The sequence below is a fragment of the Shewanella sp. Iso12 genome, assembly GCF_012030025.1.
GTDB lineage: Bacteria > Pseudomonadota > Gammaproteobacteria > Enterobacterales > Shewanellaceae > Shewanella > Shewanella algae.
This window is the reverse complement of sequence record NZ_JAAUHW010000005.1, coordinates 1-115,343: the sequence shown is the minus strand read 5'-3', so window position 1 is coordinate 115,343 and position 115,343 is coordinate 1. Positions and strand designations below refer to the sequence as shown.

The following is a 115,343-nucleotide window of genomic DNA, read 5'->3' as shown; positions in this document are numbered from 1 at the left end:
ACATGCGTACCCTGGCGGCCTATGATGACTCCAAGGTCGGCTCCATTATGACCTCTGACTATGCCCTGCTGCGGGTCAATCAAACCGCAGAAGAGGCCATAGACAGCCTGAGGAAAGTGGCAGCGGATCTGGAAACCATTTACCAGACCTATGTGGTGGATGAGCGCGGACGCCTGATAGGCAATGTGTCGCTGCGTCAGCTCATCATCGCGCCGCCCAAGGCGTTGGTGAAAGACTTTATGAAAGAGCAGACCATTGCCATAGAAGCGGAAGCCTTCAAAGAAGAAGCGGCGCAGATGATAGCCCACTATGATCTGCTGGCGCTGCCCGTGGTCAACGGCAACGACCAACTGGTTGGCATAGTCACTTATGATGATGCCATGGATGTGGCCAGTGCCCAGGCCGATGCCGAATTCAGCAAACACGGCGCAGTGGGGCAGTTGGCCTGCTCTTTCAAGGAAGCCAGCATTGGCATGCTCTATCGTAAGCGAGTCTTTTGGCTGGTGTTGCTGGTGTTCGGCAATGTGTTTTCCGGCACAGGGATCGCCTACTTTGAAGATACCATCACAGCCTATGTTGCCCTGGTGTTCTTCTTGCCACTGCTCATCGGCAGCAGTGGCAACGCCGGTTCGCAGTCTGCCACCTTGATGGTCAGGGCGCTGGCCACCGGGGAGGTCGTTCTCAAAGACTGGCTGTCGCTACTGGCCAAAGAGCTGTTTGTAGCCGGCTTGCTGGGTGCCACCATGGCCATTGCGGTATTTACCCTGGGTTATTGGCGCGGCGGTGATATCGCCCTGGTGGTCGCCCTGACCATGCAGCTTGTGGTGATTATCGGCAGCCTGATAGGCATGTCCCTGCCCTTCTTGCTGAGCAAGTTCAAGTTGGATCCGGCCTCGGCCAGCGCGCCGCTGGTGACTTCGATAGCCGATATCATAGGTGTCATCGTCTACTTCAATGTCGCCACCGCTATTTTGGATTTTCCGCCTGTCAGTAGTTAATTGGCCTTGGCACAACCTATGCTGAAACCAAGCCAGGTTGTGCCATCCCAAAACGGCTTAACTTCACTCTTCGATAACCTTAACGCCGCGTTTTTCGGCTGCCGCAATAAAACCTGCGCTCAGGTTGTTAAGGTCAGTGGTGGTGATCAATTTAAGATTGGGAAGCAGGCTTAAGTCTTCAGCCGCGATATCCTTCACCGCCAATATGCTGTCGCCGCATCCGGGATCCCAATAAGGATTGATATTGTAATAGACCTCAGCCCCACCGGATAAACCATCGTCCTGATAGAGCTCGGTTACCTTTGCCAGTTCCGTATCGGCAATATCCAGCGCCTGATAAAAATCTATCACCTGTGGTATCTCCCCGGCATCATTGCGCTCAATTTCGCCACCACAATACTCTGCGGCAAACTCCGCCAATGAAAACTTGGGCGAAAGCGAGTCTTGTCTATACATAAGTTCTTCAATAACCAGCAACTTCAACCCGAAATCTTTAAAACTATTCACCGCAGTTGACGCGGGGGCAAACTTTTTCGGGCCTTTGGCAAAGCGATTGGCCTCGAGCAGCAGCTCAGACAGCTGTCTGGCCTTGTCATTGATGGCAGCATATTGCCCGGCAACGCGGCAAGCAAAATCATAAAACTTCCGGGACACAGCCAACTTGCGAGCTGCCTCCTGGCGATTGAGGCTAATAAACTCCGGATAATGATGCTCAATATACTCGGCCTGTTGCTTATAATATTTTTTATCCGACTTGTTCTTTAACACCTTGGCAAGCCTATGATTCGATTCGATTAACTCTGCCTGGCTGCGCATTTCCAAATCAAGAGGCTCAAGGAGCAAACTTTCAATAAGGTAGCCGAGTTCAGATGCATCCCAGCTCTCTTTGAAGGAGATAACTTTCTCAAAGACTTTCAAAGAGTGCTTATACAAAAAGCCTTTGTATTCACCGGCCGCCAGCATATCTCTGGCAATATCGGCTATTGCAGGACAATGCTGATAGATGTCACGATTGAGCATACAGGCATATATCACCCTCGCATAAAGGCTCTCGGCTTGCGGATGACAGGAGATACACCCCAGCGCCAGGGAACAATCAAGGTTAGGGTACAACTCCAGCATTTTTACTACAGTCGGAGCTATCGAGGCGCGGGTCTGTGGGTCAGCGTAGCCATGATAGAAATAAAGCTGGCACAGGGTTAGGGCCAGCTCTACCGAGCTGAAGTTAGATTTGGGATCAGCGATAAGCTCACACTCCCCTCGGTCCAGGAGAGTATTGGTAACGGCGATAATCTCAGGGGATTTGGCAGAGATGATGCTTGAAGCAATGGATATTTTTGATGAGCACAGGGCAACGGCAACCTTGGCACACAATTCGGCTTCAGCTTGATTGCTCCAATCAGTCGTTTTCAAGAGAAAAACAAACTTATCCAGGCAAGGCTTCACATTGTTCCCCGACCAGATTTTTCTGGCTCTATCCAGAGCAGACTTGTTACGGAACTTGGCCTCGGCCACTAACTTGAAACCTTCCTCTATTGCTTCCATGCGCACCACACTACCTCCCATACTCGTGTGAAAAAGACGAAATAACGGCACAGATGCCTGCATCGGCAGGCTCTGTCACTGCGAGATGTTACCGGAAAACTCTGCTTCAGAGGAAATCGAGTAAACAATGGGCAACCTCAAAGATTTACCTTTGCAAACTTTGCAGTAAAGCAAGAGAGTGGGATAATCCCCGTCGGCCATTTCGCTGACAAGCCCAACCTAGGCAGGCTCAGCGGGATAAATCACTGGACAGGCCTCTAGGCCGCCATGACAGGGAAACATATGCAAGGTATTGCACAGTGGCAAAGCGCCCAACCCACCGACAAAGTACAACGCTATCTCAATCGACTCGACGACTATGACGCTCCTTATATGCTGATTATCCAGCTGAATACTGAGGTGGCCGCGTCAATCGAGATACTCAATACACTCATTACTGAATTTGAGCTCGACGCCGAATGTGTCGAAAAGCTCAGCGATTCAGTGCTTTTCTTAGCGCTTGAGTATTTATCCGGCGACGATGAAGCCGGGCAGATACAGGCATTTGCCCGGGAGTTTCAGACCCGGCTCACAGCCCTTGGCATACTCAGCCACGGCGCCATAGTGCACCATAACTGTCTGGGCCAAGCAGAGCAGAGCTTTCGCGACTGTTTGTCACTGGTCAAACGAATCATTGACGGCGCGGCAAACCAAAGCGAGCTGGCCATCATGGATTTCGGTGATAACAGCCCCAGGTATATAAAATAAAGATGACTCCAAATGGCGCTAATGCTAGGGGCAATCTCTCACACTTGTTGTCCCTTTTGTCCGGTTTATCAATGGACTTAGACCCTTTAGTGTAATCACGCCCGCAAGGCGGTGATGCAGTTACAACATCAAGAGACTAATCAATGGAACATTTCACGGAAGACAGCCGCAGCTTAGGCGGTGCGCTCAAGGATCACATTCTCAACCAGGATCTGGTGGCTATCAGCCAAATTGTCAGCACAGACAATGTCGATCACAGCCTGGTTCAGGACGGACTTCGCCAATGCAGGCCACTGGACTTTGTGCTGGAACAGGCCGATCCCAAGTTTGACAGAGTCGTCCAGCACCTATTAAAACTGGGCGCCGGTATTCGTCACTTGTTGGATAAAGAGCGTAAACCCAATCATCTGCTGCAACGAGCGCTGCGCTCGGCAGAGATGGTGCAGATGCTCAGCGAGCAAGAGGTTAATCTCAATATACTGTGGCAGGGTGAATTTAACCTCTTGTCATTGGCCACCTGCCGCGGTGACTATCGTATGGTCAAGGCGGTGTTGGAACAGCAACTGCCGCTTTTGGATGATGAATGTTTCTTCTGGCACTGCTTCAGTCGTAACCCGGCGCTGGAGCAACAAACTGTGCAGTTACTGCTGTCTCACGGCATTGAATATCAAGGCAGTGAAGAGCGCGAATATTGTGATTCACTGCTGTTTCAGCTGTTCAACTCTCCCATGCCAGAACTGAAAATACTCTCCATTTTCAATATGTTAACTGAACAGCAATACGACTGTGACTTAGAGCGACGTTACTCTGGTAACACCTTGCTGGCGATGACGATAAAGAATGGTCAACGCCTATTGTTGACTCGCCTGGTAGAACTGGGAGCGGATATCAGCCACCATCAGCCGGAAGTGGCGCGCATGCTGCTGAACAAGGAGAAGCTGCAGTCCCGTCTGGTACTGGATGACAGCCTGGATCTGTTTTCTGCCGATGCCGCCGAGGTTGAGCGTTATCTGACAACCCAAGCAGATTTCACTGGCAAGTCGGTTATCGGCCCTATCCTGTGTCACACCAACCTGTCATCCAGCCAACGCTGCCGATTTGCCGAGTTGGCCATTGCCAAGGGCGCCGATGTCAACCAGGCATTCGCTTTCACCACGGCCGGTGGCACCGAACTCTTCTGCACGCCTCTTTATGCCTTGTGTTCCATGGAGCAGGACAGACTGGATGAAGTCGCCCTGTTGCTGCGCCACGGCGCCGTGGATCCCGTTGAGAATCGCAGTGCCCTGTTTCTGACTATCAGCCAGGCCAGGCTCGAACTGCTCAAGGTATTGTTGCAAGGTGGCATCAACCCCAACTTTGCTCTGCGCGGCGAGCCGGTGAATGAAAACTGCCGTATGGATGATGAAATGTGGGTAAGCCATTTCTATCCAAGCCATCTCAGGGTTAAGCCCAACCCGGCGCAAAAGCGTGCCATGTTCAGCATGCTGCAGGAGGCAGGGCTCAGCAGCCTGCTACAGACAGATTCCGCATGGACCGCTCTGGATATCGCCTTGCTTCGCAGAGATCATGAGTTTGTGCAGCAGATGCTGGGCGAAGGTTTCCAGCCGCCCTTGAGCCCAAATACCCTTAACTGGGCGTTCGAATACTGCAGTGACCTGGCCACGCTGGAAACCTTAATTGCCTTGAGTGATACCCAGGTTGAAGTCACAGAGGAGATGGTCTCAGGTTATTTCCACTGTTTCGCCAACAAACCCGAGGAAACCTCTCAGGATCGCGAAGCCATTTTTGAACTCTTGCTGCGTCTGGGATTGGATCTGCAACGGCAATATGACGGAGGTTCACTGCTGGAGCTGGCGATACGCACCCGCAACGAGCCTGTAATACGGCGCCTGTTGCAGCTGAGACAGCAATTCCAGATCCCGGCCGATGCGGTCGCCTGGGCGATACACTCACTGCAAAGTCCACAACTTGTGGGCGATATCGTTGCCCTGTTCCCGGATTTTGAACTGGCCGATGTGCATCAGAGCTTCTCCGGCAACCACAAAGCCCCGGCAACGGCAATTACCCTGGCACTGCATAAGAAACGCTGGTCTTTGGCGCAATATCTGTTGCAACGTTTCCCGACTATGCGCGCCTGGACCGAGGTACGTTGGCTGACCGAAGATGTACTGTGGGAGCTTGAAGAGGACGGCCTGGAACTATTCCGGCTTCTGATAGAGCGCGAACAGGATCTGGATCGCCTCTGTTTGGATGGCAATGATGCCTGTCGTTGGAGCCTGTTGTATTTCCTCTGTTTTCGCTACGCCAAGCTCAAACAACACAAACAACTCTATCTCAGTGCGGTGGAAATTCTGCTGGAGGCGGGAGCCGCTGTGGATCAGCCCTACTCCCTGGATGTGGAGCGCACGCCAACCAAACCGGATATCACCCATATTTTCTCCTGCATTCTCTACGATGCGGAAAACGACTTTGAATACTGCCGCCCGATGTTTGATCTGCTGATCGACTATGGTGTCGACCCGACAGTGCCCGTGGGACAGTTCCACGAATCCGGGGTGATGAGCACGGTTCAGAGATATCATTCTATTATCAACGAAGAAACCAGTCTCAAGTTTGTCCGCTATCTGTGGCAAAGAACCGGATTCAACATCCATGAAGTCAACAATCTGGGCAATAACCTGATCTTTGCCGCCGCCATGCCGGGACGCCCGGAACTGCTGCGCTGGTTTGCCGAGCACGGTGCTGACATTCATCATGTCGGCGGCTTCGATCATTCCAATGCCATGCACAAATGTTTGTCCAACTATTCGGACATCAATCCAATCGATCGCGCCAAGACTGTGGCTGCCCTGTTGGATCTCGGAATGGACATAGAGGTACTGGATCCGGATCCCGACTCCAGGGCAACGCCGCTGATGACGGCCTGCACCTTTGGTATTCAATCCTGTATCGACCTTTTGTTGAGCCGCGGGGCCAATATCAATGCTGTCTCGCCTTTGGGCGACACCCCACTGCTGGCGGCCATCACCAGCCAGTACTGTTACGATGCCCACTCTTCTGTCGAAGCCAGCAAGAAGGGGCTGGTCACTCAACTGGTGCAACAGGGAGCCAAGATCAATCAACTGACGCCCGGGCGTAGCCATCCCTTGCTCGAGGCCGCCTTCGCCGATCGCCCCGGGATCTTCGAGTGTTTGCTGGAACTGGGGGCCGATCCCTGGATGCTGGATCCGAATCTCAAGTCTGAATCCTCGGGCAGCATAGGCTTTGTCAAACCGCAAACCCCGGATGCCGATGGCATGAATCCATTGGGCTTTCTGTTGATGCATGGTGAAAAGGCCAGACAATATCTGCAAATAATTGCCCGTTACTATGGTGATGACGTCATAGTCTCGGCGATTGCAGACCTTGAAGCCATGCGGCCACCGGTTTGCCCGGCGCAGGCAGCGGCCAAACTGGCGGAGCTTCAGCAGCCAAAACCACAGCCATCTCAAACACCTCAGGCGCCGGGCGCCGAAATTGAGCCAAGTGTTACCTTTAAAGATAACGAAACCCGGCTCAAATTCCGTCGCATCATCCGCCAATCGGTTACCTTGCAGGGTATCAGCTTTAGTCTGGATCTGGCATTTGAGGAAACCCGCGCCCTGGGCGCGGCCATAGAGGCCCAGTGCCCTGGTGCCAATATGAATAACCCCGTCAACTGGCAACGCTTTATCTGTGCCGTGTTCAATCAAAGAGCACCTGAGCTGGCGCAAGCGCTGCAGGCCAAGGATGATGAAGGTCTATGTGTCTTCGAGGTAGAGCCCGCCAAGGTATCAAGCCTGACTCAGATGCAGGCCTTGGGGCAGTTGTTCCGTGAACTGTTTGCCACCCCGAGAGCTGTGCTGGGCGCCCTCGAGGAAGTACAGCATGAGATTGAATGGCAAGCCGCCAGCGCCGCAACTTCAGCCGAGGACAAGACCACAGAAGATTCTGCACAAGCCCCTGATGAGGCCGTACCATTGGATCTTCGCGATCTGTACCAGATCATGGCCAACTTCGGTTTTGTCAACGTGATCTTCAAGCTGGACTCGACCACTATGAAACAGCTGGCCGCCAGCGTGCAAAGCCTGCTGCCACTGGAGATGAACGCCGAAGACTGGAGCAGGATCATCCAGGCCATCTGCCAAAGCCAATTTGGCGAACAGACAGATCTCATCTCCTTTGAGGCCATAGGCAACTACTTCCGGGTGGTGCTTGAGGATGAACCCGGGGTCAAACATGAGCTGGTGAAAAACTTCCGTCAACTGCTGCGGCAACTGTTCCACACAGAGCAGAGCTTCATGCAACAGGTAATGGCCGTACGCCAGCATCTACCGACCGAGGCCTGACTTGAAGGCCATCAACTGGCTACTGTATGCCCTGCTGATGTTGCTTAGCCTACCGGTAGTTGCACGCTACTACTTGCCGGCCAAACTGGCAGGGCTCAAAGCCACCTGGATTTGTCGGCGCCATTTCGGCGCCGACCTCAGAGTGAGTGACTGCCGCCCCTTTTCTGTCGGCGGCGAGTTGGTGCCCCGTAAGGGGCGCTACAATCTGGAGCTCTACAGCCAAACTCTGGGTGAATACCTGAATCTGTACCAGCTTAAACGCGAAGAGATATCGGTTGAGCGCTTGTCGCAGGCGCGGGCAAAACAGCGGCAGCAGGCCCAAGCCGAGCGGGCGAGGCTCAAAGAGCTGTCCGATCTGCTCGGCGGCCCACTGTGGCTGTTTCGTCATCTTCGCGCCAACGAGCTCCACCAGCAGCAACTCTTGCTGGTGATGCCACCGGAAGGGAGCGAGACCCTGACACCTTGGCTGCAACGCTTGACCCGTCTACTGCTGGATAACCCAGATTGCTGTGCTTATTTGATACCCAAGGAGCGGCAAGCCAACTTGGCAAGCGAGTTGGCGCCGACCTTGCTGCCTGAGCGGCTCGGGGACAATGTCCGCCTCAAATTGGGCCTCAAGGAGCGCAAATTAAATTCGGCTCTGGCGCCATATCAACTGTTTGAGGCGCGGGCTTGCCTCAAAATTTATCGACCAAGGAAGTTTGGCAAGCTGCAGCCGGAAACACAGGGAATAGTGCCCCAAACGCTGTCTTTGGACAGCGAGCTTCTGAGCCGGGCCTTTCCCTCTCTGGTCTTCAGGCCACTGCCGCAAAACCGCCAAGAAAATTGAATTTGACCATCAATAACTTACACCAACCAAGAGGGACCTATGCCTACAACCTTTATATCCAGTCACAGACTGGGCAATGAAGCTTGCCCCGAAGATTTGGCCTTCCTGCTTAAACATTGCCGAGACTGGCTTGAAAGCGAGCTGTTCGTCCGCTTTCCTGAAGATGAAGATTGGGCGCCGTGGGAGGATACCAGTTACCTGAATGAAGATGACTGGGCCGACCCCGAAATAGCCGCCAACGTTAAAGCCATAAGTGATACCTGCAAGCACATCGCCTTTGTGGCCGAACTGCCCGATGGTGAGTACCTGGGTTACTGGCGCGGTGAAGCCAAGCGCCCGATAGCCGAGAGCCCGCTGGTCAAATACAGCAATGACGGCTGCTTCAGCCTCTGGGGCACGAGTATGCTGCAGGCATTGCATTTCGACATGGAAGAAGCACTCTTGGATGAACTGCGGGAAATCGCCGAGCGGGCAGGATGGCAACTGAGCCAAGCCCACTTGAGCGACTACTGCGAGAGCGAAGCGCCGGACAGCCCGGATGAGTTCCATCAGGCCAGATATCAATTCCATCGGCAGCATCCCTGAGCAGGAAAACAACCTTCTGAGCCGGCAGGCGTCAAAGAGCAAGAACTAAAAAAACAAGGACAGCCCTGAGCTGTTGTGTCTCAGCCCTGAGCTGTCCTTGTTGCTATGAGCTTAGTTCGCGTTTTTAGCCATTCACACCAATAACCAAACTAATCAGAGAGCTCATCTGCCAGCAAAAACGGATTTACCGTAGTAGCATGAAAGCCTTTTGCGTTTAACTTGGCATCCAAAGCCATAGAGGCAATATCGTCCGCAACCGCATCCATCCAGGGATCTAGGTTCATAAACAGCATCTTGCTGTAGCCGTGGCAATCATCGCAGCTTTCAATGCGAACCGGCGTCTGATATTTGTCAAACGACCACAAACTCATCTCTTTTGCTTGATTGCAACTGCTGCAATGCGCCCGAATAAAATGCCATTGTGTTTCACACAAACTGCAGTGCAAATAACGCAGGCCTTCACGGGGTTTATCAACCACCACACTGGCTACCGGATGACTGCCACACACAGGACACATGGATTGCTGTTTAATCTCAGTGGTATCCATACGGCTGGCTACGGCCGCTGCCCAATGACTCCAATAAACAGATAACGCAGCCCACAAAAACAAGCGGTATTCTGCCGGTACCTGGCTGAATCGGCCATCCAACAGGCTGCCCGCCCACTGTTGCAGTTGCTCGGGTGTTTGACGCATCAACTGCCGTATCACTTGCACCACATTGGCAGGCACAGTATCCAGCAATTCACTGAGCAGTTGTTGCAACAGTGCTATCCAGTAACCATTTTTCTGGATCCCGCGCAGTGGCATAGTGGCGCCGGTGTCGATATCCGGTGCCGGCCCCATTAGGGTGTCGCATAGCTTATGCTGCACCAACACCATGGAGCGACACAGCGCCAAATAATCTTCCAGCGAAGAATCCTTGGCAAGCTCGGCCAAGCGCTCCGCGCGGCGTAGGTAAACCTCTTTGGGATCGGCCGTGATCAGCACTTTCAAAGCCAAAGGGGAGCTGTCGGTAAAACTTGATGGGATTTCGCCGGCAAGACTCATGGTCAGTTATCCTCGTGTTCGTTCAACATGGCCGGATGGTGTTTGCGGGCCCAGGCCTTCGACACTTTGCCGTACAACATGCCAGTGATAGAACCTTCAATCCAACAAGCCATCCATACATGCACCACCAAGGCTATAAGCATCAGGATGCCGCAGGCCGAGTGGATCAAGGTGGCCCAGTTCACCGCTTCGGCAGAGAACATAGGAGCAAAGTAGGGCTGCCACATCATGAAGCCGGTGACGATAAACGCCAACACGAAAACCACAAACGAGCGGAACAACATCTTTTGGCCAGGGTTGTAATGACCAACTGGAGGAATGTTTTCCTCTTTCTGAAGCAAAACCCACACAATGGCCTTCATCCACGGCAGATCATACCGGTTCCATTTGTTGTGGTTGTAGTAGCGCAGCAGCATCACTGCCAGCAGCACACACATAGCTATGCCAAAGAAGGGATGCATCACTTTCGCCAGTTGTGGCGTACCCACTATGCCACTCAGCCACTGAAACGATGGAAAGAAGAAGGCAAACCCGGTCAGGAAGGTGACCAGGCCCACAAAGACAATGACCCAATGGCAGATCCGGTCAATGAGCTTATGACGAACAATCATCGGCTGGTTACTCATTGTTTTTCCTCCTCTGCTTCGGTGACAGGCTCTGCATATCCGGGCTGATCTTCCTCAACGATATTGCGACCCACGGTAATCCTGTGCAGCAAGGCAATACCCGCTGTGGCCAACAGGCCGGCAGCGCCCAAAGGCTTCAACCAGTCCTGGCGGATTTCGGTTGCAATCGGTACCCGGGGTTCTATCGGCATGCCATAGGTTTCCGGCTTATTGATATTGTGCAGAATCATCATGTAGTGACTGCCGCCAACCCCTTCAGGGTTGTACAGGCCGGCGTTGGCATAACCCCGCTCTTTCAACTGTGCGACCCGCTTTTCTGCGTAGAACAACATGTCTTCGCGGGTTCCAAATCGCAGAGCCCCTGTGGTACAGGTCTTCACGCATGACGGCTCCAAACCCACGGCGAGCCGGTCTGAACACAGAGTACACTTATAGGCCTTGTTATCCTTTGCGCTCACTTTGGGCACATTGAATGGACAAGCGCTGGCACAATAACCACAGCCGATACACTTGTCAGAATCAAAGTCCACAGTGCCGTTGGCGTGCTGCACTATGGCCCCGGCGGTTGAGCAAGCTTTCAAACAAGCCGGGTCGGCACAATGCATACAGGCGGTATGGGTAAACTGCCAACGCAGTTGGTTGTCATCCACAACTTCGTGATATTGCATTATGTTCCAGCTGTCCGGAGACAGGGTCATAGGATTCTGATAACTGCCCTGGAAAGTACCAACGTCTTCACGCAGGTCGTTCCACTCTGAACAGGCAACCTGACAAGCCTTACAGCCGGTACATTTGGTCGCGTCAAATAGCTTGGTCACTTGTTGTACCGCGCCGATGCGGGCATGAGCGGCCGGAGTGATATCTGCGGTACCCGAGCGGCGAATAATATCCTGAGAAGCCATAATCAAAAGCCCTCCGCTTTAGAAATATTCACAAGGAATGCTTTATATTCAGGAGTTTGCGTATTGGCATCCCCCACTGCAGAAGTCAGCTCATTGACGATATAGCTCTTTTGCGTCAGTGCTTCATAACTGCCATGGCGTGGAATACCTATGGTGTGCACAGCTTTACCTTGTACCATCATGGGTTGCAGACGCTTGGTCACATAAGCCTTGGTGATGATATGGGATCGTTTGGAGGTCACTTTCACCCAATCCCCATTGGCAATACCCTTCTGAGCCGCCAGGGTTTCATCGATTTCGATAAAGTGTTGTGGCTGGGTAATGGCCGCCAAACGGCAGTGAGTCGTCCAGTTGTTGAAGTGCTCTGTCATTGAGTAGGTTGTGCCTACATATGGGAACTCTTCATTGGTCCCGAAGGTTTCACGCATTCCCTGGAACATACGGGCCACTGGGTTATTGGTGACTTTGGGATGCAAGGGGTTGCTCGCCAGCGGTGATTCAAAGGGTTCGTAGTGTTCAGGGAAAGGACCATCTTTCAAATCGCGCAGTGCAAACAAGTGCCCCACCCCATCGGCCTGCATGATGAATGGGTGTGCCGAATCCTGAGCATTCAACTTGGCATTGAAGTCAGGCACATCTATGCCTTGCCACTTACCGTCTTTGTACTCGAGCAATACGCGGCTGGGATCCCTTGGCTTTCCTTGCACATCGCATGAAGCACGGTTGTACAGAATGCGGCGGTTGGCAGGCCATGCAAATGACCAGTTGGGCGTTATCCCCTTACCCGATGGGTCACTGTTGTCGCGGCGGGCCATCATGTTGCCCCGCTCTGTCCACTGACCTGAGTAGATCCAGATACCGCAGGACGTTGAGCCGTCGGCTTTCAATTCAGTGAAACTGTTCAGCAGCTTGCCGGTTTTAAGATCGTAGCCGTTCATCTCTTTCGCCAGCTCTTCCGAACTTGGCTCATGTTCGATGGCATAATCCCATTTGATTGCTGCTATAGGCTCTGGCAAACGGCCGCCTTCTTCACGATACAAGCGTTTCAGTTCCAGCATGATGCCGGAGAGAATGGCAGGATCCGACAGGGCTTCTCCCGGTGGATTGGCACCTTTAAAGTGCCATTGCAGCCAACGGCTGGAATTGGCAATAGAGCCGCTTTCTTCGGCAAAACAGGTGGTTGGCAGACGGAATACTTCGGTTTGAATATTGGCGGTATCAACATCGTTGAACTGCCCAGCATTACGCCAGAAACTTGAAGTTTCATTCGCCAAGGCATCCAGAATGACCAGAAACTTCAGGTTTGATAAACCTTTGGATACTTTCTGTTTATCTGGTTGAGAGTTCAGGGTATTGATACCTTGAATAAAGTATCCATTCACTTCACCGTGAACCATCATGTCTATCTGTTTGTTGATATCGTACTGTTGATCCCATTTGGGCAACCAGTCATAGCCGTAATCGTTTTCAGCCGTGGCGTAATCGCCGTAGAAAGATTTCAGCAGCGACACAGTAAAGGCCGGGTAGTTATGCCAGTAATTGGTTGAATTGGGACGCAGCGGTTTGGGCGTGTAATGGTTCAAGTAGGCTTCAAGATTAATATCCTGATCCTGTGGCAGTTTCAGATAACCAGGCAGACCTTGGCACAACAACGCCAAGTCAGTAGCCCCCTGCACGTTTGAGTGACCACGCAGCGCGTTGACCCCACCGCCCATGATCCCCATGTTACCCAGCAGCAACTGGATCATCGCCATGGTACGAATGTTCTGCGCGCCGACACTGTGTTGCGTCCAGCCAAGCGCATACAGGAAGGTGGCCGCTTTGTTGTCGACATGGGTAGCCCCAAGCTGTTTGCATACATCCAAATAGGCTTCTTTGGGGGTACCTGTGATACTCGAAACCGTATCCGGGTCGTAGCGTTCAACGTGCTTTTTCAACAGGTTCAATACACAGCGGGGATGCTGCATATTTGGATCGACTTTAGCGTAACCTTCATCATCCAATTCATAGAACCAGGAAGACTTGTCATAGGTGTTGGCCGTTTCATCAAAACCACTGAATAGCCCCTCGTTGAAGTCAAAGTCTTCACGCACGATAAACGGGGCATTGGTATAGGCTTTAACATACTCAAGGTTGATTTGATTGGTGCTGAGCAGATAACGGATGACCCCAAGCAAGAAGGTAATGTCTGTACCTGATCGCAATGGAGCATAGGTATCGGCCACAGCAGCGCTGCGGTTAAAGCGAGGGTCTACCACAATCAAGCGCGCATTATTGTGCTCCATCGCCTCGGTTACCCAACCAAAGCCAACCGGGTGTGCTTCAGCCGCATTTCCCCCCATGACAATCGCCAGATCGGTATTTTTCATATCGGCCCAGTGGTTGGTCATGGCTCCGCGGCCAAAGGTCGGTGCCATGGCGGCCGGTGTCGGCGCATGGCATACCCTGGCAATGTTATCCAGGCCCAGCATGCCTATGGCACGACCAAATTTATGGGTCATGAAGCAACCTTCGTTGGCCTGTGCCGATGAGGTCATCATCCCCAGACTGGTCAAACGGTTTACAGTTTGGCCCTTGGCGTTTTTCTCAACCAGGTTCGCGTCACGCTCATCCTTGACCAAGCGAGCGATGCGTTTAAACGCTTCCTCCCAACTGATACGTTGCCATTTATCACTGCCGGGAACCCTGACTTCAGGGTATTTCAGTCGATGAGGACTGTTCACGTAATCCACCAACCCGGCCCCCTTGGGACACAAGGCACCGCGATTGATTGGGTTATCGGCATCACCTTCGATGTGGAAGATGTGCTGCTCGGCATTCTTGCCATTACTGCTTTGGCTGTACATCAACAAGCCACAACCTACTGAACAATAGCAGCAGTTATTGCGCGTCTCTTTCGCCCTGAGCAGTTTGAATTGTCTGACCGCAGCAAATGCCTTTTCAGACATCAATCCCAGTGCAGAGATTGCAGATGTTGCAGCTCCGGCAGCACAGAGTTTGAAAAACTGTCGTCTGTTCATTGTCATTTCACACACTCTCTTGTTATGTGCAATTTCCAACTGCGGCATGGGTGCCACAGACTCGAGTCAGGTAAAGTCCTTACTCACAGCAGGAGTATCCTAAGAAATGACAATAAATAACAAATAAAGACATGTGATCAGCAACACACTATCGCAGCAACAGAAATTAAAACCAAAATTAATTTATGAAAAAGAATTAAAAACTAAAAGTACATTTAAAGACACAAATAAACAGAATTTAACCCCAAATAACCATTGGTCAAATTGTCTGGTCAAAATGACCATAATGTATAACTTTGATAGTGAAGCAATTAATTAGCGTGACATACATCACCAATTAATCAATATAGAGTCTGTTAATAGAGCTAAATCAGCAAAAGCTTATTTGTGACCTATTTCTCACTTCAAGGATCTTTAATTTCATTAGAGAGGGGAAATTCGCATCAAACAGCAGAGAACTGCTAATTAAGCACATGGTGATACTTGGTAAATTGGCTGGCAAGAAAGCACTGATAAATGAACCTGGCAGACTGAAATGATTTAAAGATTCTGGCCATATTTTGAATCGAAAAAGGACAGTTCTTGGACTGTCCTTTTTTCAGGTATGACTTTAAGTTTTCGTTTGGCACCTATTTCAAACCCAACTCATCCAAAAAGGTGCAAACGCCTCAGGCATGTCTGAAACTATCTATGCCTGAAGCACTTGTCAGCCAAGCAAGATCCCCGGCTTTCCATCCAAAGAACGGGCAATGGCACGCCGCCCCTCTGCTTCAGTGAAATCTTTGCTCAGAATGCTATCCACATAGAACCACTCGCTGACCACCTCTTCGCTGCTGAAGGTCAGCGTCATATAACCCCGGTTCAACAGGTTGGCGTATTTAAGGTCATCCACCAGCCCTACAACGGCCGCCTCTGTCGCCGGGATCTGCTCTGAAGGCAGGTTGAGGTAATACTCAAGCCCAGGGGAGGAAACCGAACTGGTGGCAAACTCAACCCCAACCATGTTGCCATCTTTGTCCTTGAGATCATTGGCCCAGGCATTGTGGGTATCACCGGCAATCACCACCAGGTTTTTACCCGAGGCCCGGGCAGTGGCCAGCACGACTTCACGCTCATAGGCATAGCCATCCCAGGCATCCAGGTTGTAGGGGATCGATGGCAGTTGCAAAAGTGCCAGCACTTCCGGCGTCAGTTTGGCCTGGTTGGCCGCCAGATAGGTCAGTTCCGCTTGGGTCAGTGTCGGATCGCCGGCCTGAGCGCGAGCCGCCAGCTGCGCCAATGCCGCCAACTCGGCAAACTGCGGAATAGACAGCTGCTGAGTGGCTATCGCCGCCGGCAACATCATCCGCCCCATCAGTATCTGCTGCCCCAAAAGCTGCCACTTGGCGCTGGATTGCAACAGTTTTCCCTGCAACCACAGCAGTTGGGTCTGGCCCAGAAGCGTACGCTGAGTGTCGGTCACGTCGGCGAGAAACTGCTGATCGTTGAAAGCGCCGGTAGCCGGATCCAGATAGTTGCCATAGTCCAACTGTTTGTCACGGGCCAACACCCGGGTATCCAGCATATGCAGATCCAGCAGATCGCCGAAGCTGAAACTGCGGTAGATCTCTTCATGATTGCCCTCGCGCCATGGGCGGATAGGCAGCCATTCGAAGTAAGCCTGCAATGCCGCCTGTTTCCGGGCGTCGAAGTCCCCTTCCCCTTGGTTATGGTTTTCGGCACCATCCTTCCAGGTGTCGTTGGCCACTTCGTGATCGTCCCAGACGGTAATAAACGGCAGCTTGGCGTGCAGCTTCTGCAAACTGGCATCGCCGCGATACTGGCCATAGCGGGTACGGTAATCGCTCAAGGACAGCAACTCTCCCGCGGGTAGTACCTCACGGCCCAGCTCGGCGGCATGTTCACTGGCATAACCACCACGGCCATATTCATAGATATAGTCGCCCAAGTGCAGCATGGCGTCGAGATCGTCCCGCTGCGCCGCCAATTCATAGACATTGAAGTAACCGGCCGGGAAATTGGCGCAGGACATAACCGCCAGTTTGACCGAATCGACCGCGCCCTCGGGCAGGGTCTTGGTCATACCGACTGTGGATGTCTTGTCACCCGTCATAAAACGATAGAAGTAGCGGCTGCCGCTCTCCAGCCCTATGGCATCGACTTTAACCGTGTAGTCACGCTCGGCATTGGTCACCATTTCACCTGTGGTCACCAAGTCGCTGAAGGCACCATCACGGGACACCTGCCAGGATACTCTGACATCCCCCGCCGTTTGCGGTGTTACCCGGGTCCAGATAATCACGGCATCCTGAGTGGGATCACCACTGGCGACACCATGAAGAAAATCGGCGGCGACAGTATTGTCATCATTGTCACTGGAGCAGCCCATCAGGCCATATGAAAGTACGGCAGCGCCAACACCTTTGGCTGAGAGGGCAAGAAAGTCACGACGGGAGAAGTTGCGGGTCATTGTTATTATTCCTTTAAAAACGCTTCATAATGCTGGTATGAGGTCGGATGTCCAGATTGTGAAGTCAAACTATTACACAATTGTGACAACCAGGTAAACATCTGTTGATATTCAAACGAATTCAGTCGGTTAAACAAAATGACGTCCGCTTTAGGCCAAGGCACTTGCAGCCCGCGGTAACAGGGGGCAAAATGCCTTACAGGACAGAGAATTAGCCCTCTCAGGGCTCAGGTGAAGGAACAAGACAATGAAAGTCAAAGACATCATGAGTACCCAGGTGGTGTGTATCAGTGACGGCGCCAGCGTCAAGGACGCCCACCAACTGATGCATTCCCGGGGCGTGCGCCATCTGCCGGTGATATCAGAAGCCAGCGGCACTCTGGTAGGGATACTCACTCATAAAAAGATGATTGCCACTGTAGTCAATCTGCTGACCCGCTACGGTCAGGGGGCGCTGGAACGAAAAGAACGCGGTACCCTGATAGCCGATCTGATTGAAACCGACTTTGAACCACTCAAGGCCGATGCACCTCTGACCCAAGTGGTGGATTATTTTATCGCCAACAAGCATGGCTGCCTGCCTGTGGTGGACGAGCACAACAAGGTGCAGGGCATAGTCACCTCTTCTGACTTTGTCAAACTGTGTCGGGAATTGCTCAAGGCTTGAACCCATCAAAAAAGCGTGCTTAGAGCACGCTTTTTTGGACAGAGCTTTTGCTTTTGGCGCAAGCTGAACCTATTGAATGAACCGGGTCTTAGGTCTTAATTCTTAGTCCTTAGGCCTCTGGCTCTATCTTATTGATACTGCCCTTATAGCCGGTTTCATCCACCGCCTTTATCAGCGCATCCATATCAAAACCTTCAGGCACTATCACTCTGGCCTGCTGGGTCTTGAGCGAGGACTTGGCCTTAATCACGCCCTCTGTCTTGCGCAGCGCCTTGTTGATTACCGTGACACACAAAGGGCAGGTCATGCCTTTAACATCCAGGGTGACCACCAGATTCCCCGCCCAGGCAAACGGCGTGCACAGCAGCAGTAAAACCAGTAACAAGCTTCTCATTCAAACACCTCTAACAGCCAAGGTAATACAAAAGGGTAAAGCTGAAACGCCAATACCACAGGCACTGCCAGCCAGTAGAGCAGCAACATTCTGGTGCGGCTCATGGTCGCGGTGCACAGAGGCCTTTTGGAAAAATACAAACGCCAAAAGCCCAGCAGGATCAACAGAGTCGACAGCGCCAGCATGGGCACTTGCAGCCAGCCCAGCTGTTCAATGCCCGACAGCGAGGCCGCCGATACCCCAAAAACCAGATAGATCAGCGGCCCAATACAGCACAGACTGGAGGCGACAGCGGCAACAACTGCAGCCGCCAGTGTCGCCAAAAACCCCTTAGAGCTGTTCTGTTGACTGGAAATCATAGGCGAAAACTTTAGGGTCATAGTAGTTCACAGGGTCGCCATCCACTTCGGCATAAGGATAGCCAAAGTTGTTCAGCGGCGTCTGCTCGGCCATGGGCGCCAGATCAAAGTCACGACCGAAGTTGAAACCAACCCAGTTCATTTCCCAGTTACCGAACAGATAGTCGTTGACCGCCTGCACATCGGGATCCTGGTGTTGCTTGTTCTCGGTCAAACGCATCTTGGTCACATCCGCAGGGTCGGCCGGCAACCAGCCGTAACCCGCCAGATAGAACATGGCACGGCAGTGCTGACCACCACTGACCTTGGCCAGGCCGTTGGCATCACTGCTGCCGAAGGCTTTCTTGGAGTATTTGCCCATCTTAATAGCCTGTCCAACACGGATCCCGAACATCTCCCGGGCAGGTATGCCGGCGGCGCGAGCCAAGGCCACAAATACCGAGTTGATATCAGTACACTTGCCACCCAGTTTGCCGCTCTCGAGAATAGTGGCCACATCACCCGTACCGCAACCGATAATATCGTTGTCGCGGAACATATTGGCGCTGACCCAGTTGTAGATGAGGCGGGCCTTTTTCAGCGGGTCGGTTTCCTTGCCAACAATCTTGTCTGAAGTCTGCTTCACTATGCCATCAATGGGCATATGTTTGGTGGGCAGCAGATAGCGCTCCACATCTACCGGGTACTGGATAGTTTTTGGGGCGCGATAATGCTCTAACTCGCCGTTTTTCAGCGGTTCCCAGTCGAGGGTTTCCAGCTCCATCACCAACTGCAGCTCCATCTTGCCTTTGGCATCAGGCCAGGTGGCAAACAGAGTCTTGGCGCCATAGCTGTTATCGGCAGTGATATAGGCGTCCTGGAAATTGCCTTTGAAGTTCAGCTTGCGTAGCTGCTGAAACTGGGTGTCTTCCACCAGCGGGATCCACAACTTGACCACGCCCTCTGAGCCCTCGGGTGCGATCAGTTGGTAATCTTGAGTCAGAGTGAAATGTCTGCGGCCGTCGGCGGAATAATGCTCGACGGCCTTGGTCTTCGATGTGGCCGCCATCACAGGGCTGATGATACCGGCCGTCGACAAAATAGCCGCAGTTTTTAAAAAATTGCGTCTTTGCATTATTCGATTCCTTACGTTTGATTAACAGACGAGTCAATGAGGTGCCCGCTGGCGGGCCGAAGCATTATAAGTGGCGACCCCTGGCACCGCAACAAAGCCGCAGACACAGGGTCAGTGCAGCCAGAGTCACCAGCGAGGTGGAATAGTAAGAAAAATTAACAAGTTTGCGAGACAAAACAACCATATTGGTCATCTTGTCTCGCCTTACGTTTACCAATGTAAAGCTGGTATGGCAGACGGAAAAACCGGCGCCGGATCACATTCTTACCTGGGCTTATCTCAGCCCCACTTCCACGTCGCGGATAATGAAGTTACCCGAATAAAGCGGATGGGGTTCACCCAAAGGCTCCAGGGCAAAGAAGCGTTTGTGCTCTTCACTGAGCCCCTCGAAGCCACCTATCACCTGATAGAGCCAGCTTTCCGGATCCCAGGACAGCTGTTGCTGCTGCAGATATTCCAGCGCCGAAGTGTTGCGGCCCGAGTCAATGACGGCGCAGAAGTACTCATCTACCGCCTCTTTGAGCGGGTTATCAGGAATATCAAAGTCTTCCTGAGGATTAACCGCAACCGGCACATCGTGCTCCTGCAACCTCTTTGGCAGATGGTCACGACTGATAGCCTTGATACGGGCCACCATCTCCATCAGTTGCAGTTCCTGACCGCTGTTGTTCACATCCACAGATGCCGGTGCCAGCAAGGCCTCAGCATGATTGAACAGCACAGGCACCTGCTTGTGCGCCACATGGTCGGCCACCTGGTAGTCTGGGTGCAAATCTGTATACAGCAACCAGCCTTTGAGCAAACGGGTACGACCGCGGATCTGCCTGAATCGTCCCAGCAATTCCAGTAGACGCCCCTGCACCACGCTCAGCTCCTGGGTGCAATCACTGAGAGTGTCCTGCAACATGGTCACCAGCAGGCGGCGCAGCTCACGGATATCACCGGCAATTTCGCCAAGCTCGGTAAACTCAAACAGCTCCAGGCCGTTAAGCAGTTCTGATACCTGGCTCTGGGCCAGCTCGTTTTCACGGATCTTGGCGTTAATTGAACCCACATAACCGAACTCGTTATTGATCCGGCCCCAGAGCACACGAATGGAGTAACGCAGGCTCTCGGTGAAGCTGAATACGTGTTCGGTCAAGTCCGCCAGATAGGCTTCGGCGGCGCTGTAATCCACACTGGCGCGCGCCTCACGGTAGTGATTGGCCAAGGTCTTGATGGTGGCCAGGGCCGAACCGACGTTGGCGTTGATCTGGCGGTTACGCTCATCCTTGAGGCCCTCTTCCAGCAGGGCCCTGACATTACGCGACAATCTGAGCGGTTCGTCCGGCTCGGGACGCCAAAGAATACCGTTGTCGGTAAGCTTCTTCAGCAGCGCAGGTTCCTGCCGGGTCTCGTCCAAGCTACCGGAGAGATAGGCGTCCATCACCAGTTCGGCGTTACGCCCAAGCAGCCTCAGCAGCTTGACCCCGGCCTGATGCAGGTTGCTGCTCATATCAGCTCCCTCTGGGTGGCGGTTTCAGCCTGAGCCTCCAGACTGAGGCCCTCGGTTTCATCGATAAAGCGGATCACTTCGTAGAGGTAATCCAGCTTGCCGGTGGCGATATAGATCTGTTTTTCCGGATTCGGCCGCACCAGATAGCCCAGCTCCTGCAAACGCTTGAAAACCAGTTTGATCTGACCATCGACACTGCTTGAGCTGGAGCCGAACAAGCGATACTGGCTCAGCTTGGCCAGTTGCTCGCGAAACGCCGGCGTATCCTCAATGCGGCTCTGCAATTCGGTGAGCCGCACCGCCGCGCCTTCGGTCAGGGGCGCGTCCTGGCCGCTGGCTTCCTGCACCAACACCAGCCATTCCACCATGGGGATCAACGCCTGGCAGATATCGCGAAACTGCGCCGAAATCACTTTGCGCTCGTCCTCTCCCAACTGCAGATAACCGCAGAAGAAGACTTCGCCCTCGGCGGCCTGGGCCACAGTGCGGTTGATTTGGTTGAGATAGGCCTCGACTCTGTCACGGGTGGCCGGACTCTTGAGTGAACGCCAACCTTCCTCATCCGTGGTGCGGCAGATAAATTCACCCTTGAGCAGACGTTCAATCAGGGCACCTGAGCCGACGATAGTGCTTTGCAGTTCGCTCATTACACCGCCTCCTTGGCCAAGCGCTCAGAGAGCTTTTGCGCTATGGGATCGACCTTGGGTTTAACCACCTGCAGTCGCTTGGTCTGCTTGTTGATGATGTAGCGGTTGGCAAACAAATTCAGTACCTCGGACTCAGGGTTGGGGAAAGCACCCAACACGCTGATATTGTTGTTTTCACAGGCATCGAAGATCTTCTTCACGTTAGCGTGGTGCAAGGTGCCCAGCTCATCAATCGGCCAGTGCACAGTGACATCCGCCTTGCCCCGCAGCAATCGGGTAAAGGCCAGCAGGAACTTACAGAGGATCAGATAAGCCATACCATGACTGGATGACTCGTTGAGCTGACGGTCGGTGCGGATCACCAGATCCGAGTTGCCCTCCTTGAGGCGCAGCTCAATCTCCAGCAGCTTGGCGATGCCGCCGGTCAGGGCCGAGCGGCCTATGATATCCAGTGCCCGGCGCATGCTGTTGGTATAGTGCTCATCCGGCAGGCCGGTGAAGCCTTCGGCCTTCCAGGCACGGAACGCCTTGACGAACAGCTCTAGCTCAGGCCAGAACTCCAGTTCGCTGATCCGCGAGCGGATCCTGACCGCAGATTCAGAGACGCCATCGAGGAACAGCTCCTCCCCGACTTCGCGGGTAATACGGGCACTTTGGGAGGCAATACGGCGGTCGATATCGGCCAAGACATCGTAGAAGGCGGTCAGGTCGACACCGAAGATTCGGCCCTGTTCACGCAATGCGGTAATCGACTGCGGCACCATCACATTGAGCAGTTGGGCCAGATGCGGCACCAACTTGCGGTAATCCAGCAGGCGTATGCCCTTGTCATTGACTGAGCTGGACTCTTCACGGGCCTTTTCCCAGAACTCGGATAGGCTGGAGCCTGACTTGCTGGCAATCACCTGATCGAAATGATCCACATACTGCCTGACCGAACCCAGCAGATGCTCGCGCTTGAGCAACAGCTCCTCGCCCTGACGCAGACGTTCACCCAAGCTGCCCTGGGGCTCTTCATCGTTGCGCGGCAATTTCAGCTCGGCCAGCTTACGCAGCAAGGCGCGCAACTTGGTGAGGTTTTCCGAGGCCTCTACCTGAGCGGCATCGGACTGGCGCCTTTGTAGCTCCAGTTGCTGGCGGGCATGTTTGACTTCGTTGGCCTTGCTCTTCAGCTGCTGATCCAACTCGGAGGCGGCGCGCTTGACTTCGCCCAAGTCGGTCACCAACTTGGGTTTACGCACCAGCCAGGTATGCTGATACCAGTCGTCATAGCGCAGCACTTCACTGCGGCGCTGCTCGGCAGCGGCAATGGCACCTTCCAGCTCACGGATCTCCCGCTTGAGGGCGAGAATTTTGTCTTCATCCACCCCACGGGACTTAAGCTCGTTCTTGTACCACTGCTCGCAGGCTTTTTGTTCCTCTTTGGCACGACTGCGGCGCTGATTGATGCTCTCCTTGAGCTGCTCCAGGTGCTGTTCCAGCGCGCCGACCACTTCCTGCCAGTAGGCATTCTTTTCCATTCTGGCATCCAGTGCCTGCTCTTTGAGTTCCTCCAGCCATTCCAGGTGCTGGTTGCGCAGCTGTTTCATCTCCTGATCCAGCAGCGTCAGGCGTTTACCGGCCTGCGCCTTACGCTCAGCCAACGCCTTGTTGATCTGCTCCTGCACAGTGCGGCGCTCCTCGAACAGACGCCGCAAATCGTCACGCAAATTCTTGTATGCCGTGCGGGCAAAGGTCAGCTCGCGGTTCAGTTTATCCAGTGCTTCGTTGGCCTGCACCAGTCGCTCTTCCGCTTCTTCCTGCAGCCCATAGGCGTTTTGCAGCGCATCTTCGGCCTTGGCCAGCTTGGCCCTCAGCTCAGGCTCTGAACTGGCGTATTCGGGGATCTCCAGCGCCTTGAGGTCCAATGAGATCCCAAAAAGGCTGTCGCTTTCGGCGCCGACATTGGGGTGCAAGTCAGTGCGGTGCAGCAAGTCGGGATGTACCACCTTACCCAGGTGCTGCTCCCAACCCGGCACTTCTTTTCGCAGAAACTCCAGCAAGGTGTGGGACTGGGGGAACAGCATGTGTTTGAGATCGTCCAGATCGCCCTGGCGCTCCGTGACTCTGAGCGCGGCAATTCTGAGAGATTCGCTGGCCTGATCTCTGAGTGAGCGCTGCTTACGCTCTTCGCTCATCAGCCGCTCCACCTTGGCGTTGGCGGCCTCCTGCTCGGCATCGGCACGGTCGATACGCTCGTCGAACACCGCCAGGCTGAGCTTCTCCTCCTCGGTATAAGTCACACTGTCGACCTGCAGCTTGAGCTCGGCCGCATTGAGCTTGAGCTGGTACTCCTGCTCCTGGAATTTGGCCTTGCCGTTTTCCTGCTGCTCACGGAATTCGGCATCGAGGCGCGCCAAGTCTTCCCGGGCCACTTCACGCTGCTTGTCGCGGGCCTCGCGTTGCTTATCCAGCTCCTGCTGCAGCTTTTCCAGCTCCTTGTTGAGCTGTTCACCAATCTTGCTGCGGCGGGCGTTATAGGCGGCTTCTATGTCCTGGTGCTTCTCTGTCTGCAGCTTGTGTCTTTCGCTGAGGTTCTCAAGATCGCTGCGCCACAGCGGCAGCTGTTCCAGATTGGCCTTGGCCTGTTCGATATCGGCATCGAGAAACGCCGCATGCTGGTTTTCGATGGCGTCGAGTTCATACTCCAGCTTGGCGACATCGCCCTTGGCGGCAGACAGCTCCTGATTAAGCTCATCGCGCTGCTCTTTCCACTCATCGTCCAATGCCTTGAGACGGAAGTTCAGCTCCCGCGACAGGGTCTGATTTTGCTCCTGACGCTGGGCCTCCAGCACTTCGTCATTGCGATAACCCTTGGCCAGGCTGCCAAGACGCAGTTCGGCCGACAGCAGCTCGTTGAACTCCTGCTCCAACTTGTCAAATTCGGGACGGATCTGCTCAAATCCGGCGATCAGCTGGCTCTCGCGGATCCAGGCCTCGACTCGTTGTGGATTGAGCCTTGATGCCGGCGGGTTAACGCCATCCTCTTCCAAAATGGCGGCGATCATCGACTTGACCGTTTCCATTTTGCCTTCTTTGGAATGCACCGCCTTGGCCAGTTTTTCAATATGGCGCAGTGAATGGTCGGCCTCGCACAGAGAGAACAAACGGGCATAGCTGCGCAGCTCAGTGCGGCTGGTGCCTGTGTTGAGCAAGGTGCGATCATTCTGGATGATGGCGCGAAACTCTCGGGTATTCAAAAGCTTGGTATGGTTCACTCCGGCGCGTTTCATCTCGCGGCCCAGTTCGGCCATGGTATGGCACAAAATAGTGTCGCCGTTTTGGGACTTGATATAGTCTTCCAGTTCAAATCCCTTGGCGATAAAGCGGTAGTTGACCCCTTTGCCGTCGCCGGCCGAGGCCAGCACCGCCTGATACAGCAAGCCATCACTCTTTTGGTATTCGTAAATGATATAGCTGGATTCTCTGGGCAGATACCAGCGCTCGAAGCTGTCACGGGTCGAAGGCACGACCCGGCTGGGGTATTCACCATAAAACACAGGCACCAGACGCTGCAGCGTGGTCTTACCCGAGGCGTTGGTACCACAGATATTGGTATGGCCATCGAGCTTCAGTTCCACCACGCCCGGCAGATGGGTGTCGATCAGCACTATTCGAATCAAGCTTGGCATATAAATCCTTATGCAGACAGCAAGCACCAAACGGCCAGAGGCCCCGGCACTCGCGGCAACAGGCGGGCAAACCGCCTCAATACAGCAAAACCCTTAAATTAATGGAAAGACCCACCCTTGGCAATTGAAGGGCCGGTAAAGAAAGCGGGATCCGCTGCGGGTTTCAAAGAATATTATTCAGGTTTGAACAGGCCTATCACTTCACCTGTCGCCTTATGGCTGACCTTGTCATCGGTCTGCTGCTCGCGGTAATCACACTCGACACACTCGACCGTTTCTATGCCGTTCTCCTTGAACAGCACTATGCTGTCCTGAGCCTGACATTTGGGGCATTTGGCACCGGCCACAAAGCGTTTCTTGATCCTGTTCATCTTCTGAGTCTAGTTGATAAGCAATGGCGCTATTTTGCCATATCTGTGGCCGCTGTGGCGCATTTTAAACAGCATTACGGCAATGTTTGCGCCAAGGCGCTGGAAAAGCGGGGGATCCCTGTGCCGGATGATGACGTTAGCAAAACGGGCTTACTGGCTTTGTCTTAGCCATGCGCAGTTACTGTTCAAGGGTGAAACTCGGTACAGTTTCGTTTCCTGCCAATAGAACCACACATTCTTCTGAGCCTATCTATTAGGGATGAAGTGGGATTAACTGTTAATGATATAGAATCGTGACCGCCCCATGGACACATTACTTGATGGGAAATCAATTCTTGTAGATGAACGGTTAGCTCAAATTTAATCTGACAGGCCTCGATGAAAAGGAGTAGCTGTCAGATAAGGTCTGAAGCACTACAATTTAGGAACTAATGAAATGGACACCTCCCCACAAAGACTTCAGTGAGCCATGCTGTAAGTGCAAACCAACAGCAATATGAAGAGGTGTCCCATGGAACAAATTATCGGAATTGATCTGGCAAAGCGAGTTTTTCAGGTGAATATCGTATCTGCGCAGGGTGAGAAGAAAGCGAATAAAATGATCACCCGTGAAAAATTGACGGCGTTTATTGTTCAGCAGCCTCCGTCCCGTATTGTGATGGAAGCGTGCGGCAGTGCAAATTACTGGTCACGCCAGTTCAGACAATACGGACATGAAGTTAAACAAATCAGTCCACAGTATGTTGCCCCCTTCAGAATGGGCAGTAAAAATGACAAAAATGATGCAGCTGCAATTGTCGAAGCTGACAGTCGCCCGGGTATGCGCTATGTGCCGGAGAAGTCTATTGAACAGCAGGATATTCAGTGTCTGCACCGAGATATATAGGACATCCTAAACACTTTCTAGATATATAGGACATCCTAAACACTTTCTGAGCTATAAGGAAAAGGAAAAGCTCACTGCAGGGTGTCAGTCTCTGATAAATAACGACGGATTTTTGGAAATGAGACTCTCTGAGATGAGTAATCTGCGTGCTTCATACAAAAACTGCGATTGCCAGGCAGGCCAACGGCAGGCTTAAGCCTGTTTTTGCAAAATCACCAACGGTTTAAGGTTAATGGGGATGTATTGCTTGGCTTTGTTGCTTACCCCGGCACCACTTACCGCCATATTTGGCCTTCATGGCACACATTGCATCCCATCGGCCACTCATGCCACTGTACTGACGGCGAAACTCCTTGGCGGAAGTTATCCAGGCATCGTCACTGATACCAAGCTCAAGCAGCAGTTTGGGCCTGAAACAGGCAATAAAGCCACGCTTGTCTTCCCGCACCGCCCGGCCTGTCCAATCAATCAGCTCCAGATAGTCGGCAAAGTGAAATGGAATGCCGCTTTGTTCGGCAGCAGTGGCTGCACCATCAAATTGCAGCAGCGGCTTAAGTGAAGCGTTGGCAGTTGTAGGCTCGGCAACTTCTTCTATGCGCTCCTGAATGGATGTGTAATCAGAAGTTTGCAGCGAATCTGCAATACCTGCGCGAATGGGATTTAAATCCACGTACATCATGCAGGCCAGCAGCGCCTGTTCATCGAGCAGCGCCTGCGACTTAAAGCGTCCTTCCCAGAATACGCCCTTGCAGCCATCTTCTCGATTGGCCTTGCGGGCGATATCTTCGTTTAAACAACGCATAAACCAACTGATACTGCCAAGGCGTTCCTGCCAATCACCAATCAGCGTATCCAACAGTATTCGCTCGCCTTCTGAGAGACTATCGCCCTTGAGGAACTTTGCCGCCACAGGATTGCCACTAAAGAGCCCGGTCCAACGCTCAATGACTTCAAATGGCGACAACGCTTGTTGTGCAGCAAGGTCGATGTTGAGCACCAAATGGTAGTGATTACTCATAACCGCATAAGCGCAAACGTCGATGCAGAATATTGACGACAACTGCCTGATTTTATCCACTATCCAGCCACGTCTATGCTCGTAACTGCGCCCCGACAGTGCATCTTCACCACACAAAAATGCCCTTCTGACGCAACGGTTAATCACGTGGTAAAAGGGCGTACTTTCAGCATCTATCAACTGGCGACGGGCAGTGGTCATAACCAACCTCGACTGAGCTTTGATGGGTATTTCAAAGCCTAGTCAAGGCTGTGCGAAACATCAAAAAGATATGGCTGTCCTGTTTTTGCTGTTTTTTGCTTTATGCAAGAAGAGAAGATATTCGATTCATATCATCTCTTAACCTACACTGTTCATCATCACTAAGTTGTTGATCACACCGTTCAAGATTAATCCGCTCTAACAATTCTAGAGTTTGCTCCTTGATATCATCCCTGAGAAATCCATGCTTTAGGCCTTCTTCACACAAAACCATATAAATAATTAGCTTTTCTAGCTCACCACTCTCAATTGACTTCGCATACTCAACCTGTACACGTGAAGAAGCTTGTCGAATATCGAGCCCATCGCGCATAAACTCTTCAATATCCTCATGGATAAATTCTTGAAGTTCTTCGTATGACCATTTTTCCATAATTATTCCCCCGCAAACACGTTTAGCTGAATATTAGGATAACGATCTTTAAAATCGAAAATAACATCAGTGCAACTGGTACAAGTTAACCTTTCTGTAAACAGGTTTATTGAGCCTGTTGCATTTCGATTATTTACAAGCCTTAAAGCCACATCGTTCAAGATCTTAAACTCCGTATCCCATTGTCTTGTATACGCGTCTGGCGTACCCACTCTAACATTGTCGGGATCGACTGACTTCGGTTTAAAAATCCAATCAGATTCATCAGCTAAATGCACAAACCCATCAGCGCCCTTATCGGTTGGATAGTTAATACGACTATGAGCCTTCAACTCTATTGGCAATCCTGGAATATCAAGCTGAGCGACTCCAACATTGCCGCTACCTTGAAGCTTTTTAAGTAGCTCAGCACGAAGAAACATCAAAAAGATCTGGCTGTCCTGTTTTTTGTCTTATCAAGAAACATCAAAAAGATCTGGCTGTCCTGTTTTTTGTCGTTCCTAGATGTAGATCACTGAGTTTCGAAAATAAAAGGAACTCGGCTCGATTCAAGTGATTTGATCAATCGCCAAACCAACCAACTCACACAAACCGAGCCGAGATCATGATTCTAACATTACCAACCCGCTCTGAGAGACGTTGAATACAAAAAAAGATGCATAAAACCAGAGATAAAAACGAGTGCCGTCGTCTGAATGCCATTCTCTTGTTGGTATCTGGACATACCGTTACTGAAGTATCAGGCTTGATAGCGGCGGCGCGTACTTCAATTAACAGATGGGTCAGTTGGTACACTGAATGTGGCATTGAGGGTCTGGAATCTTCAACCAAAGGCCGTTCCTGTATGCTGCCAAACTAAAGCAGGCCGGTTGGTTTGATGATTACCGGGAAAGAGTGTTCTTTGGTTAGATAATGTTCAAAGTATGCTCTGGCCCTGCCCTTTGACGTAGGGCTTTACACCTCATTTAAAAATCTTTACTCAATTCTAGACCATTAGAGTCTTTCTGAGCATAAAGAGACTCGTATTGAAATGACAAAGCAAACTCAAATGAAGTTTGCTTTGATAGATTCAACACAATTCTCTTCACATCATCAAATGGGTTAGGCAACGTAGCATCAACATCAAAATATGCTCGTAATCCAACAGACCAGTCTGCATCTTCCAAGTCTTCAGTTAATACTGTCGAATTTTCAAGATTCGTCTTAACCGACATGGACGCATTTGTATTAGGTAATATTATAGACAGCTCGGACTCCGTCTCAAACAATTCAGAATACTCAACCCCCATTAAAGCGTCTTTTATATCCTGAAGCCTAACACCCTTCGCAACTTCCAAATTGAGAGTCATAGTCATCTTAGAACTTCCTCAATAAAACATTTTCACCGTCAATCAAATACAGGTTCTGTAAACCATTCACCGGCTTTTCATCCAAAAACTTCAACATATCAGCTGAACTCAATGGGGAATCGGTAATGTTCAAAACTATATCCGGTGCCTGGTGCTCAACCTTATGAATCATATTATCTCTAATGGTGTGCGGGTTTTTAGACTTTGGAGAATACACATCTGCTGCTCTTCCATTGATTTCTAAATCTGGGTTGCCGCCTTTCCGTCCCGTATTAGGTAAATGCATCACATCCAAGCCTCGTTTCGACAAAATTTCTGCTGATTCATTTTGCCTATTGAGAGAGCGAACCATGTCAGCATTCGCGTTTGGATGAGGCAACTCAGGCTCTCCTCTTAAAGTGCCTAGTTTTACCTTCAACAATTCAGTGCTTGGAACACCTTTCGAATTCTCCCGACTTTTCAAAGGAGTGTCAACATCACCCTTTGGCGTCTTGCTATTCAGTGGAGTCTGGTGTTTCCCGATATAAGTTTGAACTGCATGGTCGTTCCGAATCGCCTTTTGGGCCTTGGCGATATCTTCCAATATGCTGCTGGCCGGGCTGATAATCCTGCTGGCCCGTTTCTTGGTCACAACAAGAAACATCAGGATCACCCCAAAGACGCTGCCAACCAGCGCCGCAAGCAGGACAAGAGACATCTCCAACATGCCATCCAAACTGACCCGGCTATGCATATAACCGGCTATTTCGGCCAGCTTATCTTTGGGAAGGGCGTCGAGATAACGCAGTGGCAGTGATTGCAATAAGGCGCGGACATACTCGTCTTTTAACAGCAAGATCAGCATTTCCATCGCCTCACCTGTGGCCTTCAAGCCATTTTCACCACGGGCACGCCATTGAGCCAGTTTGGCCTCCAGAACATCGACATCGCCTGTCATTATCGCCTCGAGCAACAAAGAAAGAATTATCTCTGCTTCCTCGAGGAATGCCATCAAGCCACTGAAATCCAGCAAATCGTCCATGAAGCTGGCTGTTCCCTGACTCAGCCCCTGTGTATAAGCCTGGCCAGTCTGCAAGGCTTGTTGCCAGATTTGCTGTTGGTTGAACTGCTCTCGCTGAGCCGTCAGCTCCGCCAGCTGTGCATCCACTTTTTGCCTGAAGCTGTCACTGATTTGCTGAACATCCGCCTGAGCGGCCAACTGTTCGCTTTTCTTGGCCATTTCCGCTGCCGCGGTGTCCAGCGACGCCGCCAACTGACGGTAGAGGTCGGGTAACCTTTGCTCTGCACTTTGGCGCTCAGCCTCATCGCCGAAGATCACTGTGGCTTCCCCGTTGGGGCAGTCTTCCAGGCAGGCCCAGCCCTTGGCATTCAATGCCCCGGTCTTTTGCGAACCATCACTGAATTCAACTCTATAGGACACCTTACCGGCCGCCGTCTCCTCTTTGTCATCGTAAACCAGTTCCAACTCCAACCTGCGTCTGGCTTGAGCGAACTTGGGGCTGATTTTGGCCGTTGGCGCCGTGGTGGGCGCAATCTGAGTAAGGCTGGGATCCGGGCTGTAAACAGGTTCGATGGCCGGGGCCAGGCTGCCGGTGGATGTCTGAAAGTGAGCACTGCTGCCTGCAGAGGCAAAACGCTTTTGGATCTGATTAACGGCGTGAGGGGAAATACCTTCTTGAATGTTGGCAACCCACTCGCCTGATTGATAACGAAATAGTGGCAAGATTGGAGTATCACTGAGGATCACTCTGCTGCCATCGGCCAGTTCCCGCTTGAGCTGCTCGAGCGAGCACCCGGACGGCGCCAAAGATACCAACTGTTCATTGTTCAAGCTTTGCCAGTTGGCCTCAATCTGCCCGGCATCGCTGAGAAGCAACTCAGCCATGCTGACTACGCGGATTACGCCCATCTACGACTCTCCCTGTCTGCCCCAAGGTAATTAGGTTACCCCTTGGTAAAACTCCTTGTTTCCTGTGGCGCTTTTTTGAGCGCGCCTGGATGGTACTGCAAGTTTTTACAAAAAGCAGCTCAGAAATATCTGAAACTTTGGCTTTTTCCGATATTTTTCGCGTCGTTAGCCGTAAAACTATACTTTTGAGGGGAGTCTTTCATTCGAAATGATGAACTACTTTTACCCCCAGGTGCCAGCTCACAGCAAAGTGTTGCTGCTATAGCCTGAGGCCGGGGTTCTGGGCTATCATCTGGCCCCATAAATTCAGCGTATTCCAAAGCAGTATTCATGATCACCATTTCCGATGCCCAGTTGATCCGTGGCACCAAGACCTTGCTTGACGAGGCCTCATTGACTATTTATCCCGGCCACAAGGTGGGATTAGTCGGCGCCAACGGTACGGGCAAGTCCTCATTGCTGGCCCTGATTTTAGGGCAACTACACCTGGACAAAGGCGAGATCAGCGTGCCATCCCAGTGGCGCATTGCAACTGTCGCCCAGGAAACCCCGGCGCTGGAGGTATCGGCACTGGAATATGTGCTCGATGGCGATCGTGAGTTTCGCGAGCTCGAAACCCAGCTGGCGAAAGCTGAAGCAGAGGATAATGGCCACAGGATAGCCGAACTGCACGGCAAGCTTGATGCCGTAGGCGGCTACAGCATACGCGCCCGTGCCGGTACCCTACTGGCAGGTCTTGGCTTTACCGAGGCCCAGCAGAGCCATCCGGTGAAGAGTTTCTCCGGCGGCTGGCGGATGCGTCTCAATCTGGCGCAGGCACTGCTGTGTCGCTCGGAATTATTGCTGCTCGATGAACCCACCAACCACCTGGATCTGGATACTATGTACTGGCTGGAGGGTTGGATTAAATCCTATCAGGGTACGCTGGTGCTGATCAGCCACGACCGTGACTTTATCGATGCCATAGTGGACGAAATCGTCCATGTGGAACACCAGAAACTCAACTTCTACAAGGGTAACTACAGCGCCTTTGAACACACTCGCGCCGAGCGTATGGCCCAGCAACAGGTGGCCTATGAGCGCCAGCAGCGAGAGCGTGCGCACATGCAGTCTTTTGTGGACCGCTTCCGTTACAAGGCCAGTAAGGCCAAACAGGCCCAAAGCCGCCTGAAAGCACTGGAAAGGATGACTGAGTTGATGCCTTCCAAGGCCGACAGCCCTTTCTATATGGAGTTTCGCGAGCCGGATGCGCTGCCCAACCCCTTGGTGAAGATGGAAGATGTGTCGGTCGGCTACGGCGACAAGGCTATTCTCAACAAGGTGCATCTCAATCTGGTACCCGGCGCCCACATCGGTTTGCTGGGGCGCAACGGTGCCGGTAAGTCCACCCTGATTAAGTTGCTGTCTGAGCAACTCTCGCCCATACGCGGCCTGTACGAGCCCAATCCCGGGCTCAATATCGGCTACTTTGCCCAGCATCAGATAGAGTTTCTACAGCTGGATGATACCCCGCTGCAGCATCTGCAGCGCCTGGCCCCCAATGCCCGCGAACAGGAGTTGAGAGACTTCCTCGGTGGTTTTGGGTTCCAGGGCGATATGGCACTTGCCCAAGTGCGTCCCTTCTCCGGTGGTGAAAAGGCCCGTCTGGTGCTGGCGCTGCTGGTTTGGCAACGCCCCAATCTATTGCTGCTCGATGAGCCCACCAACCACCTGGATCTGGAGATGCGCCACGCCCTGACCGTAGCGCTGCAGGGCTTTGAAGGCGCCATGGTGATAGTGTCCCACGACCGTCACCTGCTGAGACTCACCTGCAACGACTATTACCTGGTCGATGGCGGCGAAGTGCGGATGTTCGATGGCGATCTGGATGACTATCACCAGTGGTTGCTGGATGCCGCCAAAGCCGCAACGGCATGTATGTCTCAGGTTGACGAAGCCTCACCGGCCCAGGACAAGAAGCTGCAAAAGCGTCTGGAAGCTGAATTGAGGCAAAAACTATCGCCGCTGAAGAAACGTCAGGCCAAACTGGAAGCCGAGCAAAGCCAGGCTACCGACAGATTGGCGGAGCTGGAAAATCTGCTGGCGGATACTTCTCTCTACGAGGCCGAGCAAAAGCCCAAACTGACGGAGATCCTCGCCGAGCGCACCCAACTTTCGCAGGCGCTGGAAGAGAGTGAAATGAACTGGTTGGAACTTCAGGAAGAGATAGACACCATCGAAGCCGAGTCAGGCCTTTGAGCCGGGGAAACCCGGGTGTTGAGATTGCAAGCAAGGAGAAAAGCGTGCCACATACGAGTCTGTTTACCTCTAGTCTTTGGCAGGAATGTGAAACACTTTACCCGGCGCTGGAAAGCCTGCTGATAAAGCTGCAGGATGAACACGGCCTGATAGTCAACCTCTTGCTGCTGGCGCTGACCCTGGACAACAAAGGCGTTAGTCTCAACCAGGGCTCATGGGCCCAGCTCCACAGCGAAGTTGAGCAGTGGGAAAGCGGCATTCTGCGTCCCTATCGGCGGCTGAGACGCCTGGCCAAACCCAACCTGGGACAAGCCGAGTACCAACAGATGTTGGATGTCGAGCTGATGATGGAACGCAGAGGGCAGCAGTTGATATTGCACAAACTCAATGGCCTGCCTCGCAGCGTCACTGAAGACAAGCAACACAATCTCAGTACCTATCTGGCACAGTTCAACCTCAGCCCTCAGCAACATCCTGCTCTGCTGGCTCAGGCTTGAGCCTCCGGGCCAGCAAGCTGGCGTTGCGTGCAGTCAAACCATAAATACTCAGCTGTGGATTGGCTCCCAAACTGCTGGGGAATACAGAGCCATCCATCACCGACAGATTGCTGTAGTAATGCGCCTGGCCTTCGCTGTTCACCCAGGATAACTGCCTGTCTTCCCCCATGGCGCAGCCGCCCATCACATGCGCCGAAGCCACTATGGTCTTCAGTGGCGCCAGCGGCATCTCGGCAATAACCTGTTTGGCCTCTTGCCAGGAGGACAAAATTCCGGCGCCCTCATTGATGGGCATAACCTGCTCGGCGCCTGCGGCAAACTGCAGCTCGGCCATGCTGGCAAAGGCCCTTCTGGCGGCGGCAAACAAGGCCGGCGTCAGAGGGTAATCCAGGGCAGTGCCTTTATCTGTCAGCAATACCTGCCCACCGGGCAATTCCGGCGAAAAGCCATCCCGGATCAGGGCTATGGTGACCTGCAGATGATTGAACCAGGACATCAGCTCGGCATGCTGTGGCCCATAGCCCAGAGTTTTGGAGGCGATAAGCACAGGATGTACCGGCGGTACCTCCAGCTTATATCCTGGTTGACCAGTGGCCCCATCTTGCCAAACAAACTGATCCGAATATATCGACTGCGGTGCCCCGGAGTGGGCATTGATTGCCTCCCGAAAGCGGGCGCCACTGAGCACGGTTGGGTGTAAACAGGTCTGCTTGCCGAGGCGCTGATAGGGATCTGTCATTTGTGAGCGCAGCAGCAATGCCGGAGTGTGGATTGCTCCGGCCGCCACCACATAATGACGGGCGCGGATCATCAATTTGACACCTGTAGGCTTGTTATAGCCATCGAGCGCCTCGGCTCTAAGGGCAAAAACCCGCTCACCATGATGCTCGAAGCGTTCGGCGCGAACATGGCTGTATAGCTCTGCCCCGGCATTCAGGGCAGCCGGTATTGTGGTGACCAGCATGGATTGCTTGGCATTCACCGGGCAGCCCATGCCGCAGTACCCCGTGTTCCAGCAGCCCAGCACATTGCGTTTGATAACTGTGTAGTCCCAGCCAAGCGCGACACAGCCATCCCTGAGGGCCTGGTTGTTGCGGTTGGGATCTATCGGCCAGCGACTGATATTGAGCCTTTGCTCCATCTTGTCGAACCAGGGATCCAGCTCGCTGCGGGACAAACCTTTAACCCCAAGGCTTTGCCAATAATCCAAGGTGGCTTTGGGGGTGCGAATCGAAGTAGTCCAGTTGACTGTGGTGGAGCCGCCGACCGACTTACCCTGGAAAATACTGATCCCCTTATCCTGGGTCTTCATGGCCGCCGCTTGCTGGTAGAGTTCTGGATAGGCGCGGCGCTCCTCCATGACAAAGTCAAAGGATGACTTGAGCGGCCCGGCCTCCAACAGCAAGACTCTGAGCCCCGCCTGAGTCAATACTTCAGCCGCCGTGCCACCGCCGGCACCTGTGCCTATAATGACAACATCCGTCTCCAGTTCAAGATCCTCGGTCAAAGAGGCTCCATCTGTATGTTTCCAACCTGCGGCCAGCCCGGCCAAAATGGGATCAGCTATAGGCAAATGTGTCTCCAGTCGGGTATCAGAGTGCCAGTTTTGGCTTGTTATAGTTGAGTCTGTCCCAATGCTCAGGGCAGGCATAATAGCTTGCCATCAACAACTCTCTGAGACCGAGATAAGCTTGTTGCAGCAGCTCCATCCAAGAGCTGCGCCAGGATTCCAGCATCTCGACCAATTCATTGGGGCTGCGCAGCATCAGAGGCGTCATGCTGCCACTCAGCAAGAGTAAACCAAAGCGGTTCTCCAGGATGTCGAGCAGCTGTTCCAACTCCTGACGCTGGGCCTTAGGTAGCCATTTCAGGGTTTGATTGACCGCATCCAGAGTGCGATTGATGGCACTGCTTCTATGTTTGTTAATCTCCGGCAATGCCCCTTCCAGCAACACGGGGATCAAGGCACCAAGCAGAAGGTCATGAGGCTTTTCGTGCTCACTCAGGTTGGCGATTTCCTCCTCCTCATAGAGGCTGACACCCAATGCCAATGCACTGGTTCCCCCCAAAGCCCAAAGCAGAAACTGCCGTCTTTGCATGCCTGTCCTCCTGTCATTCCCCTGCACTCAGCTGTGCTGACATCTGTGTTACAATCCTGCCAATAACCAATTAACCACAGCAAAGTGCCCACGGCAATAGGCCATTTCGCAAGCGAGATCCCATGAGCAGTAGTTTTCGTCCGCCCTGGTGGGCCAGGAGCCCCCATTTTCAAACGATCATACCTGTTTTGACCAAGGTGGCAGGGCTACCACTGCGGCGTGAACGGCTGGAGCTGGAGGATGGCGACTTTATCGACCTCGACTGGCTCAAGACGCCAATCCCGGGTAAGCCCTTGTTGGTAATACTGCACGGGCTGGAAGGCAGCGCCGACTCCCACTATATCCGCCGCCTGCTTCGCGAGTGTCAGAAGCAGGAGCTAGCAGCCGTAGTGCACCATCACAGAGGCTGCTCGGGTGAAGACAATCGCCTGGCGCGCAGTTACCACAGTGGTGATACGGCCGATATCAGCCATAGCCTGCAAACCCTGAAGCAGCGCTATCCCCATTCGCCTCTGCTGGCGGTAGGTTACAGTCTCGGCGGCAATGTACTGGCCAAGTACCAGGGAGAATTTGCAGATAAAAGCCTGCTCAGCCGCGCCGCCGTGGTATCGGCACCGCTGGCGCTGGCATCCTGTGCCAAGCGGTTGGAGAAAGGCTTCTCCAAAGTTTATCAAAGTTATCTTATCCGCCAATTGCAGCAAAAAATGCTGCTGAAACTCGAGCGGGGCAACAGCCAGTTGCCGCTGAATGGTGAAGCCATCAAACGGCTGAACACCTTTTATGATTTTGACCATCAGGTGACTGCACCGCTGCACGGTTTCAACGGTGTCGATGACTATTATCAAAGGGCCAGCGCCTTGCCTTTATTGGGTAAGATAGCCAAACCGACCCTGATACTGCATGCAGCAGACGACCCTTTTATGACTGACGCCGTAATCCCTTTATTGGAGCATCTGCCCGCCTGCGTCGAATATGAGCTGCATGCCAATGGCGGCCATGTGGGCTTTATCGAGGGCGGCACACCGTGGCAGCCACGCTATTATCTGGAGCAGCGATTGCTGCGTTATCTGACGGAGTCAACCCATGCTGATACCCTATGAATCCCTGCTGCAACTGCCCAAGGAAACCCTGGATAATCTGATTAAGGAATACCTGCTTTCCCAGGTGGAAGACGGCAGTTTCGATGCGCTGGGTGACAAGGCGTTGGAGCAGGCCATCGGCAAGTGCCGCCTGGCGCTCAAGAGCGGCCATTTACTGGTAGAATTCAGCGAAGATGACGAGTCTGTTGCCATCCGCTCCCGCGAGGAGATCATGCGGCGTACCCCACTTGTCGACGATTGACCCGTCCCCCTGCATTCCTTTATAAGTAGTTAACTAAAGGTTAACGGGTCAGATAACCACAGCGTCGGCCTGCAGCCCAAGTTCTTTGAAACAGGTAGGAAAAATGTCTGCAAAACATCCAATTATCGCAGTGACAGGTTCATCGGGTGCCGGAACCACGACTACCACAACCGCCTTCAGTCACATCTTCAGACAACTGGGGATCAACGCGGCCATGGTGGAAGGGGACAGCTTTCACCACTATACCCGCGCCGAAATGGAAGTGATGATCCGCAAGGCCAAGGCCGAAAACCGCAACATCAGCTATTTTGGCCCGGAAGCCAATGACTTTGCCCGTCTGGAGAAGTGTTTTTCCGACTATGCCGGCACGGGGCAAGGGGAAACCCGCTCCTACCTGCATACCTTCGATGAAGCCGTGCCTTACAACCAGATGCCGGGTACCTTTACTCAGTGGCGACCGCTGCCGGAAGACACGGATATGCTCTACTACGAGGGGCTGCACGGCGGTGTAGTGACCGGCGAAAGCAATGTTGCCCAGCACGTGGATCTCTTGATTGGCATGGTACCCATAGTCAACCTGGAGTGGATCCAGAAGATCATTCGCGATACCTCTGAGCGCGGCCATACCCGTGAAAAAGTGATGGGCTCAATCGTGCGTTCGATGGACGACTATATCAATCATATGACGCCACAATTCTCCCGCACTCATATCAATTTTCAGCGGGTCCCTACGGTAGATACCTCCAACCCCTTCAGCGCCAAGGATATTCCCAGCTTGGACGAGAGCTTTGTGGTGATCCGCTTTCGCGGCATCAACAATGTCGACTTCCCCTATTATTTGAAGATGATCCAGGGAGCTTTTATGTCCAGGGTTAACACCCTGGTCGTGCCGGGAGGCAAGATGTCACTGGCGATGGAGCTTATTCTGACACCGCTGATCAAAGACCTGATGGATAAGCGCCAAGCCCTGCTGGAGCAGGATATTGAATAGGCTGGATGCAGATAAATTTTGGCTTCAGACTCGATTAAGTTTGATTTAAGTCTAAAGGGGTAAATTACAGTCATCGGGATTTCAGGCGAAATACTGATGGTTGACATACTCTTGGGGATAGATTCCCCCATCTTGATCTGTTTGTTCCCTCGAGTATGTCAACAACCCACCCTATTTTAGATGCCCATGATGGGCATTTTTTATTGCCCGAATTCGTGCTCCCCATGCAAGCGTCAGTTTCTTCCTCTGACATAAACACAATCAACCACAGCGAAAACCCCTGCGTTCAGCAAAGGGATTATCCGTATCGGCTTGAAGCATTCACAATGGACGTTATTCCATCAAGGGCACCACTTCACGGTAAGGCTTGTGACTGCGATAACTCTCCAGACGCTGCCGGAATTCAAGCGCCTTACTGAGATCCTGCGACTGCTCCAGCGCTGCAATGGCCTGCTGCTGAGTCGCTACTGCGGCGGTAAAATCCCCTAATTCGGCGTAAGCTGCCGCCAAGTTATCGAGATTGGTGGGGTCCTGATTGTTGTCTTCCAGTAGTTGCTTGGCAAGCGCCAACGCCCGACCACCATCGCGGTACTTGGCTTCGGGGCAAGTGGCCAGGATCCAGGCAGCATTACCAAGAGAGATGTCATCACCGGCCGAGCTGAAAAACGCCACAGCCTTGCCGCAATGGCGGTTAACCCCTTCACCACCTGAAGCATAGAGGAAACCCAGTCTGAACCTGGCCCAATGGTTGCCCTGCTCCGCCAACGGCAGATACCAACGCTCGGCCAGCGCCAGATCCCGCTGCATCAACTTGCCTTCAAATGCCAGATCTGCCAGGGTTTGCTGCGCCTTGGTTTCGCCCCCTTCGGCAGCCTTGGTCAACCAGGCGAGGCCGGCAATTTTGTCCTCGGCAACGAAGCGGCCGGAGAGATACATCAAACCTAGCAGGTACTGAGCTTCCACTTCACCATTGGCGGCATTGAGCTGAATATAGGCCAGTTTGCTGGCGGCAATTTCCTTGCTTGGCTGGGGAATGGCAAAGGCCTGTAACTGTCCGCTGAACAGACTCAAGGCCAACATGGCAGCCGCTGCAATTAAGGGAGACTTCACTCTGATACCCTTTGATAATCTATGCATACAGACTCATAAATTAGCCCGAACCCGGCGTGAAAGTCGAGGTCAATCCACCAATAAAACGCTAATAGTAGCTCTCAATGGGCTTGGCGAATTGTGAGCAAGGTGAAGAAGATGTGATTTAACCTACAGACTGGAGCGATTCCAGGGGCTTTTAATCTGTATTGGTTGACATGTATCACTAAAGTATCAGAATGATAACCAAGATTAGCGATTTAATTGCGTTGATTCACTCAGTCTAAACTAAGACCTGGTTCAAAGTTTACTCTTTGATATTGACGTAAAATCCTTATTTAGAATATCCTTACTTTCGTTTTAATCAATCGAGGAACATAGGCATGGCTCTGATTGGTAAGCCAAAACCAGATCCGACTTTGGAGTGGTTTTTATCACACTGTCACATTCATAAGTATCCAGCCAAAAGCACTCTGATCCATGCTGGTGAAGATTCAGACACTCTGTATTACATAGTAAAAGGGTCTGTTGCCGTATTGATTAAAGATGAAGAAGGTAAGGAAATGATCCTCTCTTACCTGAATCAGGGCGACTTTATCGGTGAACTGGGTCTGTTTGAAGAGCAAGCCGAGCGTACCGCTTGGGTTCGCGCCAAGCAAGCCTGTGAAATTGCTGAGATCTCTTACAAGAAGTTCAAGCAGCTGATCCAGGTTAACCCTGAGATCCTGATGAAGCTGGCCGCTCAAATGGCACACCGTCTGCAAAGCACCAGCCAGAAAGTGGGCAACCTGGCCTTCCTCGACGTGGCCGGTCGCATCGCTCAGACCCTGTTGCATCTGGCTAAACAGCCTGATGCCATGACACATCCAGACGGCATGCAGATCAAGATCACCCGTCAGGAAATCGGTCAGATTGTTGGCTGCTCCCGCGAAACCGTGGGCCGCATCCTCAAGATGCTGGAAGAGCAGAACCTGATCCAGGCGCACGGTAAAACCATAGTAGTTTACGGTACCCGCTAAGCCAGCTTCAGCTTGATTTAAGCCTGATTCTATAGAGTGGCCAAGGTAATAACCTTGGCCACTTTTGTTTTTCAGGAGCATCAATTGAGAGGGCTATTTTTCATTTGCTTTATTAGCCTGACTTTGAGCACTGCAAAGGCTGAAGTGGCCAGTCCCCACCTGGAACCCGATCACGATATCGCCAAGGAATTAGTGAAATCCGGGACGATCCTCTCCCTGGATGCCACTCTCTCTCAGCTACAATGGGTGTGCCATGGCAAATTGATTGACGCTCATCTCTATCAGAAAGAGGGTGAATGGCGTTATGATTTGCAGATAAAAGTCGAACATGGCCATATCGTCAGTCTGAGTCTGAATGCAGGCACAGGTTTACACGATGATCTAATCCCATTACCGAGCGAATGTCGTCCCAATGAAACTTCTACTCGTTGAAGATAATGCCCTGCTGGTTGAAGAACTGGCAAAACAACTAAAGCAAGCAGGCTATGTCACGGATGTGACCGACAAAGCCATAGAAGCCGACTATCTGGTCAAAGAAACCCAGTATGACTGCATCATTCTCGATATCGGCCTGCCCGATGGCAACGGCTTGCAGTTGCTGGAAAAATGGCGTCAGCAGGGGCTGACCACTCCTGTGATTATGCTGACCGCCCGCAGCCAGTGGCATGAAAAGGTTGAAGGCTTCAATGCCGGTGCCGACGACTATCTGGGCAAACCCTTTCACACCCAGGAACTGCTGGCCAGACTGCAGGCGATAATCCACCGCACCCATGGCCGTGCCACTGTGCCCGGCAAGCAATTGAACTTCGGTGGCGTCAGTCTGGATGAAGCCGAGCAGACTGTGACTGTCAATGGTCAACGTTTCGACCTGACCGCCATGGAGTTTCGCTTGCTGAGGATCTTCTTGATGTCACCCAAGAAGCTGCTTTCCAAGGCGCAGATCACCGACAAGCTGTACCAGTTTGATGATGAGAAAGAGAGCAATGTGGTCGAGGTCTATGTCACCCATCTGCGCAAGAAACTGGGTAAGACAGCGATAGAAACCCGTCGCGGCCAAGGTTATATCTTTCACGGCAGCCAATCCTGATGATGTCCATCCGCACCAAGCTGAGCCTGTGGCTGACAGCACTGGTGTTACTGAGTACCCTGATAGGCCTGGCGTTTATGGAATCCATGCTGCGCCAGGCATTTCACGACTCTATTATCAACCGCTTGCAGGAAGATCTGGAGCAAGTGGCGCTGGCCACTCACCTCAATGACGGTGAAATCCTGATAGATCAGAGCCTGCTTTCCGGCTTCTACAAACCCGCCTATTCCGGGCGCTACTACCAGCTCAATCTGCCGGATCGGGAGATCCGCTCCCGCTCCTTGTGGGATCAACGCCTGGAAATAGTGCAATTGGAGCCAGGGCAAACCCGCGCTTGGCAAACCAAAGGGCCACAGAATCACGACATTCAACTGTTGTCTTTGGGGCTGACCTCAAGTAGCAAGAAGATCAATGCCACCCTGACGGTTGCACAGGATCTCAGCATAGGCCGCAAGGTATTTACCGAGGTTTATGGCACCAAACTGAGTGTCAACCTGGCCATGTTGCTGGCGATGATCCTGGGGATATTTCTGGTATTGCGGCAATCCTTCAAGCCGGTTAAGCAGATAAAACAGGCGCTGGCCAAACTCAGGGAGGGGGAGATCAACTCGCTGTCGCTGGAGACCATTCCTCCCGAAGTCAAACCTCTGGCCGAAACCTACAACGAGCTGCTCGAATACACGAGTAACCAAATTCAGCGCAGCCGCAACAATCTGGGCAATCTCAGCCATGGCCTGAAGACGCCACTGGCAGTGATGCGCCAGCAGGTAGAAGCGCTGGGGCTGAAAGATCCCGATACCGCCAGGGCACTGGAGCAACAACTGGATCAGATCCACAAGATGATAGAGCGTAAACTGGCGGCGGCGCGGATCACAGGCGATATGCTGCCGGCGGCACAGTTGGTGCTGCCAAGGGATTTGGAGAGCCTGTGCCAGACCCTGGACAAGGTGCATAGACACAAGCAGATTAGCTGGCGCTTCGATATCAGTGATGGTATTCCCAGGCTACCAATCCACAGAGAAGACGGCATGGAACTGCTCGGTAACCTGTTGGACAACGCCTATAAGTGGGCCTCAAGCCAGGTGTTGGTGAGGGTGTGGCAACATCAGGGACTGGTGTATGTCAGCGTCGAAGATGACGGCCCTGGGGTGGCAGAGGAAAACATGCAAACCCTCACCCGCCGCGGCAATCGCCTGGATGAAGAGATCAATGGTCATGGGCTGGGGTTGTCGATAGTCAAGGATATTGCCGAGCAGTATCAGTTGGATATCGACTTCTGCAAGAGCCCGGCACTGGGCGGACTCAAGGTTTCACTGACCTTCAAGGCCTGAAGGTTAGCCTGGCTCCTCAAGGAGTCACTCAGACAAAAATAAAGAACCCAGCCTAGGCTGGGTTCTTTGTTATCAAGCTGTCAGGCCTTGGCTCAATCAAGCACAGGCAGGTAGCTCAGAGCCAGGCGGTCACGGCTCAGTTGACCATTGAGTATCTCACCCACAGTGCCGCCCTTGAGCTGCTGCGCCAGCAGTTCAGGAGAGGCCGAGGCGATAAACTGCTCCACTTCCTTAATGCGGGCAATCAGCGCCAGCGCCAACTTATTCTCGGCTGTCGCGGCGTAGATTTTACCGTTCAGGGACACTTGGGCCTGCATATCCAGCCCAGGGGCAGCCTGATGAATACCGACATATTCACGCCATACCCTGGCCTTCTGCTCACCCTGATAGTCGCTGTCGACCGATGCCAACACCACTTGTCTCAGCATCATCTGCAGCAGGTTGCTCTTGCCTTTGGGTTGACCATTGACGGTATCAAAGCCGAAGAAGCGTGATACTGTGCGGTCATAATTGGGCAGAGGCTCTATGCTCTGGCTGGCAAAATCGCTGTAGTAAGGCAGATACGTTTCCAGCTCAGGGCTACTGTTGCAGGCATCGGCAAACAAAGGCTTGCCATTGCTGACCAGATCCGGGCCATTACCCAGCGCCATGCGGCAAAGCATATCTTCGAACAGCTTGCCGGTTTGTGGCAGATCCACCAGCGCCTTGTGACCACGGCTGGAAGTCGATCTCGGAGTCGTGCGACTTACCAAGGCACGCACTGCCAGCAGTTTGTCCGGCCATACCCCAAGCACATCACGCTCGTTGACATAAGGATGGTTGGGCGAGCCTTCAGGCGCCTTGATCCCGTTCAGCAAACGACCGGCGAAGGTCACATCGGCGCTCAACATATCCCGGAACTCTTCCTTGATACCATAGTTGATGATCAGTTCCTTCAATGCCTCTGGAGAGTCGGCAAACCTGCTGATCACTTCACCCGGAGCAAACTTCATGGTCATGTCGGCGCTCTTGAAGCGATACTGTTCCAGCAACTTGGCAAAGTTGTACTGCTGTCTCAGGGCTGCCTGGCCATCTGCAGTACGGAAGGTGACATCTACCACAGCATCGTTCTCACCGGCAAGGCGCAGGAACAGGTCGGCCGCCTTGTTCATCGCCCTTTGGTTGGCACAATACCAGGCATCCTGGCCGGCTGCGGCTTTCAGCTGACAGTCGTTGGCGAAGAAGTTTTCCGGCAAGTCGAACAGCCCCTCGAGGAAGCTGACATCTTCAATAAACTGGCGGATCTCATCAAACTGACGTTTGCGGGCAATGGTGTAACCCAGGCTGTGGTCTTCATAAAGCGACTGACGGTTATGTCTCAGGTTACTGGTTTCATAGCTGTCCTGATATCTGTCGATATAGAACTGGGCGATGTCATCCAGGTTCTGACCGGCATCACTGCGGTTACAGTTGCTGTTGAGCGACACATGCTCGTCGGTACAGAAGGCATAGCTGCGCAGCTTGTGGTCGCGGGCAATGTTGTAGAGCGCACCGAAACGTGTCTCGCCCTGGATCACTCCTTTTTGCAGCTCATCACGACGCTTGGCATCTTCGTCTTTAAGGGAGACAAAGTCGCCGTTGTCGGCCTCAACTTCACGGGCATAACCGAAACGCAGCGCCGCCAGGTCATAGGGCTCAAAAGTGGTCGCAAAACGGTTGACGTTGTAGTCCATCTGGCTGGAGAACTCGGCGTTCACTTTCAGATCAGGATAACCGGCACCGGCAAAGGCCTGGTTCAGTGTTTCCATTTCCTGTTGGTTGAAGGTGTTGTCACCATCGCGGCTACCGGCGAAGTTGTGTCTCAGGCCGAAGTTGTGGCCCAGTTCATGGGTCAGGGTACCGGCAAAGGCCTGGGCGGCCAGCGCAGTGCTCAGGCTATCCTGCAGATCCAGGCTCAGCTTCTCGAATGCCTGCAGCTTACCGCCAACATCACCATTGACCCACAACTCGGCATTCTGCCAATCAATCTTGTGGTCCTTGACACCGGCCGGCAGCATTCTTTGCTGACCACCTGCGGCAAACACAGTGTCGACATGCATCAAAGTATGCTCGGACCAATAGTCACGGCTGGCTTCATCGAAGTCGGCCAAGGCGTTGAACTGCTGCTCAGCGGGCTTGAGTGGCAGAGCTGCCGGAGTGGCGGCGACCATCACATCGGCGGGCTTGTCCAGCGCCGCAGGCACAGCTTGCAATGTGGTGGAAGCCGCTGGCTTAACCACGGCTTGCTGATAAGGCACGCCGGTGAGCGCTTCGACCGAAGCCGCATCCAACTTGCCGCGGTTATAATCCAGCATCAGTTGCCGATAGTAACGCACCGCGCCTTGCTTGAGGTTGGAGCTGTATTGGTTAACCCTGGCGCTGACAATCTCCCCTGTCAGTGGGTTGGCTGCTGATGGACCGTAACCGGCCAGACCGTTATCCAGAGGCTCATCAAACAGAGTGATATGGTTATAACGCAGATCGCCATGGCGTTTATCGCCCGCCTGCTCCAGCTTAATCTGTGGCAAGCCGGTATGATAACGACTGTTGGCGATATTCATCGCGGTCACAGATTCGATAGCCGCATCCAGGAAAGGCTTGTTCTTGGCTTCATAGAAGTTGTTGGACAAGTAGTACACCAACTCACTCTTAGCCGGGTTGAAGCGGTTCAGGTAGGTACGAACATAGCCATCCACCCCTTCTGAGTCGGTTCTGTCCCGATAGCTGTGACTGGAGTTGAAGAAACCAAAGGTGCCCTTCTCATGCTCGCTGTAAGGAATGGGTTGATAATCTTCACTGGCCAGCTGATCCAGCGCCACTATGGAGATAAATTCCGTGGTGGTGAACGACAGATTATCCAGATTGCCACCGTAAAACTGATTGAAACACTGGCCCGATGCCTGATAGGTGTGTTCAATCTCGAAGTTGATCACGCCCTTGTCCAGGTCCATTTCATAGCCTTTGTAGGCTCCGGCATTGACCAGTTTTGGGGATTCAGTTTCGGTGACACACTCACCAAACATAAAGATATCGTTGATCCCCAGCTCGGCAATTTTGGTGTCGGCAAAGTCAGGCACAAAGAAGCGCTTGTCCTGCCAGGTCAGGTTGGCATCTGTATTGACCTGCTCGACGTTGATGCATTCACGCCACTTGTCTTCGGTACATCTGAAGTCTATGTACTCACCGGGGATGGTCAGTACCGGGGCCTGGTTGATGCCCTCCTGGTAGCGGCTGTCATGACCAAGACCTATGGCGTCCCGGTCCAACTGGCGAACCTGAATACCATTCTCTGTCTTGTGCAGGGTCACCAACTTGGGATCCCCCTGGCTGAAGCCGCGGATAGCGGCGGCATAACGCGGCGCCTTGCCGACACTGCGGATATAGAGGTATTGGCGCTCACCGGCCTTCTCTATCGAGTCGCTGCTAATCTGTTTCTCATCTTTGGGCAACTCCTTGTATGGTTCTTCTCCTGCCCCACATCCTGCGAGTGCCAGGCTGGCTGCTATCGCCAGGCTCAGACTTGACTTCTTCATTTAATCCTCTGAATAGATTGAGTTTATAGGTATTTTGTTACTGAGAAATAGAAGGTGGAGCTGCGCTTGTCATACAGCTCAAAGCCTTCGGAAGGCCCCAGTTCCGGGTGGTAGAAACGGCCGCTGTTGTTATGGCCAATGGCCAGTGTCCAACTCTCGGCAGGCATCCATCCCAGTTCCTGGGCAAAGGTGAATTGGTCATCCATACGACGACCACGGTAATTCTTCGACATCCGATAGCGGCCGCTGATATCCAGGTACCAATTACTGGCAAACTGCCAATAGGCATCGGCCACCAGATCGACCTGATGTTCAATCAGCACCCGCTCACCGGCAGTTTTGTACTTGTAGGCGTTGTACCTATATCTGGGAGACAGGTAGAAGCTGAAGTTGCCCTCAGGGCGATAGAAGAGATAAGCCGCCACTCTGGGGGCATACTCCAGCCTATCCAGCTTGGTGTAATGCGCCGCCGGCAGATAGACACCGACACTGCCCTTGAGCGACAGGGTATCGGTCAGGGAATAGAGTGGCGTTCGATACTCGAGCAAGGGGTCAAAAAAGCTCGACTCCTTACCGTGCAGCGTCTCTTTTTCACCGCCAAAGGTCAGCAGCACACTGCCCCAATCACTGTTGTAATCGACCCTGGCATCCAGACTATAAGCCCGATACGCATCGAAGGCCGACTCACTGTAGACATTGCGGGTATAAGATGCATTGAAATAGGCAGTCCATTCGCCGAATTCTTCCTGTTTGAGTTCAAACTCATTAACCGCCTGAGCTTGTCCCGCAAGCAATAGTAAGCCCAGCAAAGGGAAGCTCGTCTTTGCTTTTTTACTTTTTATTATGCGTGACAAGGCCAGATCGCGGTGATATTTACCGGATCTCATATTTAAAAGCCTTAATTTATTTAAAACGAATTAATCTGGAGATAATTCCAGTCTAAGAGGTACTGCCACGAATAGGTTTTACCCATTCAAGGAGTAATTGCGCCCAATAGGGCATCCAACCAAAGGAAAGTTGCGGGACACCCAGGTTGGGAATACGGGGCCCGCATAAGAACAAAATAAACCAACTGACTGTAATGGCTTTAAACACTTCGGCCAAGACGGCGTTATCCGCCAGTTTAACGGCCATAATACAAGGCAAGGAGAGTGAATAGATTGCCAACTGATTTACCGGTGACGCGTTCTGTTTGGCAATAGATATCAGCGTATTAACTTCTTCAAACTCATTAGATATCGCTGCATTAGAAAAAGACAAAAACAATAGCAAAGGCATGGCCAACTTGACCAAGCTCTGCAATTTACTATTCGACTTATTTCTCTTATTCATGTGATTTTCCGCCGCCCCAAACGGAATAGCGCCTCGATATTAGCTCGAATGCATTCAATACATATTGTTACTTATGTAAACAGCATAATCATGAAAAACACAGTGATCAACACCAACACTTAATGACTAGTCTAAATAGATTAAAAACTGGGTATATATCATAAAAAACATCATAAAAATAAATTAACCTTGGCAAATCAACACCAACATAAAACATAATTAAAACATTACAAAAACATTAATGCTTCACTATATTAAGCATGATGTTTTGTTTATTTACAAAAAAGCCTCCTTAATTAAGGAGGCCATTCTGTAACTAATTAAGCACTGTTACGACTTGACGTTGGTACTCTCAAAAATCTTATCTGCCGAGGCCGCAACAAAGCCGGTATAGAGTTCACCATCGGCTTTGGGATAACGCAGGGCAAATTCATAGAAACAACTGGGGATCTCTACCGTCTTGTCATCGAAGGCGACAGGGATTCTGTCGGCCATGGTGGAAGACTGTTCCAGCAAGACTTCAGCTGAACCTTTGATCTCACCGCCAACACTGTTGAGGGTAAACCCAGCCTCCTTGAGCGCAGTATTGACGGCGGCCAGGGTGCTGAATTCGGCCTGATGGTTCACAGACACGGTAAAGTGGTTGGCACGATAACCAAAGGCGGCAACCCAGGCAGCATACTCACTCTCGGCGAGCAGGGCTTGGTAGGTGTCATAGTCAAGCTGCCAGTGTCTGCCTGAATAAGTAAAGTTATCTGCGGTCAAGGCCTGGGTTGGGATCTGCTCAACCAAGTCGGCAACCCGCTGTTGCAACTCTGGGCTGAACTCTTCCACCAGCAGCTCAGAAATAAAGACCTTGGGCTGAGTCGGGTCCGGATGCTCAAAGTGCTTTGCCACCAGCTTTTTCTGCTCAAAACGATAATCGCTGCAAGCCACATAGCCCAGTGCTTCGAAATGGGCTGCCAGCACATCCAAGCCCACTTTGGGCAGATTGAATGTACGCAAGGCGATATGGTCGTTAATAATCGCCTTGCCTTGTCCCAACAGCTGGTGCACTTTGGCCGCCGATGGCGTCATCTTGATATAGTCCTGCCACATGGCATTGAACAGCGCATTGATATCTGTATGCATGGTTATTCCCTGTGTAATGCAGTTTGCCCAAAGGCAAATGGTATGTTCAAAAAAGGGAAGCGCCACTGCGCTTCCCTTCACTGTCAGAGGCTAAGTCCCGGACTCAATGCCTGTGGCAAACTCAGACCATCGGCCTCCATGGAAGCCACGGGATAAGCACAATAGTCGGCCGCATAGAAGGCGCTGGCTCTGTGGTTACCCGATGCCCCGACACCGCCGAATGGCGCCGCACCTGAGGCTCCGGTGATCTGCTTGTTCCAGTTCACTATGCCGGCACGAATCCGTGCCAGAAAATAGTCATAGTCTTCACGGCTATCGGCCAGCAACCCGGCAGAAAGGCCATAGCGGGTATCATTGGCCAGCGAAATCGCCTGGTCAAAGCTGCTGTAACGCACCAGTTGCAGCAAGGGTCCGAAATACTCTTCATCAGGTAGTTCAATCACCTCGGTAACATCAATCAACCCTGGAGACACCAGGCCGGTACCGCTCTCAATATGGGTTAGTTCCACCAGCGAAACCCCGCCGAGATTCTGCAGATTACGCTGCGCCGCGACCATTCCCTTGGCTGCTGCTTCAGAGATCATCGAGCCCATAAATGGCTGAGGTTCGGCATTCCAGGGGCCGACAGCTATCGCTTTGATTGCCGCAACCAGTGCGGCAATCAAAGCATCGCCCTGCTCACCTTTCTCTATGTAGAGACGGCGGGCACAGGTACAACGCTGGCCACTGGAGATATAAGCAGATTGAATAATTTCGTGCACAGCCGCCTTGATATCACTGATCCCTTTGACGATGAGCGGATTGTTACCGCCCATTTCCAGGGCAAGGATCTTGCCCGGATGACCGGCATACTGCTGATGCAGCAAGTGGCCGGTGCGGGAGCTACCGGTAAAGAACAGACCATCGAGCTGAGGATGTGAAGCCAGCGCTTTGCCGGTTTCCACTTCGCCCTGCACCAGATTGATGACCCCGGCGGGCAGACCGGCTTTCTCCCACAGCTTGAGCATCAGCTCAGCCACTTTTGGCGTCAGTTCCGATGGCTTGAATACCACGGTATTGCCCGCCAGCAAAGCCGGTACTATATGACCATTGGGCAGATGCCCAGGGAAATTATAAGGCCCAAAGACCGCCACCACGCCGTGGGGCTTGTGTCTCAGCACGGCCCGCCCGGCAGGCAGTTCATTTTCAGTTTCACCGGTACGCTTGTGATAAGCCGCGACCGACAGACCAATTTTGCCTATCATGGCACCCGCCTCGGTGGCCGTTTCCCACAATGGCTTACCGGTTTCCTGCGCTATGGTGTCGGCGATTTCCGCCTTATGGGCTTCCAGCTGATCGCGATAGGCCTCTATCACCTGCAGGCGGCCGTCAAAGCCGAGCATAAACCAGTCAAACTGTGCCTCTCTGGCGGCTGCAACGGCAGCTTCTACTTGAGCCGGGGTAGCGGCATTACCCTGCCACAGGGTTTCGCCGTTGGCCGGGTTGCTTGAACTCATTGCCTGGCCTTCGCCAGCGAGCCATTGGCCCTTGATAAATTGTGTCATTATGCTGTTCCTATATTGCCAATACCCTGACCGATTGCCCGTCTGCCACCAAGAGTGCGGCGGCCAACTCGCTCGACAGGATCACTTCTTCACTGTCGTCTGTCAGCGCCAGCTTGGCCGAACCGGCACGGTAGTCTGCCAAATGGGTGTTGGAGAGAATAAAGCTGTCCTTTGATTGAGGCATATCGCCGATACGCACCGTCAGCAGGCGACTCTCGCGCACGGAGCGAATGTCCGCCAGGTTGCATTCAACCGTGGGGCCACCATCAAAAATATCCACATAATTGCGCCAGCGGAAACCTTCCGCCTGTAACAGGCTCAGGGCCGGGCGTGTATTGGTGTGCACTTCACCGATAACCTTCTGCGCCGCTTCGGGCAACAGGCAGACATAGACAGGGCTGCGAGGCATCATCTCGGCCATAAAGGCCTTCTGCCCCAGACCTGAGAGGTAATCGGCTTGAATAAAGTCTATGCCGAGGAAGTTTTGCTGCAGCCAGCCGTAGAAAGGGGAATTACCGTTTTCATCACTGACCCCGCGCATCTCGGCGATAACAGTTTCACCGAACCGATTGGCATGTTGGGCCAAAAACAGAAAGCGGCTGCGTGACAGCATGCGGCCATTGTTGCCCTTGCGGTAGGAGTCTCTCAGAAACAGGGTGCAGAGCTCGGCGGCACCTGTGTAGTCATGACACAGGCTGAGGGTTTCAACCTCGTTACGCACTTCTATCTGCGACGAATGATAAACCTCTGTGCCCAAACGGTAATGGTAGAAGGCATCTTCCATTCCCACCGCGGCTTCCAGACCACAGGTGCCCACGACCTCCTGGGTCTCTATGTCTTCCAACACCATGAGGTAGCCTTCATCAAAAGGCGTTTCCACCGCCTTGGCGAAAGAAGCTTCCGAACGGGCAATCTTGCGGGTCAGCAGCTCATCATTGACCGGCAGCGAGGTGAATCCATGGCCCGATTCTTCGGCGATACAGCGCAGCGCCGGGAAATCTGAGGCTCGGATAGGCCGTATGATTAACATGGTTAAATCTCCACTCATCCACAGTTGCTGCTCCGTCGGGCCGGCCCGTCAGAACAGCAGCTGTGAGTCTATTGCGCTAAGAGGGCCTGGGCCCACGGGGATCAGGCGGCAACCACCTTGGCGACCGCTTTTTCAAAGCGTGCCAGACCCTCGGCAATATCACTTTCAGGGATGATCAAAGAAGGAGTAAAACGAACCACATTGGCACCGGCCATCAGTGTCATCAGGCCATTGTCGACCGAGGCCAACAGAAACTCACGGCTGCGTCCCTGATACTGTTCATTCAACACGGCGCCGAGCAACAGTCCCTTGCCGCGCACCTCGGAAAACACCTGGTACTTGGCATTGATTTTTTCCAGGCCATCACGCAGCAGTTGCTCACGACGCTTAACGCCCTGCAGCACTTCGGGGGTATTGACTACATCAAATACCGCGTTGCTGACGGCGCAGGCCAGAGGGTTACCACCATAGGTGGAACCATGAGTGCCCACTTTAAGATGAGCGGCAATCTTGTCAGTGGTCAGCATGGCCGCGATGGGGAAACCGCCGCCCAGAGCCTTGGCAGTGGTGAGAATGTCCGGCACTATATCTGTACCCATGTAGGCATACAGCTCGCCGGTACGGCCAACGCCGGTTTGCACTTCATCGAACACCACCAATGCATTGTGCTTGTCGGCCAGTTCACGCACCTTGGCCAGAAACTCTGGAGTGGCGTTTATGATACCGCCCTCACCCTGCAGCGGCTCCAGCATGATGGCGCAGGTCTTGTCCGACACCGCGGCTTCCAATGCGGCAACATCGTTGAATGGCAGGTGTGTGATCCCCTGCGGCTTGGGGCCAAAACCATCTGAGTAGGCGGCCTGGCCACCTACGCTGACGGTAAAGAAGGTTCTGCCGTGGAAGGCCTTGTCGAAGGCGATAATCTGATCTTTTTCGGCGCCGAAATTATCCAGAGCATAGCGGCGGGCCAGTTTCAGGGCCGCTTCATTGGCTTCGGCACCTGAGTTGGCGAAATAGACCTTGTCGGCAAAAGTGGCGTTAACCAGTTTGGTCGCCAATGCCAGTGCCGGTTCATTGGTCATCACATTGGACAAGTGCCAGAGTTTTTCGCCCTGCGCCTTAAGCGCCTCAACGGCGGCTGGATGACAGTGGCCCAAACAGTTAACTGCAATACCACCGGCAAAGTCGACATACTCTTTGCCTTCCTGATCCCAAACACGACTGCCATCGCCACGAACCGGGATAACGGGTGACGGTGCATAATTAGGCACCATGACTTCATCAAACTGGGCACGTGTCAAATTCATGTTTACACTCATTCCTTCTCATCCTTTGTGTTGTCGGCGGCTCTGTCGGCCACCGTTTTAAGCAGTTAATCTTTATTTTTTGTGAGTAAAACTGCACTTACTTGTGTTGCTTAGGTGTCATTATTAGCGAAATTGTGATCAAAATACCAGTTTGATCAATATGCAGGAGCAATGCCTTGGCCTATAAGTGCATAAAGATCTGAGTTTGAGAATTAAGCAGGCAAATATCTGCCGTTTAACGGCATAAATAGTCACAAAAAATCTCAACTGACACCGAATTCGTTAACTATTCACCTATTTTGAATAGTTAACAACAATCATAACAGTAGATTATTGCGTATAAAAGCAGCGATTTGGCCCCTGGCTTCCATGGCCTCGGGCAAGAGTTCAAATAGTGGAAAGACATGGGGCATATTGAGGTAGAAACCGGCTTCTATCCGGCCTCCGTCGCGCAATACCGCCTGTTGCAGGCGCTCGGCATCCTGTAGCAGCAGCTCACGGGTACCGGCCAGCAGCAAGATGGGCGGCAAGTCCTTAAAGCAACCATAAAGCGGCGAAACCCGCTCAGACATGGGGTTACTACCGGCGAGATACGCCCCTCTGAGTCTGAGCAGTGATTCAATGGTGAACAAGGGATCGTCGGCCGCCAGAATACGCTCGGTATCACCTGTGATGCCGAGATCCAGCGCAGGAGAGAGCAACACGCAGGCTCTCGGCAACGGCAACTCGAGCTGTTTCAGCTGCAACAACAGGCTCAAGGCCAAATTGCCTCCGGCAGAGTCGCCCATCAGCACCAGTTTGCCCGGGTCACAATGCTCAAGTGTCATCCGATAAGCTTCCAGCACATCATCACAGGCTGCCGGAAACGGGTGCTCCGGCGCCAGACGATAATCGGGCACATAGCAGTCCGCCAGACTGCGCCGCATAATATCGGCCAGGAAACGGGCATGGGCATGGGGAGTCTTGAAACAGAAGCCGCCGCCGCGAATATAGAAGAGGCTGACTTCTCTTGGCTGCGGCAGCTGGTAATGGATGAGTGGCGAGTGGCTCAGCGGCCAGTGCTCGACCTTGAGTTCCTGCGGCCAGCCCAACCAGCGGCGATCCATCTCCAGTAAGCGCCGGCGAATGCCGCACAGAGGCACTTTGGCACTGCCGCGACTGACCGATGGCCGCGCCACGTAAGTTAACAACCGGTTCAATACCGAGGCTTGCCAACTGGGCATAGCTCCTCCATGGAAGGCCTACAGGCTCCGCAACGGCTTAAAGCAGCTCGGGTTTGCGGTAATTCTGGCCTTTGAGACGAATGAGTTCCTGTTCCGTGAGCTCATGATACGCCATCATGATCCGCCTGTCCCTGAATTCCAGTTGCCGCATCTCTTCCAGTAAAAAACACTTGGCAAAACAATCTGCTTTGGCCAGCACTGCCGCATTGGGTGACAATTGGCTGAACCCCAGGGCCGTGTCCCGCTCCTTGAGCAGAGTCACCATGGCCGCATCTGCAAACCCAAGCTGGGCCGGCAGTTGCCAATTGAGTGACAACGCATGCTGCTTGACCAGGGAATAGACCAAGGCGGCGGGGAAATCACACAGGGCGATGGCATCATAGAGCGCCTTATCCCTGTCGCTGCTCGCCTCCCTGAGCCATGAGCCGCGCAACTGCTCAAACAGCTTGGCGCTCATGGAGAGCAGCACTGAGATCCCCAGTTGCTGCATCAAGGAAACCGCGTACAGCATTGGGGCATCCAAGTCATGCAACTTGGCCAGGGTTCTGGCGGCAATGCCCTGCACCTGAGAGAAACGCCATAGCTTGCGCACAGTCCAAAGCAAACTGGCGTGGCCTGTAGGCAGCCAATGACGACAGGTGTAGTAAGGGATCAATACCCGCAAGTGCTCAACACCTATATAGCTGAGCACCAGCTTGAGATCTGTCAGTTGCACATCCAGATTCTGCGGCCTGCGGGCCCTGAAGGAGGGGCTGTTCACCAGAGAGCTCAAGTCTCTCACCAGCCAACTCTGCTCGGCAACGACCGGACGAAGGCGTGCCAGATCAAGCCTTGGGTGCTGCAATAATTCCAGCAGCAAGATCTGTTTATCTGTGATGCCTGATAAGCGTGTCACATCTTCGATGGAAGCCAGACGGTTGCCAAGCTCAGCCGCCAGGGTATCGGTCAATTGAGCCGATACTCTTTGATAAAGCGCCTTGGCCTGTTGCTGCCTGGCGAGCCGCTCCAGAGTCGCCTCGCGCTCAACCTCAAGCTTGAAGGCCACCGCCTCCAGCTCAGGTTCAAGCTCATCGTCACCACTGTCAATGCGTTGCTTGCCCAGTATCAACTGCTGATACAGACGCTGCTCTATCTCTATTACACTGCCGGGTTTGACCCCACCCGCTACCGACAAGCCCAAAATGTTGCCTTCCTGCCACGCCCGCACCCGGGCCCTGTGTTTTTATGTTAGTCCCTTTAGGGTTATATATATAGCGGTCACACCGGCAAAATCTTGATACCAAAAAGAAACAGGCCTCGAATGAGGCCTGCAAAGTGACTATTTCAGCTCTTGTTCAAACAACTTATAGATGCGGCGATACTCGTCCAGCCAGCTCGATGGCTGTCTGAAGCCATGGGGTTCAACCGGGTAGATAGCCGTCTCAAACATCGGCTTTTCCAGCTCTATCAGTCGCTGCACCAGGCGGACACTGTCCTGGAAGAACACGTTGTCGTCCATTACCCCGCTCATGATAAGCAGCGGCTTTTGCAAGCCCTCGGCATGATAGATGGGCGAGCTGCGTTCATAGGCGATGTGGTCAACGTCCGGGGTGTTGAGTATGTTCGAGGTATAAGGCGCATTATAGTGAGCCCAGTCGGTCACAGGCCGCAGCGCGGCACCGGCCTGGAACAACTCGGGTTGGGTAAACAGTGCCATAAAGGTCAAAAAGCCACCGTAAGAACCACCATAGGTGCCTACCCGCTTGGCATCAACATTGGCATGCTGACTCATCCACTTGACGCCATCGGCCAAGTCTTCCACTTCCGGATGCCCCATATTACGGTAGATTGCGGTGCGCCAGTCGCGGCCATAGCCTTTGGAGCCGCGATAATCCATGTCCATCACCACATATCCCTGCTGTGCCAGCAGGTTATGGAACATGAACTCACGGAAATAACCGGAAAAACCATAATGGGCATTCTGCAGATAACCGGCACCATGATTGAAGATCACCGCCGGATATGATTCGGCGCGATCTTTGTCGAAACCTGCCGGCAGATACACCCTGGCATAGACTTCACCTGCGCCATGGCTGGAAGGCACGGCAACCACCTCAGGCGCCTGCCAAGGATAGCTCTTGAAGCTGTCGCTGGTGTAATGGGTCAGTTGGGTCAGCTCACCGCCTATGGCTTGAATATAGAGCTCATCCGGCTGGGTCAGGCTGGAGGCGGTCAACAGCAGCGAACGGCCATCCGGGCTCAGGCTGTAGTCGAGCACTCCATTCCACTGGGTCAGTTGTTCATCCTTGCCGCTACTTATCTCAACCCGATAAACATTGTACTTGCCGGGGTGTTCTTTGTTGGCCTTGTAGTAGATATAACGATTATCCGGGCTCAGAGTGATGTCACTGACCACGAACTTGCCCGAGGTCAAAGCCCGCGCCTTGCCACCGAGCGGCTTAAGATACAACTGCGAATAACCACTCTCTTCCGACAGGTAGTAAAGGGTGTCGCTGCCGGGTAACCAACCATACTGATTGTAGTCATAGTTGACCCAAGCATCGTCATGCAGCCTGTGCTCAGTAACCAGCTTGCCCTTGGCCAGATCGACACTGGCCAGCCACCGGTCTTTGTTGTCCACAGCTTCCAGCATTACGGCCAAGCGCTTGCCTGAGTCTTGCCATTGAATGGCGCTCTGACTCCAGCCCCAATCCTGCATCAGTTGGATCTTGCGCGGGGCTTTTTCACTTTCGTAGCGTTCCCCCTTCGCCTTGGCGTTTTCTGCCTTGACGCCGGCCAACACATCCTGGTTGTAGCCGAGCAAACCTTCGATGGTTATCTCTTTCTTACTCTGCTGCTGCAAGTCCAGCAGTACCAAGCGCTGCCCTGGCGCCTTGTCTTCAGCCACTCTGGCTCGCACGGGCACAGGATCGACATAGCCATCTTTACCAAGATAGTTGGGCATGATGTCATGCTCGCCACGCCAGTTGTAACTCTTGTCCTGCAACGCCAGCAGCACATAGCGGCCATCCGGCGACAGGCTCAGTTCCACCAGCAGCTCACTCTCACCCAGATACCAAGGCTTGGCCGACAGGGTCGGGTCTTCATTCTGTAACTGCTGCTGATATGTCTCCCGAGCCTTGGCGTTTTCCTGCTGTTTGGCCACATAGCGGATCAGCTTGTGTTGCTCCTTGGCGAGATAAGTTTCCGGCTCTTTGGTCTGTGCCGGCTCTTTGGTCATCTTGATATCCGCGAGCTGCTCCACAAGGCCTGAGTCTGCATGCAATCTGAATATCTGCCCCGCCTGCCAATAGGCAAGATCGCCATTCGCTAAAAAACGCAGCCCTTCAACCTTGGTATTTTGCCGGGTCAACTGAGTGATCTCACCGCTATCGAGCGCCTTCACAAACAGGTTGCCTTGATAGATATAAGCCTTGCGGCGCTTATCCGGGCTCAGAACACCGTCTCGTTGCGAAACTGTATGCAGTTCAGACAACGCCAGCTCCTGCGCCTGTTTGTCTGTCACTCCCTGACGATAGTAACTGCGCAGCACAGATGCACTCTGCTGGCGGGCGAACAGCACAGCGTGGCTGTCATCGCTCCAGTAGGCACCTTTGGGGGCGAGTCCCATCCAATCGGGATCCGCCATAATTTGATTCAGAGTTAACGGCTTGTCGGCCACAGGAGGCGCTGCCAAGGGTACTGTTTGGCTGGGGTTGGTGATCTCTTGGGGGGTGAGTTGCGGCTCGGTGGCGGCACAGCCGCTGAGAACGGCCAGAGTCAAAACACTCAGACCGGCATGACGCATCAGGCTTTTCATCATCCTTCCTTTTTTATAGTTATCTTGGCCGCCGGGAAGCGACATATGACAGAAAACAAGCGATTGCGGCCTGTTATACCATATTTGCCAGAGGATGTTGTTCTGCAAAAGCTGAAAACTTGTAAAGGCTTGTTAAGGATGGAGCCTTGGTACGAATCCGGGACTGACTCACTGCTCCTTAAGCCAGACGCAGGAAATTATTGAGCAGTTCAAGCCCCTGTTGGGTCAGAATGGATTCAGGATGAAACTGCACGCCGTAGAGGCGTTTTTGTGCATGGCTGATGGCCATGATTTCCCGCCCGTGTACCGGGTCGTCATACCAGGCATCCAGACTGAAGCCTTCGGGCACGCTGTCAATCAGCAGCGAGTGATAGCGGGTCACGGTCAAGGGGTTGGCCAGACCTTGAAACAGCCCGCGACCATTGTGACTGATTGCCGATGTCTTGCCATGCATCACCCGCTTGGCCCGAACCACCTTGGCACCGAATACCTGAGCCAGCGACTGGTGTCCAAGACAGACACCCAAGATAGGCAACTTACCGGCAAAATATTCGATGGCGGCCAGCGAGATCCCCGCCTGATCCGGGCTACAGGGCCCGGGAGAGATCACCAGATAATCCGGCGCCAGCTCGCGGATCTCATCGAGCCCAATCTCATCGTTGCGCTTGATAACAGGCTGCTGCCCCAACTGCTGAAAATACTGCACCAGATTGAAGGTAAAGGAATCATAGTTGTCGATCATCAGCAGCATATAACGGGAACCGATTGATTTAAGAGATAGGGCTTACAGTGCCGCAAACAAGATACCGCTGGAGATGTTCCATCTTTTTTCAGGCGCCATCTTTTTGCGCACGCTATGTTACGTTTAACGCTGAGCTGGTTCAACCTGGGGATGAACAAGGATAGCTTTATTCGGTCAGCTATTGGCTCATTCAAACGACAAACTTATTGTATCCTGAATAATAGATGCCTTGGGCCGGTTCTCCTTGATGCCAGTTCAATCCTTACCCTCATACCTGAGTCTGTCAATAACCAACCTGAATGCCGAACTGATATTACGCCGCCCGGAATAACACAGGCAGTATCCTTCAAACGGCGGACACCAATCGGCCAACACCCGCCGAAGGGATCCATTCTCTATCTCTTCCGTCACTTCGGCTTCGGTAACAAAGGCAATGCCGTGCCCGGCCTTGGCCGCTTCAATACACACATCACTCTCACTGAAAATAAAGGGGCCGGATACATGTTTGACTATCTCTTCGCCCTCTTTTTCAAACTCCCAGTCATAGACGGGTGCATGAGCATGAAACCTCAATACTAGGCAAGCATGCTCGTCCAAGTCATGGGGGTGCTTTGGCACGCCATGGCGTTTGAAGTATTCAGGGGTGGCCACGGCTGCCAATCGCACAGCGGGGCCAATTTTCACGGCAATCATGTCCGGGCCGACAAACTCCCGCAGCCTTACCCCGGCATCGAAACGTTCTTCGGTCAAATCCGTGAGGCGACTTTCCAGATTCAGCTCAATCTGCACTTCCGGGTAGTCACGCACTATCTGTGACAACTTGGGCCACAGCAGGGTTCGCAGCGCAGGTTTACTGGTAGCCAGTCTCACCAGCCCTCTAGGGGCATCACCCAATAGTCGCAACTCTTCAATTCTCGCATTGATCATCCCCAGCCCGGGCTTGAGGGCCGCCAACAATTTTTCACCTGCATCTGTGGTGGACACTTTACGGGAAGTACGATTGAGTAATTTGATACCAACCCCCTCTTCCAGGCGCCTTATTGCATGGCTGACCGCGGATTGAGACAGCTCGAGTCGGGTCGCCGCGCGAGTAAAACTGCGCTCTTCAGCGACCGCCATAAATAGAGTTAAATCACTCAATTCTTCCCGCTTCATATTATTCCCCGGCTTGACCTTCAGCTCATCCAATCAATCAAATATTCACAAGAATACTTCGAAAACCCGGCCAATATAACCGAAAAATATCCATTATCAATGAATTGAATTCATAGTTTCAATGAATCTAGAGCGCTTGTTACCACAGGCGTCCAGACCTATTCTGCTGGTCATAAATTCATCCAACAGCGGCTACCAGTGCCAGCTACTCCAGAGGGGAAATCCTCAATCTATGAGCCATTCAGTTACAGATCCGCTTCCAACCACTGAAGATACCGCCTGCTGGAGTGGTGTCTTTGCCATGTCGTTATGTGTCTTCGTCCTAATTGCGTCTGAATTTATGCCGGTCAGCCTGTTGACTCCTATAGCCTCATCCCTGCAGATAACCGAAGGTATGGCCGGCCAAGGGATAGCCATTTCCGGCATATTGGCCGTGGTGACCAGCTTACTTATCCCGGTACAGGCCGGTAAGATAAACCGTAAAACACTGCTTCTGGGACTGACTGGGCTGATGGGGATTTCCGGCCTCATCATAGGTCTGTCCGATAGCTATGCCAGTTACTTGCTGGGCCGGGCACTGATCGGTGTCGTCATAGGTGGATTCTGGTCCATGTCGGCGGCTATTGCCATGCGCTTGGTACCGAGTGAACAAGTCCCCAAGGCGCTGGCCATCTTCAATGGTGGGAACGCCTTGGCGATGATTTTGGCAGCCCCTCTCGGCGCTTATCTGGGCTCACTGCTTGGTTGGCGAGGCGCCTTTCTCTGTTTATTGCCAATAGCTGTCATCACCCTGATTTGGCAATGGCTTAGCCTGCCGTCCATGCCGGTTAGAGAGCGTTCAGCGAGGATCCGCGGCACTTTTGCGGTACTGGGCTTGTTACGCACTCCAGTAGTGCTGGCCGGTATGCTGGCGATTGCCAGTTTGTTTATGGGGCAGTTTACCCTATTCACTTATGTTCGCCCCTTTCTGGAAAGCGTCACACAAGTGGCTGTAAAGCCATTATCACTGATCCTGTTGCTCATAGGCCTGGCCGGGCTCATAGGCACCAGCCTTATCAATGGGGCTCTGAAACGACAATTTTATCTGACGCTGAAAATCATGCCCTTGTTGATGGCCGTCAGCGCAATCGGTTTGGCGTTCTTTGGCACTCAATTGATCTTGGTGATTGTGTTGTTACTCCTCTGGGGACTTATCGCCACAGCCGCCCCTGTGGGTTGGTGGGCCTGGGTGCCACGGACTATTCCGCAATCGGCCGAAACAGCCGGTGGGCTGATGGTCGCAGTCATTCAGCTCTCTATCGCCTTGGGTTCTACCTTGGGAGGTGTGTTATTCGACATTGGTGGCCACCAACTCTGTTTTGGTATCAGCGCCCTGCTGCTGTTGCTATCCACAGCTTTGGTCGGGGTAACACAAGGCTACGAAACCCCGAAAAGCCAAAAGGATAGGGTCTGACGATGACATGGACAAAGCCTTTGACCAATACAGCCTGTTTAAAGAAAACCAAGGCATTTATGTTTGTCCTGCCTTTCCTTGGAGGACAAATGTCTCAGGCTCAAGACCGGTTATCCACTCAGATTGAGGAGACAAAAATCATGCACAGCATAACTCTGTTACTGGACGGCAAAACCCTGGTCGCGAGCCTGGAAGACAACTCTGCCAGCCGGGATTTTCTTGCCTTGTTACCCCTTGAACTTGAACTGAGCGACTATGGCGCCAGTGAGAAAATCGCGGACTTACCCAAAAAGCTCTCCACCTTGGATGTCCCCAGCGGACATTCGGCCAAGGTTGGCGACCTCACCTATTACGCCCCTTGGGGGAATCTGGCCATTTTCTATCGTGATCACGGCTACGCCCAAGGCTTGATCCCGCTAGGGCGGATAGACACTGGCAAAGAGCTGATGAAATTTTCAGGCAGGCAGAAAATCCGCATAGAAAAAGCGGGGCTTATCGAAAGTAAACAGCTCAAGTCTCACTCTAACAAGGAGTAAAGCAATGAAACTCAACTTCATATTCACTTGCACATTATTGCTCATTTCGCTGCCAAATGTGGCTGCTCAGCCAAAGCAAAGTATCTCAGAATCAGGTTCCCGGCCTTCAATTGCCGGGCCAGAGCAATTTTTCACTGGTGCAGCACGTATCGACCCACTGTTTCCTGCGACCGATGAAATCAATGCATCTGCAGCCTATGTCACCTTTGAGCCTGGTACCCGCACAGCCTGGCATATCCATCCCAAAGGCCAACAAATTATTGTGACTCAGGGCGTAGGCTACACACAGGAATGGGGCAAACCTCGACAACAGATAAAGCCAGGCGATGTGATCTGGTGCCCTGCAGGCATAAAGCACTGGCATGGCGCAGCTCCCAAGACTGCGATGACACATCTTGTGGTCACGGGTCAAGACAATGAAGGCCGTAATGTCAGTTGGCTGGAAAAGGTCAGCGATGAACAGTATCTGGGACAGGATCAAGCAGACAAGACAGGGAAGCACCCATGAAACCCGGGATTAGTTATTGGCCGCTGATACTGTGTCTTTGCATCCCAATATTTCAGACTGCCGGACAAACACCCCATACGCTCCAATCGAGGACACCCACTATGACAGAACCAGAGCCTTTAACCTCAAGACAGCAAGCGATAGTACCTATTGCGGCTTTTGCCGCCGAAGGTAACTTGGCCAAGCTGGATACCGCCCTGGAACAGGGACTGGATGCCGGACTCACCATCAACGATACCAAGGAAATACTGGTACAGGTTTATGCCTACGCCGGCTTTCCCCGCAGCCTCAATGCGCTGGGAACTCTTATGTCAGTAGTTGAGACACGCAAGGCTCGCGGCGTGACAGATGAAATTGGCAAGTTGCCCAGTCATCCGCTCCCCAAAGGTGATGCGTTACTCTCAACGGGTACAGCCAACCAGACACAACTGGCTGGAGGCGTTGTCCAAGGCCCTCTGTTTGACTTTGCACCGGCCATTGATGAGTTTCTCAAGACCCATTTATTCGGTGATATTTTCAGCCGCGATAACCTGAGCTGGCATGACAGGGAAATCGCAACGCTGGCCATGTTGGCGGTTTTGCCTGGCGCTGAACCCCAACTTCAGGCCCACATAGCCATTGCCATGAATCTGAGACTAACACCTGAGCAACTCACATCTGTGATCACCGGCTTGAAGCAACTGGTGAATCAAGCCAGCGCCGAGCGCGCTCAAACCGCGCTGAACCAGCACCTGGAGCACCAGTCCTACAACCAAGAGTAACACCAGCATGAACAACCTAGACACAGCAAAATCCCCCTCTGAGACGCTCGATAATGGGCGTCGTGAACTATTGAAAATGACAGGAACCGGTATCGCCATGACCATTGCAACCACCATCCCCACTCCGGCATTGGCCGAGTCTGAATTGAAGCTCAGTGACAGTTGGGACAAGACCTTCAGCAAGAGTGACAAGGTCGAACATCAAAAAGTCACCTTTAAAAATCGCTACGGCATCACCCTGGCCGCCGACTTCTACCTGCCAAAAGCAAGGCAGGGCAAGCTGGCCGCAATCGCAATAAGTGGCCCCTTCGGCGCGGTGAAAGAACAATCATCAGGCCTATACGCCCAAAAGATGGCCGAATACGGCTTTGCCACATTGGCGTTTGACCCCTCCTATACAGGTGAAAGTGGTGGAGAACCCAGGAACGTCGCATCCCCGGATATCAATACCGAAGATTTCAGTGCTGCCGTGGATTTTCTCGGCTTGCAAAGCCAGGTGGATCGCCAACGAATTGGCATTATCGGCATATGTGGCTGAGGTGGCATGGCACTGAACGCTGCCGCAGTGGATCAACGCATCAAGGCCGTGGTAACCAGCACCATGTATGACATGTCCCGGGTCATGTCCAAGGGCTACAACGACAGCATGACTCATGAGCAGCGCAAAGAAATTCTGGGCCAGTTGAGCCAACAGCGCTGGTTGGATGCCGAAAATGGCAAACCCGGCTATGGCCCTATCTCTCTGGAACTTAAGGGAGGTGAACCCCGGTTTGTGCAGGAATACGCCGATTACTACAAGACCTCGCGTGGTTTTCACCCAAGGGCCATCAACTCCAATGCTTCCTGGACCATCACCAACCCTATGTCATTTATGAATCAACCTCTGCTGACTCATATCGCCGAAATCTCTCCCAGGCCCATTTTGTTGCTCCACGGTGAGAAGGCACATTCCCGCTATTTCAGTGAAACCGCTTTCGCTGAAGCCGCCTCTCCCAAGGAACTGCTGATTATCGAAGACGCCAACCATGTTGACCTCTATGACCAATTGGAGCGGATCCCCTTCGATAAGTTGAACGCATTCTTCGGTGAGTATTTATAACTTTCAAGCGGACAGAGGCTCTCCTCTGTCCAGCCTTCATCTTTAATGGAGTTTGTTGATGCACATTTTGTTAATCGGTGCCAATGGCCGTTCGGCGCAAGCCATCTTGCCGTGTTTGTTGGAGATAAAGGAAGTGCAACTGACGCTTTTTCTTCGAAGATCTGAACGACTGCAACACCTCTACAATGACAGAGTTCGGCTGGTTGAGGGGGATGCCAACAAAGTCGATGACCTGGTCTCGGCATTGCCCGGAATCGATCTGGTGATAAACACCATGGGTGGAATGGATTTGGACCGCAAGACCCGAAATCTGGTGCACGCTATGGAAAATGCTCAGGTGCAGCGCCTCGTTGCACTCAATGCCGGCGGTATCTATGAAGAACTTCCTGAACCCTTCAATAGCTGGGACAAGAGTATGGTGGGTTTCACCCGGCCTGTTAACCTCAGAAGTGCCAATGTTATCGAAGCTTCATCACTCGACTACACCATACTGCGCCCCGTCTGGTTAACCGATAAACCGATAGAAGAGTTTCAACTTACTCAAAAAGGCGAGTGCTTTCTGGGGACCGAAACTTCCCGCGCCAGCTTGGGTAGATTTATTGCCATTTTGGCCAAGAATCCTAGCCTCTATAGCCGCTGTAATCTGGGAATAAGTCAAAGTGGCACAGAGGGCGAGATGCCTGCCGCTTACCGCTGAAAGAGATTGGTCTTTCCGCCAAACTTCACCGGCAATCCGCTGCTATCTGTCGCCAAGACTGGTTCAACAACTGGGTTTGAATTAAGCTGATATTTCGAGTGGCTTATAAAAGTGCTTTGCCTATGCCCAATATGACCAGGTTGCTGAATTTTTTGCTGATGCTGGGGTGTGATAGATGCGCTATCAAGACCCGGGAGCGCAAAGTCATTCAGGTCAACTTGGGCGTACTGGTTTCCGTAACAACTATATTGCTGTTTATTTTGGGTTTTTATATCAGCGGTAACCAAGGCTTTATTCTTTCCGGCTTGAATCAGCTGCCCTTTGTTGCCCTGCTTCCTCTGGTGTTACTGCTCAACTACAAGGGAAAGTTCTTTGCCGCCAGGTGGTGTTTAATGTTGCTGTTGATGGCCGATGCCGCCACAGCTTTAATGACGGCCCAAGGTACCAGTATCAAAATCCACAGCTATTACCTGCTGTTTGCCATCATGTTGGTTGTACTGTTTGAGATCCGTGAATGGCGTTCCATCCTGATCCTGATGTTAGCCAATCTGGGGTTGTTCAGCTTCTTTGAGCTGCACGGCTGGCCATCCCACCCTGATATCGCCCTGCTTTCTACACACACTCTGGCCATTTTAAAGGCCTTGGTGATCTGCTCTTGTATTATCAGCTCCTGCGCCATACTGCTGATCAGCGAAATGTATGCCGAGCGCGCCGAGTTGGTACTGCAACATCAGGCCGACACAGACACCTTGACCGGATTGCTCAACCGCCGCGCATTCATGCGCCAAGTCGCGCTGCAAAGAGAGCAGCCGGGCTGCTGGGTACTTGCCCTGTTGGATCTGGATTTCTTCAAGAAGATAAACGATAACTTTGGCCATGATGCCGGCGATGTCGCCCTTATTCATGTCAGTAAGCTGCTCAAAAAAGCGCTCAAGCCTCAGGAGCGACTGGCCAGAATAGGCGGGGAAGAGTTTGCCTTGCTGCTGAGGCTGGATAAACCCGGGACTCAGGCCCTGCAGCAAAGAGGCGAGCAACTCCTTGAGTCCCTCAGACAACAAGGCCTGGAATATCAAAGTCATTACCTACAACTGACAGCTTCTGTTGGCCTGGCAACTCTCGATCCTGGAGATAGTGCAAGCGAGGCACTCAAACAGGCTGACAAGGCTCTGTATCAGGCCAAGATAAATGGTCGAAACCGAGTGGAGCTGGCCGGCACGGTATTGCAGCCGCTGAAAAGAAAAAGCCAGTCATAGTGACTGGCTTTTTGCAATGCTGTAGCTGAAGCGTCAACCCGGCTTTATTTAACCAAAGTCAGGTGGCCACGCCGTTTGGGCTTGTCTGCTGTAGGTTCAGTTTCGGCTTCAGTCCGTGGCTGTTCAACCTCTTCAACCACATTCAGCAGTGATTCTTCACCCTCTTCAAGCAGATAGGCGTCTTCCATATCGAATACTGTGCCGGCACCATTTTCACGGGCATAGATGGCAACAATAGAAGCCATAGGCAGCAGCACTTGCTGTGGCACACCACCGAAACGAGCATTGAACTCGACAAACTCGTTGCCGAGCTTCAGGCCACCGACAGCACTGCCGGCGACATTCAGTACGATTTGACCATCCTTAACATACTGCAGCGGTACCTGAATATCTGGCACAGTGGCATCCACTACCAGATGTGGAGTCAGCTGATTATCCATCAGCCATTCATAGTAAGCTCTAAGCAGATATGGACGACTTGGGGTCAAATCTTTCATCAGATACCCATGCGCATTTCGCGCTCGGCTTCGGTCAGAGAGGCCTTAAAGGACTCACGCTCGAAAATACGGTTCATATAGGCTTTGATGTCTTTACCCGCGCGGTTATCCAGTTCGATACCCAGCACTGGCAGACGCCACAACAAGGGGCCAAGATAACAGTCAGCCAAACCGAACTCTTCACTCATGAAGTAAGGCATTTCGGCAAACACAGGCGCGATAGACAGCAGGCTTTCCTGCAACTCTTTACGGGCCGCATCGGCGCGGTCACCCTTACGGATACGGTCGACCAAGCAATACCAGTCCGTATCGATGCGATGCATCATCAGACGGCTTTGACCACGGGAAACTGGGTAAACGGGCATCAGCGGCGGGTGCGGGAAGCGCTCGTCCAGATACTCCATGATAATACGGCTTTCGTACAACACCAGTTCACGGTCTACCAGTGTAGGCACTGAGTTGTAAGGGTTGAGTTCCAGCAGATCCTCTGGCATATCATTGGGATCCACCTGCAACACATCAACAGTTACCCCTTTTTCAGCCAATACGATGCGAACCTGATGGCTATAGAGATCATCGGCACCTGAGAACAGGGTCATGATAGAGCGTTTATTGGCAGCAACAGCCATTGATACCCTCCGGAATTGAAAAAAACAAATGTAAACGAGGGGCAATGCCCCCCGTTTACATTATGCGGATAATATATTCTACCCCTTTCTAAGGGTTAGTGTACATCCTTCCAATATTCTTTCTTGAGCAGGTATGCAATCACGAAGAATATAAACAGGAAGCCGAGTACCCATTTACCCAGGTTTTCGCGCTCCAGTTTAACCGGCTCAGCCGAGTAAACCAGAAAACCGGTAAGGTCGCGAACAACCTGATCGTACTCTTCCGCTGACAGACTGCCACCGCTGACGGTGATGCTGCCATCTTCCTGCTTAACCGGCATACCTTGCAGGCCTTCCAGCACATGCGGCATACCGACTGACGGGAACACAGTGTTGTTCACGCCGAAAGGACGACTTGGGTCTTTGTAGAACCCTTTGAGGTAGGAATATACCCAATCTTCACCACGGACACGGGCTACCAGAGTCAGGTCCGGTGGCGCGGCACCGAACCACTTGGCCGCATCTTTGGTTTCAATCGAGTTTTCCATCAGCTCGCCGATCTTGGCATCTGTGTGGATCAGCTTGCGCATCTCATCAACAGGGATATCCAGATCTTCGGCGACACGTTGGTAACGTTGATATTGAGTGCTGTGACAACCGGCGCAGTTGTTTTGAAACAGCTCCACACCACGACGCAGCGACTCTTTATCGGTTAGATCAATATTGGCATCTTCCAGGTGCACATTGTGACCACTGGCGGCAGACACCATACCAGGCACAAAGGCAACCAAAGCAATCAATAACTTTTTCATTTGAATGTCACCCTTTCTGGTACTGGCTTGGTCTTTTCACTCTTGCTGTAGATGAACAACAGCAGGAAGAAACCGAAGTAAGTGAAAGTAAAGATTCGGGCAACAATGGTCAGCGTTGGTGTCGCAGGCACCGCACCCAGGTAACCCAGGACGATAAAGGACACAGCAAACTGAGCAATGTTCAGCTTGTGAATCATGCTGCGGTAGCGAACCGACTTGACCTTACAGCGATCCAGCCATGGCAGAACAAAGAGTACGGCAATCGCCAGACCCATCATAACTACACCACCCAGCTTGTCCGGTACGGCCCGCAAGATGGCGTAGAACGGAGTGAAGTACCATACAGGCGCGATATGCTCAGGCGTCTTCATTGGGTTAGCAGCTTCGAAGTTAGGCTTCTCGAGGAAGTAACCACCGCCTTCAGGCATAAAGAACAGCACGTAACAGAAGACAATCAGGAAGCCGGCAACGCCCATGATATCTTTTACGGTGAAGTAAGGATGGAATGGGATGCCATCGACAGGCCAGCCATTTTCATCTTTGTTCTTCTTGATTTCGATACCATCCGGGTTGTTGGAACCCACTTCATGCAGCGCAATCAGGTGCAGGAATACCAGTACCACAAGTACCAGAGGCAACGCGATAACGTGCAGAGCGAAGAAGCGGTTCAGGGTTGCACCTGAGATCACATAGTCACCGCGGATCCACAGGGTCAAGTCATCACCGATAACCGGAATAGCACCGAACAGTGAGATAATTACCTGAGCGCCCCAGTAGGACATCTGGCCCCATGGCAGCAGATAACCCATAAAGGCTTCGGCCATCAGCACCAGGAAGATCAACATACCGAACAGCCACAGCAGTTCACGAGGCTTCTGGTAAGAACCATAGAGCAGGCCACGGAACATATGCAGGTAAACCACCACAAAGAAAGCCGAGGCCCCGGTGGAATGCATGTAACGCAGCAACCAGCCGTACTCGACATCACGCATGATGTATTCGATGGAGGCAAATGCGCCTTCGGCGGTAGGCACATAGTTCATGGTCAGCCAGATACCGGTCAACAGCTGGTTTACCAGAACCAACAGTGCCAGAGAGCCGAAGAAATACCAGAAGTTAAAATTCTTTGGGGTGGCGTACTGACCAACATGGCGGTTATAAGTCGCCGTCATAGGGATACGCGCATCGATCCAGTCAATTATATTCTTAACCATTATGCAGCTCCCTGGTCTACGCCGATGAGCACGTTACCATCATCAATGTATTGATGTGGAGGAATCACCAGGTTCAGTGGAGCAGGTACGCCCTGGAAGACGCGACCAGCCATATCGAACTTGGAACCGTGACATGGACAGAAGAAACCTGAAGTCACACCTTCAACCTGCTCTGAGAAAGAGTCTGGCAGGTAAGTAGGTGAACAACCCAGGTGAGTACAAATACCTACGGCAATAAAGTACTCAGGCTTAATCGAACGTACGCCATTTTGGGCGTAATCAGGCTGCTGTAATTCGTCAGAAGCCGGGTCCCGCAGTCTGTCATCGTGGGTTGGGAGCTCGTTAAGAACTTCCTCTGTACGGCGGACAATCCATACGGGTTTGCCACGCCATTCCACACGGATCAGCTGACCTGGTTCTAGCTTACTGATATTTACTTCTACCGGCGCACCTGCAGCTTTCGCTTTGGCACTCGGATTCCATGACTTTATAAAGGGAACCGCTACAGCGACGGCACCAGCACCGCCCACTACGGCGGTTGCAGCTGTCAGGAATCTGCGACGTCCGGTATCGACTGGCGCATTGCTCATCCACTTATCTCCCAGAGGGTGTTGGAATTTTTGTTTTTCAAGACTTTAGGCCTCTTAGTTCTCACTAAAGGGAAAAGTCGAATTTTGAGGCGGGGCTCATTATAGCGAAAAATTAGAAGCAGATCATAGTCAAAAGACACAAGTTGGTTAGGGAGATTACAGTTTTTTAGCAGATAGGGTTAAAAAAACAGCAGATTTAGGCTGCAAAATCTGAGCATCTCGAGAGTAATTTAACCATAGCTAAAACATAACCAATTGACTATTAACAGTATATTTTGGCTTTACACATTAATGCCAATAATTCTGTGACTTTCGCATCAAGCCGAGAAAAAGATAAAAAAAGACCCGGAACCAGTCCGGGTCTTTCAAGCAGTGCAATTACTTGCCTTTTTGCTTCATGTATTTGAAGAATTCGCTGTCCGGCTCCAACACCATGACATCAGACTTACCGGCGAAGCTGGCCTTGTAGGCCTCCAGGCTACGCAGGAAACTGAAGAATTCAGGATCCTTGGTATAAGCATCGGCGTAAATCTTGGCAGCAATGGCGTCGCCTTCACCGCGGATGTTCTCTGCATCGCGACGGGCATTGGCCAGAGTCACTACCACGTCGGCATCGGTCAGTGCACGGATTTTCTCAGCCGCTTCCTTACCTTCTGCCCTGTGTTTCTTGGCTACCGCCTGACGCTCGGCACGCATCCGCTGGAAGATACTGTGGCTAACGTTGGATGGCAGATTAATTTGCTTCACCCTGACATCGACCACTTCTATACCCAGACCTTCAGCACTCTTGGCAGCATTTTCCAGGGTGATACGCATCAGGTCATCACGACTGCTGCTCTCAGACAAGCTTGTGCTGCCTTCACTGGTACCGGAAACAATCTGTTTAATGGTCAGCTTACCGAACTCGGTACGCAGGTCACTGTTAATCTTACGCTGCAACAGTGACTCGGCCTTGGACTTGTTGCCACCATCTGTAGCCAGATAGTACTTTTCAAAGTCTTTGATCCGCCATTTGACATAAGAGTCGACCATAAGGTCTTTCTTCTCAGAGGTCACAAAGCGGTCGGCGGCGCCATCCAGAGTCTGGATACGGGCATCCATATAGCGGACTTTGTCGATCAACGGGATCTTAACGTTGAGACCCGGGCCATAGACTCGGGGCACCATTTTACCGTCGACCTTATCTTTCAACACTTCACCAAAGCGGGAAACAATAGCGCGCTCCCCTTCGTTGACGACCATCAGCGAAGACACACCAACGACCGCCAGCAGGGCAATAATAATGAGTACAAATCTGCTCATGGTTTACTCCCTTCCCTGACGCATACGCTCTTCGCGGGACATGCGTCCGTTGAAACTGCTGCTGTTAGTGTTTCTTTGACTACTGACGGCATCCACTTGCTGCTCGGGTTCCTGTTCAGTTTTGGGTTTAGGCTTGCCTTCCTGAGACATCAGCTTATCCAGTGGCAGATACATCAGATTGCCATTATTTTTGGCATCTATCAGTACCTTATTAGTATCACTGAACACCTGCTGCATCGCATCGATATAGAGGCGATCGCGAGTCACTTCAGGGGCCTGCTTATACTCGGGCAGCAGCTTGTTGAACTTGGCCACGGCACCTTCGGCATCCTGGATAACACGTTCTTTGTATGCACGGGCGTCCTGCTTGATACGCTCCACCTGACCACGAGCCTTGGGCTCAATTTCCAGCTGATAAGCTTCGGCCTGACGGATATAAGTGTGCTCATCTTCCTGTGCTGAAATCGCGTCATCGAAGGCGTCTTTCACCTCTTCAGGCGGTCTGGCCGGCAGGAAGTTAACGTCTTCAATCTGCAGTCCCAGGTTGTAAGGCGCGATAATACGTTCAATCTCGGCGCGGGTGTCGTCACGAACTTTGGCACGCCCTGTGGTCAAAATGTCATTCATTTTTGAATGACCTATGACATAACGCAGCGCACTGTCGGTAGCTTCACGCAGGCTCGAGTTGGCATCAACGGCACTGAACAGATACTGGTAGGCATCTTTCACCTTGTACTGCACATCGAGTTCAACCACGACCATGTTTTCATCGGCTGTCAGCATGCTGCCGGAAGCAGGAATAGAGCGAACCGTTGAGACATCTACCGGTAAAACCGAATCGACAAAAGTGGCTTTCCAGTGCAGGCCGGGACCAACTTCGCCGACATGTTCACCGAAACGCAGCACGACACCCTGCTCCGCTTCCTTGATAGTGTAGAAACCGGAAAAACCCCATACTGCCAGGGCAATACCTGCAACTATGGCCAGTGTTCCCATGCTGAAGCCTGAACCACCGTTGCCCTTGCCGCCAAAGCGTTTGGCCAGATTGCGAAATACATCGTCCAGATCCGGTGGCCCCTTGTCGTTGCCACCTTTGTTTCCCCAAGGATCATTACCCTTGTTACCGGGCTCGTTCCAAGCCATTTAACTCTCCATAAGTGGATGAATAAACGAGATTATTAACAAACTACTTTATCAATCTCGGGTTCGAGGATAAAGGTTTCCAACTCACCTTGACTCTGTTTAACCAGCCGATGCCAGTCCGGCTGTGGTAAACGAATAGACAAGATACAGTTCCCCAGGTCGTCATACTCTTTCTGCTGTATCGCATCCAGTCGATAAAACTGGCCAAGATAATGTCCGGCCATTGCCGGTATTCTCAAGCTAAGCTCAACTATAGTGGCAGCGGTCAGTTGATCCACCGCCTGCTTGAGAAGGTCCAGTCCCAACCCTTTTTGGGCCGAAATCCATACTCTGTATGGCCGGCCTTCGGGGTCGAAATCTATTTTTGGGCCTATCTCTTCCAGCAGATCTATCTTGTTGCAGACCAGAAGCTGCGGAATTTCATCGGCCTCAATCTCTTTGAGCACTTCTTGCACCTGCTCAAAGTTGTCATTCATATTGTCGTCGGCGCAGTCCACCACGTGCAGCAGGAGGTCAGCCTGGCGGGTTTCCTGTAATGTCGCCTTGAACGCCGCCACCAACTCATGGGGCAAATGACGAATAAACCCCACAGTGTCGGCTAAAAATACGGCGCCGTTGTCCAACTCCAGCTTACGCAGCGTCGGATCCAGGGTCGCAAACAACTGATCGGCGGCATAGACCTCCGATGTTGTCAAAGCGTTGAATAGAGTGGACTTTCCGGCGTTGGTATAACCGACCAGTGACACAGTAGCCAAGTCGCTTCGCTGTCTGGCCCGGCGACTTTGTTCCCGCTGTTTGTCCACTTTTTCCAAACGACGATTGATGGACTTGATCCGCCCCCGCAGCAATCGCCGGTCAGTTTCCAGCTGGGTTTCCCCGGGGCCGCGCAAACCTATCCCGCCCTTTTGACGTTCAAGGTGAGTCCAGCCCCGTACCAGGCGAGTCGACATGTGGCGCAACTGCGCTAGCTCCACCTGCAACTTACCCTCATGGGTACGGGCCCGCTGAGCAAAGATATCGAGGATAAGCGTGGTTCTGTCCAACACCCGGCATTGACACAGGATTTCAAGATTTCTTTCCTGTGCAGGACTCAATGCGTGGTTGAAGATCACCACATTTGCCTCGGTCGCAGCTACCAAAGCTGCCAGTTCTTCCGCCTTTCCCGTCCCCAAGAAAAACTTGCGGTCAGGTGCCCGGCGGCTTCCTGTTATCACCCCTACCGAACGTGCTCCAGCCGAATCGACCAAGAGTTGCAATTCGAGAAGGTCTTCCCGACTGTCTTCGTCGGAAAAGTCGATATGAACAAGTACTGCAGTTTCTCCCGCCTCATAGCGATCAAACAAGAAGTGAACTCCTTAACTTATTACTGTTCGCTGCTATCATCATGCTGCGAGTTATAGCCCTGCTGGCCGCCACCCTGGTGATTGCTCACATTGAATGGACGAGAAGGCACAACAGTCGAAATGGCATGCTTGTATACCATTTGGCTAACCGTGTTTTTCAGCAAGATAACGAACTGGTCAAAAGATTCCACCTGTCCCTGCAACTTGATACCGTTGACCAGGTAGATGGAAACAGGAACGCGCTCACGGCGTAGTGCGTTCAGAAATGGGTCTTGTAAAGATTGCCCCTTAGCCATGTTTTTATTTCCTTTTTTTAATTTATATAAAATCTAACAAAAAGCTTTCTTGTTCGGTTTGAGTATTATACAGCAAGGGCTATTAAGCTAGCGGCAGTGGCGTATAAGCTGAACTATATTCCCTTGCGCCCCGCTCTCCAGCCAATTCAACTCTGGCCATCCTCGCAACCATGTTAATTGACGCTTTGCCAATTGCCTAGTAGCAGCGACGGCTTTTTCGACCATAGTATCATGGTCAAATTCACCCTCCAGATATTGCCAACACTGACGATATCCAACACAGCGCATAGAGGGCATATCCAGGTGCAGATCGCCCCTTTGCTTCAGCTTGGCCACTTCGTCTGTGAATCCGGCCTGCAGCATCTGCATAAATCTTGTCTCAATCAGCCCATGCAGCGTCTTGCGCTCCTGTGGCGCAATGGCAAACTGCACCACATCATAGGGAAGCTCAGGAGATTTGGATTGAGTCAGCTCAGTTAAACTCTTACCGCTGATACGATATACCTCCAGTGCCCGAGCCAGTCGCTGTGGGTCATTGGGATGAATGCGTGCGGCCGAAACCGGGTCAATCCGCGCCAACTCCTGATGCAGCATTTGCCAGCCTTGCTGCTCGGCTTCCTGCTGTATCTGAGCTCTTATCGCCTCATCGGCACTGGGAAGTGGCGATAAGCCTTCCAATAATGCTTTAAAATACAACATGGTACCACCCACCAAAAGCGGGGTTTTTCCCATGCTGATTATCTGCTCAATCTCCCGCAGACAATCGCTGCGAAAATCGGCAGCTGAATAACTTTCGCTGGGATCGCGGATATCTATCAGCCTGTGCGGCCCGCGAGCCAGCTCTTCCGCGCTGGGCTTAGCCGTGCCTATATCCATTTCCCGATAGATAAGTGCCGAATCTACCGAGATGATCTCGCAGTTGTGATGTTCGGCGAGTTCCAGCGCCAACGCTGTTTTTCCTGAGGCAGTGGGCCCCATCAATGTCAGCACTCTTGGCTGTTTCGCCTTACTCACTGCCTTCTTCTTCCAACCATTGCTGCCAGGGCAATACCTTGGCCAGCTGTAAAATTTCTTGTCGAGCTTGCTCGTCCAATGCAGAGATCCCCTGCCATATCAATGGTGCCGAAACAAAGCTACTTAAGCTGCTCTGCGCCAGCCAATTGGCCAAGGCCGCTTCCTGGGGCTGCTCAAATCTGAGCCATTGCAGCAGCTCAGGGATCAAACTCGCCAGCTGCGTGTCCCTCAGATATGGGGGCACTTTTTTGATTATCAACTGCGAATGACGAATACTGAGATCCAGCCCTAGCTGCCTCAGCAGAGTAGCCCTTTCACCCAGTAATACCGGCCATTCAGGGTCGGCATCCACAGCAACCGGCATCAACAGGGGCTGACCGGTCAACCCGGTAGGGAGGCGAGCGATAATCTCAATATATCTCAATCGCTTGGCAGCAGCTTTCACCTTGAGCAGTTTAATTTGCTCATCTTCGACCAACACCCAATGCTCGCCATCCAACAGAGGTGGCATGACGGTCATCTTAGCTTCTGGGCTTGCTTCATTGACCACGCCAGGCGTCGACAATAAGGCGCCATAACTGCTGATGGCCGACTTGGACGGGGCAGCGGCTCCCTGACGGGGATTGCCCCCAGAATATGAACCCGATGCCTTACCGCCTAAAGGGGCGCTGTCGCTATATTGGCTTTGATATCCAGCGCTGCCGCCGCTTGAGTCGGGCTCGCGAAAACTCGGCTCGGCACGGCTGCTATCTGTCGTCCCACCTTGGGTGAAGCTTGTGCCAGCGGCGTCTGAACGCGCATCAATGGCCGCAGCATAATCTGTTTGGCTTAAATGCGGATTAACGTCATCGACCGGCAGTTGCTGCGCTTGCTGCAGGGCAGAGCTCAAGGCCTGCAGAATATAATCGTGCACATATCTGGCCTGATGAAAACGCACCTCATGCTTGGCCGGGTGCACATTGACATCTACCTGGTGTGGATCCAGCTCCAGCATCAGCACATAGCCGGGTTGTTCCAACTCGGCCAAACCGGCAAAGGCCTGCCTGACCGCATGGTTCACCAAACGGTCTCTGACCAGGCGGCCATTGACATAAAAATAGTGAGTATCACAAGGCTCAACTTGCCAGGGTGACTGCAGGTAGCCACTGAGGCGCATGTCGTCATGCTGACATTCCACCTTCAACGCCTGCTCGGCAAACGGACGACCACAAACCTGAGCCAGACGCTGCAGATATTGGGCTTCATTCTCTGCCGGACGATAGTTGCGCACCTGTTTGCCATTGTGTTTCAAAGTCAGGTGAATTTCCGGCCTGGCCAGCGCAATCCTTTTCAGCCACTCATCGATATGGGTGAATTCTGTCTTGTCACTCTTGAGGAAACGTCTGCGCGCCGGGGTATTGAAGAAGAGATCGACCACTTCAATACTGGTACCCACTGGATGGGCCGCAGGCAGTATCTTAACCCCCATATCCGTGCCTTCGGCGTAAGCAAGCCAGGCCTCGGATTGTTCGGCCGTGCGAGATGTCAGGGTCAGGCGGGAAACCGAACTGATACTGGCCAGCGCCTCGCCTCGAAAGCCAAAGCTGAGAATGGCTTCGAGATCATCCAGTGTATGCACCTTGGAAGTGGCGTGACGGGACAGCGCCAGTGCCAGTTCCTCCTTGGCGATACCGCCGCCATTGTCCTGAATTCGAATAAGCTTGGCACCGCCCTTATCGATCTCGATATCGACTCGGGTTGCACCGGCATCCAGGCTGTTTTCCACCAGCTCCTTCACAACGGAGGCCGGCCTCTCTACCACTTCGCCCGCCGCAATCTGGTTGGCCAGTTGTGGGGGTAATATCTGAATTGCCATTTCTTCCTCAGGCTCTGGGGATAACCAGTTGCTGACCTATACGCACTACATCCGATTTCAGGTTATTGGCTTTCTTGATATCGGCCACCGACACCTCATAACGATTGGCGATTACCGACAGAGATTCACCTCTGACAACCTTGTGTTTAATCACGCCCTGTTTGGCCAGCATGGTACCGGCTGGCGGATTGGCTTCAAAATACTTGAGCACGCCTTTATGAATCGCCTTGGCCAGCTTGTCCTGATGGTTGGCATTACTGAGCAACTTCTCTTCCTGAGGGTTGGAGATAAAACCAGTCTCCACCAGAATGGACGGGATATCCGGCGACTTGAGTACCGCCAGGCTCGCCGACTCGGGCTTGTGCTTGTGCAGTTTGGTCACCTTACCCAAACCAGAAAGTATGTCGCTGGCCACTGTGTGACTCATCGCCATGGATCTATCCATCGACATATCCAGCAAGGTCATCGCCAGATACTGTTCATTATCGGTATTTTGAATAATCTCACCGGCACCGCCGAGCAGCTCTGAATGTTTCTCTTTCTGCTCCAGCCAGCGGCCGATCTCGGTATTGGCTCTGCGCATGGAGAGCACCCACACAGAGGCGCCCCTGGGCTGAGGTGAAGTAAAGGCATCGGCGTGGATTGAGATCAGCAGATCGGCCTTACTCTGTCGCGCCAGTTCCGAGCGACGGTTCAGGTTAACAAAGTAGTCACCGGTGCGAATCATCACGGCTTTAAGCCCGGGAGTCGCGTTGATTTTCTGCTCGACTCGCTTGGCAATCGCCAGTGATACCTTTTTCTCGTACAAACCGGAAGGCCCGATAGAGCCAGGGTCATCACCGCCATGACCGGCATCAATGGCAATAATCACATCCCGCACCGCCTCAGTGGCTGTCGGGGTTACCCTGGCTTTGGCCGAAGTGCTCTTGTCATCGAGATCCACCACCAAACGGTTGCCGTATGGGGCAGTTGGCGGCAGGGAGAACAGATTGGCCTTAGCGGCCCGCTTGAGATCTATGACCACCCGCAAGGTGCCTTTCTCCGGCGGCTGGCTCAAACGCACCCTTTTGACCAAGGGGCTGTTGTTTTCAACTTTTTCCAGCTTGACGCCATTGGTGCTCTTTTTCAGATCCACCACAAGTCTGTCAGGGTTGCTCAGCGTGAAATAGCTGTAATCAGGCGCCTGGCTTAAGTCAAATACCACCCGGGTAGACTCGGGCGCCGCCCAAATACGCACACCGTCGAGTTTATTGGCTGCCCAAGTTGGCGCCGCCATTACCCAACAGATAACAAAAAAAGTCAGTTTAAATAAGATGTTATTAGTCTTTACCATTGTTTGTTATTTTTCTTAATAGCACCTTACCCTTGTCGGAACCGGCTTGCAGAGAGACTTCGCGACCAGTATTAGCATACTTGATATGCAGATGTATATCGGCAGCGGGCAAGCACCCCATTCCCTGTTCCGGCCATTCAATAATGCAAAGGCTGCGCTCGTTGAAGTAATCCCGGATCCCCATAAACTCCAGTTCTTCAGGGTCGCTGAGTCGATAAAGGTCGAAATGATATACTTCGATTCCTTCAAGCTCATAAGGTTCCACGAGTGTATAGGTCGGACTCTTAACCGCGCCTTGATGACCCAAGGCTTGAATTAAGCCACGACTGAAAGTTGTTTTACCGGCACCAAGTTCTCCGGTCAGATAAATGGTCAGCGGCGCACTGATCAAGGCCGCCAATTGCCGCCCGAAGGCGACAGTTTGAGTCTCATCTGCCAATTGCAGAGTCAAGCTGTGTTCGATAGTCATTTAAGTGAGGATCCACGCCTTACATTGGCCCATTAAGCTTACAAGTCAGTGTTTACCAGATGGCGGATCCAGGGCATAAGATCACTGGCGAGCATGCCTCTCTCCCCATCACGGGCAGCAAGGTCGGCAGCGCCGCCGTGAACTATCACGCCTGCCACAGTCGCGCGGGTGTTGTCCAGCCCCTGAGCCATCAGCGCGCCGATTATACCAGATAACACATCGCCGCACCCACCGCTGGCGAGCCCGGGATTCCCCACAGGGGCAACAAACAGCTGTTTACCATCATAAATGAGAGTACCCGCGCCCTTGAGCAGTACCACACCACCATATTGAGCCTGCAGCTTTCTAACCGCTGCAAACCTGTCGGCTTCGACATCAGCAGTATCCGTTGCCAGCAACCTGGCGGCTTCCCCCGGATGAGGGGTCAGAACCCGATTGTCCTGGGAGCGTTTTTCCTGGCTCAAGAGATTGAGCGCATCGGCATCCAGCACGCAGGGCTTATCGCTCAGACTGACCGCCTTGAACAGATTATATCCCCAGTCGGCGCGGCCAAGCCCTGGCCCCAACACCAGTACCTGTGCCCAGCCAAGGCGCAGATAAACTTCCATATCCACCAATTCACAGCCCCAGAACATCAGTTCCGGCCTGTTGGCATTGACCGTGAGCTGATGCTCCGGCCGGCTCACCACAGTGACCAAACCGGCGCCGGCCCTGAGACAGGCTTCGCCCGCCAGTCTGACTGCCCCACCCATGCCATAATCGCCGCCTATGACGGTGACCTTGCCCGATTTGCCCTTGTGGCTGTCCCTGGGGCGGGCATCGAAAAGCCCCTTGAGGTACTCAGCGCCGACTCTGACCATATCCGATGGTGGCAGGAAGTCACTCAACCCCAAGTCAACAAAATGCAGTTCGCCGCAGCAGTGCCTGGCCCTGCCGGTCAGTAGCCCTTGCTTAAGGGCCGCAAAGCAGAGTGTCTGCTCGGCTTCGACTGCCGCCCCTAGAGCTGCGCCGGTATCAGCATCTATGCCGGAAGGCAAATCCAGACTCAGCACCTTGGTCCGCGCGGCGTTTATCCGGGCTATCATAACGGCGGCTTCCGGCCGCACATCGCCCTTGAGGCCGGTACCCAACAGACCGTCCACTATCCAATCATATTCGGCTGCGGTTATCTCTGATACCTGAGCCACCTTCGGCGCGGATTGCTGCAACTTATCCCAGGCTTGCTGCCACTCAGTGCTGGGCTGACTGGCGGGAAAGATAAACAGGCTGGCGTTGAAACCCGAGTTCAATAACCAGCGCAAACAGACCAAGGCATCGGCGCCGTTGTTTCCCTGCCCGGCAATGACCAGTACCCGGCTGCCTTGAGTCAGCTTGGCCGCCAATAACTCAAAGGCAGCTTTCCCTGCCCGCTCGACCAACTCATAGAGGCTGCCCTGTTCGGCAGCCACCCAGTCCAATTCGGCCTGGCGCACGGCCTTGGCGCTATACAGCTGACGGGGCATATCTGACAAATCCTGGGCCATATCGATTCTCCTATCTCCTGACTGACAGATACTGATGACTTGTTAACTCGAAAAAATCCACTCGTTCACTAAACTTATGCTGTGGCAAAGGATGCCGGAAGGAAGCACAGGGATGATGCTGCTGACACTGCTTATTTTAATACTCTGCGTATTACTGCTGGGACTACCCTTTAACGGGGCATTTCCCTGGTTCTGGCTCCTGGCTCTCTGCGCCTTATTGGTCGCCGTTGGCATCTTTCGGGCGCTGACACTACCGATAAAAAATCAGCATAAAGACTGTGATGATTGACAACACACTAGCAGTAAAGTCAGTGAGTATTTATGACTTGAATCAGAACAAGTTGATAAAAATGAAAAAGCCCGGTCTGGGCCGGGCAGAACTAACGGCAGACCCAAGCAGATCCGCCAAGTCTGGGAGACGTTAAATATCGTCCATACGTATGGTACTGTGCACCAGTCGTTGCTGCTGGATCTTCTCGACCCGCACCAAATCCTCCAAAGCCCCTTTTACCTCGGCCGAAGCCGACGAACCGGCAGTTTTTTCCAGTAAGGCAATCAAGCGGTTTTCCAGATCCAGATGCAGATTCAGCACATCATCCTCTGTCATATTGGCCGCCAGCATGGTATCGCGGCAGCGCTTGCCAAAGTCCTCAAAAACAATGTCTTTGTACCAGGTATCGAGGATCTTGTTTGGCGCATCATCGATATAGTCTTCGAGAGTTTCAGCAATATGTTTCTGATGCTGTTCAAAATATTCCAGCATTAGTTTGACCCTGGATGAGTCGGCCTGAGTGTGTAATCTGTGATAGAGCTGAGCCATATCAAGACGACATTTCGCTACAAATTCAAGGAGTTCACGTAACTGTTGAATACGCATCTGCCTATCTCCATTCTTCTGCCGTCAACGGCACAATTCAATTCGGTATGGAGACATTATGGAAGTAAAAAAGGTGGGAATATTTGAACAAGGTCATAAATCAGTGCTTACAAATGTCGCTACATTAGACAAAACGCAAGAAACCTGCGGCAGATCACGAAAAGCACTTTTTAAGAATTTTGAAGGGGAAATAAAGATTGGAGCGACATATCGGGTTCGAACCGATGACCTGTACCTTGGCAAGGTACCGCTCTACCAACTGAGCTAATGTCGCATTGTTTATTTGCTGCATCATCCGAGCTGATAATCAACAAAGGTACCGACCTTCTGTTTTATCAACCGAACTAATGTCGCATTGCAATAATGCATCCACCTTTAAAGACAGTGGGAGTCTGGAATTTGGAGCGACATATCGGGTTCGAACCGATGACCTGTACCTTGGCAAGGTACCGCTCTACCAACTGAGCTAATGTCGCATCATTTAAGTCCACATTTAAAGACCGTGAGCGTCTGGAATTTGGAGCGACATATCGGGTTCGAACCGATGACCTGTACCTTGGCAAGGTACCGCTCTACCAACTGAGCTAATGTCGCATCGCTTGTTTGCTGCATCATCCGAGCTGATAATCAACAAAGGTACCGACCTCTGTTTTATCAACTGAGCTAATGTCGCATCACTTAAGTCCACATTTAAAGACAGTGGGTGTCTGGAATTTGGAGCGACATATCGGGTTCGAACCGATGACCTGTACCTTGGCAAGGTACCGCTCTACCAACTGAGCTAATGTCGCATCAAACTTTAAACTCTTACCACTTTACCTATTCACACTGGTTACCACCAGCGGAAAGGTGAGGCCGCATTATATGGAAATTTCCATCTGCTGCAACCCCCTGAAACAGATTTATCTACCGATCGCTCAAATTTTAAATACCCGTTCACGATAGAATTTCAGTTCGGCGATCGACTCCTGAATATCCATCAAAGCCTGGTGAGTATTTTGCTTTTTGAAATCCTTCATGATTTCCGGCTGCCAACGCTTGGTCAGTTCCTTGACCGTACTGACATCGATATTGCGGTAATGGAAGTAATCTTCCAGCTCACGCATATACTTGTTCAGAAAGCGTCTGTCCTGACCAACACTGTTGCCACACATGGGGGACACGCCTTTAGGCACGTACTGGCTCAAAAAAGCTATGGTCTCGGCTATGGCGTCAGCCTCTGTGTGTTTCGAAGCTTTCACCCGCTCAATTAGCCCGGAAGCGCCATGATGCTGTTGATTCCAATCATCCATGGCAGCCAACACTTCATCGCTCTGGTGAATCGCTATCACAGGCCCTTCACCGATAATGTTCAGCTCCTTGTCTGTAACCAAGGTGGCTATTTCCAGTACTCTATCGGTTTCAGGCTCCAGCCCGGACATCTCGAGATCTATCCAAATCAGGTTATTTGCATCCGCAACCATAGCTCAGCCTATCGCTCCTGTTCGCCTAAATTCAGGCTTTTTTGTTTAAGACCGTGTATCATACTGCTTTTTGCCAAGACACAAAATCACCTTATACCGCGAAGAACAGCCTGTGAGTAAAAAGAAACCATTGAGTCATGGCCAACTGCGCCGTATGAAAGCCAATCATCAGAAGCGTCTGCAACGTGGAAAAAACGCTACAGAGGCCGCTCCTGAAATACAGGATAGCTCACTCGGCCCCGAGCTGGAGGCCACGGTTATTTCCCGTTTCGGTCAGCATGCCGATATTGAAACCCATGATGGCCAACTGGTTCGTTGTAATCTTCGCCGCACCATAGGCAGCCTGGTTACCGGCGATAAAGTAGTGGTACGTCTGGCGACCGATCCACAAACTACTGTCGCCGGTGTGGTTGAAGCCGTCCACCCGCGTAGCTCGTCACTGACCCGGCCCGATCTCTATGATGGAGTTAAAGTCATTGCCGCCAATATAGATCAAATTTTTATAGTGTCATCTGTGCTGCCGAGCTTTACTACCCAGATTATTGACCGCTATCTAGTGGCGGCTGAAGACACAGAGATCCCGCCGGTGATCATTCTCAACAAGGTCGACTTGCTGGACGAGACTCAGGCTGTTGAAGTGGAAACCGCCTTGGCCCGTTACCGAGCTATCGGCTACCCGGTCTATAAAGTCAGCAGTAAAACCGCTGAAGGGATAGAGCAACTGAAAACCCTGTTGCAAGGCAAAACCAGTGTATTTGCCGGGCAATCCGGGGTAGGTAAATCGTCTATTGTCAATGCCCTGCTGCCACAGGCGCAGTTACAAACCGGGGAAGTCTCGGAAAACTCAGGCCTGGGTCAACACACTACCACCACGGCCAAACTGGTTCACCTTCCCAGCGGCGGCGATCTGATTGACTCTCCCGGGGTTCGCGAATTTGCCCTCTGGCACTTACCTGCCGACCGTGTCGGCTGGTGCTTCGTGGAGTTCAGGGATTTTCTCGGCGGCTGTAAATTCCGCGATTGCAAACATCTGGACGATCCCGGCTGCGCATTGCGTAAAGCGGTAGAGGAAGGCAAAATTGCCGAAGACAGATTCAACAATTATCACAGAATTATCACCAGTCTGGATGAACAGCGTCACGCCCGCCACTTCCGCGCCGGCATGGACGACATTTAAGCTGGCAAAGCCCATTTGAAGGAAGCAAAAATTGGATAAAGTGAAGATTGCACTGCAGTACATGCTGCCAAAACACCTGTTGTCCCGTCTGGTCGGGAAACTTGCAGCGGCCGAAGCCGGCAAGCTGACCACCTGGGCTATTCGCTGGTTTATCAAACAGTACAAGATAGATATGTCAGAAGCGGCCCAGAGCGAGCCTGAAGCCTACAAAAGCTTCAACGCTTTTTTCACCCGCGCCCTGAAAGGAGGCGTTCGCCCTCTGTATCAGGACTCAGAATATATAGTGCACCCGGTCGATGGCGCCGTGAGTCAGTGTGGTCCCATTGAAGACGGCCGCATTTTTCAAGCCAAAGGCCATCACTATTCGGCTCTGACCCTGCTGGGCAATCAGGCCAAAGACGCCGAACGCTTCGAAGACGGTGACTTTGCTACCATTTATTTGGCGCCCAAGGACTATCACAGAATCCATATGCCCATCAAAGGCACGCTGTCGAAAATGACTTATGTGCCCGGCGAACTCTTCTCGGTCAATCCGTTGACCGCCCGCAATGTACCCGGGCTGTTTGCCCGTAACGAGCGAGTGGTAGCCATATTCGAAACCGAGATTGGCCCCCTGGCCATGGTATTGGTCGGCGCCACCATAGTGGCCAGTATTGAAACCGTTTGGGCCGGCACTGTCACACCGCCGACAGGCAAACGCGTCTTTACCTGGGAATACCCCACCACTGGGCCGGATGCGATCACATTGGAGAAAGGTGCCGAGATGGGCCGCTTCAAATTGGGCAGTACCGTGGTCATGCTGTTTGCCAAAGACGCCTTGGATGAATTTGCCGATGATGTTGAGCCAGGTGCAGTGACCCGTATGGGTGCACCTTTTGCCAAAATAGAGGACTGAACTTGTCTGCCAAGGGGCAAGCTCGTACAGGCCTGACAGAACTGCATCTGGCGGTACTCCTGTTCGGGGGAACCGCCCTGTTCTCCCGGCTTATTCCCTTGAGCGCCCTCGATATCACTCTGCTGCGCTGCGTTATCGCCGCCATAGTTCTGGCGCTGCTGGTTAAACTCAGCCGTCAACGCCTGCGCTTGCTGCGCGGCAAAGATTACCTTATTGCTCTGTTACTTGGGGTGATTGTCAGCCTCCATTGGGTGACCTACTTTGCGGCGATGCAACTCTCCTCTGTCGCCATCGGCATGATAGCCTTTTTCACCTATCCCGTGATGACTGTGCTGGTCGAACCCTGGTTTACCGGCAGTCGCTTACACCTCAGAGACCTTGTCAGCGGTTTGGCGGTGCTGCTGGGGGTGATTCTGCTGATCCCCGAGCCATCATTGGGCAACGACGTTACCCTAGGGATCCTGGTCGGCGTTGTTTCCGCCATCTTGTTCACCGCCCGTAACCTGTTGCACAAACGCTACTTCACCGCCTACAGCGGCCAGCAGGCGATGTTTTATCAAACCGCGGTAGCAGTGCTGGTGTTGGCTCCATGGCACAGTCTTGATGTCGGTGACATCAGCAACCAAACCTGGGGATTGCTGCTGCTTTTGGGAGTCGTCTTTACCGCGGCGCCCCATGCCTTGTTTACTTCGGCACTCAGATACCTGAGTGCCAAGACTGTCGGTTTGGTTGCCTGTTTACAACCCTTCTATGGCGCCATGCTCGCCTGGTTGCTGCTGGATGAGTCGCTGACTCTGGCAACCGCTATCGGTGGCACTTTAGTGGTAGCTACCGCCTTGTTTGAAACATCACAGAGTCACAAATCACAAGCCCCGAAAAAGAACCTTGGCTGACATATCAAAACCCGCTTAACTTAGCTAATATGAGCTGTCGATTAACTCTTTGAATTTAGCTCTTTGAATTTAACTATGGTTCGAGCCTGCCTTCTGCTGTTTTGTCTATTTATCGCCTCCGCCCAGGCCAATTCGCCACTGGGGTTGGATAAACGTCTGGGTCTTAACCAACAAAACACTGAAACCCTGTCGCAGGAGCAACAACTGGCGCAGCTGGAAAAGAGCATTCAGCAGCTTGCCGACACCAACCGCAGTTATCAGGAACTGCAACTCAATTTCGAAAGCAGGCGCCAGCATCTTTATGATCAGTTGCAGGAAGCCGCCGCGCCACTTAAGCCCGAACTCCATCAGGATCTGGATCAGCAGGCCTCCATGGCCTATCTGCGCCTTTCCGAACTGAAAGAGAGTGAAACCAGCCTAAGCCAGGCCAACAGCGCCATGCTCAAGCGCCACAGCGAGTTACCTGCCGAAATAGTCAAAATCAGACAGGCACTGCTGCAACAGCAAAAGGCCCAGGCAGTGGCCGGTGACAATGCCGCCAAAGAGCTGCAACAGGCACAGTTGTTATTGCTGGAACAACAGCTCACCACGCTGGAAAGCGAGTTGGCAGTCAGCCAACAAAAGCGCGAATTACATCAGTTACAACTGCAACTGGTACGCAAGCAGTTGCAGCAACAAGAGCTGCTTATCGAACAGCTTAACCGCGCCATTACCGATGCCAGGCAGCAGCAGGTCAATGCCACACTGGCCGAAACCCTCAATGCCGAGGCTGATGGCCGCGATCGCCTGACCACAGAGCTGAGTCTGGCCAACCAGAGATATGGCCAGCAATTGCAGCTACTGACGGAGCAGACCACGCAGACCATAGCCCTGCAGGAACAAGCGGAGAAGCTGGATCAGTCCCACAGCAAGCAACTGGACAACATCAAGGAGCAGATAAGCTGGGTCAAGATGAACCCGGTTTTCGGTGAGCGCTTTTTGCAGATCCTGCAGTCACTGCCAAAGCCCCCCAACCAAGAGCACCTGCAGACCCAGATAGCCGATGCCAGACTCAATCGCTATCAGATTGAGCAGCAGTTTGCCGCCAATGAGCAACTGCTAACGACCCAATCCTACAGCAATGAATCTCAGCTGCGGCTGCTTGAGTCGCAACAGGCTTTGCTGAATCAACTATTGAAAGGCTATGACACTTATCTCAGTGAACTGGCCAAGCTCAAGAGCAAATATGAGCTGCTCACCGACAGCTACCAGAGGCTCAAGTCCACCCTCAATGAACACCTGTTCTGGGTACCCAATGCCTACAGCATCAGCAAGCTGTGGCTGACGGATCTGCAGCGCTCCAGTCTCTGGCTCTGGCAACAAACCAGTCTGCCTGAGATAAAGCAGGGACTGACCGAACTGAGTCCATACTGGTCCTGGTGGATCATCCTGGCGGTGTTGTGTCTGGTGGCCCAGGATATTCTCACCCCCAGATTCAAGACCATGATGCGCGAATGTGAGGCGCCGGTCGGCAAGGTGACCCAGGATAAGTTCATCTACACCATCCAGACATTAGTGATCAGCGCCGGTTACAGTCTGTTCAAACCCTTTCCCATAGTGGCTGCCGGCTTGATTATGCTGCAGTCAGGCAGTAATCCCATTCAGGCCATCGGCATGGGTGTACTGGCCATAGGCAGCCTGTACCAGCTCTATCGCTTCATCTATCTGCTGGCGCTGGACAAGGGCCTGCTCATAGGCCATTTCAAACGGCCGCAAGAGGTGATCCGTCAAGGCCAACAGCGTTTTCGCCGCTTTGTCATCATGGCCATGCCTCTGGTGGGCGTCATGGGCTTTACCGAAATTCTCGACTCCTCTCTGGTGCGCAACAGCATAGGCCGCGGTGCCTTTATTCTGTTCTGTATCATGCTGTTTATGCTCTATCGGGACGTACTGACTCTGTCCCGTCGCTACCGTGAAAGCCATCTGGACGACAAGAACAAGCGCCTGCTGCAAAAGCTGCTGTGGCTGCTGCTGTTGCTGGTGCCGCCACTGAGCGCCGTGTTGGCATTCAGGGGCTACTATTTCACCGCCTTCCAGATGCTGCTGCAGCTGCAGCTTTCTTTACTGCTGGGACTCGGCTTCCTGTTGCTGTACCAGTTGCTGAAACGTTGGATGTTGATTGAAAGGCGCCGCATCGCCTTCGATCGCGCCAAGGCCCGCCGAGCCGAGCGTCTGGCGCAGCGGGAAAAAGGCGATACCTCATCGGGCACCAACGATCATCAGGACACCTATGAAGAGCCGGTAGTCGATTTGGAAACCATGTCCAGCCAATCACTGGGTTTGGTGAGATCCCTGCTGCTGCTGGCGTTTCTCGCCTGTTTGGTCGGTCTGTGGACCCAAACCCACACCGCCCTGTTCAGCTTCCTCGACGGCATTACTCTTTGGACTACAACGACTACCGGGGTAGGCGGAGTCGAGCAGCCTCTGCCCATCACCATGAAATCGCTGGTATTTGGCGCCATTGTGGTCGGCTTTTCCATGATGATAGCCACCAATCTACCCGGCCTGTTGGAGCTGACTGTGCTGCAAAAGCTGGATCTCACCCCGGGAACCGGCTTTGCCATCACCACTGTGACCCGTTACCTGGTGGTCTTTATCGGTATCGTCATCGGCTTTGCCACCCTGGGGATGGAGTGGTCCAAGCTGCAATGGTTGATTGCGGCCTTGACTCTGGGTCTGGGTTTTGGTCTGCAGGAGATCTTCGCCAACTTTATCTCGGGCCTTATCATACTGTTTGAAAAGCCGGTGCGTATCGGCGATACCGTCACTATCCGTGAGCTCACAGGCACGGTTTCCAAGATCAAAATTCGCGCAACCACCATCATAGATTGGGACAGGAAAGAGATTATCATCCCCAACAAGGCCTTTATCACAGAGCAGTTAATTAACTGGTCGCTGTCAGATCCCATTACCCGGGTGATCATCTATGTTTCGGTCGCCAGGGATTCAGATCCAGCCCGAGTGGAGGCCGCGCTCTACCAGGCAGTGAAAGAGTGTGAGAACGCGCTGGAAACCCCTGAGCCGGAAGTCTGGTTTGCCGGTTTCGGCAAACACACTCAGGACTATGAAGTCAGGGCTTATGCCAAAGATATGTCTTCCCGCTGGCCGCTGCGCCACGATCTGCACAAGCGGATCAGCAAGAAGCTCAAGGAGAACCAGCTGGAGCTGGCTTACCCTCAGCTCGAAGTGCATATCAGCAACACGCACAACAAAGACACCAGCGGTATTATCAGAGGTTAATCGCAGATGTTGATTTTCGCTCACCGTGGCGCCAGTGGTTATGCGCCGGAAAACACCCTTAAGGCTATGGCGCTGGCACTAGAGCTTGGTTGTGAGGCAGTTGAGCTGGATGTACATCATGCCGATGGTGAGCTCTGGGTCTTCCATGACCGCCGCCTGAGCCCCAAGAGCGACGGCAAAGGGCTGCTCGCGCAGCAAAGCAGCAGCTATCTACGGCAGCTGAGGGTCGAGGGAGAACCTATCCCGACCCTGCGCCAGGTACTTGAGCTTATCAAGGGGCGCATGACGGTCAACATAGAGCTCAAGGGAGTGGGTTGCGTCGAGCCTTTTATCCAGCAATACCCGCAGCTACTGCAACTCGGCTACCAGCCAGAGCAGCTGCTGGTGTCTTCATTCAATCATCTCTGGCTCAAACAGGTAAAACAGCAGTTGCCCGACGTACCCGTGGCGCCACTGCTCGAAGGGATAGCTCTCGACCAAGCCGCCGTGGTCAGTGAACTCAAAGCCTGGTCACTGCATCTGGATATCAGCTTTATCAGCCGTGAACTGGTTGCCGATGCTCATCAGCGTGGCGCCAAAGTGTATGTCTATACCGTAGATGATGCCGATGATATCAGGGCACTGGCGGCGCTGGGGGTAGATGGTATTTTTGCCAACTATCCAGACAGAGCCGCCGCCGCATTGACTCAGGAGTCACAAACCGACTACCGCCACTGGTTTGAGTGATTAGTCGTTTGAATGCTCTCTGATTAGCGTGTTCAACTCTGGTTATTACGCTGGGCCCAGCTGCCGACAAAGATAAAGGTGGCGCTGACCAAGAGTAAAGTCCACAGCGCCGGTAGGTGCGCCAGCTGCCTGGCGAGCCAGGGACTGAGCGCCACTATCAGCATGCCGTAACCAAAGGCGTTGACCAGAATAAAGATCAGCGTGCGCAGCACAAAATTGCGAGCCCCGAGCTTACGGCGCAGAAAACGGTTGAAGTCGGCACCGAACACCAAAATGACGCAGGCAACCATGGCGGTGGCTATCTCATTGAGCCAGGGATAGAGCTGACTGCCCAGCTGGGTCAGCAGTTGCGTAACTGAATCCATTAAAATATAAAATCCATAAAAATAACGAAAACAACAAGGACAGATACTATGGCATACAAGCTGCTGTTACTCACCCGGGAAAATGCTGAATATCGACAGTTGTTGTCAGAAAAATCACTTCCTGGCCTTACTATCCTGGGCGATGACCCGGCCAATATCGCCAGTGCCGATATCTGGCTGGCCGAGCCGGCTCTGGCCCAACCGCTGCTGAGTCACGGCAAGAATCTAAGTTGGTTGCAATCAACCTTCGCCGGTGTCGATAAACTACTTGGCGCTAAAACCAGGAAAGACTACCTACTGACCAATGTGAAAGGTATCTTCGGCCCCTTGATGAGTGAATATGTGTTCGGTTATCTGCTCGCCGAAGTTCGCCAACATGCGCTGTATCATCACCAACAGCAGGAGAAATACTGGCACCCAGGTTCCCTGGCCACCCTACAGGGGATGAAGATGCTGATCCTGGGCACGGGTTCCATCGGCGAGCACCTGGCCGCCAGCGCCAAGCACTTCAAGATGCAAGTCTGGGGTATGAACCGCAGCCAAAGGGCCGTCGCGGGCTTTGATTGCATCATCAGCCCGGCCCAGCTCGATGAGCTTTTGCCCCAGGCCGATGTGGTCGTCAACACTCTGCCGAGCACTCAGGAGAGCCGAGGCTTGCTGAGCAAAGAGAGACTGGCACAACTCAAAGACAGCGCGATACTGTTCAACATAGGCCGCGGCGACGCCCTAGATCTGGATGCTCTGGTGGTCGAACTCGGCCGCAGAAACCGGCTCAAAGCCGTGCTGGATGTGTTTGCCCAGGAGCCGCTGTCACCGCTGCACCCCATCTGGGATTGCCCCAATGCGGTAATCACTCCCCATATTTCGGCGCCCAGCTTCCCGTCTCAGGTGGTCGATATTTTCTCCCGCAACTATCACCACTACCTCAATGCCGAATCACTGGAGAACCTGGTGTACTTCGACAGAGGCTACTAATCCTTACTCTAGCGCGCCCATTCCTCCGGGCGCGGTGCTATTGGCTGACTTAATAACCAACTAAAGGGTGATCTGCCCTAAAATATACCCAAGCGTTATTAGTATTGATAACGGTTTTCATTTAGACTTACAAACTGAAAATTGCTTTCCACTTACCAGCAGCAACCGGAGCCCGATAAATGTACGTTTGTCTGTGTCATGCGATTACGGATACCCAGATAAAGCAGGCTGTCAGCCAGGGAGATGTTAGCCTCAGCGAGGTGAAAAAACGCCTCGGTGTGGGTGATCAATGCGGTAAGTGTGTACGGATGGCGACGCAAATCATCCAGAATCAGCTGGATCTCGAGCCCAATTATTACGAAGTCGCCTGATATATTGGGTAAAAAAACAAAAGCCGCATCATAATGCGGCTTTTGTAATTTCTGGGCCGGGCTACAGCGCCGGCTCCTCCAAACTGACCTCGACACTGTCGACCCTTTGCAGCCCTCTTGGCAGCTTGGCACCACGACGGCCACGCTCACCACGGTAATGCTCCAGATCGCTGCTCTTCAATGTCAGCTTACGCTTGCCGGCCCAGAGGGTGACATTGGCACCCTCCGGCACCAGATATAGATGGGTCACCAACTCTTCGCGGTTTTTCGCCCGCTCCGATGGGATGCCGATGATCTTGTTGCCCTTACCCTTGGCCAACTGCGGTAGCGCCTCCATGGAGAACATCAGCATCCGCCCTTCATTGGTAATGGCCAGAATCGAACTGGGTCTGGACTTGTCCAGTTTACGCGGCGTTAAAGCCTTGGCATTGGCCGGCAGTGTCAGCAAAGCCTTACCCGCCTTGTTGCGCGACACCATGTCCTTAAAGGCGCAGATAAAGCCGTAACCGGCATCACTCGCCAGTAGGAAGCAGTTATCATCATCCCCGAGCAATACATGCTCCATGCTCTCCCCTGGGGCCAGATTGAATCTGGTGGTAATAGGTTCCCCTTGGCTACGGGCCGAAGGCAGAGTATGGGTATCCGTGGCGAAGGCGCGCCCGGCGCTGTCAATAAACACAGATTGCTGGTTGCTGCGGCCGGCTGCGGCGCAGAGGAAACTGTCACCTGCCTTATAGGACAACCCGGCGGCGTCTATATCATGGCCCTTGGCACAGCGCACCCAGCCCTTTTCAGACAACACCACAGTCACGGGCTCGGTCGGCACCAACTCCTGCTCCGACAGCGCTCTTGATTCGCTTCTCACCACCAGTGGCGAGCGGCGGTCATCACCATAGGTTTCCGCATCTGCCTGCAATTCTTTCTTGATCAAGGTCTTCAGGCGGCGTTCCGAGCTGAGCAGTTGCTGCAGCTTTTCCCGCTCGGCTTCAAGCTCATCCTGCTCACCACGGATCTTCATCTCTTCCAGCTTGGCCAGATGGCGCAGCTTGAGGTCCAGAATTGCTTCGGCTTGCTTGTCTGTCAGCCCGAAGCGGCGCATCAACTCGGCCTTGGGTTCGTCGTGGAAGCGGATGATCTCTATCACTTCATCAATATTGAGGAAGGCAATCATCAAGGCTTCAAGAATATGCAACCTGGCCAGAACTTTATCCAGACGAAATTCCAGACGCCGGCGCACAGTATGAATTCGAAACTCCAGCCACTCACTCAAGAGTTGCTTGAGCCCCTTGACCTGAGGCCGACCATCGAGGCCAAGCACATTGAGGTTGACCCTGTAGCTCTTCTCCAGATCTGTAGTGGCAAACAGGTGCGCCATCAACTGTTCGATATCGACCCGGTTGGATCTCGGCACTATCACCAGCCGCACCGGACTTTCATGGTCCGACTCATCGCGCAAGTCTGTCACCATAGGCAGCTTCTTGGCCTGCATCTGCGCCGCCAACTGCTCGAGGATCTTGCTGGAGCTGGCCTGGTGCGGCAAAGCCGTTATCACCACTTCACCGTTTTCCACAGTGTAAACCGCACGGGCCTTGATTGAGCCGCGGCCCGATTCATAGACCTTGGCGATTTCGGCGCTCGGGGTAATGATCTCGGCAGCTGTCGGATAATCGGGCCCAGGCACGAATTCCATTAGCCGCGGCAGGTCAGCCTTGGGATTATCCAGCAGCTCGATACAGGCATTGGCCAACTCGCGGGCGTTATGGGGCGGAATATCCGTGGCCATACCCACTGCGATACCGGTAATACCGTTGAGCAGAATATGCGGCAGTCTGGCAGGCAGTACCAAGGGCTCTTTCAGGGTGCCATCGAAGTTGACGCCCCAGTCCACTGTACCTTGACCTAGCTCGCTGAGCAGCACCTCGGAAAACTTGGATAGCCTGGCTTCGGTATAACGCATGGCCGCAAACGACTTGGGATCGTCCGGAGCCCCCCAATTACCCTGACCATCCACCAGGGGATAGCGATAGGTAAAGGGTTGCGCCATCAGTACCATGGCTTCGTAACAGGCGCTATCGCCGTGCGGGTGATACTTACCCAGCACGTCACCCACGGTACGGGCCGACTTCTTGTATTTGGCCGCCGCCGATAATCCCAGCTCGCTCATGGCGTAGACGATTCGCCGTTGCACCGGCTTGAGACCATCGCCGATATGGGGCAAGGCCCGGTCCATGATCACATACATGGAATAGTTGAGATACGCCTCTTCGGTGAAGCGCCTGAGCGGCATCTGCTCCACGCCATCCAGGCTCAAGGCTATCGCATCACTCATTATTCATTTTCCTGTTCAGGTGTCGGCGCATAGTCCGACTCAGATTCAGCATCTTCTGCATCAGTGTCTTTGTAGTACAGGCGGTAGATGTTTCCCTTCAGATCATCCGAAATATAGACGGCGCCATCCGGGGCCATCGCCAGTGAATGGGGCCTGGCCACCGGAAACTCACCATCGAGAAAACTCACCAGGGTGCGGCGATTGCTCACCTGGCGGCCATCGGTTTCCAACACCACTATCTGGTAGCCCACCTTACTGGAACGGTTCCAGGAGCCGTTCTCAGCCAATAAAATCTGGTTGTGATATTCGGCGGGAAACTGGGTTCCCCGATAAAACAGCATCCCCATAGGAGACACATGCGCCGGCAGTTCATAGACTGGCTTGGTAATATTCAGGCTCTTGGGCTCTTCATAGGCAGGCTCCTGCACCGCTTTGCCATGCACATATGGAAAACCATAATGCGCCCCGGCAACATCGACCCGGTTGATTTCATCCGGTGGCAGATTATCCCCCATCCAGTCGCGGCTCATATCGGCAAACCAGAGGCGGTTATCCAGTGGCGACCAGTCAAAACCTATGACATTACGTATTCCGAGCGCTATCTGCTGACTACTGCCCGAGTTCACATCCACGGCAATGATGCTGCCAAAAGGGGCACTGGGCTCACACACATTGCAGGGGGCGCTGATGGCGATATAGAGCCTGTCATCCGGGCCAAAGCGCATGGCTCTGGCGCTTTTCTTACCATTGCCCGGCAGTTGATCATAGACTTCCCGTGCCCGCGGAGGGCGCCTGAGCCTGGGTTCGATATCACGGAATACCACAACCCTGTCTTCCAGAGCGACATAGAGATCGCCCTTGTGAAAAGCCAAGGCCTCCGGGTAATCCAGGCCCTTGGCTATCAGATAACGCTTATCAACCCGGCCATCATTGTTACTGTCGACCAAAGCGTGAATCGTGCCACTCTTGTGAGAACCGACAAACAGGGTACCTTCATCTCCCACTGCCATCTGCTTGGCATCGCCAACATCTGTGGCATAGAGAGAAACACCAAAGCCTTTGGTCACAGTAATGATCATCGACTGAGATGCATTGGCCGCCACACTCAGCAACGCCGCTCCCAGCAGGAGCAAGCCTCCGCCGGCCGCGATACCGACTCTGTTATTCAGGTTCATCATATCCTTGCCTTTAAGTTTTATAGTTATTGGCACATCAAGGGCGATTACAGCTGAGCAAGGTCTCCCTTGGTTTCCAGCCACGACTTACGATCACCTGAGCGCTTCTTGGCCAGCAACATGTCCATCAATGCCACAGTCTCGTCGACATCGTCTATGGTCAGTTGTACCAATCTACGGGTGTTGGGATCCATGGTCGTTTCCCTCAGTTGCAGTGGATTCATCTCACCCAGACCTTTAAAGCGGGTGACCTGCACTTTTCCTTTCTTGTTGTCTGCGGCAATCCTGTCAAGAATGCCTTGCTTTTCTGGCTCATCCAAAGCGTAAAACACTTCTTTGCCGATATCGATACGGAACAGTGGCGGCATAGCGATATACACATGCCCCTTTTCAACCAGAGTGCGATAATGTTTCAAAAACAGCGCGCACAGCAAGGTTGCTATGTGCAAACCATCCGAGTCAGCATCGGCGAGAATACAGATCTTGCCGTATCTGAGTTCGGAGATATCGTCGCTATCGGGATCGCAGCCTATGGCCACAGAAATATCGTGCACTTCCTGGGAGGCCAACACTTGGCTCGCTTCCACTTCCCAGGTGTTGAGAATTTTGCCCCGCAGCGGCATGATCGCCTGAAACTCTCTGTCCCTGGCCTGTTTGGCACTGCCACCGGCCGAGTCCCCTTCCACCAGAAACAGCTCGGAACGCGCCGGATCCTGACCTGTGCAGTCGGTCAGTTTACCGGGCAGCGCCGGGCCTGAAGTGACCTTCTTTCGGGCGACTTTCTTCGCTGCCTTGAGGCGCTTCTGGGCGTTGTTGATGCACATCTCGGCCAGCAGTTCGGCTTGATCTGTGTTGCTGTTGAGCCAGAGGCTGAAGGCATCACGCACCACACCCGACACAAACGCAGAACACTGGCGGCTGGAGAGTTTCTCCTTGGTCTGGCCGGCAAATTGCGGATCTTGCATCTTCACCGACAGAATAAAACTGGCCTTGTCCCAGATATCTTCCGGGCTAAGCTTAATCCCCCTTGGGATCAGGTTGCGAAACTCACAGAACTCACGCATCGACTCGAGCAGTCCCTGACGGAAACCGTTCACATGGGTACCCCCAAGCGGCGTTGGAATCAGGTTGACATAGCTTTCGCTGATACTGTCGCCGCCCTCAGGCAGCCAGGTAATGGCCCAGTCGGCGGCTTCCAGATTGGTCTTGATACTGCCGACAAAAGGCTCCTGTGGCAGCGCCGGGGCTTCTTTGAGGGAGTCTTTCAGATAATCGGTCAGGCCCTCTTCATAAAACCACTCATGGACCTCACCGTTTTGTTTGTTGGCGAAACGAATTCTGAGCCCAGGACAAAGTACCGCCTTGGCCCGCAACAGATAAGTCAGCTTGGTGACCGAAAAGTTCGGTGAGTCAAAATAGCTGGGGTCGGGCCAAAACTGCACCCGGGTGCCGGTATTGCGGCGCCCGCAGGTACCGGTTTCCCTGAGGCTCTCGGCCTTGTCGCCATGCTCAAAGGCCATTTCATACACTTTGGCATCGCGGCGAACCGTGATCTCAACCCTTTTGGAGAGGGCGTTAACCACAGAGATCCCCACCCCATGCAAACCACCGGAAAACTGATAGTTTTTGTTGGAGAACTTACCACCGGCATGCAGTTTGGTCAGGATCAGCTCGACCCCGGGGATCCCCTCCTCCGGGTGAATATCCACCGGCATACCACGGCCATCGTCTGTGACTTCCAGGGAGTTGTCTGTGTGTAACACCACATCGATTCGGGTTGCAAACCCTGCCAAAGCCTCATCGACACTGTTATCTATGACTTCCTGACCCAAGTGGTTGGGTCGGGTGGTATCGGTATACATGCCGGGACGGCGTTTTACCGGATCCAGTCCGTTCAGTACTTCAATGGCATCGGAGGTGTATTGATTGGTCATAGCGCACACTGTCTTTTATGTTCAGGCCATGGTGGGCCGCGAGGATCTGATTGTCAAGATAAGTGTAAAAAACGGCAGACTGCGTCCAGCTTGTCGCCGTAACCCACAAAACTATGGTTTCCACCGCTTTCCAGCAGCATCTCACAGCAGTGATATTTGCCCAGGGCCTGGCGATAATCCAGCACCTCATCGGCAGTCTGTAATAATACAAAAAAACGATCCGGATTGAGAATGACCGGCGTATCAAATTCAATCAGCTGCTGCTGATGTTGTGGCAATAATTGGTAATGTTCGTCGGTATAAGGGTTGTATTGCGGCCCCAAATAGTCGCTGAATAACTCAAAGGGACGCACCGCCGGGTTAATCAGTACCGCCTTGCCGCCATAGCGCTCCGCCAGCCAAGAGGCAAAATACCCGCCGAGGGATGAACCGATAAATGCCAGTGGCTCGCCCTTGGCTTTGGCCGCTTCGGTCAACTGAATCAACAGTTCCATCGCCGCCTTGGGCGAACTGGGTAGCTGTGGTTGCTCCAGTCGCACACCGGGAAAATGTTGTTCAATATAGGTGCGGGTAAGCACGGCCTTGTCAGACAAGGGAGAACTGTTGAAACCGTGAATGTAGAGCAGCATAGTTCCTCACAAGGGGCCACTGCTCCAAAGCAAATTCAGTAGCCGCTGGCCTCAGCATCCGGTGCGAAGCGCTCGCCCGGGATCCGATAAACATTGGTGAGCATGCTACCATCGGGTTTGAGCTCCAGCAAACGGTAGCCAGGCTGCAGTGCATCCAGCGCAAAATAGGAAGACAAGGGTTTAAATTGAATACAGGTCGATGGTGTCGCCATCAGAGATAACTTGTGGGTTTCACCCTGATATTCTGTATCCAATTGCTGATGAACATGGCCCCAGAGCATGCCCTTGACCTGAGGATAACGCCCCATCTCTTTGAGGAAATGGGCGCCATTATCCATACAGTGCTGATCCAGCCAGGTGCAGTCCACCAGCACAGGATTATGATGCATTACCAGCAGCACATGTTTGTCCGGTTCAGCGGCTATGGCACTGCGGATGATCTCAATTTCGCTTTCGGCCATATGGCCACCGGGCTTTCCACGCACTGTGGAGTCCAGCAAGATAATCTGCCAATTCCCGGCCAATACCCGTCTGTGACCATAGACACGCTCACCCTGCATATGCAGATACATGATCCTGGGGTCATCGTGATTGCCAGGCAGATAATGGCAGGGCAGATTCAGCGGTTTGATGGCTTCGACAAAGTTGCGGTAGGACTCACCGGAGTAATCCTGGCTAATGTCACCACTGGCCAGCAGCATGTCGGCGGGATACTTGACCGCCTGGATGGTATTGATAACGGCATTGAGACTGTTGGCGGTATTTACGCCAAGAAGCTGTCCTTCGGGATCGGCAAACAGGTGAGGATCTGTGATCTGCACCAAACGAACACTCTTGTCCTCAGGAATACTGTATGTGATTGCCTCTTTCAGCACTTTGATTACCCAATCTCAGGACTGACAAACGAGGCGCGCCTGACAGTCTATTTTCAATAACTCCTCCAGGAAGGCGTTTACCTGGTACTTTTCATCGCGGTGGTACATGCGTAAGTTTGGATAATCATACACTGGCCGCAATTGGTAAATCTGTCGGCTGCTTAACACTTCTGCTAATTTAGCATCATGATAAATCCGCACAGTGACCTTGGGGACAGGTATCAATCCGCCCTTTCCTACATGGCGGGAAATACTGACCAACTGGGTATAGCGGGTATTTTCCAGCAACTCGACATCCAGGCAGCCGAAATCCCCTTCTACCTGCCAGCTTTCACCCACTTCACCCTGCTCCGGCAACCAGCGCTGAATATGGCCATAGTTGCGGCCACACAGGGCTAAAAAGCGGCTGACATCCGGCTGGTATTTCTTGTCACTGTCTTTCTTGTTCATTGGCCTGGATTAAACTTTGATAGTTAAGCTGCAACCATTGCAGTCCGAGCACGGTCGAAGCATTGTCGATTTCGCCACTAAGCACCTTGGCATAAGCATCACTGCGGGAAAGCACATGCAACCTAATGTCTTCATGTTCTTCGGCCAAGCCATGCAGCCCTTTGGCCTTGGATGAATCCACCGCCGCCCAATAGAAGAAGAAGCGTTCACTGCAACCTCCGGGGCTGGAAAGATAGCTGCTTACGGCCGAAATTGCACTGGCATTGAGTCCGGTTTCTTCCAAAAGTTCCCGTTTGGCCACCTCATCGGCCACTTCGCTGGGGGCAATCATACCCGCCACCAACTCCAGCAGCCAAGGAGATTCACTGGTTTCCAGCGCAGGAAACCGCACCTGCTCAATCAACACCACTTTGTCTTCTTGCGGATCATAGGGTAAAACCACCACTGCATGGCCGCGCTCAAACACCTCACGAGTCACTTCATCGCTCCAGCCCCCGGCAAACAGCCGATGACGGAAACGGTATTCCTCCATACGGAAAAACCCACGGTATAGCGTGCGCTGCCCCAGCACCTGAACATCCTCTTTGGTGAATTTTTCTGCTGCCATTTTCACTCCGCTTTAGCTATAAAAGGTGCAATTTCAAACCACCCGGCACCATTTGCCAATAAAATCTGTTACACTTCCGAATTGACTTGAAAACGGTTGATTTTTTAGTATCAAAACCATTAAGTTTTGCTGTATCGGGAAGCGTCGGGAAGCGCAAACCGCCTTTATCAAAGGCATTAACAGTCTAACGAAGTTGAAACCGCCCGTCACAGGGTGTTTGTCTATAAGGACAGCCAATGAAATTCAAGATCCGCACTTTATGCGCGGCGTTAACGCTCGCAGTTTCTGCCCCGGCCGTTCAAGCCGACGATTTACTTCAGATATATCAGCAGGCATTAACCAATGATCCAGTGGTACTCCAGGCCAAGGCCCAAAGAGACCAGTTGTATGAGAAAATTGAAGAGAATCGCGCACCACTGCTGCCAACCATCAGTGCCAATGTCGGTTATGACAAAGCCTGGAACGATCCCAGTGCCGACACCAGCGGCCTGACAGGTGCGATTAAACTTAACCAGGTCATCTATGATCATTCTGCCTGGGTCGGTTTGAGCCTGGCGGAGAAAGCTGCATCACAGGCCGATGCCGTCTACGCCTCTGCCCTGCAGACACTGATCACCCGAGTAACAACCGCTTACTTTGACGTGTTGGCCGCCAAGGACAACTACGAGTTCAAAGGCGCCGAGAAGCGTGCCATCGAGCGTCAGTTGGAACAAACCAAACAGCGCTTTGCCGTTGGTCTGACAGCCATTACCGATGTTCATGAAGCTCAGGCTCAGTATGATCTGGCGACCGCCGATGAAATTTTGGCAGAGAATCAGTTGATCAACAGCTATGAAGCCCTGCGTGAAATCACCGGCATAGATCACAAGAGCATCGACATTCTGGATACCAACCGCTTCTCTGCGGCCAGCCCAACCCCGGCAGTGCCAGGCGATTGGCTTAAGATGGCCGAGACCAACAGTGTCGACCTGCTGACCCAGCGTATCGGTAAAGATATCGCCCAGGAAACCATCAACCTCTATAAGGCCGGCCATATGCCGTCTCTGAGCCTGAGCGCCGGTTATACCAAAGGCCTGGAGCAGGAAATCGGCAGCCAGAGCCAACCTGACTTCGATAACGGTACCGTTGGGGTTAACCTCAGTGTACCTATCTTTGAAGGTTTCAAGGTCAGCTCTCAGGTGAAACAGGCGCAATACGCCTATGTTGAAGCCAGCCAGAAGCTGGAACAGACTTATCGCCAGGTAGTCAAAAATGTTCGCAACAACTTCAACAACGTTGGTGCTTCTATCAGCTCCATCAAGGCCTATGAGCAATCAGTGCTCTCTTCCGAAAGTGCATTGAAAGCCACTCAAGCCGGTTTTGAAGTGGGTACCCGTACCATAGTTGACGTGCTGAACCGTACCCGGGATCTGTATGATTCCAAGCGTCAGCTGTCCAACGCCCGTTACGGCTATATCAAGTCGATATTGGCGCTGAAACAAGCCACAGGCACCCTGAATGAAGATGACGTCATCTCAATCAACAACGGCCTGACAGCTCCTGCACAGCAGTAAGCTGAAGCTTAACCAATAAAAAAACCGCCAACTGGCGGTTTTTTTGTGGCTAATCGACTGAAACGGAATTAGAACACCAATTCAACACCGGCAAAGAAGCCGTCAAACTGCATATTGCTGCTCATGCCGTTGAAGCCGTTCACGTCAAATTTAAAGTCACGGTAGCCGGCACGCACCCGGGTATCCAGCGCCACGCCATCAAACTCCCAGCCCAGACCTACTTGGTAGTCATAGACACTGGATTCATTGATACCGGCCAACACATCGGCAAAGGCGTACAAGCCGAAGAAAGGCAGGCCAACCTCGGCATTGGCATAACCCATGACCACACCGCTGTCGATATCACGCTGCTCAGGATGCCCTTTGTCTGCCACCCGGAAAGAACCATCCATCAACTTGTAGGCCCCACCCACATCCAGAGAAACCAGATCATTGTCCAGTAGCTCATAGTAAAGGATAAAGTCTGTGTTGCTCAGGTCGGCCGTAGCATACACATCACCGCTGAAGGTGTGGCCGTTGAAACTGAAGTTGGCATTGCTCATAGCGCCATCTTCTTTCAGGCGGTTTTCGCGGATCTTCAGGTTGGGCAGCAGTGGCACAGGGTGCTCAACGCTGAACCAAAGGCTGTACTGGGCGGAAGAGTCATAGTTGAACTCCTGCTGCGGCTGGCCTTTCTCGGCGAAAGTACCGCTGGCATCTCCTTTCCAGTAATCGGCGCCTACCTTAAAGCCTACGACTGTTGCTGCCTGGGCGGAGGTCGCCATCAAAGAAGCCAGCAAGGCTGTCGCCAATAAAGTCTTTTTCATAAATTAACCCTGTGAAAGCAAGTTGGTTAAATCAATCACCGCGGCATTGGCGCGGGACACATAGTTGGCCATCACCAAGGAATGGTTGGCCACCAAACCGAACCCGGAACCATTGAGGATCATTGGGCTCCAGACTGTTTGCTGAGTCGCTTCCAGTTCACGGATGATCTGTTTGAGACTCACTTCGGCATTCTTTTTCTTCAGTACGTCAGCAAAATCGACCTCTACGGCCTTCATGAAATTCAGCAAGGCCCAGGCAGAGCCTCTGGATTCATAGAAGACATCGTCTATTTGCCACCAGCTGGTCTTAATCTGCTGGCTCGCCAGGTTGGGGGTCGACTGACGCGCGGCACTGTCACCGGCCAGATCGGTATTCAGCCTCTCCTGACCAACACTGGCGGCCAGACGCTGTGACATGCTGCCCAAACGCTTCTGCACCTCTTTCAACCACTCATTGAGATTATCGGCGCGGGCATAAAACTGGGCATCCGGGTTATTGGGATCCATCATCCGCGCCCGGTAAACCTTCAATAGCTTGATGGCATCGCGATACTCGCTCTCGGCACTGGGCACCAGCCAACTGGTATGCTCGATATTCAGCTTGGAATGTGCTTCCAGCAGATCTTTGTCAGCGGTGGACTGAGACTGGGAGCGGCTGAACTCTTTGCGCATGATCAAGGCGAGATCCCGCACCTGTTCCAGGGCCCCGAATTCAAACGCAGGCATGTTGTCCATCATCACAGAAGGCGGCATCATGTCGTTGGACAACCAGCCTCCTTGCTTATCCAGCAAGGTCTCCATGGTTTCGATCAAGGCGCTGGTAGTGGCATAACCTGTAATTTTCTCTCCCTTTTCCGATGTCATCACCTTGGGCGTCAACACTTCGGGTTCAATACTCCACCAAACACTGATGCCGTATGCGATAACGAACACTATGACCGCTGCACCGACACCTTTTTTCCATGTCATTTGCATCCCGGGTTCTCCTTAATGATGGTGATGATGCTCTTGGGCTGCAGGAGCATCATTGGGGGATTTTACTTCGAGTTCGATATTGAGGGTGTCACCATTGGCAAAACTTAATGTCATAGGCACTTTTTGCCCCAGCTCTAACGGTGCCTTGAGGCCCATGATCATGATGTGATCGCCGCTGCTTTGCAGCGTCAACTGGCCATGCTCAGGCAGCGGGAAAGCTGCCACATGGCGCATTTTAACCAGGCCATCTTCTTCAATCAGGGTATGCAGCATGGCTTCACGGGCCACAGGGGTGCTGGCAGAAACCAGCTCAGTCGCCGCGCCATGGTTGCTGAGTGTCAGATACGCCGCCGTATTGGGAACAGAAGCGGGCATGGCCCGGATATATCCTTGTTCGAGCATTATGTTCGAGGCGAAGGCGCTGGCACTGATGCCGGCCAGCAAGATAACTTTAAACAGTTGTTTGAATATCGCCATCTATGTCTTAAACTCCATGTAAAACCCATTTCGTCAGCAAAGGAAACAACGAATGAGTACGATTCAGGTTCAGGATGAGCAGGGTGTACGCATCATACGTTTTAACCGTCCGGATAAACGTAACGCCCTCGATCTCGATATGTATAAGCAGCTTACAGAATACCTGATCCAGGGGGAAGCGGACAACGAGATCCGTGCCTTTCTGCTGACAGGCAGTGAAAACTGCTTTACTTCAGGCAATGATGTGGCGGATTTTCTCAAGCAGCCGGATCTGGGGCCTAACCACCCTGCGGTGCGATTTCTCTTTTGCCTGCTTGAGCTGAAAAAGCCCTTGGTCGCCGCTGTCAGCGGAGCCGCTGTCGGAATCGGCACCACGCTGCTGCTGCATTGTGACCTTGTCTATGCCGATAACACAGCCCAGTTCCGTTTGCCCTTTATCGACCTGGCACTGGTGCCTGAAGCCGGCTCCAGCCTGCTACTACCTGAATTAGTCGGCTATCAAAAGGCCTCTGAACTGCTGTTGCTGGGCGAAAGTTTCGATGCCGAAACGGCGCTGGATCTCAAACTCATCAACCGCATGTTGAGTCCGGTGGAGCTCTTCCCTTATGCGCTGGAAAAGGCCAAGGCTCTGGCCTCCAAACCACCTCAGGCGCTGCAACTCACCAGACAACTTATGCGGCCACACAAGAGCCGGGTACAACACCAGATGCATCAGGAGTTGGAACTCTTCGGCCAGCGTCTGCAGAGCGATGAAGCCAAAGCGGTTTTCCGCCAGTTTCTCAACAAAGGTTAAATCATCGAGGCTGAATCCAATGTTGCTGCGGCTGGGCTGACACCAAGCCAGTCGCAGCAACACTAGTCCTGCCATTGACTGGACTTGCCTATTCCCCATACTGCCAATGCCAAAACCAGCACGGGCCAAATCATTGCAAAGCCGCTGATAAACATCAGTAATGCCGCAGCAACACAAAGTACGCACACCACCGCCAACACACTGAAAGTCATTGCGGCCCACACCAATGCCAGCATCGCGGTTATCAGGGTCAACACCCAGCTCCAGTTCTCGGCATCCAGCCATAGAAACGGGCTACCCCAAATCCCCACTGACATAAACTCGCGGCTGAGCAGAGAGACCATAAGGATCAGCGCGCCGACTATGCTCCATACCAGTAACTGAGACAGCAACCTATATCTTCTGTGCTTGTTTCGACTCTTGTTATACATACTCATTTCACCCACTTGGGCCACAACAGTGCCAGGGCAAAGTAAGCCGTCAACCCGAGCAATGGGTGCATCAGAGTGATGACTGCGGCAACAATTCGGGTCCAGAATACCGACCAGCCAAAACGCTCGGCCATATCGCGGCATAGGCCACAGACGATGGAAGAATTTCCCTTGAGTGTACGTTCCAAATCAAACATAACTGACTCCGATTATCTCGTTAACTGTATCTGCCGGGCACCGCAGGCTAACAACGCCACCAGGGTGTAGCCAAGCAACGGCAGAAACATCAGTAGTGCCAAGGTGCTATTTATCCACATAGGCACCTCAATCGTTGGCTTGGGTCAGAACACTGGTCTCCACGGGTAATTCGGTGATCTGACTCAGGGTTTCTTGAGTCATCTCGTCGCTCAGTTGGGCCACACTACGCTCCAGTTCCTGTTGCAGGGAGGCCAGCATTTCACGCTTGGCACTGAGCAACATGGTCTGGGCCTGTTGACTCAGGTTCTGTTCAACAGCACTGAGGATAGGTTGAGTAGGCAGTACATCGGCCTGGGCTGAAACACTGGCTGAAGCCAAAACAACGCCAAGAAGCAAAGATTGAATAGTCAGGTTGGAAGTTTTCATGCTTGTCATCCCTTTCTGGTTAAGCTGAACGGGTCAGCGGTCAAGATGACTAATTCAAAGGACGTGCCAACTGGGAAAAACTTCAGTTAAGACTATGATATTAAATGAAATAAAAAACAAAAACGGCCAATCATTAACACAGAATGACTGACCGTAACAGCACAAAAATACAGCAATTTCCTATCTGTTGGTAAAAAGCACTATCACCATAGCGATTTTCACCACTCGGGTATTACAGCAAGGTCAAACTCCGCTGTGCATCATTTCACGAGCCTTAAGCAGCACTTCGATGCCGGCACCCGGCTTGTGGGCATTCTCGCTCAAATGACGGCGCCAACTGCGAGAACCGGGGATCCCCTGATACAGGCCTGTCATGTGTCTGCTGATATGATTCAAGCGGCCACCCGACTGCAGATGAGCTTCCACATAGGGCAACATGGCATCCACCACCTGATCGCGACTCATAACCTGGCTATCGAGGCCAAAGATCTTCTGATCCACCTCGGCCAACAGATAGGGATTTTGGTAGGCTTCACGCCCCACCATCACCCCATCCAACTGGGACAGATGGGCATGCATCTCTTCAAAGCTCTTGATACCACCATTGATGCTGATATGCAGGCCGGGAAAGTCCTGCTTCAATTGATACACCCTGGGATAATCCAATGGCGGGATCTCACGGTTTTCCTTGGGACTAAGCCCCTGCAACCAGGCCTTGCGGGCATGGATGATGAAAGTATCGCAGCCGGCGGCACTCACCTTGGTAATGAAGTCACAAAGAAATTCGTAGGAATCTTTATCATCTATGCCGATGCGGGTCTTGACCGTCACCGGAATATCTACCTTCTGGCGCATGGCATCGACGCAATGGGCCACCAGCTCTGGCTCTTCCATCAAACAAGCACCAAAGCGGCCGTTCTGTACTCTATCCGATGGGCATCCCACATTGAGGTTAACTTCGTCATACCCCCTTTGCCGGGCGATTTCGGCGCAGCGGGCCAGATCCTCAACATTGGAGCCACCCAGTTGCAATGCCAGCGGGTGCTCTTCCTGGTTATAAGCCAGATAATCGCCCTTGCCATGCAGTATCGCGCCTGTGGTCACCATCTCAGTGTAGAGCAGCGTCTGGCTCGACATCAGCCGGGCAAAGTAACGATAGTGGCGGTCCGTCCAATCCAGCATGGGGGCAATGGAGAATCGTCTATTGCCTGATATATCTCTAACTCCAGTAACTGTGCTGGATTCGATGGTTTTTGCGTTTGTCATATTATGGTTTATTTCTGTGCGTTTTGGTGTATTTTAGCGTTATCAGGTACCCATTGAGGTACCCAATTTTTTAGGATTAGGAACCCATATGGCCTTTTATAAAGTTGAACCCCGGGCGAAAGCGAACGGGGAGCCGCGCTATAAATGCACAGTGAGAGTCAAGTCCAAAGGGAAAATAGTATACAGCGACACCCGGACTTTTGGCAAAAATGCAGCCGCCGAGGCTTGGGGCAAAAAGCGGGTGGCTGAGTTGGAGCTCAACGGGGTACCCACCCAGGGTACCCAAACAATCTTGCTGCGAGATTTCATTGCCAAGGTGATAGACGATCCTCACATTGAACTAAAAAGAACCAAGCTTTATGTGCTGCAGATGCTTGCTGACTGTGAAATAGGCGCACTTCCTATTGATAAGATCACCTCTGCTGATGTTGTTAAGCACTGCAAGATGAGGCGCGAAGCTGGCGCCGGGCCAGCAACGGTTGCACACGATGTGAGTTATCTACGCTGGTGCCTGAAAACGGCCAGGGTAATGTTGAGCCTTGATATCACCGATGCGGCCGTGGTTGATTCCTATGAAGTGCTATACAACCAGAATCTTATTGGCAAGTCGGAACGCCGCCACCGCCGGCCAACGTCCGATGAGATAGAAAAGCTTAAAGAGGGGTTGCTGGCTAGATCAAGCCACAGGGCAAGCATTGGTATCCCCTACGTTGATATCCTTGATTTCTCGATACTCAGTTGCATGAGGATTGGGGAGGTATGCAGGATTAAGTGGGAAGACGTTGACGAGGCTCAACGCGCTGTATTGGTGATGGATAGAAAGGACCCACGTAAAAAATCCGGCAACCACATGCTGGTGCCATTACTGGGCGGTGCGTGGGAGATATTACAGCGACAACCAAAAGAGGATGACCGCATTTTCCCTTACAACGAAAAGAGTGTGACGGCCGGATTTCAGCGGGTTCGTAATGCTCTTGGTATCAGTGATCTGCGGTACCATGACTTGAGGCGTGAAGGGGCAAGCAGGCTGTTTGAAAAGGGATATAGCATTGACGAGGTAGCCCAGGTCACTGGTCACAGGAACATTAATACACTCTGGCAAGTTTACACTGAGCTATTTCCTAAGCGCCTGCACGATAAGGATTTTTTGAAATGATAAAACATTGGTATTCTTAAGATGTTTTGCATCAAATAATAATAGAAATTTTTGAAATAAAAAACTTGCAAATGGTCGCGATTGCGACCATAATAAATTCAACGGTTCGGCAATGGGTCGAACCAACTCAGAAAAGTGAGATAAATTATGAACAACAATCAAATCGTTTTTTCAGCTGTTACTGGTTTTGAAGCCTCTTATAAACCAATGGGTGCAGCACAGGAATACAACACATCAGATTTTGACGAAATTCATTCAGTCGTTGAGGGTACAGTTGATAATGCTGATATTCTTGGCTTAGAGATAAACACTTCTGAGGTTGATATTGATGAAGTAACAAAAGCAATATTCAACTTTCACAATTGCGAGTCTGGTCAAGGCTCCGACTTGGATTGTATATTTAATAGCTTATCTTAATTACGAAGCGGCCGCAGCGCCGCTTTTTTATTGGAGTTATTATGACTAACTACGAACTAAAGCAGCTTAGACGCTTACTGTTTCTCGAAGTTAATGAGGCGGCTAGGTTGATAGGCGACTGTGAACCTCGAACATGGCAGCGCTGGGAAAAAGGGGATCGCCAAGTTCCTGGTGATGTAATAGAAACATTGCAAATGCTGGCATTGTCTAGGTATGAAATGCTGCAATTTGAATTCGATGAAACCAATCCTAACTACCGTTATTTCGAAACCTATGATGAATTTAAGGAGGCAGGTGGTGGAGGTAACGAATTAAAGTGGCGTTTGGCACAATCTGTATCTGCAGCATTGTTATGTGAACGCTCTGCTGATTATTGGAGAACGCAAGAGATTGTTCGTCCTGAGTAATTTTAGTTGCCAAATGATCAGTGCTAGCGCCGATTTATTATGTAAAGTAATAAAACCCTTTACCAAAGCTATAAGTTCAGACAAGGATTTGCGAGTGCGGCAAGTCGGGCGCCGGGCCCAGTACCCGGCCATCCTGAATATAAACGTATGAGCCAACATTGCCGCTGCCGGTTGCCCGGAATGTTTTACCGCTTCGCGTGGTTGCAGTCACTGTGCCATCGGCGTTCTCGGCGTTCACCTTGGCTATCTCCCGCGCTGGCAGCAGCTCACGTTTCAGTTGTTTCAGCATTATGCCCCCTGTCTGATTAAACCAGCGTTCTGGCGCACGGTAAGGCCGCTACTGCTCATGTTTGCGCTGATGGTCACGGTATCACACAGCGCCTTATAGACTTCACCGCGCCAGGTAATACCAATCAGCTGGCCAGGGCGCAGCGGCGGCAAGTCGGCCATCACTGTGGTGTTGATACTGACTCTGCGCTTGGTACCTGAATCGGCAATGGCATTGGTACCTGCCAGCCGGGCGGCCTGGGTATCAACAATCAGCATGTTGCTGATATCGTCTGTTGGTTCGTCACCGGCGGTACCATTAAGCCGAACCTCTACCGAAACGCCCTGCTGTTCCCCGCGCACCCAGGCGACATTGCATTGCTGGCCACGTTCTGTTTGCTCGCTGTGATTGAAGATCACCGCATCGTGCAGCAATACGTCAGGAATTGCGGCGGCCATGCTCCAGGGCGTATAGGTCCAGCGCGGCAGGATCCTGAGTTTGCTGTTATCTTCGTCCGGGTCCACCATGCAGCCAACCAGCCCGGCCAACTCGGCCACAGCATCCAGCGGCGTTTTGCCGCTAACTGAGCAAACCCCTGCCGGGATCACAAAGTCAGGTACCTGTACCAGCTCGATGCTCCAGCCGCTGTTGGCTACAATATCGCTCAGGCAACCGGCGAATGACCGGGCCGCTTGATTGTGGTAACTGATCTCACGCTTCCAGGGCCAGGCCAACTGAGAAGCCCGGCCCCTGGCGGCTGAGGTGTAGCTGTTAGAGGCCCAGGCTTCGCTGCTGCTCGGCGCCTCGGCCAGCAAGTAAAACTCATAGCCGTTAATGCCAATACGCAGCACCTCATCAACTGCCAGTAGCGCATCACCTTTGCTTGAGAACTTGATGCTGCCAGAGGTCACAAACTGGCTACGGCTGTCGGTTATGCTCACTTCGGTGATCACCAGCTCGCGGTTATCTGAGAGGCGGTGACAGGTCAGTGTCGGTTGCATTAAATACAGTCTCCGGATCTGTGGTTCAATGGGGACTTTGAGATCAAGCGGTGGCTGAACTGGGTTAGCATCTATCAAGCCGCCGCCATCATCCCAGTAGCAATGCCGTGGGTTTGGCTTGAACTTCAAGCTGACTGGGCTCTGGTTGTCCTGCCAAGGTTCACTGAAACGGATAGTGATTGGCCCTGGCTCAGGTGGCAGGTAGGCATCAGAGCAAATCCAAACGCCCCGATGCGGCCCCCATGCTATGGCAGGTTCTGCGCCGCGCTGATCTTCATGGCTGTAGCTGATCTCAGTTTCGCCATAGCATTCAATACCAAAGGCCCAAGCAATGGGCTGAGGTAAATAAACACTGCTAAGCGCTTTCCATCCAAGCTGCCAGATGGCTTGCCAGGCTGCAGGGTTTAACCAGCGAATACCGGCGGCCGTCTGCAGCGGTACCGGCAGGCGCCAGGTAACTGCAGTTGAATGCTGCAGAGCATCTTTGCTTTGCCAGTTTGTCAGCACCTCAATGCCATGCTGCCTGCCTTGGCTCCAGTAAACCTGCAGCCTGTCGGCAATGGCCGTAGGGCTCTGCCAGCTGAGTGCCAGCTGGGCGGTAGTGTGCGGCCCAACCATAGGCAGCTGCAGCTGCTGCTCAGTCTGGTGATTATGGATCCAGCGAATAGCGATATCGGCGCCGAGAGAAGGCTCTGGAATATCCGGCCCGGGATCCGGTGGGATATCACCACCAAATCTAATTTCAACCGGGGAAGTTAAATTCTGCCATGGTTGGCTGAATGTAATGGCTATCCCGCCCCTATCGAATCTTGGTGATACCGGCGATTGAAGATCGATCCATGCTTTGCTGAATCTCAACATCAGTTATCCTTAGACTAAGGGGATATTGCCATCACCCGGCTCAAGCTTTATACCGTCCAAAACTGCAGCATTGAATTGCCTGTCATCATCCAGCAATAGCAACAAAATATCATTCATGTGCTGATAAATAGGCGGCAAGCAAATGCTCTTGATATGTCCAGAGGCAAAGTCTCCGGTGCGAAGCACCATCATTCGACTGCGATCTAAAACAATAAAGCGCTCAGCCTGTGGGTCAGCGTCCATGGTCAGCTTTGACATTGGGGTAGGTGTTACCCTGTCTGGCATTATTCCTAGTAGTTTACTCATACCATACCTCTGCATTTATCCAATAACTACAACCACCATTGTGAGGGTTAGGTACAAGGTAGTGCTGTTGGCCGAATATCTCTTTGGTTACAGGCCAAAGCTGGTCTGAATATGCTGATGACGATGAAACAAGGATTCCCGGCCAAGTACCTCTGATAGGTGGCTGCAATACGCTATTAACAAAAGGGATACCCTGGGAATCCTGATATTCAGTCGTTACCTGTGTGGGGTGATATCCATCCAACCCAATAATAAACTTACCGTAGACAGGGTTTGGAGAGCCCACTCCAGGTGCTGCGGTGGAACTGTTGAATAGATTTCCTAATGGAAAGATAAGCTCATGCCTTTTTCGGGTATCAGCGCCTGTCACTTCACCATACCGACCAACTTCATGCCCATCATAAATATACCCAATACTGAATTGATAGTTTCCTGATGCGTTATCGCTGCTAGCCTTGCCAAAGATACCGAAGCCATTAACATCATTTAAATAACAAGAATCCAGTGATCCAACGCCAAAAGTCGGGTTGTCTCTGGTTCCCATGGCCATATACGGATACTGGGTGCTTGAGGTTAAAATATAGAATGCCAGTGAGGTTGCCAGCACAATCCACCTGTCCGGATATGATGAACCACCAAATGTATATAGATAGCTTGCGCCAGGTGTGGTGTTCCAGTCTGGATCAATCTGTGTAATTAACGGGGCTGTCTGAATGGAAATTAGGTTATTGTTGCGTCCATCCTTATACCTACTCCAGAAATGCATAAATCCACCTGGGTAACCTGGAACGTCTGCAGCTGTCCTAAAAACTATCTTCTCATTAGTGGCATCTTCCAAGGCCACAGACCACCCGGCAGGCTGTTTGGTGCCATATCCATCAACCAAGCACTTGCGAAGGATCTCAATCCATTCAGCATAAGTTCTATTTTGCAGCTGAGGTGCGCCGGGATCGTCCCAGCGGTAAACCGTTACTGGTAAAGACATTTGATAAACTCCAAATTAAGGCCCGGTTGGGCTGAGACTTTGATTACGATTCGGTACCACGGAAGCTGAGCACAGATTTATCATCGGTTATCTGGCTGTGGCCGCTCTGGACTGAGCGAATTGCCTGGACTGGTTTTGATGCAGCATACTGCTGGAACCTGGCCGCTTCACCCGGTTGCCAGCCGCCGCCGAACGCGCCTTGGCGAATGATGAAAAATGGCAGTCCTGTAGCCGGGTTGTTTGGAATAAAGTCATTCAATGTGTCACCAGTGGCCACCTGGCCCCGACCGCGGCCAATGAGCTTGAAGGTTTCCCCTGAGCCGGTAAACACCAGCGCCCAGTCTTCATTTACCGCGCTTTCGTTGACCACTTCGATGGGGTATTCAATCACGTTCAAGCTGCCATTTGCTGGCGCCCCGTCTTGATCCCAATTTCCATCCCAGGCGGTCATATCGCGCACTTCACCGATGCGGGATTCCAGCTCACCGAGTTTGAGAATGCTCGATACTGTGGCGCCAAGCTGATAGTCATTTTTCAATTGGCCGGCGAGCAGCAAAGAGTTATCTGATACCCCAGTTACCATGGCCAGCTCGCCAATGGTGTCTGACAGAATGAAAGGCGCGGTGAAGCCAGGGAACGCGCTCTGGATTGTTACCACGCCGGTTTCTTTGTCATGCTCGAAATGCTGATCGTCTACTGTCCAGAGGCTGAGGCCATCGGCATCCGTGATATCAACAAAACGGGCATTCTGGCGCACGTTGAGCGTTTGCCCTGCCTGCGGGTTATTCACCGGCTGAAAGTTGCTGTGCTGAACGCTGACAGTGCCGAACTTGCGGAAAATATCGACCTGGCCACCGCCGGGGATCCTCAGCGGGTTCAGACCATACATTTCTGGCGGCGGCAGCAGCCGCACACGTTCAGTGAGGTCATAGGTTAGAGTGCTGAGGTTGACCGGCTGATCAAACGTCAGGGTTACCAGGCCGTTGCTGATAGTGCCGTTTACCCCGGCGCCGGTTACCGTTCCGTCATTATTGCCGCTGGCACTGAGCAGTGAACCGGCAACCGCTTGCACTTGGATATAGAGCGAGTCCAGCAGAGGATCCTGAGAGTTGAGATTGAACGCACATTCGGTTTCGCCTACCTGGCTGCGGATCAAAAACTGTATGTCACGGTCACTGTATCCCTGTTCAAATGTGACTATGCCGCCCTCATAGTCAACAATCGCAACTCTGGTGTTAAAGCTGTATAGAGCATTATCTTTCTCTGATGTAATCTTGGCGGCCCATCCGTTTGACTCTTCGTTGGCGTTACCAAAGAAGCTGCCTTCTGCGATTATCGCCCCCTGGGGCAGTGGGTCGGCCAGCATGTGTTCTTGATACACCTCTGAGCTGATATAGGCACATGACACTTCCGAGCCCAAATCCGGCTTGCGTGTCAGTGTCGCGGCAATTTCACCTGTGCCAACCGTGACCACTGCTTCCTCGTTGCCGTAGATCACGCCGCCGGAAATGAAGCTAATCACCGGCTGATAATCCACGTTCTGGTTTTCACCCTGCAGCACATCAGCCGCTGGCCAGCTGTAGCTCTGGGCGCCACTGGCTGCAGTGGTCACTATCTTGCGCACAATGCTGTTATCGCCTGCAGTGATACGGATCCCCGCCTTAGTTTGCTCAGTGACAATAGCAGGCAGCAGCTGCTGCTTGGTTTCCTTCACCGCCAGGCTGTTATCACCGGAAGCAGCAGGGGCCGTCAGCTTAGTGACACCGTGGAAAATCACATTGTCGGCCGAGTTGGTGAGGCGCAGCTTGGTGCAGTTGGCCTCACCGTTGATCAACCTGTCATGTTCAGGGGTCGCAAAATCAATCGGCGGGTCAAACACTATGTTGCCGATGTTGTTACCTGGTGCATTGGTTTCAGTCACCATCGCGTAATGAGTGCGGCGCGGCCAGTTCTTATCCTCCTGACCCTCATACTCGGTTGAAATGGCAATGATCTGCCCTACCCTGAGATCTATCCTGCGCACGTATTCTTTGCCGTTTAGCATGTAAATGCTTTCCAGATATTCGCGACTGAAAGAGTTTTGATTTGGCAGGAACCCGGGCGCCCCGGATCGAAACAGTGAACCGGCAGTAACCGATGACTCAATGGCGTTAACCATTTCCGGCATGCGGCTGGCATCATCCAAGGTTGGCGACTCCACCAGAAACAGATTGACCAGGGGATCCTGAGGGGGCGAAGACCAGAAAACGTGCGCCCCGCGCAGTGTTGCCGTATCCTGGGTGACCAGTGACGGAAACGCTTTGGCGATATCAATGGCGGCCTCAGCGTGATCCACATCGGAAATGGCCCGGAATAATTCATTCAGGATCCCCGACCGAATGGGGTTAAGAGTACGCTGGCCCCCGGCATCTTCGTTCTGGCCAAGCTTTTCTGGTTTGTAAACTATCAGATTGTTCCGATTAATCACGATGCTATGCCTCTGCAGTCAGGAATTTAAGAACGACATTGCTCAGCAGCGAGTCGCCGCCGACTGTTGGGAATAGATCCTCCCCGACAACAGCCGGGCCATCGCGGTTATCCCAGATCACATTCCAGCTGTTGCCATCGAGTTCCAATTCAAACGGGGTGAGGGTTGAATAGTTGTGCTGTTGCAGCGCTTCAAAATCTGCGCGGGTCATCCCCGAGTTGGCGGTGCCGATCACCAAGGGGAACCCGCCAGGCAAAACAAATTGCTCGTATATCAGGGACCCATTCCCGCCGCGCTCTGCCACTGCCTGAACTCGCTGCTGTTCGTTTTGGTTCAACCAGAGCAACTGCTGATGCTCTGGGATAATGGTGTCAATGCGCTGCATTAGCCCCCCTGGGTCAGTTTTGCTTTCTCGATAGAACGCAGCAGCTCGTCCAACTGATCTTTATTGGTATCCAGTTGGGTACGGCGCCCCTCAACAACCAGAGTCAGCGTGGCGTTATAGCTATTGCCGAAACTGACCTGACTGGTTGTTTGTTTGGGTTGGGCTTGCTGCTGGGTAGAAGTGGGGTTTGATTGGGTGTCGCGCTGGTTCTGCTGTTGCTGGGCTTTAACTTCCTCAGTGCGATACTTGTAAACTTTGTTCAGCGTCTGCTCGGCGCGGCGCAGTTGATCAAGCAGCTCCCTGTCGCCGGTCTTTTCAGCCTCGGCCAGCTGGCTTTTGATATCGGCCAACTCTTGTTGATAACGGCGCTTCTCAATATCGGCTTGACGACCTTCGTACTCGTCCAGCTCATCCAGCAATGAGCTGAGCGTGTCTGACGCCGAGTCTTTCAGAGCGTCCATTCTCGAACGCGCCTTATCTATTGCGGCAGTGAGCAGATCAAGATCCTGTTCGTTCAATAGCCCCAGGGTCTTGCTTGCATGTTCGGCACTACGCAGCAATTGCATGTTGGCACTGTCAGTATCGTCTAATGCTTCAACTAACTTCAGCAACTCTACACGCTGTTCGTAGTAGGCCATTTGAGCGGATTTGCTGGCTATGTCCTGCTCATACTGCCAGCGG

The 115,343-nt window shown here is 52.6% G+C and carries 107 protein-coding genes, 4 tRNA genes and 2 pseudogenes (1 of these 113 running past the window's edge); 38 read left to right on the top strand and 75 right to left on the bottom strand.

Annotation, left to right across the window (positions count from 1 at the left end):
- A protein-coding gene (gene mgtE / locus HCX89_RS11300) for a magnesium transporter (RefSeq protein WP_144220422.1) crosses the window boundary here: on the top strand, window positions 1-998 show its 3' portion. It extends 358 nt beyond the left edge of the window; the window shows 998 of its 1,356 coding nt (coding positions 359-1,356); the start codon falls outside the window, past its left edge; it ends in the stop codon at window positions 996-998.
- Window positions 999-1,061: 63 nt separating this feature from the next.
- On the opposite strand, the gene HCX89_RS11295 is transcribed toward mgtE, so the two are convergent.
- Window positions 1,062-2,543 carry a hypothetical protein gene (locus HCX89_RS11295; protein ID WP_144220423.1) on the bottom strand — a complete coding sequence of 494 codons (1,482 nt, stop codon included), beginning with the start codon at window positions 2,541-2,543 and terminating at the stop codon, window positions 1,062-1,064.
- A 282-nt stretch (window positions 2,544-2,825) separates the two neighbouring features.
- Here HCX89_RS11295 and HCX89_RS11290 point away from each other — a divergent pair, with 282 nt between their 5' ends.
- The 4 genes from HCX89_RS11290 to HCX89_RS11275 all read left to right on the top strand — a co-directional run bounded on the left by HCX89_RS11290 (window position 2,826) and on the right by HCX89_RS11275 (window position 9,071).
- Complete coding sequence (locus HCX89_RS11290; RefSeq protein WP_167716086.1) at window positions 2,826-3,290, top strand: hypothetical protein; 465 nt, start codon at window positions 2,826-2,828, stop codon at window positions 3,288-3,290.
- A 143-nt stretch (window positions 3,291-3,433) separates the two neighbouring features.
- Entirely contained in the window at window positions 3,434-7,657 is a 4,224-nt protein-coding gene (locus HCX89_RS11285; protein ID WP_167716084.1) for an ankyrin repeat domain-containing protein, read from the top strand.
- A gap of 1 nt (window position 7,658) precedes the next feature.
- Window positions 7,659-8,486, top strand: a complete 828-nt coding sequence (locus HCX89_RS11280) for a hypothetical protein (RefSeq protein ID WP_025011282.1) — start codon at window positions 7,659-7,661, stop codon at window positions 8,484-8,486.
- A 39-nt stretch (window positions 8,487-8,525) separates the two neighbouring features.
- The gene (locus HCX89_RS11275) at window positions 8,526-9,071 is read left to right on the top strand and encodes a hypothetical protein (protein ID WP_025011283.1); all 546 of its coding nucleotides are present in this window, start codon (window positions 8,526-8,528) and stop codon (window positions 9,069-9,071) included.
- 149 nt (window positions 9,072-9,220) lie between these two features.
- Here HCX89_RS11275 and fdhE read toward each other — a convergent pair whose 3' ends face one another.
- The 5 genes from fdhE to HCX89_RS11250 form a co-directional block, all read right to left on the bottom strand.
- Window positions 9,221-10,120 (bottom strand): formate dehydrogenase accessory protein FdhE, encoded by a 900-nt coding sequence (gene fdhE, locus HCX89_RS11270; RefSeq protein WP_107110089.1) that lies wholly within the window; start codon window positions 10,118-10,120, stop codon window positions 9,221-9,223.
- A 2-nt stretch (window positions 10,121-10,122) separates the two neighbouring features.
- A complete protein-coding gene (locus tag HCX89_RS11265) occupies window positions 10,123-10,746 on the bottom strand; it encodes a formate dehydrogenase subunit gamma (protein WP_028781091.1) in 624 nt (207 codons plus the stop codon).
- Complete coding sequence (gene fdxH, locus HCX89_RS11260) at window positions 10,743-11,648, bottom strand: formate dehydrogenase subunit beta (protein ID WP_093982353.1); 906 nt, start codon at window positions 11,646-11,648, stop codon at window positions 10,743-10,745. The genes HCX89_RS11265 and fdxH overlap by 4 nt, the downstream gene beginning before the upstream one ends.
- Window positions 11,649-11,650: 2 nt before the next feature.
- Window positions 11,651-14,668, bottom strand: a complete 3,018-nt coding sequence (gene fdnG, locus HCX89_RS11255; RefSeq protein ID WP_107110223.1) for a formate dehydrogenase-N subunit alpha — start codon at window positions 14,666-14,668, stop codon at window positions 11,651-11,653.
- 706 nt (window positions 14,669-15,374) lie between these two features.
- Window positions 15,375-17,138, bottom strand: coding sequence for an alkaline phosphatase (locus HCX89_RS11250; protein WP_062793737.1), 1,764 nt, complete (start codon window positions 17,136-17,138; stop codon window positions 15,375-15,377).
- Between the two features lie 247 nt (window positions 17,139-17,385).
- Here HCX89_RS11250 and HCX89_RS11245 point away from each other — a divergent pair, with 247 nt between their 5' ends.
- Window positions 17,386-17,805: an HPP family protein gene (locus tag HCX89_RS11245; protein WP_025890050.1), complete on the top strand. Its 420-nt coding sequence runs from the start codon at window positions 17,386-17,388 to the stop codon at window positions 17,803-17,805.
- 109 nt (window positions 17,806-17,914) lie between these two features.
- Here HCX89_RS11245 and HCX89_RS11240 read toward each other — a convergent pair whose 3' ends face one another.
- The 7 genes from HCX89_RS11240 to HCX89_RS11210 form a co-directional block, all read right to left on the bottom strand.
- On the bottom strand, window positions 17,915-18,199 hold the full coding sequence (locus HCX89_RS11240) for a heavy-metal-associated domain-containing protein (RefSeq protein WP_025011288.1): 285 nt from the start codon (window positions 18,197-18,199) through the stop codon (window positions 17,915-17,917).
- A complete protein-coding gene (locus HCX89_RS11235; RefSeq protein WP_037437323.1) occupies window positions 18,196-18,513 on the bottom strand; it encodes a mercuric transporter MerT family protein in 318 nt (105 codons plus the stop codon). Before HCX89_RS11235 ends, HCX89_RS11240 begins: the two co-directional genes overlap by 4 nt.
- 16 nt (window positions 18,514-18,529) lie before the next feature.
- Window positions 18,530-19,672 carry a transglutaminase-like domain-containing protein gene (locus HCX89_RS11230; protein ID WP_167716080.1) on the bottom strand — a complete coding sequence of 381 codons (1,143 nt, stop codon included), beginning with the start codon at window positions 19,670-19,672 and terminating at the stop codon, window positions 18,530-18,532.
- Between the two features lie 274 nt (window positions 19,673-19,946).
- Window positions 19,947-21,167, bottom strand: coding sequence for a hypothetical protein (locus tag HCX89_RS11225; RefSeq protein ID WP_025011290.1), 1,221 nt, complete (start codon window positions 21,165-21,167; stop codon window positions 19,947-19,949).
- Window positions 21,164-21,814 carry a hypothetical protein gene (locus HCX89_RS11220; protein WP_167716078.1) on the bottom strand — a complete coding sequence of 217 codons (651 nt, stop codon included), beginning with the start codon at window positions 21,812-21,814 and terminating at the stop codon, window positions 21,164-21,166. Before HCX89_RS11220 ends, HCX89_RS11225 begins: the two co-directional genes overlap by 4 nt.
- The gene (locus HCX89_RS11215) at window positions 21,814-25,485 is read right to left on the bottom strand and encodes an ATP-binding protein (RefSeq protein WP_144216742.1); all 3,672 of its coding nucleotides are present in this window, start codon (window positions 25,483-25,485) and stop codon (window positions 21,814-21,816) included. The genes HCX89_RS11220 and HCX89_RS11215 overlap by 1 nt, the downstream gene beginning before the upstream one ends.
- 173 nt (window positions 25,486-25,658) lie before the next feature.
- The gene (locus HCX89_RS11210) at window positions 25,659-25,856 is read right to left on the bottom strand and encodes a YheV family putative zinc ribbon protein (protein WP_025890053.1); all 198 of its coding nucleotides are present in this window, start codon (window positions 25,854-25,856) and stop codon (window positions 25,659-25,661) included.
- Between the two features lie 511 nt (window positions 25,857-26,367).
- On the opposite strand from HCX89_RS11210, the gene HCX89_RS11205 reads away from it, so the two are divergent.
- Window positions 26,368-26,742, top strand: coding sequence for a transposase (locus HCX89_RS11205; protein WP_217351532.1), 375 nt, complete (start codon window positions 26,368-26,370; stop codon window positions 26,740-26,742).
- A 229-nt stretch (window positions 26,743-26,971) separates the two neighbouring features.
- On the opposite strand, the gene HCX89_RS11200 is transcribed toward HCX89_RS11205, so the two are convergent.
- The 3 genes from HCX89_RS11200 to HCX89_RS11190 form a co-directional block, all read right to left on the bottom strand.
- Complete coding sequence (locus HCX89_RS11200; protein WP_167716076.1) at window positions 26,972-27,961, bottom strand: transposase; 990 nt, start codon at window positions 27,959-27,961, stop codon at window positions 26,972-26,974.
- A gap of 100 nt (window positions 27,962-28,061) precedes the next feature.
- Window positions 28,062-28,394, bottom strand: coding sequence for an Imm3 family immunity protein (locus HCX89_RS11195; protein ID WP_071239077.1), 333 nt, complete (start codon window positions 28,392-28,394; stop codon window positions 28,062-28,064).
- Window positions 28,395-28,396: 2 nt separating this feature from the next.
- Window positions 28,397-28,816 carry a deaminase domain-containing protein gene (locus HCX89_RS11190; protein WP_071239078.1) on the bottom strand — a complete coding sequence of 140 codons (420 nt, stop codon included), beginning with the start codon at window positions 28,814-28,816 and terminating at the stop codon, window positions 28,397-28,399.
- Window positions 28,817-29,049: 233 nt separating this feature from the next.
- Between HCX89_RS11190 and HCX89_RS11185 the strand changes: the two are divergent.
- Window positions 29,050-29,247 (top strand): annotated as a pseudogene (locus HCX89_RS11185) (helix-turn-helix domain-containing protein); the annotation flags it as partial.
- A gap of 112 nt (window positions 29,248-29,359) precedes the next feature.
- On the opposite strand, the gene HCX89_RS11180 reads toward HCX89_RS11185, so the two are convergent.
- Both HCX89_RS11180 and HCX89_RS11175 read right to left on the bottom strand, forming a co-directional pair.
- Complete coding sequence (locus HCX89_RS11180) at window positions 29,360-29,749, bottom strand: hypothetical protein (protein ID WP_071239079.1); 390 nt, start codon at window positions 29,747-29,749, stop codon at window positions 29,360-29,362.
- A gap of 1 nt (window position 29,750) precedes the next feature.
- Window positions 29,751-31,652 (bottom strand): hypothetical protein, encoded by a 1,902-nt coding sequence (locus HCX89_RS11175; protein WP_167716074.1) that lies wholly within the window; start codon window positions 31,650-31,652, stop codon window positions 29,751-29,753.
- Between the two features lie 330 nt (window positions 31,653-31,982).
- Between HCX89_RS11175 and HCX89_RS11170 the strand changes: the two genes are divergently transcribed.
- Together HCX89_RS11170 and HCX89_RS11165 are read left to right on the top strand one after the other, a co-directional pair.
- Window positions 31,983-33,890: an ABC transporter ATP-binding protein gene (locus tag HCX89_RS11170; RefSeq protein ID WP_167716073.1), complete on the top strand. Its 1,908-nt coding sequence runs from the start codon at window positions 31,983-31,985 to the stop codon at window positions 33,888-33,890.
- A gap of 44 nt (window positions 33,891-33,934) precedes the next feature.
- The gene (locus tag HCX89_RS11165; protein WP_025011297.1) at window positions 33,935-34,387 is read left to right on the top strand and encodes a DUF2390 domain-containing protein; all 453 of its coding nucleotides are present in this window, start codon (window positions 33,935-33,937) and stop codon (window positions 34,385-34,387) included.
- On the opposite strand, the gene HCX89_RS11160 is transcribed toward HCX89_RS11165, so the two are convergent.
- Together HCX89_RS11160 and HCX89_RS11155 are read right to left on the bottom strand one after the other, a co-directional pair.
- Window positions 34,347-35,960 (bottom strand): GMC family oxidoreductase, encoded by a 1,614-nt coding sequence (locus tag HCX89_RS11160; protein ID WP_167716071.1) that lies wholly within the window; start codon window positions 35,958-35,960, stop codon window positions 34,347-34,349. The two genes, HCX89_RS11165 and HCX89_RS11160, sit on opposite strands and share 41 nt — an antisense overlap.
- A gap of 19 nt (window positions 35,961-35,979) precedes the next feature.
- Window positions 35,980-36,486: a hypothetical protein gene (locus tag HCX89_RS11155; protein WP_025011298.1), complete on the bottom strand. Its 507-nt coding sequence runs from the start codon at window positions 36,484-36,486 to the stop codon at window positions 35,980-35,982.
- A 122-nt stretch (window positions 36,487-36,608) separates the two neighbouring features.
- Between HCX89_RS11155 and HCX89_RS11150 the strand changes: the two genes are divergently transcribed.
- The 3 genes from HCX89_RS11150 to HCX89_RS11140 all read left to right on the top strand — a co-directional run bounded on the left by HCX89_RS11150 (window position 36,609) and on the right by HCX89_RS11140 (window position 38,818).
- Complete coding sequence (locus HCX89_RS11150) at window positions 36,609-37,586, top strand: hydrolase (protein ID WP_167716069.1); 978 nt, start codon at window positions 36,609-36,611, stop codon at window positions 37,584-37,586.
- Entirely contained in the window at window positions 37,570-37,827 is a 258-nt protein-coding gene (locus tag HCX89_RS11145) for a YheU family protein (RefSeq protein ID WP_025011300.1), read from the top strand. The genes HCX89_RS11150 and HCX89_RS11145 overlap by 17 nt, the downstream gene beginning before the upstream one ends.
- A gap of 103 nt (window positions 37,828-37,930) precedes the next feature.
- Complete coding sequence (locus HCX89_RS11140) at window positions 37,931-38,818, top strand: phosphoribulokinase (protein WP_025011301.1); 888 nt, start codon at window positions 37,931-37,933, stop codon at window positions 38,816-38,818.
- A 333-nt stretch (window positions 38,819-39,151) separates the two neighbouring features.
- Here HCX89_RS11140 and HCX89_RS11135 read toward each other — a convergent pair whose 3' ends face one another.
- Window positions 39,152-39,898: a tetratricopeptide repeat protein gene (locus HCX89_RS11135; RefSeq protein ID WP_093982085.1), complete on the bottom strand. Its 747-nt coding sequence runs from the start codon at window positions 39,896-39,898 to the stop codon at window positions 39,152-39,154.
- A gap of 392 nt (window positions 39,899-40,290) precedes the next feature.
- Here HCX89_RS11135 and crp point away from each other — a divergent pair, with 392 nt between their 5' ends.
- The 4 genes from crp (at window position 40,291) to HCX89_RS11115 (ending at window position 43,344) form a co-directional block, all read left to right on the top strand.
- On the top strand, window positions 40,291-40,926 hold the full coding sequence (gene crp / locus HCX89_RS11130; RefSeq protein ID WP_025011303.1) for a cAMP-activated global transcriptional regulator CRP: 636 nt from the start codon (window positions 40,291-40,293) through the stop codon (window positions 40,924-40,926).
- 144 nt (window positions 40,927-41,070) lie between these two features.
- On the top strand, window positions 41,071-41,358 hold the full coding sequence (locus HCX89_RS11125) for a PepSY domain-containing protein (RefSeq protein ID WP_223828894.1): 288 nt from the start codon (window positions 41,071-41,073) through the stop codon (window positions 41,356-41,358).
- On the top strand, window positions 41,339-42,013 hold the full coding sequence (locus tag HCX89_RS11120) for a response regulator transcription factor (RefSeq protein ID WP_025011305.1): 675 nt from the start codon (window positions 41,339-41,341) through the stop codon (window positions 42,011-42,013). The genes HCX89_RS11125 and HCX89_RS11120 overlap by 20 nt, the downstream gene beginning before the upstream one ends.
- Window positions 42,013-43,344, top strand: coding sequence for an ATP-binding protein (locus HCX89_RS11115; RefSeq protein WP_025011306.1), 1,332 nt, complete (start codon window positions 42,013-42,015; stop codon window positions 43,342-43,344). Before HCX89_RS11120 ends, HCX89_RS11115 begins: the two co-directional genes overlap by 1 nt.
- A gap of 92 nt (window positions 43,345-43,436) precedes the next feature.
- Here HCX89_RS11115 and HCX89_RS11110 read toward each other — a convergent pair whose 3' ends face one another.
- The 12 genes from HCX89_RS11110 to HCX89_RS11055 all read right to left on the bottom strand — a co-directional run bounded on the left by HCX89_RS11110 (window position 43,437) and on the right by HCX89_RS11055 (window position 60,158).
- Window positions 43,437-46,895, bottom strand: a complete 3,459-nt coding sequence (locus HCX89_RS11110) for a zinc-dependent metalloprotease (protein WP_145839652.1) — start codon at window positions 46,893-46,895, stop codon at window positions 43,437-43,439.
- A gap of 23 nt (window positions 46,896-46,918) precedes the next feature.
- On the bottom strand, window positions 46,919-47,782 hold the full coding sequence (locus HCX89_RS11105; RefSeq protein WP_025011307.1) for a hypothetical protein: 864 nt from the start codon (window positions 47,780-47,782) through the stop codon (window positions 46,919-46,921).
- 52 nt (window positions 47,783-47,834) lie between these two features.
- Entirely contained in the window at window positions 47,835-48,227 is a 393-nt protein-coding gene (locus HCX89_RS11100; protein WP_167716067.1) for a hypothetical protein, read from the bottom strand.
- A gap of 330 nt (window positions 48,228-48,557) precedes the next feature.
- Window positions 48,558-49,358: a DUF1338 domain-containing protein gene (locus tag HCX89_RS11095; protein ID WP_167716065.1), complete on the bottom strand. Its 801-nt coding sequence runs from the start codon at window positions 49,356-49,358 to the stop codon at window positions 48,558-48,560.
- A gap of 83 nt (window positions 49,359-49,441) precedes the next feature.
- A complete protein-coding gene (astD, locus tag HCX89_RS11090) occupies window positions 49,442-50,902 on the bottom strand; it encodes a succinylglutamate-semialdehyde dehydrogenase (protein ID WP_144438401.1) in 1,461 nt (486 codons plus the stop codon).
- A gap of 10 nt (window positions 50,903-50,912) precedes the next feature.
- A complete protein-coding gene (astA, locus tag HCX89_RS11085) occupies window positions 50,913-51,932 on the bottom strand; it encodes an arginine N-succinyltransferase (protein ID WP_167716176.1) in 1,020 nt (339 codons plus the stop codon).
- A 101-nt stretch (window positions 51,933-52,033) separates the two neighbouring features.
- Complete coding sequence (locus HCX89_RS11080; protein ID WP_028779706.1) at window positions 52,034-53,251, bottom strand: aspartate aminotransferase family protein; 1,218 nt, start codon at window positions 53,249-53,251, stop codon at window positions 52,034-52,036.
- Window positions 53,252-53,556: 305 nt separating this feature from the next.
- Window positions 53,557-54,462, bottom strand: coding sequence for an alpha/beta hydrolase (locus HCX89_RS11075; protein ID WP_096141991.1), 906 nt, complete (start codon window positions 54,460-54,462; stop codon window positions 53,557-53,559).
- A gap of 37 nt (window positions 54,463-54,499) precedes the next feature.
- Window positions 54,500-55,642, bottom strand: a complete 1,143-nt coding sequence (locus HCX89_RS11070) for an HDOD domain-containing protein (protein WP_167716063.1) — start codon at window positions 55,640-55,642, stop codon at window positions 54,500-54,502.
- A 138-nt stretch (window positions 55,643-55,780) separates the two neighbouring features.
- Window positions 55,781-58,261: a prolyl oligopeptidase family serine peptidase gene (locus HCX89_RS11065; protein WP_167716173.1), complete on the bottom strand. Its 2,481-nt coding sequence runs from the start codon at window positions 58,259-58,261 to the stop codon at window positions 55,781-55,783.
- Between the two features lie 178 nt (window positions 58,262-58,439).
- Window positions 58,440-59,012 (bottom strand): aminodeoxychorismate/anthranilate synthase component II, encoded by a 573-nt coding sequence (locus tag HCX89_RS11060; protein WP_025889168.1) that lies wholly within the window; start codon window positions 59,010-59,012, stop codon window positions 58,440-58,442.
- A gap of 246 nt (window positions 59,013-59,258) precedes the next feature.
- Window positions 59,259-60,158 (bottom strand): LysR family transcriptional regulator, encoded by a 900-nt coding sequence (locus HCX89_RS11055; RefSeq protein ID WP_025011314.1) that lies wholly within the window; start codon window positions 60,156-60,158, stop codon window positions 59,259-59,261.
- A 232-nt stretch (window positions 60,159-60,390) separates the two neighbouring features.
- Here HCX89_RS11055 and HCX89_RS11050 point away from each other — a divergent pair, with 232 nt between their 5' ends.
- From HCX89_RS11050 to HCX89_RS11020, 8 genes are all read left to right on the top strand, one after another.
- Window positions 60,391-61,611 carry an MFS transporter gene (locus tag HCX89_RS11050; protein ID WP_071239093.1) on the top strand — a complete coding sequence of 407 codons (1,221 nt, stop codon included), beginning with the start codon at window positions 60,391-60,393 and terminating at the stop codon, window positions 61,609-61,611.
- A gap of 140 nt (window positions 61,612-61,751) precedes the next feature.
- Window positions 61,752-62,147 carry a cyclophilin-like fold protein gene (locus HCX89_RS11045; RefSeq protein ID WP_062793749.1) on the top strand — a complete coding sequence of 132 codons (396 nt, stop codon included), beginning with the start codon at window positions 61,752-61,754 and terminating at the stop codon, window positions 62,145-62,147.
- 4 nt (window positions 62,148-62,151) lie between these two features.
- Window positions 62,152-62,655 (top strand): cupin domain-containing protein, encoded by a 504-nt coding sequence (locus HCX89_RS11040; protein ID WP_025011315.1) that lies wholly within the window; start codon window positions 62,152-62,154, stop codon window positions 62,653-62,655.
- A 101-nt stretch (window positions 62,656-62,756) separates the two neighbouring features.
- Entirely contained in the window at window positions 62,757-63,416 is a 660-nt protein-coding gene (locus HCX89_RS11035; RefSeq protein ID WP_167716060.1) for a carboxymuconolactone decarboxylase family protein, read from the top strand.
- 7 nt (window positions 63,417-63,423) lie between these two features.
- Entirely contained in the window at window positions 63,424-63,954 is a 531-nt protein-coding gene (locus tag HCX89_RS22770) for an alpha/beta hydrolase (RefSeq protein ID WP_217351531.1), read from the top strand.
- Between the two features lie 6 nt (window positions 63,955-63,960).
- The gene (locus HCX89_RS22765) at window positions 63,961-64,515 is read left to right on the top strand and encodes an alpha/beta hydrolase (protein WP_217351530.1); all 555 of its coding nucleotides are present in this window, start codon (window positions 63,961-63,963) and stop codon (window positions 64,513-64,515) included.
- A 58-nt stretch (window positions 64,516-64,573) separates the two neighbouring features.
- A complete protein-coding gene (locus tag HCX89_RS11025; RefSeq protein WP_044733662.1) occupies window positions 64,574-65,212 on the top strand; it encodes an NAD(P)H-binding protein in 639 nt (212 codons plus the stop codon).
- A 122-nt stretch (window positions 65,213-65,334) separates the two neighbouring features.
- Window positions 65,335-66,465, top strand: coding sequence for a GGDEF domain-containing protein (locus HCX89_RS11020; protein WP_167716058.1), 1,131 nt, complete (start codon window positions 65,335-65,337; stop codon window positions 66,463-66,465).
- 44 nt (window positions 66,466-66,509) lie between these two features.
- On the opposite strand, the gene HCX89_RS11015 is transcribed toward HCX89_RS11020, so the two are convergent.
- The 14 genes from HCX89_RS11015 to HCX89_RS10950 form a co-directional block, all read right to left on the bottom strand.
- Window positions 66,510-66,962 carry a ClpXP protease specificity-enhancing factor gene (locus HCX89_RS11015; protein ID WP_167716056.1) on the bottom strand — a complete coding sequence of 151 codons (453 nt, stop codon included), beginning with the start codon at window positions 66,960-66,962 and terminating at the stop codon, window positions 66,510-66,512.
- Window positions 66,962-67,591, bottom strand: coding sequence for a stringent starvation protein SspA (gene sspA, locus HCX89_RS11010; RefSeq protein ID WP_025011321.1), 630 nt, complete (start codon window positions 67,589-67,591; stop codon window positions 66,962-66,964). The genes HCX89_RS11015 and sspA overlap by 1 nt, the downstream gene beginning before the upstream one ends.
- A gap of 95 nt (window positions 67,592-67,686) precedes the next feature.
- Window positions 67,687-68,382 carry a cytochrome c1 gene (locus tag HCX89_RS11005; protein WP_025011322.1) on the bottom strand — a complete coding sequence of 232 codons (696 nt, stop codon included), beginning with the start codon at window positions 68,380-68,382 and terminating at the stop codon, window positions 67,687-67,689.
- Window positions 68,379-69,596 carry a cytochrome bc complex cytochrome b subunit gene (locus HCX89_RS11000; protein ID WP_025011323.1) on the bottom strand — a complete coding sequence of 406 codons (1,218 nt, stop codon included), beginning with the start codon at window positions 69,594-69,596 and terminating at the stop codon, window positions 68,379-68,381. Before HCX89_RS11000 ends, HCX89_RS11005 begins: the two co-directional genes overlap by 4 nt.
- The gene (gene petA, locus HCX89_RS10995; RefSeq protein ID WP_025011324.1) at window positions 69,596-70,186 is read right to left on the bottom strand and encodes a ubiquinol-cytochrome c reductase iron-sulfur subunit; all 591 of its coding nucleotides are present in this window, start codon (window positions 70,184-70,186) and stop codon (window positions 69,596-69,598) included. The genes HCX89_RS11000 and petA overlap by 1 nt, the downstream gene beginning before the upstream one ends.
- 378 nt (window positions 70,187-70,564) lie before the next feature.
- Window positions 70,565-71,488, bottom strand: coding sequence for a protease modulator HflC (gene hflC, locus HCX89_RS10990; protein ID WP_025011325.1), 924 nt, complete (start codon window positions 71,486-71,488; stop codon window positions 70,565-70,567).
- A 3-nt stretch (window positions 71,489-71,491) separates the two neighbouring features.
- Window positions 71,492-72,631, bottom strand: coding sequence for an FtsH protease activity modulator HflK (gene hflK / locus HCX89_RS10985; protein WP_044733661.1), 1,140 nt, complete (start codon window positions 72,629-72,631; stop codon window positions 71,492-71,494).
- Window positions 72,632-72,666: 35 nt separating this feature from the next.
- Window positions 72,667-73,974, bottom strand: a complete 1,308-nt coding sequence (hflX, locus tag HCX89_RS10980) for a ribosome rescue GTPase HflX (protein ID WP_028779698.1) — start codon at window positions 73,972-73,974, stop codon at window positions 72,667-72,669.
- 20 nt (window positions 73,975-73,994) lie between these two features.
- Window positions 73,995-74,270 (bottom strand): RNA chaperone Hfq, encoded by a 276-nt coding sequence (gene hfq / locus HCX89_RS10975; RefSeq protein ID WP_025011327.1) that lies wholly within the window; start codon window positions 74,268-74,270, stop codon window positions 73,995-73,997.
- An 87-nt stretch (window positions 74,271-74,357) separates the two neighbouring features.
- A complete protein-coding gene (miaA, locus tag HCX89_RS10970; RefSeq protein ID WP_093982077.1) occupies window positions 74,358-75,284 on the bottom strand; it encodes a tRNA (adenosine(37)-N6)-dimethylallyltransferase MiaA in 927 nt (308 codons plus the stop codon).
- On the bottom strand, window positions 75,277-77,139 hold the full coding sequence (gene mutL, locus HCX89_RS10965; protein ID WP_167716055.1) for a DNA mismatch repair endonuclease MutL: 1,863 nt from the start codon (window positions 77,137-77,139) through the stop codon (window positions 75,277-75,279). Before mutL ends, miaA begins: the two co-directional genes overlap by 8 nt.
- A 7-nt stretch (window positions 77,140-77,146) precedes the next feature.
- A complete protein-coding gene (locus HCX89_RS10960) occupies window positions 77,147-78,472 on the bottom strand; it encodes an N-acetylmuramoyl-L-alanine amidase (RefSeq protein ID WP_028779695.1) in 1,326 nt (441 codons plus the stop codon).
- Complete coding sequence (tsaE, locus tag HCX89_RS10955) at window positions 78,459-78,941, bottom strand: tRNA (adenosine(37)-N6)-threonylcarbamoyltransferase complex ATPase subunit type 1 TsaE (protein ID WP_028779694.1); 483 nt, start codon at window positions 78,939-78,941, stop codon at window positions 78,459-78,461. Before tsaE ends, HCX89_RS10960 begins: the two co-directional genes overlap by 14 nt.
- Before the next feature lie 38 nt (window positions 78,942-78,979).
- Window positions 78,980-80,464 carry an NAD(P)H-hydrate dehydratase gene (locus HCX89_RS10950; RefSeq protein WP_167716053.1) on the bottom strand — a complete coding sequence of 495 codons (1,485 nt, stop codon included), beginning with the start codon at window positions 80,462-80,464 and terminating at the stop codon, window positions 78,980-78,982.
- Between the two features lie 112 nt (window positions 80,465-80,576).
- On the opposite strand from HCX89_RS10950, the gene HCX89_RS10945 reads away from it, so the two are divergent.
- A complete protein-coding gene (locus HCX89_RS10945; protein ID WP_156029077.1) occupies window positions 80,577-80,753 on the top strand; it encodes a hypothetical protein in 177 nt (58 codons plus the stop codon).
- A 132-nt stretch (window positions 80,754-80,885) separates the two neighbouring features.
- Here the strand turns inward: HCX89_RS10945 and HCX89_RS10940 are convergent, their stop codons facing one another.
- The 6 genes from HCX89_RS10940 to orn form a co-directional block, all read right to left on the bottom strand.
- Window positions 80,886-81,341, bottom strand: coding sequence for a hypothetical protein (locus HCX89_RS10940; protein WP_028779692.1), 456 nt, complete (start codon window positions 81,339-81,341; stop codon window positions 80,886-80,888).
- A 198-nt stretch (window positions 81,342-81,539) separates the two neighbouring features.
- A tRNA-Gly gene (locus HCX89_RS10935) sits at window positions 81,540-81,615 on the bottom strand.
- Window positions 81,616-81,741: 126 nt separating this feature from the next.
- Window positions 81,742-81,817 (bottom strand) — tRNA-Gly (locus tag HCX89_RS10930).
- 42 nt (window positions 81,818-81,859) lie between these two features.
- Window positions 81,860-81,935: transfer RNA gene (locus HCX89_RS10925), tRNA-Gly, on the bottom strand.
- Window positions 81,936-82,056: 121 nt separating this feature from the next.
- Window positions 82,057-82,132: transfer RNA gene (locus tag HCX89_RS10920), tRNA-Gly, on the bottom strand.
- A gap of 126 nt (window positions 82,133-82,258) precedes the next feature.
- Window positions 82,259-82,804, bottom strand: coding sequence for an oligoribonuclease (gene orn, locus HCX89_RS10915; protein WP_025009371.1), 546 nt, complete (start codon window positions 82,802-82,804; stop codon window positions 82,259-82,261).
- Window positions 82,805-82,916: 112 nt separating this feature from the next.
- Here orn and rsgA point away from each other — a divergent pair, with 112 nt between their 5' ends.
- From rsgA to HCX89_RS10890, 5 genes are all read left to right on the top strand, one after another.
- Window positions 82,917-83,981, top strand: coding sequence for a small ribosomal subunit biogenesis GTPase RsgA (gene rsgA, locus HCX89_RS10910; protein ID WP_025009370.1), 1,065 nt, complete (start codon window positions 82,917-82,919; stop codon window positions 83,979-83,981).
- A gap of 31 nt (window positions 83,982-84,012) precedes the next feature.
- Window positions 84,013-84,876, top strand: coding sequence for an archaetidylserine decarboxylase (gene asd, locus HCX89_RS10905; RefSeq protein ID WP_167716051.1), 864 nt, complete (start codon window positions 84,013-84,015; stop codon window positions 84,874-84,876).
- Entirely contained in the window at window positions 84,873-85,769 is an 897-nt protein-coding gene (locus tag HCX89_RS10900) for a DMT family transporter (protein ID WP_123115665.1), read from the top strand. The genes asd and HCX89_RS10900 overlap by 4 nt, the downstream gene beginning before the upstream one ends.
- Window positions 85,770-85,844: 75 nt before the next feature.
- On the top strand, window positions 85,845-89,048 hold the full coding sequence (locus HCX89_RS10895) for a mechanosensitive ion channel domain-containing protein (RefSeq protein WP_167716049.1): 3,204 nt from the start codon (window positions 85,845-85,847) through the stop codon (window positions 89,046-89,048).
- Window positions 89,049-89,054: 6 nt separating this feature from the next.
- Window positions 89,055-89,774 carry a glycerophosphodiester phosphodiesterase gene (locus tag HCX89_RS10890; RefSeq protein WP_107005500.1) on the top strand — a complete coding sequence of 240 codons (720 nt, stop codon included), beginning with the start codon at window positions 89,055-89,057 and terminating at the stop codon, window positions 89,772-89,774.
- 32 nt (window positions 89,775-89,806) lie between these two features.
- Here HCX89_RS10890 and HCX89_RS10885 read toward each other — a convergent pair whose 3' ends face one another.
- On the bottom strand, window positions 89,807-90,139 hold the full coding sequence (locus HCX89_RS10885; RefSeq protein WP_025009366.1) for a DUF3392 domain-containing protein: 333 nt from the start codon (window positions 90,137-90,139) through the stop codon (window positions 89,807-89,809).
- A gap of 48 nt (window positions 90,140-90,187) precedes the next feature.
- Between HCX89_RS10885 and HCX89_RS10880 the strand changes: the two genes are divergently transcribed.
- Window positions 90,188-91,114, top strand: coding sequence for a D-2-hydroxyacid dehydrogenase (locus HCX89_RS10880; RefSeq protein WP_025009365.1), 927 nt, complete (start codon window positions 90,188-90,190; stop codon window positions 91,112-91,114).
- Window positions 91,115-91,293: 179 nt separating this feature from the next.
- Window positions 91,294-91,485, top strand: a complete 192-nt coding sequence (locus HCX89_RS10875; protein WP_025009364.1) for a bacterioferritin-associated ferredoxin — start codon at window positions 91,294-91,296, stop codon at window positions 91,483-91,485.
- A 61-nt stretch (window positions 91,486-91,546) separates the two neighbouring features.
- Here the strand turns inward: HCX89_RS10875 and parC are convergent, their stop codons facing one another.
- From parC to nudF, 7 genes are all read right to left on the bottom strand, one after another.
- On the bottom strand, window positions 91,547-93,814 hold the full coding sequence (gene parC / locus HCX89_RS10870; protein ID WP_044733649.1) for a DNA topoisomerase IV subunit A: 2,268 nt from the start codon (window positions 93,812-93,814) through the stop codon (window positions 91,547-91,549).
- Window positions 93,814-94,893 carry a sorbosone dehydrogenase family protein gene (locus tag HCX89_RS10865; RefSeq protein WP_144164334.1) on the bottom strand — a complete coding sequence of 360 codons (1,080 nt, stop codon included), beginning with the start codon at window positions 94,891-94,893 and terminating at the stop codon, window positions 93,814-93,816. Before HCX89_RS10865 ends, parC begins: the two co-directional genes overlap by 1 nt.
- Window positions 94,894-95,036: 143 nt before the next feature.
- Complete coding sequence (parE, locus tag HCX89_RS10860; RefSeq protein WP_025009362.1) at window positions 95,037-96,923, bottom strand: DNA topoisomerase IV subunit B; 1,887 nt, start codon at window positions 96,921-96,923, stop codon at window positions 95,037-95,039.
- 53 nt (window positions 96,924-96,976) lie between these two features.
- A complete protein-coding gene (locus HCX89_RS10855; protein ID WP_144379770.1) occupies window positions 96,977-97,552 on the bottom strand; it encodes a YqiA/YcfP family alpha/beta fold hydrolase in 576 nt (191 codons plus the stop codon).
- Window positions 97,553-97,587: 35 nt separating this feature from the next.
- A complete protein-coding gene (gene cpdA / locus HCX89_RS10850) occupies window positions 97,588-98,427 on the bottom strand; it encodes a 3',5'-cyclic-AMP phosphodiesterase (protein WP_025009361.1) in 840 nt (279 codons plus the stop codon).
- Between the two features lie 15 nt (window positions 98,428-98,442).
- Complete coding sequence (locus HCX89_RS10845) at window positions 98,443-98,877, bottom strand: DUF1249 domain-containing protein (protein ID WP_028779682.1); 435 nt, start codon at window positions 98,875-98,877, stop codon at window positions 98,443-98,445.
- Window positions 98,858-99,484: an ADP-ribose diphosphatase gene (nudF, locus tag HCX89_RS10840; protein WP_144220573.1), complete on the bottom strand. Its 627-nt coding sequence runs from the start codon at window positions 99,482-99,484 to the stop codon at window positions 98,858-98,860. Before nudF ends, HCX89_RS10845 begins: the two co-directional genes overlap by 20 nt.
- A 236-nt stretch (window positions 99,485-99,720) precedes the next feature.
- Here nudF and tolC point away from each other — a divergent pair, with 236 nt between their 5' ends.
- Window positions 99,721-101,037, top strand: coding sequence for an outer membrane channel protein TolC (gene tolC, locus HCX89_RS10835; protein WP_144379768.1), 1,317 nt, complete (start codon window positions 99,721-99,723; stop codon window positions 101,035-101,037).
- A 68-nt stretch (window positions 101,038-101,105) separates the two neighbouring features.
- Here tolC and HCX89_RS10830 read toward each other — a convergent pair whose 3' ends face one another.
- The 3 genes from HCX89_RS10830 to HCX89_RS10820 are packed head-to-tail and all read right to left on the bottom strand — an operon-like array spanning window position 101,106 to window position 103,295.
- A complete protein-coding gene (locus HCX89_RS10830; RefSeq protein WP_025009357.1) occupies window positions 101,106-101,843 on the bottom strand; it encodes a TIGR04219 family outer membrane beta-barrel protein in 738 nt (245 codons plus the stop codon).
- A gap of 3 nt (window positions 101,844-101,846) precedes the next feature.
- On the bottom strand, window positions 101,847-102,818 hold the full coding sequence (locus tag HCX89_RS10825; RefSeq protein WP_025009356.1) for a DUF2333 family protein: 972 nt from the start codon (window positions 102,816-102,818) through the stop codon (window positions 101,847-101,849).
- A gap of 12 nt (window positions 102,819-102,830) precedes the next feature.
- Window positions 102,831-103,295: a copper chaperone PCu(A)C gene (locus HCX89_RS10820; RefSeq protein WP_037436342.1), complete on the bottom strand. Its 465-nt coding sequence runs from the start codon at window positions 103,293-103,295 to the stop codon at window positions 102,831-102,833.
- Window positions 103,296-103,347: 52 nt separating this feature from the next.
- Between HCX89_RS10820 and HCX89_RS10815 the strand changes: the two genes are divergently transcribed.
- On the top strand, window positions 103,348-104,088 hold the full coding sequence (locus tag HCX89_RS10815) for an enoyl-CoA hydratase (RefSeq protein ID WP_025886877.1): 741 nt from the start codon (window positions 103,348-103,350) through the stop codon (window positions 104,086-104,088).
- Between the two features lie 62 nt (window positions 104,089-104,150).
- Here the strand turns inward: HCX89_RS10815 and HCX89_RS10810 are convergent, their stop codons facing one another.
- The 4 genes from HCX89_RS10810 to dusA all read right to left on the bottom strand — a co-directional run bounded on the left by HCX89_RS10810 (window position 104,151) and on the right by dusA (window position 106,409).
- A complete protein-coding gene (locus HCX89_RS10810) occupies window positions 104,151-104,525 on the bottom strand; it encodes a hypothetical protein (protein ID WP_144128731.1) in 375 nt (124 codons plus the stop codon).
- Window positions 104,522-104,716 carry a PspC domain-containing protein gene (locus tag HCX89_RS10805; RefSeq protein WP_025009353.1) on the bottom strand — a complete coding sequence of 65 codons (195 nt, stop codon included), beginning with the start codon at window positions 104,714-104,716 and terminating at the stop codon, window positions 104,522-104,524. The genes HCX89_RS10810 and HCX89_RS10805 overlap by 4 nt, the downstream gene beginning before the upstream one ends.
- 127 nt (window positions 104,717-104,843) lie before the next feature.
- Entirely contained in the window at window positions 104,844-105,143 is a 300-nt protein-coding gene (locus tag HCX89_RS10800) for a hypothetical protein (protein ID WP_025886875.1), read from the bottom strand.
- A 243-nt stretch (window positions 105,144-105,386) separates the two neighbouring features.
- Window positions 105,387-106,409: a tRNA dihydrouridine(20/20a) synthase DusA gene (dusA, locus tag HCX89_RS10795; protein WP_167716047.1), complete on the bottom strand. Its 1,023-nt coding sequence runs from the start codon at window positions 106,407-106,409 to the stop codon at window positions 105,387-105,389.
- Window positions 106,410-106,497: 88 nt separating this feature from the next.
- Between dusA and HCX89_RS10790 the strand changes: the two genes are divergently transcribed.
- From HCX89_RS10790 to HCX89_RS10780, 3 genes are all read left to right on the top strand, one after another.
- Window positions 106,498-107,565, top strand: a complete 1,068-nt coding sequence (locus HCX89_RS10790) for a site-specific integrase (protein ID WP_167716045.1) — start codon at window positions 106,498-106,500, stop codon at window positions 107,563-107,565.
- A 147-nt stretch (window positions 107,566-107,712) separates the two neighbouring features.
- The gene (locus tag HCX89_RS10785; protein WP_144222236.1) at window positions 107,713-107,982 is read left to right on the top strand and encodes a hypothetical protein; all 270 of its coding nucleotides are present in this window, start codon (window positions 107,713-107,715) and stop codon (window positions 107,980-107,982) included.
- A gap of 41 nt (window positions 107,983-108,023) precedes the next feature.
- Entirely contained in the window at window positions 108,024-108,389 is a 366-nt protein-coding gene (locus tag HCX89_RS10780; protein ID WP_144222235.1) for a DUF1870 family protein, read from the top strand.
- Between the two features lie 76 nt (window positions 108,390-108,465).
- Here HCX89_RS10780 and HCX89_RS10775 read toward each other — a convergent pair whose 3' ends face one another.
- The 7 genes and pseudogenes from HCX89_RS10775 to HCX89_RS10745 all read right to left on the bottom strand — a co-directional run.
- Window positions 108,466-108,678, bottom strand: coding sequence for a hypothetical protein (locus HCX89_RS10775; RefSeq protein ID WP_025009603.1), 213 nt, complete (start codon window positions 108,676-108,678; stop codon window positions 108,466-108,468).
- Window positions 108,678-110,519, bottom strand: coding sequence for a hypothetical protein (locus HCX89_RS10770; protein WP_167716043.1), 1,842 nt, complete (start codon window positions 110,517-110,519; stop codon window positions 108,678-108,680). The genes HCX89_RS10775 and HCX89_RS10770 overlap by 1 nt, the downstream gene beginning before the upstream one ends.
- A gap of 9 nt (window positions 110,520-110,528) precedes the next feature.
- Entirely contained in the window at window positions 110,529-110,777 is a 249-nt protein-coding gene (locus tag HCX89_RS10765) for a hypothetical protein (protein WP_208149128.1), read from the bottom strand.
- Window positions 110,778-110,817: 40 nt separating this feature from the next.
- Complete coding sequence (locus HCX89_RS10760; protein ID WP_167716039.1) at window positions 110,818-111,810, bottom strand: hypothetical protein; 993 nt, start codon at window positions 111,808-111,810, stop codon at window positions 110,818-110,820.
- A gap of 43 nt (window positions 111,811-111,853) precedes the next feature.
- Window positions 111,854-114,277 (bottom strand): hypothetical protein, encoded by a 2,424-nt coding sequence (locus tag HCX89_RS10755; protein WP_368039297.1) that lies wholly within the window; start codon window positions 114,275-114,277, stop codon window positions 111,854-111,856.
- Between the two features lie 4 nt (window positions 114,278-114,281).
- Window positions 114,282-114,662: a hypothetical protein gene (locus tag HCX89_RS10750; protein ID WP_123115653.1), complete on the bottom strand. Its 381-nt coding sequence runs from the start codon at window positions 114,660-114,662 to the stop codon at window positions 114,282-114,284.
- A pseudogene (locus HCX89_RS10745) lies at window positions 114,662-115,343 on the bottom strand (phage tail protein); the annotation flags it as partial. The pseudogene HCX89_RS10745 and the gene HCX89_RS10750, both read right to left, overlap by 1 nt.

Coding starts and splice junctions, on each gene's coding strand:
- HCX89_RS11295 (WP_144220423.1), bottom strand. CDS start 2,543: ATGGAAGCAATAGAGGAAGGTTTCAAGTTAGTGGCCGAGGCCAAGTTC.
- HCX89_RS11290 (WP_167716086.1), top strand. CDS start 2,826: ATGCAAGGTATTGCACAGTGGCAAAGCGCCCAACCCACCGACAAAGTA.
- HCX89_RS11285 (WP_167716084.1), top strand. CDS start 3,434: ATGGAACATTTCACGGAAGACAGCCGCAGCTTAGGCGGTGCGCTCAAG.
- HCX89_RS11275 (WP_025011283.1), top strand. CDS start 8,526: ATGCCTACAACCTTTATATCCAGTCACAGACTGGGCAATGAAGCTTGC.
- fdhE (WP_107110089.1), bottom strand. CDS start 10,120: ATGAGTCTTGCCGGCGAAATCCCATCAAGTTTTACCGACAGCTCCCCT.
- HCX89_RS11265 (WP_028781091.1), bottom strand. CDS start 10,746: ATGAGTAACCAGCCGATGATTGTTCGTCATAAGCTCATTGACCGGATC.
- fdxH (WP_093982353.1), bottom strand. CDS start 11,648: ATGGCTTCTCAGGATATTATTCGCCGCTCGGGTACCGCAGATATCACT.
- fdnG (WP_107110223.1), bottom strand. CDS start 14,668: ATGAACAGACGACAGTTTTTCAAACTCTGTGCTGCCGGAGCTGCAACA.
- HCX89_RS11250 (WP_062793737.1), bottom strand. CDS start 17,138: ATGACCCGCAACTTCTCCCGTCGTGACTTTCTTGCCCTCTCAGCCAAA.
- HCX89_RS11245 (WP_025890050.1), top strand. CDS start 17,386: ATGAAAGTCAAAGACATCATGAGTACCCAGGTGGTGTGTATCAGTGAC.
- HCX89_RS11240 (WP_025011288.1), bottom strand. CDS start 18,199: ATGAGAAGCTTGTTACTGGTTTTACTGCTGCTGTGCACGCCGTTTGCC.
- HCX89_RS11230 (WP_167716080.1), bottom strand. CDS start 19,672: ATGCAAAGACGCAATTTTTTAAAAACTGCGGCTATTTTGTCGACGGCC.
- HCX89_RS11225 (WP_025011290.1), bottom strand. CDS start 21,167: ATGAGCAGCAACCTGCATCAGGCCGGGGTCAAGCTGCTGAGGCTGCTT.
- HCX89_RS11220 (WP_167716078.1), bottom strand. CDS start 21,814: ATGAGCGAACTGCAAAGCACTATCGTCGGCTCAGGTGCCCTGATTGAA.
- HCX89_RS11215 (WP_144216742.1), bottom strand. CDS start 25,485: ATGCCAAGCTTGATTCGAATAGTGCTGATCGACACCCATCTGCCGGGC.
- HCX89_RS11210 (WP_025890053.1), bottom strand. CDS start 25,856: ATGAACAGGATCAAGAAACGCTTTGTGGCCGGTGCCAAATGCCCCAAA.
- HCX89_RS11205 (WP_217351532.1), top strand. CDS start 26,368: ATGGAACAAATTATCGGAATTGATCTGGCAAAGCGAGTTTTTCAGGTG.
- HCX89_RS11200 (WP_167716076.1), bottom strand. CDS start 27,961: ATGACCACTGCCCGTCGCCAGTTGATAGATGCTGAAAGTACGCCCTTT.
- HCX89_RS11195 (WP_071239077.1), bottom strand. CDS start 28,394: ATGGAAAAATGGTCATACGAAGAACTTCAAGAATTTATCCATGAGGAT.
- HCX89_RS11190 (WP_071239078.1), bottom strand. CDS start 28,816: ATGTTTCTTCGTGCTGAGCTACTTAAAAAGCTTCAAGGTAGCGGCAAT.
- HCX89_RS11180 (WP_071239079.1), bottom strand. CDS start 29,749: ATGACTATGACTCTCAATTTGGAAGTTGCGAAGGGTGTTAGGCTTCAG.
- HCX89_RS11175 (WP_167716074.1), bottom strand. CDS start 31,652: ATGGGCGTAATCCGCGTAGTCAGCATGGCTGAGTTGCTTCTCAGCGAT.
- HCX89_RS11170 (WP_167716073.1), top strand. CDS start 31,983: ATGATCACCATTTCCGATGCCCAGTTGATCCGTGGCACCAAGACCTTG.
- HCX89_RS11155 (WP_025011298.1), bottom strand. CDS start 36,486: ATGCAAAGACGGCAGTTTCTGCTTTGGGCTTTGGGGGGAACCAGTGCA.
- HCX89_RS11150 (WP_167716069.1), top strand. CDS start 36,609: ATGAGCAGTAGTTTTCGTCCGCCCTGGTGGGCCAGGAGCCCCCATTTT.
- HCX89_RS11145 (WP_025011300.1), top strand. CDS start 37,570: ATGCTGATACCCTATGAATCCCTGCTGCAACTGCCCAAGGAAACCCTG.
- HCX89_RS11140 (WP_025011301.1), top strand. CDS start 37,931: ATGTCTGCAAAACATCCAATTATCGCAGTGACAGGTTCATCGGGTGCC.
- HCX89_RS11135 (WP_093982085.1), bottom strand. CDS start 39,898: ATGTTGGCCTTGAGTCTGTTCAGCGGACAGTTACAGGCCTTTGCCATT.
- crp (WP_025011303.1), top strand. CDS start 40,291: ATGGCTCTGATTGGTAAGCCAAAACCAGATCCGACTTTGGAGTGGTTT.
- HCX89_RS11120 (WP_025011305.1), top strand. CDS start 41,339: ATGAAACTTCTACTCGTTGAAGATAATGCCCTGCTGGTTGAAGAACTG.
- HCX89_RS11115 (WP_025011306.1), top strand. CDS start 42,013: ATGATGTCCATCCGCACCAAGCTGAGCCTGTGGCTGACAGCACTGGTG.
- HCX89_RS11110 (WP_145839652.1), bottom strand. CDS start 46,895: ATGAAGAAGTCAAGTCTGAGCCTGGCGATAGCAGCCAGCCTGGCACTC.
- HCX89_RS11105 (WP_025011307.1), bottom strand. CDS start 47,782: ATGAGATCCGGTAAATATCACCGCGATCTGGCCTTGTCACGCATAATA.
- HCX89_RS11100 (WP_167716067.1), bottom strand. CDS start 48,227: ATGAATAAGAGAAATAAGTCGAATAGTAAATTGCAGAGCTTGGTCAAG.
- HCX89_RS11095 (WP_167716065.1), bottom strand. CDS start 49,358: ATGCATACAGATATCAATGCGCTGTTCAATGCCATGTGGCAGGACTAT.
- astD (WP_144438401.1), bottom strand. CDS start 50,902: ATGACACAATTTATCAAGGGCCAATGGCTCGCTGGCGAAGGCCAGGCA.
- astA (WP_167716176.1), bottom strand. CDS start 51,932: ATGTTAATCATACGGCCTATCCGAGCCTCAGATTTCCCGGCGCTGCGC.
- HCX89_RS11080 (WP_028779706.1), bottom strand. CDS start 53,251: ATGAGTGTAAACATGAATTTGACACGTGCCCAGTTTGATGAAGTCATG.
- HCX89_RS11075 (WP_096141991.1), bottom strand. CDS start 54,462: ATGCCCAGTTGGCAAGCCTCGGTATTGAACCGGTTGTTAACTTACGTG.
- HCX89_RS11065 (WP_167716173.1), bottom strand. CDS start 58,261: ATGAAAAGCCTGATGCGTCATGCCGGTCTGAGTGTTTTGACTCTGGCC.
- HCX89_RS11060 (WP_025889168.1), bottom strand. CDS start 59,012: ATGCTGCTGATGATCGACAACTATGATTCCTTTACCTTCAATCTGGTG.
- HCX89_RS11055 (WP_025011314.1), bottom strand. CDS start 60,158: ATGAAGCGGGAAGAATTGAGTGATTTAACTCTATTTATGGCGGTCGCT.
- HCX89_RS11050 (WP_071239093.1), top strand. CDS start 60,391: ATGAGCCATTCAGTTACAGATCCGCTTCCAACCACTGAAGATACCGCC.
- HCX89_RS11045 (WP_062793749.1), top strand. CDS start 61,752: ATGCACAGCATAACTCTGTTACTGGACGGCAAAACCCTGGTCGCGAGC.
- HCX89_RS11040 (WP_025011315.1), top strand. CDS start 62,152: ATGAAACTCAACTTCATATTCACTTGCACATTATTGCTCATTTCGCTG.
- HCX89_RS11035 (WP_167716060.1), top strand. CDS start 62,757: ATGACAGAACCAGAGCCTTTAACCTCAAGACAGCAAGCGATAGTACCT.
- HCX89_RS22770 (WP_217351531.1), top strand. CDS start 63,424: ATGAACAACCTAGACACAGCAAAATCCCCCTCTGAGACGCTCGATAAT.
- HCX89_RS22765 (WP_217351530.1), top strand. CDS start 63,961: ATGGCACTGAACGCTGCCGCAGTGGATCAACGCATCAAGGCCGTGGTA.
- HCX89_RS11025 (WP_044733662.1), top strand. CDS start 64,574: ATGCACATTTTGTTAATCGGTGCCAATGGCCGTTCGGCGCAAGCCATC.
- HCX89_RS11020 (WP_167716058.1), top strand. CDS start 65,335: ATGCCCAATATGACCAGGTTGCTGAATTTTTTGCTGATGCTGGGGTGT.
- HCX89_RS11015 (WP_167716056.1), bottom strand. CDS start 66,962: ATGAAAGATTTGACCCCAAGTCGTCCATATCTGCTTAGAGCTTACTAT.
- sspA (WP_025011321.1), bottom strand. CDS start 67,591: ATGGCTGTTGCTGCCAATAAACGCTCTATCATGACCCTGTTCTCAGGT.
- HCX89_RS11005 (WP_025011322.1), bottom strand. CDS start 68,382: ATGAAAAAGTTATTGATTGCTTTGGTTGCCTTTGTGCCTGGTATGGTG.
- HCX89_RS11000 (WP_025011323.1), bottom strand. CDS start 69,596: ATGGTTAAGAATATAATTGACTGGATCGATGCGCGTATCCCTATGACG.
- petA (WP_025011324.1), bottom strand. CDS start 70,186: ATGAGCAATGCGCCAGTCGATACCGGACGTCGCAGATTCCTGACAGCT.
- hflC (WP_025011325.1), bottom strand. CDS start 71,488: ATGAGCAGATTTGTACTCATTATTATTGCCCTGCTGGCGGTCGTTGGT.
- hflK (WP_044733661.1), bottom strand. CDS start 72,631: ATGGCTTGGAACGAGCCCGGTAACAAGGGTAATGATCCTTGGGGAAAC.
- hfq (WP_025011327.1), bottom strand. CDS start 74,270: ATGGCTAAGGGGCAATCTTTACAAGACCCATTTCTGAACGCACTACGC.
- mutL (WP_167716055.1), bottom strand. CDS start 77,139: ATGGCAATTCAGATATTACCCCCACAACTGGCCAACCAGATTGCGGCG.
- HCX89_RS10960 (WP_028779695.1), bottom strand. CDS start 78,472: ATGGTAAAGACTAATAACATCTTATTTAAACTGACTTTTTTTGTTATC.
- tsaE (WP_028779694.1), bottom strand. CDS start 78,941: ATGACTATCGAACACAGCTTGACTCTGCAATTGGCAGATGAGACTCAA.
- HCX89_RS10950 (WP_167716053.1), bottom strand. CDS start 80,464: ATGGCCCAGGATTTGTCAGATATGCCCCGTCAGCTGTATAGCGCCAAG.
- HCX89_RS10945 (WP_156029077.1), top strand. CDS start 80,577: ATGATGCTGCTGACACTGCTTATTTTAATACTCTGCGTATTACTGCTG.
- HCX89_RS10940 (WP_028779692.1), bottom strand. CDS start 81,341: ATGCGTATTCAACAGTTACGTGAACTCCTTGAATTTGTAGCGAAATGT.
- orn (WP_025009371.1), bottom strand. CDS start 82,804: ATGGTTGCGGATGCAAATAACCTGATTTGGATAGATCTCGAGATGTCC.
- HCX89_RS10895 (WP_167716049.1), top strand. CDS start 85,845: ATGGTTCGAGCCTGCCTTCTGCTGTTTTGTCTATTTATCGCCTCCGCC.
- HCX89_RS10890 (WP_107005500.1), top strand. CDS start 89,055: ATGTTGATTTTCGCTCACCGTGGCGCCAGTGGTTATGCGCCGGAAAAC.
- HCX89_RS10885 (WP_025009366.1), bottom strand. CDS start 90,139: ATGGATTCAGTTACGCAACTGCTGACCCAGCTGGGCAGTCAGCTCTAT.
- HCX89_RS10880 (WP_025009365.1), top strand. CDS start 90,188: ATGGCATACAAGCTGCTGTTACTCACCCGGGAAAATGCTGAATATCGA.
- HCX89_RS10875 (WP_025009364.1), top strand. CDS start 91,294: ATGTACGTTTGTCTGTGTCATGCGATTACGGATACCCAGATAAAGCAG.
- parC (WP_044733649.1), bottom strand. CDS start 93,814: ATGAGTGATGCGATAGCCTTGAGCCTGGATGGCGTGGAGCAGATGCCG.
- HCX89_RS10865 (WP_144164334.1), bottom strand. CDS start 94,893: ATGATCATTACTGTGACCAAAGGCTTTGGTGTTTCTCTCTATGCCACA.
- parE (WP_025009362.1), bottom strand. CDS start 96,923: ATGACCAATCAATACACCTCCGATGCCATTGAAGTACTGAACGGACTG.
- HCX89_RS10855 (WP_144379770.1), bottom strand. CDS start 97,552: ATGCTGCTCTACATTCACGGTTTCAACAGTTCTCCCTTGTCTGACAAG.
- HCX89_RS10845 (WP_028779682.1), bottom strand. CDS start 98,877: ATGAACAAGAAAGACAGTGACAAGAAATACCAGCCGGATGTCAGCCGC.
- nudF (WP_144220573.1), bottom strand. CDS start 99,484: ATGGCAGCAGAAAAATTCACCAAAGAGGATGTTCAGGTGCTGGGGCAG.
- tolC (WP_144379768.1), top strand. CDS start 99,721: ATGAAATTCAAGATCCGCACTTTATGCGCGGCGTTAACGCTCGCAGTT.
- HCX89_RS10830 (WP_025009357.1), bottom strand. CDS start 101,843: ATGAAAAAGACTTTATTGGCGACAGCCTTGCTGGCTTCTTTGATGGCG.
- HCX89_RS10825 (WP_025009356.1), bottom strand. CDS start 102,818: ATGCAAATGACATGGAAAAAAGGTGTCGGTGCAGCGGTCATAGTGTTC.
- HCX89_RS10820 (WP_037436342.1), bottom strand. CDS start 103,295: ATGGCGATATTCAAACAACTGTTTAAAGTTATCTTGCTGGCCGGCATC.
- HCX89_RS10815 (WP_025886877.1), top strand. CDS start 103,348: ATGAGTACGATTCAGGTTCAGGATGAGCAGGGTGTACGCATCATACGT.
- HCX89_RS10810 (WP_144128731.1), bottom strand. CDS start 104,525: ATGAGTATGTATAACAAGAGTCGAAACAAGCACAGAAGATATAGGTTG.
- HCX89_RS10805 (WP_025009353.1), bottom strand. CDS start 104,716: ATGTTTGATTTGGAACGTACACTCAAGGGAAATTCTTCCATCGTCTGT.
- HCX89_RS10800 (WP_025886875.1), bottom strand. CDS start 105,143: ATGAAAACTTCCAACCTGACTATTCAATCTTTGCTTCTTGGCGTTGTT.
- dusA (WP_167716047.1), bottom strand. CDS start 106,409: ATGACAAACGCAAAAACCATCGAATCCAGCACAGTTACTGGAGTTAGA.
- HCX89_RS10790 (WP_167716045.1), top strand. CDS start 106,498: ATGGCCTTTTATAAAGTTGAACCCCGGGCGAAAGCGAACGGGGAGCCG.
- HCX89_RS10785 (WP_144222236.1), top strand. CDS start 107,713: ATGAACAACAATCAAATCGTTTTTTCAGCTGTTACTGGTTTTGAAGCC.
- HCX89_RS10780 (WP_144222235.1), top strand. CDS start 108,024: ATGACTAACTACGAACTAAAGCAGCTTAGACGCTTACTGTTTCTCGAA.
- HCX89_RS10775 (WP_025009603.1), bottom strand. CDS start 108,678: ATGCTGAAACAACTGAAACGTGAGCTGCTGCCAGCGCGGGAGATAGCC.
- HCX89_RS10770 (WP_167716043.1), bottom strand. CDS start 110,519: ATGTTGAGATTCAGCAAAGCATGGATCGATCTTCAATCGCCGGTATCA.
- HCX89_RS10765 (WP_208149128.1), bottom strand. CDS start 110,777: ATGTCAAAGCTGACCATGGACGCTGACCCACAGGCTGAGCGCTTTATT.
- HCX89_RS10760 (WP_167716039.1), bottom strand. CDS start 111,810: ATGTCTTTACCAGTAACGGTTTACCGCTGGGACGATCCCGGCGCACCT.
- HCX89_RS10750 (WP_123115653.1), bottom strand. CDS start 114,662: ATGCAGCGCATTGACACCATTATCCCAGAGCATCAGCAGTTGCTCTGG.